Annotated in this window: 116 protein-coding genes and 4 tRNA genes; 55 read left to right on the top strand and 65 right to left on the bottom strand. The window is 44.7% G+C overall.

Translation table 11 applies throughout. From position 1 onward, the window contains the following. Positions 1-325: 325 nt before the first annotated feature. The 6 genes from MSMTP_RS03430 (at position 326) to MSMTP_RS03410 (ending at position 4,123) form a co-directional block, all read left to right on the top strand. Complete coding sequence (locus MSMTP_RS03430) at positions 326-1,150, top strand: sulfite exporter TauE/SafE family protein (RefSeq protein ID WP_048177833.1); 825 nt, start codon at positions 326-328, stop codon at positions 1,148-1,150. Positions 1,151-1,286: 136 nt separating this feature from the next. Then, complete coding sequence (locus MSMTP_RS03425; protein WP_048177832.1) at positions 1,287-2,348, top strand: permease; 1,062 nt, start codon at positions 1,287-1,289, stop codon at positions 2,346-2,348. Positions 2,349-2,467: 119 nt separating this feature from the next. Beyond that, positions 2,468-2,701, top strand: coding sequence for a thioredoxin family protein (locus tag MSMTP_RS03420; protein WP_048177831.1), 234 nt, complete (start codon positions 2,468-2,470; stop codon positions 2,699-2,701). A gap of 90 nt (positions 2,702-2,791) precedes the next feature. Continuing rightward, positions 2,792-3,175: a putative zinc-binding protein gene (locus tag MSMTP_RS03415; RefSeq protein WP_048177830.1), complete on the top strand. Its 384-nt coding sequence runs from the start codon at positions 2,792-2,794 to the stop codon at positions 3,173-3,175. Positions 3,176-3,352: 177 nt separating this feature from the next. After that, positions 3,353-3,547, top strand: a complete 195-nt coding sequence (locus tag MSMTP_RS18915) for a hypothetical protein (protein ID WP_156153662.1) — start codon at positions 3,353-3,355, stop codon at positions 3,545-3,547. 315 nt (positions 3,548-3,862) lie between these two features. Further along, entirely contained in the window at positions 3,863-4,123 is a 261-nt protein-coding gene (locus MSMTP_RS03410; protein ID WP_048177829.1) for a helix-turn-helix transcriptional regulator, read from the top strand. 146 nt (positions 4,124-4,269) lie between these two features. Here MSMTP_RS03410 and MSMTP_RS19615 read toward each other — a convergent pair whose 3' ends face one another. Then, complete coding sequence (locus MSMTP_RS19615; RefSeq protein ID WP_197076205.1) at positions 4,270-4,434, bottom strand: hypothetical protein; 165 nt, start codon at positions 4,432-4,434, stop codon at positions 4,270-4,272. A gap of 192 nt (positions 4,435-4,626) precedes the next feature. On the opposite strand from MSMTP_RS19615, the gene MSMTP_RS03405 reads away from it, so the two are divergent. Further along, entirely contained in the window at positions 4,627-5,598 is a 972-nt protein-coding gene (locus MSMTP_RS03405) for a permease (RefSeq protein WP_048177828.1), read from the top strand. A gap of 52 nt (positions 5,599-5,650) precedes the next feature. After that, the gene (locus tag MSMTP_RS03400) at positions 5,651-5,884 is read left to right on the top strand and encodes a thioredoxin family protein (protein ID WP_048177827.1); all 234 of its coding nucleotides are present in this window, start codon (positions 5,651-5,653) and stop codon (positions 5,882-5,884) included. A 164-nt stretch (positions 5,885-6,048) separates the two neighbouring features. On the opposite strand, the gene MSMTP_RS03395 is transcribed toward MSMTP_RS03400, so the two are convergent. The 6 genes from MSMTP_RS03395 to MSMTP_RS03370 all read right to left on the bottom strand — a co-directional run bounded on the left by MSMTP_RS03395 (position 6,049) and on the right by MSMTP_RS03370 (position 11,670). Beyond that, the gene (locus tag MSMTP_RS03395) at positions 6,049-7,269 is read right to left on the bottom strand and encodes an ABC transporter substrate-binding protein (protein WP_048177826.1); all 1,221 of its coding nucleotides are present in this window, start codon (positions 7,267-7,269) and stop codon (positions 6,049-6,051) included. Beyond that, positions 7,269-8,111: a bifunctional 2-polyprenyl-6-hydroxyphenol methylase/3-demethylubiquinol 3-O-methyltransferase UbiG gene (locus MSMTP_RS03390; RefSeq protein WP_048177825.1), complete on the bottom strand. Its 843-nt coding sequence runs from the start codon at positions 8,109-8,111 to the stop codon at positions 7,269-7,271. The genes MSMTP_RS03395 and MSMTP_RS03390 overlap by 1 nt, the downstream gene beginning before the upstream one ends. A 291-nt stretch (positions 8,112-8,402) precedes the next feature. Beyond that, positions 8,403-9,209, bottom strand: a complete 807-nt coding sequence (locus MSMTP_RS03385; RefSeq protein ID WP_048177824.1) for an ABC transporter ATP-binding protein — start codon at positions 9,207-9,209, stop codon at positions 8,403-8,405. Positions 9,210-9,257: 48 nt separating this feature from the next. Beyond that, the gene (locus MSMTP_RS03380; protein WP_048177823.1) at positions 9,258-10,340 is read right to left on the bottom strand and encodes an iron ABC transporter permease; all 1,083 of its coding nucleotides are present in this window, start codon (positions 10,338-10,340) and stop codon (positions 9,258-9,260) included. A 270-nt stretch (positions 10,341-10,610) separates the two neighbouring features. Continuing rightward, the gene (locus MSMTP_RS03375; protein WP_052718258.1) at positions 10,611-11,099 is read right to left on the bottom strand and encodes a hypothetical protein; all 489 of its coding nucleotides are present in this window, start codon (positions 11,097-11,099) and stop codon (positions 10,611-10,613) included. A gap of 73 nt (positions 11,100-11,172) precedes the next feature. Next, entirely contained in the window at positions 11,173-11,670 is a 498-nt protein-coding gene (locus MSMTP_RS03370) for a hypothetical protein (RefSeq protein WP_197076131.1), read from the bottom strand. 184 nt (positions 11,671-11,854) lie between these two features. Here MSMTP_RS03370 and MSMTP_RS03365 point away from each other — a divergent pair, with 184 nt between their 5' ends. From MSMTP_RS03365 to MSMTP_RS03350, 4 genes are all read left to right on the top strand, one after another. Next, a complete protein-coding gene (locus MSMTP_RS03365) occupies positions 11,855-12,175 on the top strand; it encodes a DUF6951 family protein (RefSeq protein WP_048177822.1) in 321 nt (106 codons plus the stop codon). Positions 12,176-12,455: 280 nt separating this feature from the next. Then, the gene (locus MSMTP_RS03360; RefSeq protein ID WP_048177821.1) at positions 12,456-13,385 is read left to right on the top strand and encodes a universal stress protein; all 930 of its coding nucleotides are present in this window, start codon (positions 12,456-12,458) and stop codon (positions 13,383-13,385) included. Further along, complete coding sequence (gene arsB, locus MSMTP_RS03355; protein ID WP_048177820.1) at positions 13,385-14,437, top strand: ACR3 family arsenite efflux transporter; 1,053 nt, start codon at positions 13,385-13,387, stop codon at positions 14,435-14,437. The genes MSMTP_RS03360 and arsB overlap by 1 nt, the downstream gene beginning before the upstream one ends. Positions 14,438-14,581: 144 nt before the next feature. After that, positions 14,582-14,902, top strand: coding sequence for a DUF6951 family protein (locus tag MSMTP_RS03350; protein ID WP_048177819.1), 321 nt, complete (start codon positions 14,582-14,584; stop codon positions 14,900-14,902). Between the two features lie 106 nt (positions 14,903-15,008). Here the strand turns inward: MSMTP_RS03350 and MSMTP_RS03345 are convergent, their stop codons facing one another. Then, entirely contained in the window at positions 15,009-15,356 is a 348-nt protein-coding gene (locus tag MSMTP_RS03345) for a carboxymuconolactone decarboxylase family protein (protein ID WP_048177818.1), read from the bottom strand. A 210-nt stretch (positions 15,357-15,566) separates the two neighbouring features. Next, a complete protein-coding gene (locus tag MSMTP_RS03340) occupies positions 15,567-16,106 on the bottom strand; it encodes a GNAT family N-acetyltransferase (protein ID WP_048177817.1) in 540 nt (179 codons plus the stop codon). Positions 16,107-16,451: 345 nt separating this feature from the next. On the opposite strand from MSMTP_RS03340, the gene MSMTP_RS03335 reads away from it, so the two are divergent. The 9 genes from MSMTP_RS03335 to MSMTP_RS03300 all read left to right on the top strand — a co-directional run bounded on the left by MSMTP_RS03335 (position 16,452) and on the right by MSMTP_RS03300 (position 28,654). Further along, the gene (locus MSMTP_RS03335; RefSeq protein ID WP_048177816.1) at positions 16,452-17,249 is read left to right on the top strand and encodes a DUF1638 domain-containing protein; all 798 of its coding nucleotides are present in this window, start codon (positions 16,452-16,454) and stop codon (positions 17,247-17,249) included. Positions 17,250-17,382: 133 nt separating this feature from the next. Next, positions 17,383-17,664 (top strand): hypothetical protein, encoded by a 282-nt coding sequence (locus tag MSMTP_RS03330; RefSeq protein WP_048177815.1) that lies wholly within the window; start codon positions 17,383-17,385, stop codon positions 17,662-17,664. Positions 17,665-17,956: 292 nt separating this feature from the next. Next, positions 17,957-19,882, top strand: a complete 1,926-nt coding sequence (locus MSMTP_RS03325; RefSeq protein WP_048177814.1) for a hydantoinase/oxoprolinase family protein — start codon at positions 17,957-17,959, stop codon at positions 19,880-19,882. A gap of 1,492 nt (positions 19,883-21,374) precedes the next feature. Further along, complete coding sequence (locus tag MSMTP_RS03320; RefSeq protein WP_082090480.1) at positions 21,375-23,108, top strand: DEAD/DEAH box helicase; 1,734 nt, start codon at positions 21,375-21,377, stop codon at positions 23,106-23,108. 343 nt (positions 23,109-23,451) lie between these two features. Continuing rightward, on the top strand, positions 23,452-23,619 hold the full coding sequence (locus MSMTP_RS18910) for a hypothetical protein (protein WP_156153661.1): 168 nt from the start codon (positions 23,452-23,454) through the stop codon (positions 23,617-23,619). A gap of 215 nt (positions 23,620-23,834) precedes the next feature. Continuing rightward, the gene (gene thiM, locus MSMTP_RS03315) at positions 23,835-24,620 is read left to right on the top strand and encodes a hydroxyethylthiazole kinase (RefSeq protein ID WP_048177813.1); all 786 of its coding nucleotides are present in this window, start codon (positions 23,835-23,837) and stop codon (positions 24,618-24,620) included. Between the two features lie 53 nt (positions 24,621-24,673). Then, entirely contained in the window at positions 24,674-25,321 is a 648-nt protein-coding gene (gene thiE, locus MSMTP_RS03310) for a thiamine phosphate synthase (RefSeq protein ID WP_082090705.1), read from the top strand. Between the two features lie 446 nt (positions 25,322-25,767). Then, the gene (locus MSMTP_RS03305; protein ID WP_048177811.1) at positions 25,768-27,696 is read left to right on the top strand and encodes a hydantoinase/oxoprolinase family protein; all 1,929 of its coding nucleotides are present in this window, start codon (positions 25,768-25,770) and stop codon (positions 27,694-27,696) included. A 256-nt stretch (positions 27,697-27,952) separates the two neighbouring features. Beyond that, the gene (locus MSMTP_RS03300) at positions 27,953-28,654 is read left to right on the top strand and encodes a metallophosphoesterase (protein ID WP_048177810.1); all 702 of its coding nucleotides are present in this window, start codon (positions 27,953-27,955) and stop codon (positions 28,652-28,654) included. Positions 28,655-28,739: 85 nt separating this feature from the next. Here MSMTP_RS03300 and MSMTP_RS03295 read toward each other — a convergent pair whose 3' ends face one another. Further along, positions 28,740-29,153 (bottom strand): putative zinc-binding protein, encoded by a 414-nt coding sequence (locus MSMTP_RS03295; RefSeq protein WP_082090479.1) that lies wholly within the window; start codon positions 29,151-29,153, stop codon positions 28,740-28,742. A gap of 233 nt (positions 29,154-29,386) precedes the next feature. Beyond that, a complete protein-coding gene (locus MSMTP_RS03290; protein WP_048177809.1) occupies positions 29,387-29,887 on the bottom strand; it encodes a metallophosphoesterase in 501 nt (166 codons plus the stop codon). An 805-nt stretch (positions 29,888-30,692) separates the two neighbouring features. On the opposite strand from MSMTP_RS03290, the gene queC reads away from it, so the two are divergent. Next, the gene (queC, locus tag MSMTP_RS03280) at positions 30,693-31,388 is read left to right on the top strand and encodes a 7-cyano-7-deazaguanine synthase QueC (RefSeq protein WP_048177807.1); all 696 of its coding nucleotides are present in this window, start codon (positions 30,693-30,695) and stop codon (positions 31,386-31,388) included. Positions 31,389-31,531: 143 nt separating this feature from the next. Further along, positions 31,532-32,092, top strand: coding sequence for a DUF366 family protein (locus MSMTP_RS03275; RefSeq protein WP_048177806.1), 561 nt, complete (start codon positions 31,532-31,534; stop codon positions 32,090-32,092). Here MSMTP_RS03275 and MSMTP_RS19610 read toward each other — a convergent pair. Next, positions 32,089-32,331: a hypothetical protein gene (locus tag MSMTP_RS19610; RefSeq protein WP_197076204.1), complete on the bottom strand. Its 243-nt coding sequence runs from the start codon at positions 32,329-32,331 to the stop codon at positions 32,089-32,091. The two genes, MSMTP_RS03275 and MSMTP_RS19610, sit on opposite strands and share 4 nt — an antisense overlap. Here MSMTP_RS19610 and MSMTP_RS03270 point away from each other — a divergent pair. The 4 genes from MSMTP_RS03270 to MSMTP_RS03255 all read left to right on the top strand — a co-directional run bounded on the left by MSMTP_RS03270 (position 32,219) and on the right by MSMTP_RS03255 (position 36,004). Beyond that, a complete protein-coding gene (locus tag MSMTP_RS03270; protein ID WP_048182588.1) occupies positions 32,219-33,001 on the top strand; it encodes a 7-carboxy-7-deazaguanine synthase QueE in 783 nt (260 codons plus the stop codon). The two genes, MSMTP_RS19610 and MSMTP_RS03270, sit on opposite strands and share 113 nt — an antisense overlap. Beyond that, the gene (gene queD, locus MSMTP_RS03265) at positions 33,001-33,354 is read left to right on the top strand and encodes a 6-carboxytetrahydropterin synthase QueD (protein ID WP_048177805.1); all 354 of its coding nucleotides are present in this window, start codon (positions 33,001-33,003) and stop codon (positions 33,352-33,354) included. Before MSMTP_RS03270 ends, queD begins: the two co-directional genes overlap by 1 nt. A gap of 340 nt (positions 33,355-33,694) precedes the next feature. Further along, a complete protein-coding gene (gene nifB / locus MSMTP_RS03260) occupies positions 33,695-34,621 on the top strand; it encodes a nitrogenase cofactor biosynthesis protein NifB (RefSeq protein ID WP_156153898.1) in 927 nt (308 codons plus the stop codon). 465 nt (positions 34,622-35,086) lie between these two features. Further along, positions 35,087-36,004 carry a radical SAM protein gene (locus MSMTP_RS03255; protein WP_048177803.1) on the top strand — a complete coding sequence of 306 codons (918 nt, stop codon included), beginning with the start codon at positions 35,087-35,089 and terminating at the stop codon, positions 36,002-36,004. 97 nt (positions 36,005-36,101) lie between these two features. Here MSMTP_RS03255 and MSMTP_RS03250 read toward each other — a convergent pair whose 3' ends face one another. Further along, complete coding sequence (locus MSMTP_RS03250; protein ID WP_048177802.1) at positions 36,102-36,275, bottom strand: 4Fe-4S binding protein; 174 nt, start codon at positions 36,273-36,275, stop codon at positions 36,102-36,104. Between the two features lie 260 nt (positions 36,276-36,535). On the opposite strand from MSMTP_RS03250, the gene MSMTP_RS03245 reads away from it, so the two are divergent. Further along, the gene (locus MSMTP_RS03245) at positions 36,536-37,516 is read left to right on the top strand and encodes a methanogenesis marker 2 protein (RefSeq protein WP_048177801.1); all 981 of its coding nucleotides are present in this window, start codon (positions 36,536-36,538) and stop codon (positions 37,514-37,516) included. 143 nt (positions 37,517-37,659) lie between these two features. Here the strand turns inward: MSMTP_RS03245 and MSMTP_RS03240 are convergent, their stop codons facing one another. Then, entirely contained in the window at positions 37,660-37,995 is a 336-nt protein-coding gene (locus tag MSMTP_RS03240; RefSeq protein ID WP_048177800.1) for a hypothetical protein, read from the bottom strand. Positions 37,996-38,438: 443 nt separating this feature from the next. Beyond that, on the bottom strand, positions 38,439-38,834 hold the full coding sequence (locus MSMTP_RS03235) for a pyridoxamine 5'-phosphate oxidase family protein (RefSeq protein WP_048177799.1): 396 nt from the start codon (positions 38,832-38,834) through the stop codon (positions 38,439-38,441). Between the two features lie 299 nt (positions 38,835-39,133). On the opposite strand from MSMTP_RS03235, the gene MSMTP_RS18905 reads away from it, so the two are divergent. The 4 genes from MSMTP_RS18905 (at position 39,134) to MSMTP_RS03220 (ending at position 40,470) form a co-directional block, all read left to right on the top strand. Beyond that, entirely contained in the window at positions 39,134-39,292 is a 159-nt protein-coding gene (locus MSMTP_RS18905) for a hypothetical protein (protein ID WP_156153660.1), read from the top strand. 23 nt (positions 39,293-39,315) lie between these two features. After that, complete coding sequence (locus tag MSMTP_RS03230; protein WP_048182585.1) at positions 39,316-39,630, top strand: DUF5611 family protein; 315 nt, start codon at positions 39,316-39,318, stop codon at positions 39,628-39,630. A 69-nt stretch (positions 39,631-39,699) separates the two neighbouring features. After that, positions 39,700-40,212, top strand: coding sequence for a chorismate pyruvate-lyase family protein (locus MSMTP_RS03225; RefSeq protein WP_082090477.1), 513 nt, complete (start codon positions 39,700-39,702; stop codon positions 40,210-40,212). A gap of 186 nt (positions 40,213-40,398) precedes the next feature. After that, a tRNA-Thr gene (locus MSMTP_RS03220) sits at positions 40,399-40,470 on the top strand. 250 nt (positions 40,471-40,720) lie between these two features. Here MSMTP_RS03220 and MSMTP_RS03215 read toward each other — a convergent pair. Both MSMTP_RS03215 and MSMTP_RS03210 read right to left on the bottom strand, forming a co-directional pair. Then, entirely contained in the window at positions 40,721-42,205 is a 1,485-nt protein-coding gene (locus MSMTP_RS03215; RefSeq protein ID WP_048177463.1) for an IS1182 family transposase, read from the bottom strand. A gap of 437 nt (positions 42,206-42,642) precedes the next feature. Next, positions 42,643-43,239 carry a hypothetical protein gene (locus MSMTP_RS03210; protein WP_048177798.1) on the bottom strand — a complete coding sequence of 199 codons (597 nt, stop codon included), beginning with the start codon at positions 43,237-43,239 and terminating at the stop codon, positions 42,643-42,645. Positions 43,240-43,739: 500 nt separating this feature from the next. On the opposite strand from MSMTP_RS03210, the gene MSMTP_RS03205 reads away from it, so the two are divergent. Next, positions 43,740-44,213 carry a hypothetical protein gene (locus tag MSMTP_RS03205; protein ID WP_048177797.1) on the top strand — a complete coding sequence of 158 codons (474 nt, stop codon included), beginning with the start codon at positions 43,740-43,742 and terminating at the stop codon, positions 44,211-44,213. Between the two features lie 164 nt (positions 44,214-44,377). Here the strand turns inward: MSMTP_RS03205 and MSMTP_RS03200 are convergent, their stop codons facing one another. From MSMTP_RS03200 to MSMTP_RS03180, 5 genes are all read right to left on the bottom strand, one after another. After that, positions 44,378-44,743 (bottom strand): hypothetical protein, encoded by a 366-nt coding sequence (locus tag MSMTP_RS03200; RefSeq protein ID WP_048177796.1) that lies wholly within the window; start codon positions 44,741-44,743, stop codon positions 44,378-44,380. 498 nt (positions 44,744-45,241) lie between these two features. Further along, positions 45,242-45,988 (bottom strand): hypothetical protein, encoded by a 747-nt coding sequence (locus tag MSMTP_RS03195; RefSeq protein WP_052718257.1) that lies wholly within the window; start codon positions 45,986-45,988, stop codon positions 45,242-45,244. 650 nt (positions 45,989-46,638) lie between these two features. Beyond that, a complete protein-coding gene (locus tag MSMTP_RS03190) occupies positions 46,639-47,055 on the bottom strand; it encodes a hypothetical protein (protein ID WP_048177795.1) in 417 nt (138 codons plus the stop codon). After that, positions 47,055-47,561, bottom strand: coding sequence for a winged helix-turn-helix domain-containing protein (locus tag MSMTP_RS17820; protein WP_156153659.1), 507 nt, complete (start codon positions 47,559-47,561; stop codon positions 47,055-47,057). The genes MSMTP_RS03190 and MSMTP_RS17820 overlap by 1 nt, the downstream gene beginning before the upstream one ends. Before the next feature lie 267 nt (positions 47,562-47,828). Next, positions 47,829-48,143 carry a hypothetical protein gene (locus tag MSMTP_RS03180; protein WP_197076130.1) on the bottom strand — a complete coding sequence of 105 codons (315 nt, stop codon included), beginning with the start codon at positions 48,141-48,143 and terminating at the stop codon, positions 47,829-47,831. A gap of 317 nt (positions 48,144-48,460) precedes the next feature. Between MSMTP_RS03180 and MSMTP_RS03170 the strand changes: the two genes are divergently transcribed. Next, positions 48,461-48,994: a DUF6932 family protein gene (locus MSMTP_RS03170; protein WP_048177792.1), complete on the top strand. Its 534-nt coding sequence runs from the start codon at positions 48,461-48,463 to the stop codon at positions 48,992-48,994. Next, positions 48,987-49,931: a hypothetical protein gene (locus MSMTP_RS03165; protein ID WP_048177791.1), complete on the top strand. Its 945-nt coding sequence runs from the start codon at positions 48,987-48,989 to the stop codon at positions 49,929-49,931. Before MSMTP_RS03170 ends, MSMTP_RS03165 begins: the two co-directional genes overlap by 8 nt. A gap of 2,086 nt (positions 49,932-52,017) precedes the next feature. On the opposite strand, the gene MSMTP_RS18895 is transcribed toward MSMTP_RS03165, so the two are convergent. From MSMTP_RS18895 to MSMTP_RS03150, 3 genes are all read right to left on the bottom strand, one after another. After that, positions 52,018-52,179: a hypothetical protein gene (locus tag MSMTP_RS18895; RefSeq protein ID WP_156153658.1), complete on the bottom strand. Its 162-nt coding sequence runs from the start codon at positions 52,177-52,179 to the stop codon at positions 52,018-52,020. A gap of 548 nt (positions 52,180-52,727) precedes the next feature. Further along, the gene (locus MSMTP_RS03160; protein WP_048177790.1) at positions 52,728-53,135 is read right to left on the bottom strand and encodes a DUF1699 family protein; all 408 of its coding nucleotides are present in this window, start codon (positions 53,133-53,135) and stop codon (positions 52,728-52,730) included. Positions 53,136-53,940: 805 nt separating this feature from the next. Then, positions 53,941-54,132: a hypothetical protein gene (locus tag MSMTP_RS03150; RefSeq protein ID WP_048177787.1), complete on the bottom strand. Its 192-nt coding sequence runs from the start codon at positions 54,130-54,132 to the stop codon at positions 53,941-53,943. A gap of 1,250 nt (positions 54,133-55,382) precedes the next feature. Here MSMTP_RS03150 and MSMTP_RS03145 point away from each other — a divergent pair. Continuing rightward, entirely contained in the window at positions 55,383-55,589 is a 207-nt protein-coding gene (locus tag MSMTP_RS03145) for a hypothetical protein (RefSeq protein ID WP_048177785.1), read from the top strand. 467 nt (positions 55,590-56,056) lie between these two features. Here the strand turns inward: MSMTP_RS03145 and MSMTP_RS03140 are convergent, their stop codons facing one another. After that, complete coding sequence (locus MSMTP_RS03140; RefSeq protein ID WP_197076129.1) at positions 56,057-56,776, bottom strand: winged helix-turn-helix domain-containing protein; 720 nt, start codon at positions 56,774-56,776, stop codon at positions 56,057-56,059. 522 nt (positions 56,777-57,298) lie between these two features. On the opposite strand from MSMTP_RS03140, the gene MSMTP_RS03135 reads away from it, so the two are divergent. Continuing rightward, positions 57,299-57,490, top strand: coding sequence for a hypothetical protein (locus tag MSMTP_RS03135; protein ID WP_048177782.1), 192 nt, complete (start codon positions 57,299-57,301; stop codon positions 57,488-57,490). A gap of 283 nt (positions 57,491-57,773) precedes the next feature. Here MSMTP_RS03135 and MSMTP_RS03130 read toward each other — a convergent pair whose 3' ends face one another. The 7 genes from MSMTP_RS03130 to MSMTP_RS03105 form a co-directional block, all read right to left on the bottom strand. Further along, positions 57,774-57,980: a hypothetical protein gene (locus MSMTP_RS03130; RefSeq protein ID WP_048177780.1), complete on the bottom strand. Its 207-nt coding sequence runs from the start codon at positions 57,978-57,980 to the stop codon at positions 57,774-57,776. A 455-nt stretch (positions 57,981-58,435) separates the two neighbouring features. Beyond that, positions 58,436-58,783 carry a hypothetical protein gene (locus tag MSMTP_RS03125; RefSeq protein WP_048177778.1) on the bottom strand — a complete coding sequence of 116 codons (348 nt, stop codon included), beginning with the start codon at positions 58,781-58,783 and terminating at the stop codon, positions 58,436-58,438. Between the two features lie 74 nt (positions 58,784-58,857). Continuing rightward, positions 58,858-60,225, bottom strand: a complete 1,368-nt coding sequence (locus tag MSMTP_RS03120) for an MFS transporter (RefSeq protein ID WP_048177777.1) — start codon at positions 60,223-60,225, stop codon at positions 58,858-58,860. Between the two features lie 171 nt (positions 60,226-60,396). Beyond that, positions 60,397-61,431 (bottom strand): uroporphyrinogen decarboxylase family protein, encoded by a 1,035-nt coding sequence (locus tag MSMTP_RS03115; protein WP_048177774.1) that lies wholly within the window; start codon positions 61,429-61,431, stop codon positions 60,397-60,399. A gap of 87 nt (positions 61,432-61,518) precedes the next feature. Then, the gene (locus MSMTP_RS03110) at positions 61,519-62,310 is read right to left on the bottom strand and encodes a B12-binding domain-containing protein (RefSeq protein ID WP_052718253.1); all 792 of its coding nucleotides are present in this window, start codon (positions 62,308-62,310) and stop codon (positions 61,519-61,521) included. Positions 62,311-63,376: 1,066 nt separating this feature from the next. Further along, entirely contained in the window at positions 63,377-63,523 is a 147-nt protein-coding gene (locus MSMTP_RS20315) for a transcriptional regulator FilR1 domain-containing protein (protein ID WP_156153896.1), read from the bottom strand. A 127-nt stretch (positions 63,524-63,650) separates the two neighbouring features. Next, positions 63,651-64,469, bottom strand: a complete 819-nt coding sequence (locus MSMTP_RS03105) for a winged helix-turn-helix domain-containing protein (RefSeq protein WP_048177772.1) — start codon at positions 64,467-64,469, stop codon at positions 63,651-63,653. A 1,288-nt stretch (positions 64,470-65,757) separates the two neighbouring features. Here MSMTP_RS03105 and MSMTP_RS03100 point away from each other — a divergent pair. Then, the gene (locus MSMTP_RS03100) at positions 65,758-66,123 is read left to right on the top strand and encodes a hypothetical protein (protein ID WP_156153656.1); all 366 of its coding nucleotides are present in this window, start codon (positions 65,758-65,760) and stop codon (positions 66,121-66,123) included. 880 nt (positions 66,124-67,003) lie between these two features. On the opposite strand, the gene MSMTP_RS03095 is transcribed toward MSMTP_RS03100, so the two are convergent. The 7 genes from MSMTP_RS03095 to MSMTP_RS03065 form a co-directional block, all read right to left on the bottom strand. Continuing rightward, a complete protein-coding gene (locus tag MSMTP_RS03095; protein WP_048177767.1) occupies positions 67,004-68,371 on the bottom strand; it encodes an MFS transporter in 1,368 nt (455 codons plus the stop codon). Positions 68,372-68,686: 315 nt separating this feature from the next. Beyond that, a complete protein-coding gene (locus tag MSMTP_RS03090; RefSeq protein ID WP_048177765.1) occupies positions 68,687-69,697 on the bottom strand; it encodes an MtaA/CmuA family methyltransferase in 1,011 nt (336 codons plus the stop codon). 16 nt (positions 69,698-69,713) lie between these two features. Continuing rightward, positions 69,714-70,814, bottom strand: a complete 1,101-nt coding sequence (locus MSMTP_RS03085) for a uroporphyrinogen decarboxylase family protein (RefSeq protein ID WP_048177764.1) — start codon at positions 70,812-70,814, stop codon at positions 69,714-69,716. 16 nt (positions 70,815-70,830) lie between these two features. Beyond that, positions 70,831-71,472, bottom strand: a complete 642-nt coding sequence (locus MSMTP_RS03080; protein WP_048177762.1) for a corrinoid protein — start codon at positions 71,470-71,472, stop codon at positions 70,831-70,833. A 1,055-nt stretch (positions 71,473-72,527) separates the two neighbouring features. Further along, positions 72,528-73,628: a uroporphyrinogen decarboxylase family protein gene (locus MSMTP_RS03075; RefSeq protein WP_082090476.1), complete on the bottom strand. Its 1,101-nt coding sequence runs from the start codon at positions 73,626-73,628 to the stop codon at positions 72,528-72,530. Next, positions 73,615-74,280: a corrinoid protein gene (locus MSMTP_RS03070; protein ID WP_048177758.1), complete on the bottom strand. Its 666-nt coding sequence runs from the start codon at positions 74,278-74,280 to the stop codon at positions 73,615-73,617. The genes MSMTP_RS03075 and MSMTP_RS03070 overlap by 14 nt, the downstream gene beginning before the upstream one ends. Then, positions 74,277-74,570 (bottom strand): hypothetical protein, encoded by a 294-nt coding sequence (locus MSMTP_RS03065; protein ID WP_048177757.1) that lies wholly within the window; start codon positions 74,568-74,570, stop codon positions 74,277-74,279. Before MSMTP_RS03065 ends, MSMTP_RS03070 begins: the two co-directional genes overlap by 4 nt. Positions 74,571-75,123: 553 nt before the next feature. Here MSMTP_RS03065 and MSMTP_RS03055 point away from each other — a divergent pair. Next, complete coding sequence (locus MSMTP_RS03055; protein WP_048177755.1) at positions 75,124-76,881, top strand: hypothetical protein; 1,758 nt, start codon at positions 75,124-75,126, stop codon at positions 76,879-76,881. A gap of 61 nt (positions 76,882-76,942) precedes the next feature. Here MSMTP_RS03055 and MSMTP_RS03050 read toward each other — a convergent pair whose 3' ends face one another. The 15 genes from MSMTP_RS03050 to MSMTP_RS20310 form a co-directional block, all read right to left on the bottom strand. After that, positions 76,943-77,401 carry a DUF1699 family protein gene (locus MSMTP_RS03050; protein ID WP_231582902.1) on the bottom strand — a complete coding sequence of 153 codons (459 nt, stop codon included), beginning with the start codon at positions 77,399-77,401 and terminating at the stop codon, positions 76,943-76,945. Between the two features lie 214 nt (positions 77,402-77,615). Next, on the bottom strand, positions 77,616-79,913 hold the full coding sequence (gene hypF / locus MSMTP_RS03045; RefSeq protein WP_048177752.1) for a carbamoyltransferase HypF: 2,298 nt from the start codon (positions 79,911-79,913) through the stop codon (positions 77,616-77,618). Between the two features lie 629 nt (positions 79,914-80,542). Further along, on the bottom strand, positions 80,543-81,169 hold the full coding sequence (locus tag MSMTP_RS03035; RefSeq protein WP_197076128.1) for a V-type ATP synthase subunit D: 627 nt from the start codon (positions 81,167-81,169) through the stop codon (positions 80,543-80,545). 5 nt (positions 81,170-81,174) lie between these two features. Then, positions 81,175-82,557, bottom strand: a complete 1,383-nt coding sequence (locus MSMTP_RS03030; RefSeq protein ID WP_048177747.1) for an ATP synthase subunit B — start codon at positions 82,555-82,557, stop codon at positions 81,175-81,177. Positions 82,558-82,559: 2 nt separating this feature from the next. Continuing rightward, a complete protein-coding gene (locus tag MSMTP_RS03025; RefSeq protein ID WP_048177745.1) occupies positions 82,560-84,296 on the bottom strand; it encodes an ATP synthase subunit A in 1,737 nt (578 codons plus the stop codon). Further along, positions 84,287-84,592 carry a V-type ATP synthase subunit F gene (locus tag MSMTP_RS03020; protein ID WP_048177743.1) on the bottom strand — a complete coding sequence of 102 codons (306 nt, stop codon included), beginning with the start codon at positions 84,590-84,592 and terminating at the stop codon, positions 84,287-84,289. Before MSMTP_RS03020 ends, MSMTP_RS03025 begins: the two co-directional genes overlap by 10 nt. Then, positions 84,592-85,680 (bottom strand): V-type ATP synthase subunit C, encoded by a 1,089-nt coding sequence (locus MSMTP_RS03015; protein WP_048177741.1) that lies wholly within the window; start codon positions 85,678-85,680, stop codon positions 84,592-84,594. Before MSMTP_RS03015 ends, MSMTP_RS03020 begins: the two co-directional genes overlap by 1 nt. A 6-nt stretch (positions 85,681-85,686) precedes the next feature. Next, positions 85,687-86,238, bottom strand: a complete 552-nt coding sequence (locus tag MSMTP_RS03010) for a V-type ATP synthase subunit E (RefSeq protein WP_048177738.1) — start codon at positions 86,236-86,238, stop codon at positions 85,687-85,689. Between the two features lie 245 nt (positions 86,239-86,483). Next, positions 86,484-86,732, bottom strand: a complete 249-nt coding sequence (locus tag MSMTP_RS03005; protein ID WP_048177737.1) for an ATP synthase — start codon at positions 86,730-86,732, stop codon at positions 86,484-86,486. A 4-nt stretch (positions 86,733-86,736) separates the two neighbouring features. Continuing rightward, positions 86,737-88,686 (bottom strand): V-type ATP synthase subunit I, encoded by a 1,950-nt coding sequence (locus MSMTP_RS03000; protein WP_197076127.1) that lies wholly within the window; start codon positions 88,684-88,686, stop codon positions 86,737-86,739. Then, positions 88,679-89,008, bottom strand: coding sequence for an ATP synthase archaeal subunit H (gene ahaH / locus MSMTP_RS02995; protein WP_048177735.1), 330 nt, complete (start codon positions 89,006-89,008; stop codon positions 88,679-88,681). Before ahaH ends, MSMTP_RS03000 begins: the two co-directional genes overlap by 8 nt. A gap of 1,241 nt (positions 89,009-90,249) precedes the next feature. Further along, positions 90,250-91,428, bottom strand: a complete 1,179-nt coding sequence (locus tag MSMTP_RS02990; protein WP_048177734.1) for a radical SAM protein — start codon at positions 91,426-91,428, stop codon at positions 90,250-90,252. 200 nt (positions 91,429-91,628) lie between these two features. Continuing rightward, on the bottom strand, positions 91,629-92,516 hold the full coding sequence (locus tag MSMTP_RS02985) for a polyprenyl synthetase family protein (protein WP_048177733.1): 888 nt from the start codon (positions 92,514-92,516) through the stop codon (positions 91,629-91,631). After that, positions 92,492-92,872 carry a cytochrome c maturation protein CcmE gene (locus MSMTP_RS02980; RefSeq protein WP_048177731.1) on the bottom strand — a complete coding sequence of 127 codons (381 nt, stop codon included), beginning with the start codon at positions 92,870-92,872 and terminating at the stop codon, positions 92,492-92,494. Before MSMTP_RS02980 ends, MSMTP_RS02985 begins: the two co-directional genes overlap by 25 nt. Positions 92,873-92,895: 23 nt before the next feature. Then, positions 92,896-93,000, bottom strand: coding sequence for a CcmD family protein (locus tag MSMTP_RS20310; RefSeq protein ID WP_156153655.1), 105 nt, complete (start codon positions 92,998-93,000; stop codon positions 92,896-92,898). 1,252 nt (positions 93,001-94,252) lie between these two features. On the opposite strand from MSMTP_RS20310, the gene MSMTP_RS02975 reads away from it, so the two are divergent. Then, positions 94,253-94,324, top strand: a tRNA-Gly gene (locus tag MSMTP_RS02975). 76 nt (positions 94,325-94,400) lie between these two features. Then, a tRNA-Leu gene (locus MSMTP_RS02970) sits at positions 94,401-94,483 on the top strand. A 182-nt stretch (positions 94,484-94,665) separates the two neighbouring features. Here the strand turns inward: MSMTP_RS02970 and MSMTP_RS02965 are convergent. The 4 genes from MSMTP_RS02965 to MSMTP_RS02950 all read right to left on the bottom strand — a co-directional run bounded on the left by MSMTP_RS02965 (position 94,666) and on the right by MSMTP_RS02950 (position 98,500). After that, positions 94,666-95,184 carry a phosphatase PAP2 family protein gene (locus MSMTP_RS02965; RefSeq protein ID WP_048177730.1) on the bottom strand — a complete coding sequence of 173 codons (519 nt, stop codon included), beginning with the start codon at positions 95,182-95,184 and terminating at the stop codon, positions 94,666-94,668. Positions 95,185-95,270: 86 nt separating this feature from the next. After that, on the bottom strand, positions 95,271-96,794 hold the full coding sequence (locus tag MSMTP_RS02960) for an MBL fold metallo-hydrolase (protein WP_048177729.1): 1,524 nt from the start codon (positions 96,792-96,794) through the stop codon (positions 95,271-95,273). A 210-nt stretch (positions 96,795-97,004) separates the two neighbouring features. Beyond that, complete coding sequence (locus MSMTP_RS02955) at positions 97,005-97,520, bottom strand: DUF123 domain-containing protein (RefSeq protein ID WP_082090474.1); 516 nt, start codon at positions 97,518-97,520, stop codon at positions 97,005-97,007. A gap of 14 nt (positions 97,521-97,534) precedes the next feature. After that, positions 97,535-98,500, bottom strand: coding sequence for an ADP-ribosylglycohydrolase family protein (locus MSMTP_RS02950; RefSeq protein ID WP_048177728.1), 966 nt, complete (start codon positions 98,498-98,500; stop codon positions 97,535-97,537). 196 nt (positions 98,501-98,696) lie between these two features. Here MSMTP_RS02950 and MSMTP_RS02945 point away from each other — a divergent pair, with 196 nt between their 5' ends. Then, positions 98,697-99,068, top strand: a complete 372-nt coding sequence (locus tag MSMTP_RS02945; protein ID WP_048177727.1) for a hypothetical protein — start codon at positions 98,697-98,699, stop codon at positions 99,066-99,068. A gap of 92 nt (positions 99,069-99,160) precedes the next feature. On the opposite strand, the gene MSMTP_RS02940 is transcribed toward MSMTP_RS02945, so the two are convergent. Further along, positions 99,161-99,235: transfer RNA gene (locus tag MSMTP_RS02940), tRNA-Glu, on the bottom strand. A 196-nt stretch (positions 99,236-99,431) separates the two neighbouring features. Beyond that, positions 99,432-100,673 carry a proteasome-activating nucleotidase gene (locus MSMTP_RS02935; RefSeq protein WP_048177725.1) on the bottom strand — a complete coding sequence of 414 codons (1,242 nt, stop codon included), beginning with the start codon at positions 100,671-100,673 and terminating at the stop codon, positions 99,432-99,434. 1,023 nt (positions 100,674-101,696) lie between these two features. Here MSMTP_RS02935 and MSMTP_RS20305 point away from each other — a divergent pair. The 12 genes from MSMTP_RS20305 (at position 101,697) to ftsY (ending at position 109,129) form a co-directional block, all read left to right on the top strand. Next, positions 101,697-101,981 carry a DUF131 domain-containing protein gene (locus MSMTP_RS20305; protein WP_369799613.1) on the top strand — a complete coding sequence of 95 codons (285 nt, stop codon included), beginning with the start codon at positions 101,697-101,699 and terminating at the stop codon, positions 101,979-101,981. After that, positions 101,978-102,361 (top strand): DUF131 domain-containing protein, encoded by a 384-nt coding sequence (locus MSMTP_RS02925; protein ID WP_048177723.1) that lies wholly within the window; start codon positions 101,978-101,980, stop codon positions 102,359-102,361. Before MSMTP_RS20305 ends, MSMTP_RS02925 begins: the two co-directional genes overlap by 4 nt. 209 nt (positions 102,362-102,570) lie before the next feature. Further along, positions 102,571-103,845 carry an adenylosuccinate synthase gene (locus MSMTP_RS02920; RefSeq protein WP_048177722.1) on the top strand — a complete coding sequence of 425 codons (1,275 nt, stop codon included), beginning with the start codon at positions 102,571-102,573 and terminating at the stop codon, positions 103,843-103,845. 316 nt (positions 103,846-104,161) lie between these two features. Further along, entirely contained in the window at positions 104,162-104,611 is a 450-nt protein-coding gene (locus tag MSMTP_RS02915) for a 30S ribosomal protein S19e (protein ID WP_048177720.1), read from the top strand. Positions 104,612-104,716: 105 nt separating this feature from the next. Then, complete coding sequence (locus MSMTP_RS02910; RefSeq protein ID WP_048182561.1) at positions 104,717-105,085, top strand: DNA-binding protein; 369 nt, start codon at positions 104,717-104,719, stop codon at positions 105,083-105,085. Positions 105,086-105,090: 5 nt separating this feature from the next. After that, entirely contained in the window at positions 105,091-105,711 is a 621-nt protein-coding gene (locus MSMTP_RS02905; RefSeq protein ID WP_048177719.1) for a tRNA (5-methylaminomethyl-2-thiouridylate)-methyltransferase, read from the top strand. 267 nt (positions 105,712-105,978) lie between these two features. Then, positions 105,979-106,134 (top strand): 50S ribosomal protein L39e, encoded by a 156-nt coding sequence (locus MSMTP_RS18315; protein ID WP_082090473.1) that lies wholly within the window; start codon positions 105,979-105,981, stop codon positions 106,132-106,134. An 18-nt stretch (positions 106,135-106,152) separates the two neighbouring features. Further along, on the top strand, positions 106,153-106,422 hold the full coding sequence (locus MSMTP_RS02900; RefSeq protein ID WP_048177717.1) for a 50S ribosomal protein L31e: 270 nt from the start codon (positions 106,153-106,155) through the stop codon (positions 106,420-106,422). A gap of 32 nt (positions 106,423-106,454) precedes the next feature. Beyond that, a complete protein-coding gene (locus MSMTP_RS02895) occupies positions 106,455-107,114 on the top strand; it encodes a translation initiation factor IF-6 (protein WP_048177715.1) in 660 nt (219 codons plus the stop codon). 58 nt (positions 107,115-107,172) lie between these two features. After that, positions 107,173-107,349 carry a 50S ribosomal protein L18Ae gene (rpl18a, locus tag MSMTP_RS02890; RefSeq protein ID WP_255351033.1) on the top strand — a complete coding sequence of 59 codons (177 nt, stop codon included), beginning with the start codon at positions 107,173-107,175 and terminating at the stop codon, positions 107,347-107,349. A gap of 5 nt (positions 107,350-107,354) precedes the next feature. Next, positions 107,355-107,783: a prefoldin subunit alpha gene (pfdA, locus tag MSMTP_RS02885; RefSeq protein ID WP_048177711.1), complete on the top strand. Its 429-nt coding sequence runs from the start codon at positions 107,355-107,357 to the stop codon at positions 107,781-107,783. Between the two features lie 107 nt (positions 107,784-107,890). Then, positions 107,891-109,129 (top strand): signal recognition particle-docking protein FtsY, encoded by a 1,239-nt coding sequence (gene ftsY / locus MSMTP_RS02880; protein ID WP_048177709.1) that lies wholly within the window; start codon positions 107,891-107,893, stop codon positions 109,127-109,129. Between the two features lie 226 nt (positions 109,130-109,355). Here ftsY and MSMTP_RS02875 read toward each other — a convergent pair whose 3' ends face one another. The 3 genes from MSMTP_RS02875 to MSMTP_RS02865 form a co-directional block, all read right to left on the bottom strand. After that, on the bottom strand, positions 109,356-109,535 hold the full coding sequence (locus MSMTP_RS02875) for a PspC domain-containing protein (protein ID WP_048177708.1): 180 nt from the start codon (positions 109,533-109,535) through the stop codon (positions 109,356-109,358). 295 nt (positions 109,536-109,830) lie between these two features. After that, positions 109,831-110,949 carry a hypothetical protein gene (locus MSMTP_RS02870; protein WP_048177706.1) on the bottom strand — a complete coding sequence of 373 codons (1,119 nt, stop codon included), beginning with the start codon at positions 110,947-110,949 and terminating at the stop codon, positions 109,831-109,833. Between the two features lie 178 nt (positions 110,950-111,127). After that, positions 111,128-112,081 carry a DUF523 and DUF1722 domain-containing protein gene (locus tag MSMTP_RS02865; RefSeq protein ID WP_255351007.1) on the bottom strand — a complete coding sequence of 318 codons (954 nt, stop codon included), beginning with the start codon at positions 112,079-112,081 and terminating at the stop codon, positions 111,128-111,130. A gap of 626 nt (positions 112,082-112,707) precedes the next feature. On the opposite strand from MSMTP_RS02865, the gene MSMTP_RS02860 reads away from it, so the two are divergent. Further along, positions 112,708-113,391 carry a peroxiredoxin gene (locus MSMTP_RS02860; protein ID WP_082090472.1) on the top strand — a complete coding sequence of 228 codons (684 nt, stop codon included), beginning with the start codon at positions 112,708-112,710 and terminating at the stop codon, positions 113,389-113,391. A 941-nt stretch (positions 113,392-114,332) separates the two neighbouring features. Here MSMTP_RS02860 and proC read toward each other — a convergent pair. Then, positions 114,333-115,151, bottom strand: coding sequence for a pyrroline-5-carboxylate reductase (proC, locus tag MSMTP_RS02845; RefSeq protein WP_048177698.1), 819 nt, complete (start codon positions 115,149-115,151; stop codon positions 114,333-114,335). Positions 115,152-115,343 lie beyond the last annotated feature (192 nt).

Genomic DNA, 115,343 nt, shown 5'->3' with positions numbered 1-115,343 from the left:
GATTTATTTTAAATTATATTAAAATAGGAAATTTTAAGTATGTCGAGTTATTTCAAATATATTTGAAATAGATTCGAGAGACTTCTTCTTAACTATAGTCCCGAACACGAATATTTACACACTAACCACTGAAAACACGGAAAACACGGAAGGATTATGCCTCTATTTCTTTTATTCAGTGTTTTCCGTGCTTTCAGTGGTTAAAGTTTCACCTGAGATTGGTGAAGGAATTTGGGTCCCTGACTATAGTAAGAGAATCTCTCTTAGCAAAAAACAAAGGGATAAATTTCAAAATTGAGCTTGAAAAAAATAAAGGAGATAGCATATGGAAATGATATTTATTATCGGTCTGCTCATTACAGGAATAGCTGTTGGGCTTGCTTCCGGGCTCTTAGGTGTTGGAGGGTGCTTTATCATGGTCCCTGTCCAGTTCTGGGTCCTGACGCAAATGGGAATTGATCCTACTATTGCAATACGTATTGCTTTCGGTACCAACCTTGCGGTGGTCCTTCCGACAGCAATCAGTGGAGCGTACGGCCACAATAAAAAAGGTGCCGTGCTCTGGAAACAGACTGCCTACCTTGGAGCTTTTGGTTTTTGCGGCGCGATCCTGGGAGCTTACATTGCCAGCAATCTTCCCGGGAATGTACTTAAAACAGCATTTGGGCTTGTAATAGTTCTGGGGGCTGTAAGGATGTTGACAGCCAAACCTATGAAGATAGATGAGGAACCGTCCGAATCCCCGATCTTGTATGCAATTGCCGGAATCTTCCTCGGGCTTGTGTCCGGAATTATAGGCATTGGCGGAGGAGTCGTAATGATCCCTATTATGGTCCTGGGACTGAGATTCCGGATGCACCAGGCTGTAGGCACCTCCACAGCAGTGATGGCTATTACGGCTATTGGTGGAATCCTTTCATACATGTACAACGGCTGGAATGTTCCAGGTCTGCCTGACTATTCACTGGGATATGTCAACCTGCCCCAGTTTGTACTCCTGGCGGGTACCAGTGTACCAATGGCTTTTGTGGGCTCTAAAGTAGCACACATGATATCTAATAAGAATCTCATGAATATCTTTATCGTAGTGATGCTGTACATGGGATTGAAAATGATTGGAGTTTATAGCTGGTTGGGCTTACCGCTATAAACCTATTTTTTAACCAATGATCCTGTTTCCGGGAGTTCTTCTAAAATCCTGAATTGTTTCAAAATAATTTGAAGTGGGAACTTTTATATATAGTTATTTCAAATACATTTGAAATAACAGTTTAGGATTTGAAAAAATGACACTGGATTACCTCATATATTTATTAGGGATCGGCTTACAGTCCGTGCAGGAATACTTGGCTCTTCACGTCCTGATGTGTCTTGTGCCTGCTTTCTTCCTGGCAGGGGCGATTGCATCCCTCTTTTCAAAAGAGTCAGTGCTCAAGTTCTTCGGGGCGGACGCACCCAGCTATATCTCTTACACGGTTGCTGCTGTTTCAGGCTGCTTGCTTGCGGTCTGCAGCTGTACGGTGCTCCCTCTCTTTGCAGGGATTTACAAAAGAGGAGCAGGCATCGGACCCGCCAGCACCTTCCTCTTCTCGGCGCCGGCGATCAACATCCTTGCAATCGTGTACACGGCCAAGATCCTGGGCTACGACCTGGGAGCTGCAAGGGCATTTACCGCCATCTTGATGTCCGTTCTCATAGGACTTATCATGGCGTTTGTCTTCGAGAAGAACGTCGGGGAAAGGAAATCCATCAAGACCTTTGGCGGAGACGAGCACAAACACAGCGCCCAGCTCTTCATACTGCTGCTCGCAATCCTTGTTGCTCCCGAACTTGTTCCATTTTCAACAAAAGTCCTGGGATGGGTCCCGCTGATCATATTGATCTGGATCCCCTTGATCGCGGTTACGGCATACTTTTCCTTTAAATGGTTCAGCCCCGAAGAGCGGGAAAGCTGGATAGGAGAAACCTGGTTCCTGATAAAGCAGATCACCCCCCTGCTTCTGATAGGGGTTTTCTTTGCAGGGATAGGCGTCGAAGTACTGCCAAAGGAATTTGTTGCATCCCTTGTCGGAGGAAACTCTCTCGGTTCAAACTTCCTTGCCTCAATATCGGCAGCCTTGATGTACTTCTCAACCCTTACCGAAGTCCCGATCATCAAGGCCCTGAACCTGCTCGGCATGGGAGAAGGCCCTTCCCTGGCAATGCTTCTTGCAGGCCCGGCGCTCAGCCTCCCGAACATGATCGTAATCAACAGGATCTTGAAGCCGAAGCGTGCGGCACTCTACATCTCCCTGGTGGTGCTGATTGCAACCTTTTCAGGCCTGATCTACGGAACCCTGGTGGCATGAGCAACGCGGAAGATATTTCAAATTTGATTGAAATACTTAATAAAAATAAGGACGTAACATAAAGCCCATAATAATAGCATATCACAAAAAAGCATATCATAAAGATCACAGGTGAAAACATGAAAATCGAAGTACTGGGTACAGGATGTGCAAAGTGTAAGAAAGTAAAGGAACTTGCAGAAAAAGCGGTAAAAGAAACGGGTGTGGATGCAGAAGTCGTCAAGGTAGAGGACTTTGACGAAATCCTTAATTACGGAGTCATGATCACACCGGGCCTTGTGGTTGACGGGGATGTTAAAGTCGCAGGCAAGGTCCCGAGCCTTGAAGACATCAAGAAGTGGATCACCGAATAAACAGCCGAAAAAGGTGGTTGAAGATCGGTAGTAGACCACCAGATAGGCGAAAAAGCAAACTATTAAAGGAATACAGGAGTGTAAAAAACAATGGCAGAAGAAGTAAAATGTGCATGCGGGACAGCAAACGTCGGGATCTTTGCCTGCAGCGGAGGCTCCAACGTCGGCCAGATCGCAAACCAGATTGCAATCGAACTCACGAAGCAGGAAGTCGGAAAAATGATGTGTACCGTAGGAATCGGCGGCAGGATTAACGGGCTCCTGAAATCGGCCGAAGGTTCCGAGAGGCTCATCGCCATTGACGGCTGCCCCTTAAACTGCACGAAAGAGACACTCGAACTTGCAGGGTTCACCCCGGACAGGCACATCGTGATCTCCGAGTTAGGGATCAAAAAGAACAAGGACCTGGAACTCAAGGATGAAGAAGTTAAGGAAGCTCTGCAAAAGACAAAGGAAATACTCCAGTCAGAGTAACCTTATTTTCTTTTTTTTGGATTTTGGGCGTCCCTCATTATCCGGCAGATATTTTCGAACAAAAAAGAGGAACGTCCTATTCTGAATCCTTAATTATACCCCGTACAACCGTAATTGCTCATCCTTGTCGTTCTTGTCCCCGGCCGCCGAAGGCGGACGGCCTTTCCAAAATAAAGAGTGGACAGAATAAAAAGAATAGAAAAAGGCAAGAAAGAAGTTAGAAGAAAAAATTGGAAGAAAAAATTGGAAGAAAAAGTTGGAAGAAAAAGTTGGAAGAAAAAGTTGGAAGAAAAAGTTGGAAGAAAAAGTTGGAAGAAGAATTTCAATATTGGTTTTTACTTTTGTTCAACTCACTTCACGTCAATATTCTGATTTTATTTATTTATCCAGACATTTTTTGGGCATAACTTACTTACTATTTGTATTCATTTTAATGTACTTTCTGGAAAAGCCGGTCGTCTTCGACGACCGGTGAGAGCGCCGGTACCTGATAAGCAATCAAAAAAAAGTTATCGAGAATAGCCGAACAGAGGAATTAAAGCCACCCTGTACGGTTTGATTTAGATCGGTTTCTACAAAGCCCCATTTCCGGAAATTCTGGAACAACATCAACCGATTGATGGGGGGCACCAATCATCATACACCTGAGAAAACTATATATATCCACATATATCAGTAAATGATTATATGATTGATGAGGAAAATGTGCAGCTCTTCAAAGCCCTGAGCGAAGAAACAAGATACAAAATCATAAAAGTCCTGCTCGATGGGGAACGTTGCGCCTGTGAGATTCCGGACCTCATAGGCAAGACCCAGTCCAACACTTCCATGCACCTGGCAAAACTGCAGAACTGGGGGATCATCAAGGTGAGAAAGGACGGGAAAATGAGGCTTTATTCCATAGATAACGAAAAAGTCCGGAAGATTTTGAAGATCCTTGAAGAATAAGTCCTTTTTTCCGGCTGCACTTAAGATATGTCTCAGATATGTTCAGGATGTGCATCTGGGGCTCTTAATTGCCGGAAACTCCCCAATCAAACTCAGCACGAGCCGACATTAGCACGAACCGGCAGGCCCGGAAAAATGAGATGTGATTAAAAGCGGCAGCAATCACAGCCGCCCCCGCATGAGGGGAGAAGGTTCTGATTACCGTTTTCGACCTCCCAGCATTCAAAACAGAGCTTTACCGTTCCAAGTTCCCTGTGTTTCGCCCTGAGCAGCGAGTTTTCTTCCTTTTTGCAGATAGCGCATTTTACCATAGACATGCTCCTGAATTTTCTTGCAGTATTTCAAGCAGGTTTTGTTAAGGGTCTGATCTTTCGTTTTCTTATAAAAGGGTTTTATTCGATGCGTAAAGTATATATCAAATTACAATTATATCAATATATGTTGATATAACAAAATAATGATACATCCCATAAACCGCCCCATGAGAAAAGAAGGAACCCAAAATGACCGACATCTTTTACCCCTTTCAATGGATCGCCGACAAACTGACCTATGATGTAATCGGAATAAATCCGGAAACCCATCTTGCAGCCAGTGTCAACTTCATCATCTACGACGTGCTGAAGATATTTTTCCTGCTTTCGGTTATGATCTTTGCCATATCTTACATCAGGACCTATATCACTCCTGAAAAAACCAGGAAGGTGCTCGGGGGCAAGAAAGGGCTCCGCTACCACCTGGTGGCTTCCCTGATAGGCACGGTCTCACCTTTCTGTTCATGCTCCTCGGTACCTTTGTTCATCGGGTTCGTGGAAGCCGGGGTCCCCCTGGGAGTGACCTTTTCCTTCCTGATTACCTCCCCCCTGGTAAACGAAGCCGCAGTCGCCGTGCTCTGGGCAACCCTCGGTTTCAAGGCAACTGCGATCTACGTGATTTCGGGTGTCGTGCTCGGGGTCTTCGGAGGCTATCTGATTGGCGTCCTTAAACTGGAAAAGTACGTTGAGGAATTTGTTTACAAAATCAAAGTCGGAAACGCAGCCTCCGAGCCGGATAAACTGAGCGTGAAAGAGAGAGCAGGAACCGCATTTGAAGGTGTCAAAGAAATCGTTGGCAAGATCTGGATCTATGTGATAATAGGGGTAAGCATCGGCGGGATCTTCCACGGCTATGCCCCCGAAGGTATCCTCGAAAAATACGCAGGTGAGGGCAACCTGCTTGCAGTCCCGATAGCGGTTATCCTGGGCGTGCCCCTGTACTCAAATGTCATGGGCATGATCCCCATTGTAGAAAGCCTGATTGGAAAAGGGCTGCCAATAGGAACTTCCCTGGCTTTTCTGATGTCGGTTACAGCCGTGTCCTTCCCTGAAATGGTCATCTTGAAAAAGGTGCTGAAAAAAGAGCTGATTGCAATCTTTGTTTCGATTGTTGCAGCCTCGATCATATTCACAGGTTACCTGTTTAACATACTGCTGTGAACCTTGATGAAAATTTTGAACACATTAACAAAAGAAAAAATTGGTGAATAAAATGAAAATCGAAATACTCGGAACCGGATGTACAAAGTGCAAGAAAACGAAAGAAACCGTTGAAAAAGTCCTCAAAGAAACAGGTGTCGAAGCCGAAGTTGTAAAAGTTGAGGATTTTGAAACCATCCTGAACTACGGAGTAATGGTCACTCCTGCGCTTGTTATTGACGGAGACGTAAAGCTTGCAGGCAAGGTACCAAGCCCTGAAGAAATAAGGAAATGGATAACGGAATAAGGAAGGGAAGAATGAAGTATTCTTTTCTCCACTTTCCTTCTCTACTTTCCATTCCTTAATTGCAGGCTTATTTCCCAAACTTTTTTTTCAGGCTAAAATTCTCAAACCTTATTTTTCAGGCTTAATTTTCCGGACATTATTGCTGCCGTAATTCGGCAGCAGGGTCAGACAATCTCCAGATATTCCAGCATCTGGGCGTCCATCAGTTCATCTGTTGTGGTTTCGTTGCTGCCGTAGAGCTCAACAAAATATTCCCGGATCCAGGGTTCGAGTTCCACGTCCGAAAAACGCTCGGGATACACGGCTTTTGCCTCGATCATCAGGTTGATCGGGAATTCGAGCCTTTCGGATTTGCAGGGCGTGGCTGCGAGGGAGTAGACTTCCCCTTCCCGGAGCGCACGCAGGTCCTGTATGGTACTGTACTGGGAATCCTCGTAGAGCTGGCGCGGCGGGTGGTACCCGCTCCAGGTGCACAAAATGATCTTGTCCGGGTCGAGGGAGAGTATCTGCTCAGCGGAAACCATGTTCATACCGGATTCGGTATATGCGCTGCGGGAATTGATGATGTCTTCCATCATAGCCACCTCTGTTGACCCTGAGCCGAAAGCGTAGCCTGCCCCACCTTTGTCTTTAGCCCATGTCGGAGCGCCGAAGTACAACACACGTTTTTGTTCCTCCTCCGGAATATCAGCTGTCCGGCTGCGTACGAACTCAACACGCGAACTTACGGTTCCCACAATCTCTTCTGCTTTGTCCTCTTTTCCAAACACCTCTCCCAGCAGCCTTATTTCTTCGTACATGGTCTCCACACTGGGCTCGTCGTAACAGGAGGGGTACTTCAGTACCACAACAGGGATGCCCATCGCTTCTATTTGAGAGATGAACTTCTCCGTATTCTCGTTCTGTGCCCCCAGGTCCCGGAGAATGAGGAGATCAGGGTTGAGGGATGCGATTGTCTCCACGTTTGGAGAGCCGTAGGGGCCACCGAAACCTCCCACATTCGTGACGCTCTCAAGCCCCGGGTTGAGGATTTTTCCTATCCAGGTGTTCACCGTATAATCGGTTCCATTCCACATGTACTGGCCCATCTGGAGCGGTTTGTCGTATACACTCCCCCCTACGATCAAGTCTTCTACTCCGAAGATATACATCGTGGTATCAATTAACGACCTGCTGATGGTAACAACCCTTTTCGGTTCTGCGGGGATAACAACCTCTTTTCCCCTCATGTCGGTAACCGTGCGGTACTGCACCTGAGCGGAGGAGTCGGAGCCAGATGGACCGGAATCGGAAAGATCTGAGCTGGAGGAAGTTTCCGCAGTGTTGACACATCCCGAAACAAGAAGAACTGCTAGGAGTACACTGATGAGGATAAAAACGGGCATTAAGCGCACTGATCCACCTCCCACCAGAGCTTTACACGCGTTGAATTTCCGGAAAGAACGAATTCACCTCCTTCTTCCTGCAGGACGGAGGAAAGGTATTCCCGGAGTATTTTTTCCTGGGCATCTGTCTCAACACGGTATTCTTGTTTGAAGTCCTCGACAGCCGCATCAAAGTCGGGGAATACACGGGTATGCGGAAGCTGCAGGGTCTCCATGTTCGGGTAGATACCCATGTCATAGAGGACATGGAAAAGCACATCAGCCTTTGGACCGGAGCGGTACTCCTGACCGTGAAGGCTCGGCCAGAGTTCGACCATCCACCGTTCCCAGGGGGAACTTCCCAAAAACCAGTAGAGACAGACACGCTTTGTTGCCAGTTTACACATCTTTTCCAAGGCTGCACGGATGTCCGGCATCCCGAGGGAGTAGGAAGCAAATACGATGTCATAAAGCCCGGAAAGTTCTGTGGGATCAACATCTTCCCACCGTTTTGCAACGACCTCCAGGTTCTCAACCCCTTCTTCAAGGGCAAACTCCTTCATGACCTCAACCATGCCAGTTGCAGGTTCTACGGCAGTCACATGGGCACAGCGGGAGGCAAGGGGTACTGCAAGGGTACCCGGGCCTGCTCCGACATCAAGCACCCTAGATGCAGGTCCTGCTCCCAAATCGGCAAATACCCGGGCAACACGCTGAGGGTTTTCGTTTGAACGTGCAAGGAATTCGCGGGCACGCTCTTTGGTTTCCCATATCGATGCGCACTCCCCTTTCCCTCTTCTGGAAAGGTTCTGCTCATAGAGGTCTTTCCAGACCTCGTTCCAGTCAATCTCGTGAATATCCATTCCTGTTTTCTCCTTCCTGACTCTGTGTAATTTGGCTGCTAACCTTGAATTCGTGAGCAGCGGATTGGATAATTGTCATTTATAGTCCCGAAAGTAAATATTTACACTTAAATTATAACCACGGAAGACATGGAAAGCACGGAAGGATTGTGCTTCTATTTCCTTTATTCCGTGTTTTCCGTGCTTTCTGTGGTTAAACCTTCACTTGAGATCGGTGAAAGAATTTTGGTCCTTGAGTATAATTGGTCTATTGGTCTTGAAAAATGTAATTAATTCTTGGATTTACTATAATCAGACCATTGTCATTTCTTCCGAAGCACCACATTCTCTGGCGGCAATGCAGCGGGGCATAACCATCTGCGTATCAGCCATTGAACGGACAGTACAGGTATTTTCGTAAATTCTGTCCAGCATCTCTTCGGTGATAACCTCTCTCGGCCCGCCATTTGAGATGACAGCCCCATCAGACATGACCACCACACGGTCACAGAACCACGCGACATGATTGGGATCATGGCTGCAGGCAAGGATTGTTTTCCCCTCTTCTGCGATCTCACACATGATCTCCCAGATACGCATCTGGTTCTGGAAATCAAGGGCGGAGGTGGGTTCGTCAAGAAACATCAGCGGGGTATCCTGTGCAAGTGCACGGGCCATGAGCACCATCTGGCGCTGCCCGCCTGAGAGCTGATTATAGGGCCTTTTCGCCAGGTCTGAAATCCCGACCCTTTTGAGGGCTTCGAGTGCGATTTCCTTGTCTTTCCTTTTGACACCAAAAAAGCCTCCCAGATGCGGAGTCCGGCCCATAAGGACCACTTCACGGACCAGATAGGGAAACGGCGGCTTATGCTCCTGAGGGACATAAGCAACCTTTTTCGCAAGGTCCGCAACCCTCATATCCCCGACATCGCACCCGTCCATGCGGACATTCCCCCTGGGAAAGCGGAGAAAACTGAGGCAGCACTTGAAAAGGGTGGTCTTCCCGCACCCGTTAGGCCCGAAGAGGCCGCAGAGTTCCCCCTCCCTAACCCGAAATGAAGTCCCACTGAGCACCGGGTCGCCCCCGTAGCTGAAATGAATATCGTTAACCTTAAGCATACATATCACCCGAAATATCACTCAAAACTCTAAATATTACTCGAAATATCACCCGAATATTGCCCTGCCCCTCCTGTTCCTGAGCAGGTAGCAGAGATAAGGCGCTCCCAGAATTGAAGTTATAATGCCGACCGGGATCTCGGAACCGGTCATCGTACGTGCAAGAGTATCGCATATGGTGACGTAGATCCCGCCCATCATCAGCGATGCGGGGATAACGAACCTGTTGTCAGGCCCAAGGATCATCCGTGAGGCATGAGGCATCATCAGGCCAACCCAGGCGATTATCCCTACGTGTGAGACGGAAAATGCAGTGATCCCGGTGGCGACGACAATTACCACGAATTTATAGAGCTCCGGATTGATCCCGAGGTTGCGTGCTTCCTCATCTCCCATGGAAAGGATGTTGAGTTTCCAGGCAAGCGCCCACAAAATGAGGAATGCGGCAATCACCGCGGGGCTCAGGAGGAAGACGTCCTCCCATGTGGCATAGTAAAACCCGCCCATCAGCCAGAAAACAATCTCTCTGAGTTCGGTATCATTGGAAAAGTACTTCAGGAGAGAGACAAGGGCGGAAAATACAGATCCGATGACAACCCCGGCAAGGATCAGGGTAACAAGGGGAGTTTCACCCCTCACCCGGGCGAGGAGGTAAGCCAGGGTTACGGCAAGCGCTCCGAAGAAAAATGCCGAAAGCTGAATCGAGAAAAATACCGAGGGATAAACAATCGCCAGCGCCGCACCAAATGCCGAGCCTGAGGAAACGCCCAGGATGTAAGGTTCCACAAGAGGGTTTCGAAAGACGCTCTGAAAGACCGCACCTGCAATTGCAAGCGCCCCTCCGACGGAAACTGTCATGAGGATGCGGGGAATGCGGATATCCCAGATAATGGTAGAATGCAAGCTCTGCATTTCAGCTGGATTTCCCAGGCCCAGGTGAACAAGGAGGGTGGCAAACACATCCTCCGGAGTGATCGGGTAAGTCCCGCTCACCACAGCCCATACTGCCGTAGTTGCAAGCAGGAGTGCGAGTGCCGCAATAATGAGGGTTTTATGCAGCTCAGAAAAACCCTCAACTTCTTCCCACCCGATCCTTTTGAAGATGTTATGCAGTGTCGTGTATTCTGTCATTTATACGCTGCTCCGGAAATATGATGTACAGTGGTCACCGGCCACATTCATACATGAAACAAAAATATTCACACAAAATATTTTACTTTTTTTACTTAATTATTCATAATACATATCTATTTCGTTTTTATTAGCAATTAATCACAATAATATGAAATTAAAAGATACCGAATGCAGAGAAAAAAGAGGAAGGAAAAGGAAAAGGAAGAAAAAAACAAGAAAGGAAGAGAAGATAAAAAAACAAACTTCTTTCTTATTACAGGGAAAAAATTATCCCTTCCTGCCGTTAACAAACAACTCAGTGAGATATCCCACGACTACCGATGTCCCCAGCATATAGGTAGCAAGCACAGCGGTATAGGTTATGCCAAAATAGTGAACCATCACAGGCAGAAGCGGAAGTTTGACGGCACGGGAATAGAGAAAAGTACTGATAAAGGACGTTCTCATCCCACTTTTCCTGAGGTCCGAAAGGAGAGGGTACCATACGTATATGGGGCCTGAGCTAAGGATTCCGGTTGCGATTGAAAAGAACCAGCCTTTTATTCCCGCATGCTCTCCCAGGTTCTTTTTTACCTTTTCGGGCTTTACAAAAAGTTCGAAAAGAAAGAGGAAAATAAAAACCAGGATAAGAATAGGTATCACTCGCAAAAGAATCGAGTACGTTCCCTCCAGAGCTTCATAGAATAATTGAGGAAACGTAAAATATACTGCAGTGTAAACTGCAGCCATCAGGCCCAGAAAGTAGTACTGTTTCATATTAAGGCCCCTTTCTCCATAACCTCTTTCAACATAAGATCTCCATAAATATCATAGGGACCCAGGTACCATCTCAAGATAAAGCCCCGATTATTTCCACGGTTATTACCACCAGTATGGCTACAGGGATTGAAACGATAAAGCAGATCAAATTCCTTGCCAGGGCAAATTTTTTCCCTAGCAGGTCGATCTCGGCCGGAAGGTGGATAAGCCCTACGGTAACCCAGCTCAGTAAAAAAGCCGTAACCGCAACAAGAGAAACGCCTTCACTGAGAAGCTCGCCCCCTACGACATAACTGGTGATAGGGTTTCCTGCTGCAATACTGCCGAATATGCCCCCAAGTAGCGGGTCCAGAAAGATGTTGCCGGAAAATATTTCCGAATAAGCGCCCTCCGGGACCGCAGCATTCAGGAGGCTGATTGCCGAGACTACCCCCAGCAGGACAGGAATGCTCTGGTTTATCGCATTCAGCGTCTTCCTGGCACTTTTTTTCAGACGGGACTTGCTTTTAAGACTGAGTATATGGATACCACCCTGGATTTCCCGGAATTTAGCGGTAAACCCTTTCAATAGCTTATACAGCTAATTTCTATTGCCCTTCTTAAAAGCTTAATTGAGAGCAATAATTCCTTTAAAGAAAAGAACCAATGATAAAGTAAAATCAATGATAAAGTAAAATCGATGATAAAGTAAAATCAATGATAAGTAAAACCACTTAAACCAATTTCATTTTGAAAAACAAGAAGGTGACCAGTTGACAGAAGCAACAGTAAATTCCAGAATATGCGGCCATGTCCATAAAATTAAAGGGGAGCTCAAAGGAGATAAAATCATCATAGACATCGAAACCCCCTGCAAAAACGTAAAAAAGATCTCCCACCTGGAAGTCCCGATGATGGAAATTATGAAAATAAAAGACAACTACGTGATGGAAAAAGCCCAGGAAGCAAACTGCGGCGCAAACTGCCTGGTTCCCTGTGCGATAATTAACGTTTGCAAACTGGAAAGCGAATTTATTGCAAAATCCCTGGCAAAAAAAGCAGGAAGCATCGAGATAACGTTCGATGACTTATAAAGTAATTTTTAGAACGCTTTTTTGAAGCGCTTGTTCCTTTAGAAAACCGGTTCCTTTAGAAAACCGGTTCCTTTAGAAAACCGGTTCCTTTAGAAAACCGGTTCCTTTAGAAAACCGGTTCCTTTAGGACAATTATTCTTTTTTTACTTTATTGCATCATGATATTAGCAATAACAACATAAATTAGCGTAAATGCATAATTATGAATTGGGGTCAGAGAAATAGTTACTGTAAAAAAAGGTCTGAAAATGACCAGAACGGAGGGGGATGCAGAGCGCAGATGATAAATTCAGTACTTGTGCCAACGGATTTTACCATAGAAACCGAAGATTTGCTGGGCTGCATAGGGGAGCTGAAAAACGCCGGGTTGAAGAAAGTGATCTTGCTTCATGTGGTCGAGATCCTGAGGGACCAGGGGCTTGCCCCGATGTTCGAGCGAAACGCCCGGGAAAAGATCGAGGAATATGCGGCTTTTGTCCGGGAACTTGAACTTGAAGCCAAAACCCTGGTTGTTGTGGGGGACGTCAGGAAGACTATTACGGAACTTGCCGAAAAAGAGGACGTAGACTGCATAGTGATGGGGGCTACCACGAGAGGAATTATAAAAGGAAGACTTCTTGGCAGGACCGCCGAATACATTGCCCGAAAATCAAAGCGGATGCTCCTCGTTGAAAAGTACGATGCTCTTAAAGAAGGTAAGGAAGTCTATGAAAAAGCCTGCAAGGCAACCTTTTTCCGGGTGCTCGTCCCCCTGGACTTTTCAAAAGAAGCCCTGAGAGCAGTAAAGCAACTTTCCGGGTTCTCCGGAATCACCAGGGAAGCAGTCCTGATACACATAATAGATGATATCGAAGACCTGGACCTGCTAGACGAGCAGATAGAAAGAGCCCTGGAAGAACTGAAAAAGATAGGGGAACATCTCACCGGTATTGATGTCCGGTACCGGGTAGTGGAGGGAGTTCCCTCGGAAGAGATAAAGAGACTTGCCGAAATAGAAGAGGTCACCCTGATCATGCTGACTGCCCGTGGAAAAGGGATAATTAGGGAACTCCTGCTTGGAAGCACTGCAGAAAACGTGCTCAGAAAGACAACAAAACCTGTCCTCCTCATCCCGGCAGAGAAGGAATCCGGAGAGTATGGAGAAGAGGAAGGAAAGAAAGAAAGAGAACGCGGTAACAGGAGTAAAGAAGAAAAAACGGAGGACAGCTAATGCCGGAAGGGCAGGAAGAAAGAGAGCTTGATTTTTTCAGCAAATACCTCTCGGTCTGGGTCGCAATCTGCATCATCCTCGGCACTGCAATAGGCTATGTCTTTCCGGGCTTTGCGGATGCGCTGGGCGGGATCGAAATCGCAAACGTTTCGGTCCCTGTTGCGGTCGTGCTCCTGATAATGATGTACCCGGTCATGCTGAAGATCAATTTTGAGGAACTCCTGAACGTAAAAGCAAACCTCAAGCCCCTCGCCCTCACCCTGGTAGTAAACTGGGCAATCAAACCTTTTACAATGGCTTTTGTTGCCTGGCTTTTCATGCGCGTCCTTTTTGCAGACCTTATTCCTGCCGACCTCCAGGCTCAGTACATCGCAGGCATGATCCTGCTGGGCCTTGCCCCCTGCACGGCTATGGTGCTCGTCTGGACCTATCTTGCCCGGGCAAACATCAACTATGCCTTGATCCAGGTCTCGGTAAACGACCTGATCATCCTGGTCCTTTTTGCCCCGCTCGGCAAATTCCTCCTGGGCGTAACCACGGACTTTCCCGTGCCCCTGATGACCATCTTCGTCTCGGTCCTCTTTTACGTGGCAATCCCCTTGGGCCTGGCGATGCTGACAAGGCAGCTTGTAATAAGGAAAAAAGGCATTACCTGGTTTGAAAACCGCCTGATAAAAAAGATCGAATGGGTTACCCCGGTCGGGCTTTTAATCACCCTCATCCTTATCTTTGTCTTCCAGGGAGATAACATCATCAACTACCCCCTGCACATCCTGCTGATCGCAATTCCCCTCGTCCTGCAGACCTACCTGATCTTCTCCATCGGGTACGCAGGGGCAAAGTTCCTGAAAATCCCTTATATGGAAGCTGCCCCTTCCACTTTTATCGGGGCCAGCAACTTCTTCGAGCTGGCAGTAGCAGTAGCCCTGATCCTTTTCGGGATGGAGTCCGGAGCTGCGCTTGCCACGGTTGTGGGGGTGCTTGTGGAAGTTCCGGTAATGTTGTCGCTGGTGAAGATAATGGACAGGAACAGAGAGAAGTTCAGGTTTTAAATTGGAAAGGAAAGAACGTTGATCAGGCCAGAAAAATGAAGAAAAATAATAAAAAAGAAATAGAACCAGCAAGAAACTAAGAACACTGAAGAAAAGAATCTCAAAAAAAGTTTGCAAAACAAAAAAACATTCCAAGGTGACCATTTGACAGAAATTACCGTTAATTCCACACTCTGCGGTTTTGTCCACAAAATCCGTGGAAAAATGAAAGGCAGCAAAATTATTGTGGACATCGAAACCCCCTGCGAAAAGATCAAAAAATTTTCCCACATGGAAATTCCCATGATGGAAACAATGGACATAAAAGACAATTACGTGACGGATAGGGCAAAAGAGGCACAGTGTTCCTCAAACTGCCTGGTGCCCTGCGCGATACTCAATCTCTGCAAGCTGGAAAGCGGGTTCGTGGCAAAATCCCTCGCAAAAAAAGCAGGAAGCATTGAGATCGTATTCGATGAAGTATGAAACAATTAAAATATATTTACTTTGTTACATCATTTCATAAATGAAACGGAGCTACCGGAAAGCATCAGGTGCTAAAGATTAAGAACCAGGAGCCAAAAAAGGCTCCTCAGTCCTTTGAGCCACGGCAGCAGCATTCTTCGTCTTCTTCCCCCACGCCGAAAATTTTGTCGTAAACGTTTTCTCCTCCGCTTGTGTTTGACCAGTGGACCTGGGAGCCGGCGGCAATAAACATTGCAACTGAGATAGCCTCTGCAATTTCATTCTTTGTGGCGCCTGCATTCATCGCCCTCCGGGAGTGAACGTCCACGCAGTACTGGCAGCGCATAAGGACCGAGGAAGCAACGGCAATCAATTCCTTTGATTTGAGGTCAAGATAACCGTCCTTGAAGATGGATTTTCTCATTTGCCCGAAAGCTTCAGCAGTTTCGGGCAGCCTTTCATCCAGGAATAACACATAAAAACCTCCATTATAAAAGCGGAAATATTATATGAATATTATAGTTTAAATCGTTTTCAATTGGGAAAAAAGGAAAGGTGTGTGAAACTCCGTTAACATTAAAAATATAATTATGCATCAAAAGAGAAGTGAAAATCCACTAAAAAAAGATCATTGGTCCTCTTTTTGAAATATTTTTCTTTGAAAAAAACCCTATATCAGATACTCTCAATCCGACTCCCCGCAAAAAGACCGAAACCAGCCCATGGGGATGTCGGCTTCCAGCCTTCCTATTGTCCCGTTAATCCTTTTTTCCATCCTTCCTTCAACTTTGAAACCGAAGCTTTTGTAAAACCCGATAGCCTTTTCGTTGCTCTCCCTGGCAATCAGCTCGACCCTGAGAATTTCAGGATGCTTTTCTTCGATTTCTTTCATCAGAGCGCCAAAGAGTAGTTTCCCGACCCCTCTCCCCTGGAAACCCGGGCGAACGACAATTGTCAGGTCGCTGAAAACGTGGGCAAATACCTTGATTCCGGGAGTATAGGTGTGGACTTCCGCAATGAGTTCTTCGGGATCCGAGGGATTTTCGGCGACCAGGATGACCCCCGAACAGAGGCTTTTTTCCAGGAAATTCCGGACGTACCCTTCGGTGATTTCGTCGGCTTCCCTTGCAATCCCACCGAATTGCAGTGTGACCTCCCGATACAGAGCCATAATTTTGTGCAGATCAGCAAGGGCAGCACTTCTTACTTTATACTCCGTTTTCATCAAAAATTGCCCCAATTATAGGTAACTCAAACTCACAGTGCAAATTCAAAGTGTAAATTCAAAGTGTAAACGCCGCATAACTATGAAAAAGATGGATATATACATTTGGAAATATAACAAAAAACAGAGAAATAAAGAGGAGGAATTGAAAAGAGAAAATAAAGGAATTGAAGAGAGAGAAGAAGAGAAATAAGAACTGATATATAAATTAGAGTATATATTTGAAATAGCTGATCTGGAAGAATTGGGGAGGCAAAACTGAGCGGCGGATGTCCGGATGACAGACCCGGAAATTCCCGAACCCATCCGTTCGTATCTCAGTTGCCTGCCGGAGGAAGACGTTCCATGCCAGTAATGACCATCATCGGGTGCCGGATTTTTGAGGATGAAGTAGTGCACCTTATCGAAAAAGGGCCCGAACTCGAAGAAGTTATCGTTGTCGAAAATGAAAACAACGTCGGAGTAATCCGGAAACTGGAAGATATAGGGGGTCCTCACAGGGTCCTGCCACTGGAAAAAATCCCTGAGCTGTCCGGAAGAAAAAACAGCAGCGGATTGACACTCATCGTGATTCTGCTGGAATTTGCCCTGGACGGGGTGCCTGAGAAGCTCCGGGAAAAGGTCTACGAGACCATTGCAGAGATGCAGGAATATTCAGACGGGATCCTGCTCCTTTACGGGCTCTGCGGAAACGTGCTCGGAAACGTTGAAAGGGACTGTGCAGTCCCGGAATGCCCGGTCTTCATCCTGAAGGACAGGGAGGGGTCGATGGTAGACGACTGCATAGGCGCAGTGCTCGGAGGCAGGGAAGGTTTTCTTTCAAAACTGGCATCCAACGGGGCAGGCACGTATTTCCTGACTCCTGTGGGGGCGGTTTACTGGAAAGAAATGCTGATAGCTTCCAGGGTCACACCAGAACCCGAAAACGTGGAAATGACAAAAATGATCTTTGACATTTCGGGATACAGAAAAGTTGCACAAATAGACACCGGACTTTACTATGAACAGGAGTTCGAGGCAAAAGTCCGGGAATTTGCGGACCTGTACGGGTTCGAGATAATTAATATAAAGGGCAGCCTGGAACTGGTTGAAGAATGTTATAAGAAAGCCAAGAAAGAGGTCCTCAGGAGAAAAAAAGAGTAAAAACACAAAGGAAGCATAGAAAAGAAGCATGGAAAGCAATGGCTGGTGTTGAGGACATCCGGCACTTAAGAGTCTGTAAAACCTGTTTTTAACTTAAGTCGCAGCAAGAAATCCCCGCAGCGGCAGGCGGGGTTTGAAAATCGGAACCGAATTTAAATTCCTGACTGAGTTGTTATCTCACCCAAAGAACCAGATATTTGAGGGAAAAAACCGGGCTACTACCAACCATTTCAAGATTTTAAACCGGAATCCTGCAACCGGAATTTGCGGCCCTTTTCAGTATCGCCTTTTTCATACAATTTATCCGGATAACATCAGAGTGCGCGAAATTGCAGCATGCCTGTTTATGCAACAAGATACCTGCTGGTGTGAAAAAACAGCTGGTGTGAAAAAAATACTGGGAGAAAACTGCTGATGAGACATACCCCTGCATAAAATACCTGCTAGCATAATTCAGCTCCTGACCGGAGGTAGCTGTTAGCAGGACAGACCTGCAAAAGCCATAAGACCTCGGAGGGAAAAATATATAAATTGAAGTTCTTTCAAAACTAAAATTAGTGAGCGATTGATAGCGATTTTTGAAAGTTAACAGTGACAAAATAAATTAGAAAAGTATATGTAAGGAGGGGAATATTAACTTTCTTTACATATCCTATTCAGCACACAAGACACGAGAACAATAAAAAACAAAAAAGGAGCTATCACTCATGCACTACAGCCTTGGCATCGATGCAGGAGGCACCTATACCGACGCCGTTATCGTGAATAACAATGACGACACCGTTGTCGCCGCAAGTAAAGCGCTTACGACTTATCCGGACCCGCTCGAAGGGATCAAAAATGCAATTGACGGGCTGGATGAAGAGTATGTCAGGAACGTAAAGGTGGTATCTGTTTCCACAACCCTTTCCACCAACACCATCCTTGAAGGAACCGGTTTTCCCGTGGGGCTGGTCCTTGTCGGGAACTATGACATCAACCAGGAACTTCCGACCCCCCATTATGCCCAGGTGAAAGGAGGGCACGGGTACAACGGGAAAGAAGCCGAGCCCCTTGACCTGGAAGCCGTAAAGGAGTTTGCCCTGAATGTAAAAGACAGGGTCTCAGCTTTTGCAGTCTCATCCTACTTCAGCATTCGAAACCCCGAACATGAAGTTGCTGTAAAGAAATCCATCCTCGAACTGACGGGCCTCCCCGTGGTCTGCGCCCACGAACTTTCCCAGGACCTTGGGGCTTTTGAAAGAGCTGTGACCGCCTTCTTCAATGCACAGCTGATCCCGATCTCCGAGAAATTCATGCAGACCGTGGGAAAGGAAATAGAAAACCGCGGCATGGACGCAAAAGTCCTCATGCTCAAGTGTGACGGGTCCGTCGTCGGGATCAAAAAAGCCCTCGAAAAACCCATCGAATCCATCTTTTCAGGCCCTGCAGGCAGCCTTGTAGGAGCCGCTTTCCTTAGCGGGAACGAGACCTGCGCCATGATCGATGTGGGAGGCACAAGTACGGACATCTCCCTGATCAAAAACGGAATCCCCGAGATGAGCGAAGAAGGAGCAGCCGTTGGCGGCTGGAAGACCAGGGTCAGGGCAATTAGGATGGAGACCTCGGCAATGGGTGGAGACAGCCATGTCTGGGTCAAAGAGAGAAAGATCACAATCGGTCCCCGCCGGGTAATCCCACTCTGCAGGGCTGCGGTGCTTTACCCGGGCTTCCTGCAACAGCTTAAGGCAAACCCGATACCCTCTAAAGGGATCCTGGGGGTCAACGTCCAGCCCACCAAGTTCTACATCAGGACAGGGTACAAACCAATCGAGATCAGCAAAGGGGAAAAGCAACTCCTGGACGTGATCAGCGAGACCCCCACATCAATTACCGAGATGTACACCCGCCTGGGCAAGAAGTACCCTGCATCCTATATCCTGGACTCCCTGATCCAGAAACGCCTTATCCAAGCAATAGGCTTTACCCCCACCGACGCCCTGCACGTGCTCGGGGACTATTCCCAGTGGGAAACGGAAGCTTCCGAAATCGGTGCGGAAATGCTCGGGTCCCTTTCGGATATGAGTAAGGAAGAATTTGCCCTGCACATTAAGAGAGAATTTGCCAAAAACATGGCTTCGGAACTGATCTCCTTCTTCCTGGAGGGAATCGAGAAAACCGAGATAAGAAAGATATTCGATATCGATTCCCCCGCCAAATTCAAGGTTGAAATGCCTGTGGTCCTGATAGGAGGTCCTGTTTCCGCCTACCTGGACGAACTGAACAAAATCATTGATGCCGAAATCGTGGTTCCGGAATACTCAGATGTAGGAAACGCCGTCGGAGCCCTTGCCGCAAAAGGAGTCCGCAGGGCTGAGATCCTGATCCGCCCGGTTTCCATGGCAGCTCCTGACATGGAATTCTTTGTATTCTCCGAAAAAGGCAGGGAAAGGTTCGAACTCTACAACGAAGCCCTCGACCACGCCCACAGGCTCGGCGAACAGCTTATCCTGGACTACATGGCCGACTCTGGCATGGACCCTGAAAAGATCCAGATCGACATCAACAAAAAAGACATACTTCCGGCCGGCTGGCAGACCCCCATGGAAACAAAACTGGTCTTCCTCGGCACGGGAGACTACGCAAGCGCATAAATGCCCGGGCGTGTGAATATCCCAGCACTTAATGCACTACACCAGCACGTAATGCACAAGAAAGTAAATGCGTAAACGAGTGAACTGCCCTTGAGCTAAAGGCCCGGGGGTTTTACACTCCATATATAAAAACAGTATTTTTCCGGCAGCAATGCCGGAACTTTTTTTAATATACCCGAATTTCCGCAGAGATCCTTTAGAGAATAATATTTTTATTGCTATCGTTTTTGGATAATTGCTCGAAAATCCTCAATTATTATCTCAACTGAACTTCGGCAAATAGAAGTTGGAAGCTTTCAATGAAGGCACGAATCCTAAAATTTCAAAAATAAACATTTGAATAACCAGGGTAGTTTTCAGAAAAAACGATATCTTGAGAAATTTTGAAAATTGAAAAGCCATCTGGGGGAAGTGAGATATACGATTAAACCACAATACAACTTTTATAAATTCATTTAATTCTTATCTTTTCACAACTCCCCAGGAATTAAAAGACAAAATTCCAATCCAAAAAAACAGATACAATAGCAGGTTTTCCACCAGAATGATATATCGAAAAAAACGATCTTAAGAGTCAGAATCCGGAAGACATACGAAAAAGAATTTATATTGATAAGACTATTTTGATATATGAATAACTATACATTAGTTATACTCAGTTTTGTTTTTACCCTCTTAGCAATGATCTCGAATAATTATATACCGGAATTAGAAGGGGCATTTATTGCGGCCATTGTGTTCCTGCTCATGTATTCGATAAGTGAATTAAAAACAGACTAAAACTCAAAGGCACCTGATATCCCGAAGGTACCCGGGGACCGGGAATTATCCGCATCAGATTCTGTAGAGGGGGACCTGCAACAGGGTTTTAAGATTTTTTGCACAGGACTCTTCTATACGGACAAATCGGGTCTTCGGAAAGAGAATTTTCTGCCCATTGACCCTGGATTTCCTGTTCACGGATATTCGGACAAAAAAGCCGTGACCGGAACCCGGGCAGGGATGGAGAACAGTTATATACAGGTAACTCCTGTAGGAGATAGCTTATATTTGAATACAGGTTACCCCCGTACCTGTCTGCATCCAGGGGAAAAGTCAAAAGTAATAGCCGGAACTTATCCAAAAAACTCATATTTTTGCTGTTTAAGTTTTGTTAATACTGCTACTGAACTTTCCTGGTTTTAATCACTATTCACCGGGCCGTTGATATTAGACATTTATACGGCTGCTTCATCAGGTATTCATGCCTGGAACCTTCAGCTGGATTTCATGCCTGGTTTTGATTGGGGCAAGTGGAAATCGGAAAAGAGCCTGTGAGAACCTGTCCTATGGAACAGGTGGTTCTAACTGTTACGGGAAAGACCTGTCGTAAGTTAGACTGCAGGGTATGCTTCAAAAGATGTCATAACCGGCAAAATTCGGAACCAGCATATTTGAAAGCGGGATCGCTATCAAATTCGGAATAAAAATACTGTCAACTTAGAGTGAGTACATGGAAAAATTAGCAAAATTTAAGGAACTTGGACTTTCGGAAAGCACATTGAAAGCCCTACAAAAGAAAGGTTTTGAAGAACCAACCCCTATTCAGGAAAAAATTATCCCTCTCTTCCTGGGAGGAGAATGTGACATTATCGGACAGGCCCAGACAGGGACCGGTAAAACAGCAGCATTCGGGGCCCCCATTATCGAAAAAATTCCTGAAAAAACAGGAAAGGTCCAGGCAATAATCCTGACCCCTACCCGGGAACTGGCAATTCAGGTCTCGGAAGAACTCAACTCCCTTAAAGGAGGAAAGAACCTGCAGATCATTCCGATCTACGGGGGACAGTCCATGACCCGGCAGCTCAGGATGCTGAAAAGCGGAGTGGACATCGTTGTGGGAACCCCCGGAAGGGTCATTGACCACATCCAGCGAAAAAGCCTGAAACTTGACAACATTTCATACTTCGTGCTTGACGAAGCCGATGAGATGCTGAACATGGGTTTCATCGATGATGTGAAGGAAATCCTGAAGGCTTCAGGGCCTGAAAAAAGGATGCTCTTCTTTTCCGCAACAATGCCTAAACCGATCCTCGGCATTGCGCGGAAGTACATGCAAAACTACGAGCATGTTTCCGTAAGTAACATGGAAACTGTCACGGACCTGACCGAGCAGATCTATTTTGAAGTCAGGGAAGGCGATAAGTTCGAAGCCCTCTGCAGGATTATCGATATCGAAGAGGAGTTCTACGGACTGGTCTTTTGCCGGACAAAAAACGACACCACCCAGATTGCCCAGAAACTAGGGGACAGAGGCTATGCCGCTGATGCCCTTAACGGGGATATGAGCCAGCAGGAAAGAGAAAAGATCCTGAACCATTTCAGGAAACAGAAGCTCAACATCCTGGTGGCAACCGACGTTGCAGCAAGGGGAATCGACATCATGGACCTGACCCATGTAATTAACTACAGTCTTCCCCAGGACCCGGAGTCCTACGTACACAGGATCGGAAGAACTGGCAGGGCAGGAAAACAGGGGACTGCAGTTACCTTTGTAACATCTAAGGAATACCGCAGGCTGACTTACATAAAAAAGAGTGCGAAATCCCAGATCAAAAAAGGTATGCTCCCCGAAATAGAAGACGTTATAAAAGCCAGGAAAGCAAGGGTGAAAAACGACCTCGAAGCCATCATAAAAGAAGGTGGACACGAGGACTTCCTTGAGATGAGCAAAACCCTTCTGGAAGAATATCCCGAAGAAATGGTCCTGGCTTCCCTTTTGAAATACACTTTCAAGGACGCCTTCGACGAGAGCAATTATTCGGAAATCAACGGCAATTCCTATGTCGACAAAACAGGAAAAACCCGGCTTTTCATAGCCATGGGCAAAGCCGACGACATGACTCCGACCAAGCTCTGCGATTTCATAAAGAACGAAGCCGGGGAAGAAGATATGAAAATAGGAGATATCGAGATCTTCCCCCACTTTTCCTTCGTATCCGTCCCATTCGCCCAGGCCGAAATCTTGCTGGGTATGTTTAAAAACAGGAAAAAGGGAAGAAAACCCTTTGTGGACATTGCCCAGGGAAAGAACAGGAAAAATGATAGGCCAAGAGGAAACTGGAAACAGAGAGATGGTGGAAAACAGGGAGAAGGCCGGAAACAAGGAGGAAACTGGAAAAACAGAGATGGTGGAAAACATGCCGGGAAACAAAAATTCAAAAAAGCAAGTAAAATCCCGGCCTGAGCTCTTATTGGCCTGACACCTCATTGGCCAGGCCTCTTATTAGCCAGACCTCCCATAATCCGGGTTTTCGGGGGTCACTTTGACCCCCCAATTAAGCCCTAATTTTAACCCCTACTTGACCTCAAAGTTAAATTCTAATTTTAACCCCTACTTGACCTCAAAGTTAAATTCTAATTTTAACCTCTACTTGACCTCAAATTAAATTCTAATTTTAACCTCTACTTGACCTCAAATTAAATTCTAATTTTAACCTCTACTTGACCTCAAATTAAATTCTAATTTTAACCCCTACTTGACCTCAAATTAAATTTTAATTTTAACCTGAGGCCCCAGAAGGTTAATTATGAACGTACTTCCCTCAGATGTTCCGACTTCCCTTGAAAAGACATCTGTTGAAAGTGACCCAAAAATCAAAGTAAACACACTTAGAGTAAGGGATATTTCTGATGTGCCATCGAAAACATTAGTAGAGAAACAGCAGAAAGTTACATACGTTAGCAGGGTTAAGTGACGCTTAGCTCCCGGAAATAAAGACCCGGGTTTTACGCTCAGATTATAAAAAGTGTTATACGGCAATGTTGAAGATGGTAAATCGGAACCATTTATTCCAATTGCAATGGATGAATGCTTTTTAGAATTTTCTTTCAGGAACAACATGCTGTGGGATCTGGCACCCTGGCCGGATTACAGACTAAGAAGCGCTTAAAACGTTTATCGAGGAATATCATGAAAGACCCGCTAAAAACAATAAGGGAAACAAAACCCCTGATACATCATATCACTAACTGGGTAACCATTTACGACTGCGCAAATATGACAAGAGCGATCGGTGCCCTTCCTGTAATGGCTCATGCACCCGAAGAATGTGCTGACATGACAAAGATCTCATCCGCTCTTGTGCTTAATATCGGGACCCTGACAGTTGAAATTATCGATTCTATGATTCTCTCCGCTACTGCTGCAAATGAGAAGGGGATCCCGGTAGTACTCGATGCCGTAGGGGTCGGGGCTACGAAGTTCAGGGATGACATGGCTGCGAAAATCCTTGATTCCGTTCAGATTGATGTTATCAAAGGCAACTATTCCGAAATCGCAAAACTGTCAGGCGAAAACGCCGCAACAAAAGGAGTTGAAGCAACTTCAATAGACGCAGATCCCGGACTGGTTGCAAAAGGACTTGCAAAATCAAAATCATGCACCGTTGTGATGACAGGAAAAGCAGACATAATAAGTAATGGGGAAAAGACTTTTATTGTAAAGAACGGGCATGAGTTAATGGGGTCAATTGTCGGGACCGGATGCATAGCAGCATCAATAATTGCTTCATTTGCGGCAGTAAATCCTGATTATTGTGACGCGTCCAGGGATGCTCTGTGCTACTTTGGAGTTGCAGGAGAACTTGCAGCCGAAAAATCAAACGGTCCGGGAAGTTTCAAGGTGAATTTGTATGATGAGGCATTCAACCTCTCAGATGAAACCGTAAAAAATAAGATGAATTTTGAAGAATGTTAATCCCGGAATTAAAAGTATCCGGAGAATTTTAATCAATAATAAAGATGAAATTTATGAACCAGAAAAAATTCCTGTTAGACGAGATTGACTTTTATCTTGTGACGGATTCCGAACTCTCAAGGAAAGGCACTTTATCCGATGTAGGGGATGCAGTTGAATCGGGCTGCAAGATTATCCAGTACCGGGAGAAGAACAAAAACACAAAAGAAATGATTAACGAGGCATCTGAAATCAAGAAAATATGCAGAGATAATGCGATATTTCTGGTCAATGACAGAATTGATGTTGCTTTAGCGGCTGGCGCCGATGGGGTGCATATAGGCCAGGACGATATGCCAATTGATATTGCAAGAAAACTTCTTGGTGCCGAGAAGATAATTGGCCTTACCGTCCATAACAGGGACGAGGCAATTGAAGCAGAACAAAAAGGTGCTGATTATGTCGGACTTGGTCCTATATTCGATACTTCAACTAAAAAAGATGCGGGAAAGGGAATTGGGCCTGATAGGATAAGGGAAGTTAAAAATGCAATAAAAATTCCTGTGGTTGCTATCGGCGGAATAAACAAAGAGAACTGCAGAAATGTAATCGAAAGCGGGGCTGACAGCCTGGTTGCAATTTCTGCAATAGTATGCAGTGAGGATGTAAAAAGAGAAACACAAGATTTTATTGAGATCATCCTGAAGCATAAAACCCCATAAATCGAAGAATCGATGAAAAAACATGTTATACCGATAGTTTCAGGGATGAAATCGGACTTTTATTTTCTGAACTCTCTTTTTCACGCTTAGCCCGGATCATCTCTGATCTCATTCGCCCGGCTTATTCAAAGAGAGTATTCACCGTGTTCATTCGGCTTACTCACATGGCTTATTCACATGAATTATTCCCAGAGTTTATTCGGCTTATTCACCAGGCTTATTTACCAAGCTTATTCACCAGGCTCACTTCACCCGGCAATACACCCGGATCAGCCTTGCAGGGCTTCTGATGCCGATTTGATAGTTCACAGTGAGAACCCGGGTCCGTTACTTTTATTTATTTTTCGAGATACCTAAATTACCATAAAACTTTATTATCACAAAACTTTACACAACCAATATGCAGCAAGCATTCAAATAAAAACAGAGTCAAAAAGGAGTTTAATATGCAGTACAGCCTGGGCATTGACGCAGGAGGCACCTACACCGATGCGGTGCTTATAAGGGATTCTGACGGCGAGATTGTCGATTCCAATAAGGCACTCACCACCTATCCCGACCTCCTGACCGGCATAAAAAACGTAATTGATAGCCTGAAACCGGAGTACCTTGAACACGTAAAACTGGTTTCGGTTTCAACAACCCTTTCAACTAACACCATTCTCGAAGGGACCGGTTTTCCGGTAGCCCTGATTCTCATCGGGGACCACCCCCTTGAAAAGGAACTTCCGACAAAGCACGTACTTTTCGCCGGCGGCGGGCACAACCATAACGGAGAAGAAGTGTCTCCCCTGGACCTCAGCGCAATCGAGAAATTTGCCCTGCAGGTAAAAGACAAGGTCTCAGCGTTTGCCATCTCTTCTTACTTCAGCACCCGGAACCCCGAACATGAACTGAGAGCCAGGGACCGGATCCTCGAGCTAACAAGCCTTCCTGCGGTCTGCGGGCACGAACTCTCCCAGGAACTGGGGGCTTACGAAAGAGCTGTAACCGCTTTCCTGAACGCCCAGCTAATCCCCATAACCCGGCAGTTCGTGCAGTCCATTATAACGGACATCAAAGCCCGGGGCATTGACGCAAGGCTCCTGATGCTCAAGTGCGACGGCTCGGTGCTGGGGATAAGGGACGCCCTGCAAAAGCCCATAGAGACCATCTTTTCCGGGCCCGCGGCAAGCCTTGTCGGGGCCTCCTACCTCTCAGGGCTTGAAAACTGCGCCGTGGTGGACGTGGGAGGAACAAGCACGGACATCTCCTCGATTTGCTCCGGCGTCCCGGACCTGAGCGATGAAGGAGCGGTTGTGGGCGGCTGGAAGACCCGGGTCAGGGCAATCCGCATGGAGACCACAGCCACGGGCGGGGACAGTCACGTCTGGGCATGCAACAGAGAACTTTTCATCGGCCCGAGAAGGGTCGTGCCTCTCTGTGTGGCAGCGGTGCAATATCCGGAATTCCTGAATACTCTCAAAAGGACGCCCATCCCCCCCAGAGAAGACCTCTGCGAGAACATCCAGCCTACAAAGTTTTTCGTGCGCTCGGGCTACCCTGCAGGCGAACTCAGTAAAGCCGAAGCCGAAATCCTGGACGCGATAGGAAGCGAACCCGTATCCGTCCCGGAAATCGCCCTCCTGATCAAAAAAGACCCTATGCCCCAGGTCTTCGACTCCCTCATCCAGAAGAGGCTTGTCCAGGCAATCGCCTTTACACCTACAGATGCCATGCACGTGCTCGGAGACTACACGGACTGGAACGAAGAAGCTTCCCGGGTAGGGGCCGAACGCCTTGCCCGCCTCATGCGCATGACCCCACACGAGTTCTGCAGCACAGTAAAACACAGGGTCGCACGGAATATGACCCTTCACCTGCTCTCCTATATCCTTGAAGGAGTCCCGAAAAGTTCCGTGGAAAAAATCCTTGACGGGGGCTTTCCCGCCCAGTTCAAACTTAATGTCCCGGTAGTCCTGCTCGGAGGCCCGGTCCGGGCGTTTAGGGAAGAAATGAAGGGGGTTGTAGACGCCGACATCCTTGTCCCCGAACACGCCGAAGTAGGAAACGCCGTGGGAGCTCTTGTTGGAAAGGGTATCAAAAGAGTGGAAATCCTGATCCGGCCCAAAAGCCTCACGGAACCTGACAGAAACTTCCTGGTCTTCTCCCCCACAGGCCGCCTGAAGTTCGAAAAGTACGTCGAAGCCCTGGATACCGCAACCGAACTCGGGAAAAAACTGGTCACAGACTACATGAAAGATTGCGGCCTGAGTGGAAAACAGGTTGAAATCTCCGTTGAGAAAAAGACAATGTCCCCCGACGGCTGGACCCATCCCCCGATGGAAACAAAGCTGCTGGTTGTGGGAGTGGGTGTGCGGGGAATCAACATATAAAAATACCCCATTGCCCCCACTTACTTTTTTCCAATCTGATTTTCCAATCTGATTTTCCAATCTGATTTTTCCACACCTGAAGTCTCTAATAATCAGGCCCCCGATAACCAAACATCTAATATTTCTCATTATTCAAACCTTTCACATCCATTACCCGCAGGGCTAGGAAAATATATAAGATAACACCGTTAACTAAATAGAAAGCAAAATATATCATTAGAGGAGAAATAAAAAATTAGAGGAGAAATAAAAAACTATGAAACTCCTTTTAATCGCAGACATCCATGCCAACTACGAAGCCCTGCAGACCGTCCTCAAAGTCCCCCACGACCGTGTCATCTGCCTCGGGGACATCGTGGACTACGGGCCTGACCCGGGCAAATGCATTGACCTCCTCCGGAAAGAAGAAATCCCTACAATCCGGGGCAACCACGACAATGCCGTTGCCTTCAAGATGGACTGCCAGTGCGGCTACAAGTACAAGCACCTCTCCATTGCGACCAGGGAATATACCTGGGAAGTCCTTGACGAGAGCCAGATGGAGTACCTGCAAAAGCTCCCTCTCGTCCTCAAGGAAGAGATCGACGGAAAGAAGCTCTTTTTAACCCATGCCAGCCCCCGTTCCATGTTTGAGTACATAAAACCCGATACCCCGGACGAAGAAATCCGGAAAATGATCGAGGAAGCAGCAGAACCGGTAGATGCCGACATCCTCATAATAGGCCACTCCCACACCCCCCTTAACCGAAGACTCGGGGACCTAACCATAATCAATCCGGGCTCCGTGGGCCAGCCAAGAGACGGGGACACCCGGGCGGGCTGTGCGGTCTTTGATACCGAAACAGGGGAATTAGAACTCCTGCGCCTCGAGTACGACATAGAAGCCGTTTGCGCAAAGATCGAAGAAAGGATGCCAAACGCAGACGAACTGACCGCAATCCTCAGGAGAGGAAGCTGAAAAAAAGCGGGAAAAGAAGTGTACAAGCTTTTCACAAGCTTTTTATTCCCCACTCATTTTTAAGACCACAAGGGGGAAAAGGCATTCACACTTCCCGAATCGCCCTGATAATTTTTTCAACATATTCGTTTTTTATGTCCGAAGGCCTGGTTTTTTCAATCCCGAGTTCCGTGACCATAAGGGAACAATCGGCCTGTAAGCCCGCTTCCTCGAGCTTTTTCGTGGCACAGCGGTCCTCACAGCCGTTCAGGGCAAGAACCCTGAAACCTTCGGAGAGCGCATCTTCGGCAGCATCAGCCCCTTTGTGTGCAGCTGCAGCCCTGTACACGTTAGGCCTCCTGAAAGCAAGAGTGCTGGCAGCCTGCATGGTGAGCTTTCCAGTATTTGAAAGGCCCGAACAGGCAAAAATAAGGGTTCCCCCGTTTCCCCTTGAAGGTGCATCATGTCCTTTCTCAGTTCCAGATTGAGCTTCAAGAGCATTTTTTTCCGCGGCTTCCATGATATTAAACCTCTGAAATAAGCTGTTTCAAAATGGATTGAAATAGTATATCCTCAAGAACTTATAACTTACTATTTTTTGCAGAAGCATGGAATTTCCAATTGTGACCTGCAAACCGGTCAGATGCTGTGGGAAAAGCAGGACCGAATCCGGAAAAGAAGCCGAAAAAAGGTGTTGAAAATAGGTGTTGAAAAACGTTTTTTAAAAGAGAACTGGAAGAAAGGCTGAAAAGCTCAGTCCAGGTCCAGTTCCGTGATCTCTACATTCAGGTTAGTGATCTCAACGGTTGCAACAGTGGCTTTTCCGGAAAGAACCCCACAGCATTCCCCGGGGTTAATTACAGGGGTCCCGTCAATCATTTTTACTCCGGGTTCATGGGTGTGCCCCCGTATAACCACATCAAAGACCTCACACTCGGCAATGGCTTTGACCAGGGTCTCATTTGTCCCGTGCAGGAGGGCGATATGAAGCCCATCAATGGTCAGATCTCCGAAATCCCCGCAGGAAACTGCATCAATTTCTTCGAGCCATTTCGTGAGGGTTACCCTGTCTCCGTCGTTGTTCCCGAAGACAAAATAGAGCTTCGGTTCCAGATCTTTAAAAGCCCTCACCGTGAAAGGAGAAACAATATCCCCTGCATGAAGTACTGCTTTTACCTGCTTTTTATTGAAATATTCCACCGCTTTCTGGATTGCTTTCAGGTTGTCATGTGAATCCGACATTATTCCGATCAAGCATTCCCACCTCCTACATAATATTAGACCTACTGGGATTTAAGAGATACCCTGAGTTCATGCCGTTAACAAGCTATTCAGGGCCATAGAGCCTTCCTTTAAGGACAATATCTTGCCCATACCTGAAATGAATCCACCGAAATGAATCACCTAAAATGAATCATCTAAAATGAATCACCTAAAATGAATCACCTAAAATGAATCACCTAAAATGAATCACCTAAAATGAATCACCTAAAATGAATCACCTAAAATGAATCCACCGAAACCAGGCCCAATTACAAAAACCACCGCTACAAAATTACGAAAAAGGAATCATTCTGAACCCATCCATGAATCTTCAAGCCATTAAGAACCCATCCATGAACCTTCAAGCCATTCAGAACCCATACATGAATCTTCAAGTTATTATGAAGCTATCAATGAACTTTCAAGCCATTCTGAAGCTATCCATGAATCTTCAAGCCATTAAGAACCCATACATGAACCTTCAAGCCATTAAGAACCCATAAATGAATCTTCAAGTCATTCAGAACCCATCCATGAACTTTCAAGTCATTCAGAACCCATAGTGACCCTCATTCAGAGGCCATTAATGAGCTACTCGGAGGCCTCTGCAGGAACAGCTATCTTTAAATAATAGATCTCAACACTACAGATATATTATCCAGAGAATATTTGTAGAATATCAGAATAGCATTTGAAGAGTATCAGAAGAACATTTAAAGAATATATACAGGGGACATATAGAATACTGAAATACGGCTCAAGAAGCATATTTTTACAATTGATTCAGTGATCACGGATGAAAGCGATACCCCTCCTCAGCAGCGGCCTGGATTCGGTTGCTGCCCTCTCGATTGCTGCGGAAAGCCTTGAAATTGACATGGCATTGACCTTTGACTACGGGCAGCGTTCCGCAGAGCAGGAAATCGAATACGCGCAAAAGGTCTGCGAACATTTCGGGATAGAGCAGCAGGTAATAAAACTGGACTGGCTTGCCGGGATCACCTCCAGCTCCCTGGTGAACAGGGATGCGGAAGTTCCGGAACTGTCCATTGAAGACATTTCTGGAAGCGCGCCTGCGGGAATTACAGAAGCATCTGCAAAGGCGGTCTGGGTCCCCAACAGGAACGGGGTCATGCTGAACATTGCGGCCAGTTTTGCCGAAAGTCGGGACTGCGAATACCTTATCGTGGGCTTTAACGGGGAAGAAGCCGGGACCTTCCCGGACAATTCCCTTGAATACGTCCGGGCCGTTGATGAATGCCTCTCCTACTCCACCCAGAACGGGGTAAAGGTGCTTGCCCCACTAATAGAGCTTGACAAGCCCGGAATCGTAAGAAAAGCCCTGGAAGCAAAAGCCCCCCTGGAATACAGCTGGAGCTGTTACCACGGTGGAAAAAAGCCCTGCGGCAGCTGTGAGAGCTGCAGGCGCAGGGAGCGGGCCTTCAGGGAAATCGGGGCAAAAGACCCGCTCCTAAAAAGAATGGGGCTTTAAAACCGGAACCCGAAAAACCGGGCCAAGAAAAACTCGCAGGAATTAATGGAGAATTCACAGGGATTTTCAGCATATTCAAGGAAAATTCACAGAATATTCGCGGAAAATTACAGAGAACTTACAGAATATTCACGGAGTATTATATGAAATCCATTATCCTATCCGAAAAGTTCGATTACGACGGGAGCCAGATCTCTTCCCTCTGGGCCTACAACAGCTTCGGGGTGCAGGAAGACTCCATCGTAGTTTTCAGGGGCTCCTGCGATGTCAAAATAGAGCACATGATCGACCTGGAAGACCGGCGGGCAAACGAGTCCATCTGGTCCGAAGACATGGTGAGCTTTATAATAGAACACTTCGACTCGACAGACCTGAAACTTATCTATGCGCGCCAGCGCCTTTTTACCGCAATCGTCAGGGAATACCTGGTTGAGCGCGGGATTGCAACCACAAGGGAAGGAGACGACCTTTTCCTGGAAGGGAAAAAACTGACCGTCTCAATTGCAAGCAGCTCCCCCGTGTCCCAGAAAATCCATTTCGGGATCAATGTTACCCACAACGTGTACGGCAACCTTGAAGAAGCCGGGATCAAAAAAGCCGAAGACATAGCCAGGCTCATGCAGGAGATAGGAGAATGCTACGTCCGGGAGTTTGAAGATATCGAAAAGGACCTCCGGAAATCCCGGCCTCTGGGAGTGGTTTAAGTGTACACATCAGAAATATCCGCTTCAGAAATTTCCCCTCCAGAGATACCCAGTTCAGGAAGATCCATTTCAGGAAGGTCAACCTCAGCAATCCCTGCATCAGGGCCAGGGCCAGCCACTGAGCTGCTGTCGCCCCTATGCAGGGAATCAGCCCCTATCAGGGAGATTTTTTGTTCAGTGCAGGGAGAAGGCCCATACGTGGGAGCCAGGCAGGCTTTTGTCCGCTTTTTCGGCTGCAACCTGAACTGCAAATACTGCGACACGGACTTTTCAAACCCCGGGACCTGCGATTATGAGAAGGGAGAAGGCAGCGGTAGCTTTGAGAAAGCCCAAAACCCCATCAGTGCCTTGCAGCTCAAAGACATGCTGCAGCCTTTCAAGAACCTGCACTCGGTCTCCCTGACAGGAGGGGAACCGCTCCTGCACACAGACTTCATTGAAGAGCTGGATAAGCTGGACTTATCTGCGCCCCTTTACCTGGAATCCAACATGACCCTTCCAGAGCAGGCCAGGAAGGTAAAGGATAGAGTCGCATACGTGGCGGGGGATTTCAAACTCCCTGAAGCCCTCGGCCTGGAAAATCCGGAAGCCAGGGAAACCAGGGAAGCCCATATTGAAAATACGATTGAATGTTTCAGGACTCTGAGAAAAAGCGAGACCAGGGACTGTTTTTGTAAGATAGTGGTAAGCAGGGATAGCGACCCTGCAAGCGTAGTTTCAGCGGTGGACGCAATCGCAGGGTATGTGTCCTGTGTAATCCTCCAGCCGGAAACAAGAATTGAAAGCCCGGAAGTCGGGATAAATACGCAGTCTTCAGTACGGACCCTTATAGAACTGCAAAGTATGCTGCTTGAAAAAATAGATACGCGCATCATACCTCAGACCCACAGAATGTGGGGGTGTTTATAATGACAAAAATGAGATTAGGAATTATTGATTACATTGACAGTGCCCACTACCTTCCGGGGCATGGCAAATGCGGAAGGGTGCACGGACACACCTACAAAATAGAGGTAGTTATAGAAGGGGAAGTCGGAGAAGGCGGGATGGTCATCGATTTCTACGACCTGAAAAAAGGTATAAAGGAAACCCTGCAGGAATATGACCACGTACTCCTCAACGACCTCATCGAGTTCCCGAGTTCCGAACACCTCTGCCAGAACATCCACGCCCGTCTCCACAAAAAGTTCGGTTTTCCCCTCAAGGTAAGGGTCTGGGAAGGAGAGGGGAAGTGGTGCGAGATGGACAACTTTTCGGATTGAGATCCACCTTTCTTTTTTATTTTTCAGGATTTCGATCGGAAAGGAAGGATTTTGTTCTACACGACCCCGAAATTGAAGTGAATTAGAATCTTGGAGTGAATTTAAATCCTGTATATTAATTATATATAAATGGAGTGATTTTATTACCAGGTGCTTTTTGCTCAAAATACATACAGGAAGTAAAAACAATTCCACAATATATATCAAGGGGCTGCATTATAATCTGCTAAGAGATTTTGAAATTTCCCAATAGGGGGTTTTACTTCAGCTTTAAACTCCGAACGGAGGAAACATATTGCCAGAAGACACCAATCCTGATACTGATACTAACAATACAATAATGGATGAAGAACTCCGGAGAAAGATCGCGGAACATCCCTGTTATGACAAGAAGGCACAACACAAGTACGGGCGAATCCACCTGGCCGTAGCCCCCAAATGCAACATCCAGTGTAACTTCTGCGTCCGGGAATTCGACTGTGTGAACGAGAGTCGGCCCGGAGTCACCAGCAAGGTCCTGAGCCCGGAAGAGGCCCTTGAAAAGACCAAGCTGGTGTTAAAAGAGTATCCCTTCATCAAAGTCGTGGCAGTCGCAGGACCAGGTGACCCTCTTGCCAATGACGAGACCTTCGAGGCCTTTGAGCTTATCAGGAAAGAGTTCCCTGACATTACTCTCTGCATGAGCACGAACGGGCTGATGCTCCCGGAAAAAATCCCGGATATGCTGAGAGTGGGCGTCTCCACTTTGACGGTGACGGTTAATGCCATCGATCCTGAAATCCAGGCGCAGATCGTGGACCACATCGTCTACCACGGAAAAGTCTACAAGGGCGTTGAAGCCGCAGAGATCCAGATCAAGAACCAGCTTGATGGCATAAAGGCGGCCGTTGAGGCAGGAATCGTATTAAAGGTCAACACTGTCCTGGTCCCCGGGGTCAACGACAAACATGTTGTCGAGATAGCAAAAAAACTCAACGAACTCGGGGTCTATATCATGAACATCATGCCCCTTATCTGCCAAGGTGCCTTTGCGGATAAGGAACCCCCCACCGCCGAAGAAAGAAAAGCCGCCCAGGCATCCTGCGAACCCTATGTAATGCAGATGCGCCACTGCAGGCAGTGCAGGGCTGACGCCTACGGGCTCCTTGCCCAGGACATGTCCCAGATGAGCGAAGAACGCAGGGAAGTCATAAAGATCCAGACCAAAGAAGAGATGGAAAAAGCAAGAGAGACCCTGGCCAAAAACGGCAAGGAAGAAAAAGACTGAGAAAATAAGATTGAAGATTTTAGACTGAAATCTGAAGTCTAAAATCTTCAATCCGAAGGTCTAAACAGACATTATTCAGATTAAGGAATCCTAATTTTTTACAGGTACATTTTTTTTGCCGGCTCAGCCTTTGACACCATTGAGCCGGAGAAATTCAACTTTTTTACAAAAGAAACTGCATAAGCAAGCGTTCTGAAAACCCGGCACCCGGCAAAAAGAGCCATAAGCATCTTATTTTAGATTTTCTGCCCCGACCCTTATTTCAGCAAAATTACCTGTGAAAGGATTGAGGCTGCTTTAAGTCAGAAACGGGCTTAAACCGGAAAAACCTTGAAGCCACAGAAAACGGATGCTTTATATATTATGCATAATTATGCACAATCGAGAAGAAAATACGCATTCTTTGCTATTCCCGGGTGCATCCGACCCCTCGCGCCGGGACCTTTAACTGCCGGAGGAAAAAACTTGTCCGAAAAAGAAAACGTCACTTTTGACAGAGAGCGTTATAGAATCATAGCCGAGCACCCCTGTTACAGCGAAAAGGCCAGGCACAGGTTTGGGAGAATGCACCTTGCCGTGGCCCCGAAGTGTAATATCCAGTGCAACTTCTGCGTCCGGGACTTTGCCTGCGTAAACGAAAACAGGCCGGGAGTGACCATGGAGGTCTTAACCCCAGCCGAAGCCCTTGAAAAAGTAAAGCAAGCCCTTTCCGATTACCCATTCATCAAAGTGATAGGCGTTGCAGGGCCTGGCGACCCGCTGGCAAACAAAGAGACTTTCGAAGCCCTCCGGCTTGTAAGGGAGGAGTTCCCGGACATTACGTTTTGCATGAGCACAAACGGACTCGTGCTTCCGGAAAAACTTCCGGAGCTTGTAAAGCTTGGAGTTGCGACCCTGACCGTGACCATCAACGCCGTCGACCCCGAAATCCAGGGGCAGATCTGTGACCATGTCAATTACCACGGCAAGACCTACAAAGGAGTCGAAGGGGCAAAAATCCAGATCAAAAACCAGCTTGAAGGTATCGAGGCCGCTGCAAAGGCAGGGCTTGTTGTCAAGGTTAATACCGTACTTGTGCCGGGGATCAACGACCAGCACATGGTGGAAATTGCAAAAACGATCCGGGAAAGGGAAGTGTACATAATGAATATCATGCCCCTGATCCCCCAGGGAGCTTTCGCCCACATAAGAGCCCCGACCCCGGAAGAGCGCCAGGCTGCCCAGGACGCCTGTGAACCCTATGTCAGGCAGATGCGCCACTGCAGGCAGTGCAGGGCTGATGCCTACGGCTACATTGACCAGGACATGACCCAGATGAGCGAGGAGCGCAGAAAGCTCATCAAAATCCAGACCGAGGCAGAGATGAAAAAACAGCCTCGATAAAAAGGTTAATAAAAGAGCGGAGTCAAAAAAACTCCGCTAAAGGGTTTTTAAAACAGTTTATAAATCTGCTTAAAAGGGTTTATTTTACTCAAAAGGTTTATTCGACTGTGATGGCGCCGTTCGGGCAGGCATCTTCGCATGCACCGCAGTCAAGGCACTCATCTTCATCTACAACTGCAAGGTCGTCTTTGAGTTCGATTGCAGCTGCAGGGCATTCGTCTACACATGCTCCGCACCCGGTGCAGGAGTCAGCATCGATTTTTGCTACCATTTTTTTCATTCCTCGCAAGATAGTGGGGTATTTATATATATTTGTAGTAATATAAAGCCGACATAAAGGATAGAATAATTTCATAAAAAGCTGTCGCTTCTACTCTATCAGCACAAGAAAGAAAAACAAATAAAGGATAACCGGAGTATCGTACTGGTTAAAAAATTGCGCAGATTTTCGCAAAGCAAAGCCCTTATCGGGTTTGCACCAAAACTTACCAGATAATTTTACAAATAATAAAAACAACAGGAAGCTTTTGATTGGATCTTGAAGAGCTTGCAGAAGGGATAAGGAATTTTGAAGGGGTCACCCGCAAAAAACAGATTGAAGACATAGTCTCGATCTTCGAGACCGTCCGCCCGGAGTATAAGGACGCTATTGTGGACTTCGGGGACGATGCGGCGGTAATCGACATAGGAGGGGATGACGTAATCCTCTTTGCAGCGGACGGGATCTGGGGAAGGCTGCTTGACGCAAGCCCCTGGTGGGCGGGCTACGGTGCCGTGGTCGTAAACGTTAATGACATCGCAGCCATGGGAGGAAGGCCCCTTGCCATGGTGGACATAGCTTCCTCAAAAAGCGATGCTTCCTGCAAGGAACTGATGGAAGGCCTGGCGGAAGGGATCAGGAAGTTCGGGGTTCCCGTCGTCGGAGGGCATGTGCACCCTGACACAAACTACACCTCCCTTTCCGTTGCAATCATCGGGATTGCGAAAAAGGACTGTATAATCCGCAGCGACACCGCAAAGCCCGGGGACCTTGTTATTGCCGCCTACGACATGGACGGGAAGATTGGCCCGAACTCCCCTTACAGCTGGGATACCACCTCCTACAAGGAACCGAAAATTGTCAGGGAGCGCTACCTGGTGACCCGGAAGATTGGGGAGCTTAAACTCGCAAGTGCAGGAAAAGATATCAGCAATCCTGGCCTCGTAGGCACCCTGGGCATGCTCTGCGAGACGAGCAGGGTCGGAGCCTCCATGGACCTGGAAAAAGTCCCGAGGCCCGAGGACGTGGACTTCACCCAGTGGTTAAAAGTGCACCCCGGAACAGGATACGTCTTCACCGCAGTGCCGGAAAAAGCAGAAGAGTGTGTAAAAGTCTTTGAAGAAGCGGGACTTACCGCCGCAGTAGTCGGAAAAATCGAAGAAGGGTCAAAACTCGATATATACGACAGCACAGGCAAAGTTACGGTTTTTGACTTTTCAAAGGACAGCATTACAGGCATCAGTACCGGATAAGCCGACGCTTCAGCCTGCTTTCAACTGCTTCCTTTTTCCCCTCCTGCGGCCTGACAATGAAACCTTACAAATAACGATAAAGACTGATCAGCATTTATCAGCATTTGCCAGCATTTATCAGGATCGGGGTTAATAAAAGTTTATTAGGCTTTATCGGGATTTTTCGAACCTGCCGAATCACCCGCAAGCCAGGAATTCATTTCCTCATAGAGGAATTTCTCCGCAGCCTGGACCTGTTCCAGAGAACCGCGCAAGACAAGGACTTCCCGCTCCTCACTGTTTGCAATTTTTACCTGCATCTTTCTGATGATAGGTTCAAGGTCGAATTCTTCCACAAGGTCGTAGATGATAGACAGCAAGGTGCCGGGGGGGATAACAAGGTCATAGAAACCCTCCAGTTCAACGTTTTCCCCCTCTTTTGCTTCTCTTTCCGCTTGTTTCTTTGCGATTAAATCGTCCAGGTTCAGTGTTTTGCTCATCTTAGGGTCACCTTCTCATTTGTTTTTCCTGTTACCCAGGTCAAAATAAACAGCAGTCTTTTTTCATAAATTACATTAATTAAATGAGTTAATGCAGTAATTATCAATTTTCTTTTTAGTATGAGTTTTATTGATGCTTTTGATCATATTTATGGTTGATTCCTGTATTCCTGTCAATTCCTCTTTATGACCACTAATCCACATAGTTATAAAGGTTAGCAAGCTTCCTTCCGGAAATAAACGACAGAGACAAAGAAGAAAAAAGCGGGTCTGAAAGGAAAACCGAATTTAAAGGTTGGAAAGGCAAGAAATACGGGAGAAAAGAACCTGAAATAACCTGTTCCGGGATTTGAAAACCCGGAACCTGATAAAAAGCCCTCTTTTGAGAGGGCATACCTGATAAAAAAACTCAGAAAAACAGTCCCTTTGTAAAAACATCTTTTTTACGTGATCTTTTCTCCGGCATTGGGGGGACTTAAGCTGTAAATTTCTTCTACGTGGAGGAGGGCCGCCCCTTTAGGCTTCAGGTTTGCCATTTTGGAGGCAACCCACCCGTTGATTTCATTCATGAGAGGGCCCTCGGTAACCAGTTCAATGCTCCCCTTTATTTGATAAGCTTTGGGGGGCAGGTAAGCCGTTACTGTTGCCTTTGGGTTTTCCTGAAGGTTTGCCAGGGTCTTTTTCCAGAACACGTTGGCCATAACCAGTGTTTCATCGTCCTGGGCTTTGACAAAACCCATCAGGCATACGTTCGGTACCCCGTTTTTATCAGCGGTCCCCAGGGAGGCAACCTGCTGGTTTACAAGCGCTTCTTTTACATCTGCTGGAAGTTTTACCATTATCCTATTCCCCTATTTGATTTGATTTTCGTTCAATTTCCAGGTCAACGGGTGCTATTTAAGCTGCACTCATTAGCTGTGCACCATATCTGTGCATCATACCTGTGTATCATACCTATGCACCCATTACATGTGCATCATTACCTGTGCATTAATTTATACATCCTGATCTTTTATGCAATTTACGCAACATAATATAGAGCAAGGGAATAAATGCCTGACGAAACTTGAAAAGGAAAAGGGCCTCTTAAAAAGCTAAAAAAGTCGGAAAAGGCCAAAAGGAGCCGGAAAAATGAAAAATGGACCTGGTAAAAAAGCCGGTAAGACCCGAAAAAAACCGAAAAAAGCCGAAAGATGCCGAAAAAAGCCTGAAAAAACATTATTTACCAGGTAGATTTTCAGGCCCGGCTGTACCGGTATTAAGGGGTTTCGCTCTAAGCAAACTTTATCTGAGATGAAAATCTCTTATAAGAGGATAGCCATGCAGCAGTACAAGTTAAAACGCGGCTTTAAGCCCGAAATCGAAAGAATTTACTCGGTAATGCAGGAATGCTTCCCGGGAGAAATTGTAAGGGAAGGAGATGTCCTTGAGACAGCTTATGGGGCAATGGCAAAGATCACGGTCTCGATCGAGAATAAGAAACTTGTCGTTGATACTGTTTCCAACCCCTCGATGATGGACGATGAGACTATCCTGCAGACGAACAGGTATTTCCGGGACTTCCTCTACAAGGCTACCGGCTACACGGGAAAAGAACGCCTCAAGCAGGCAAAAAAAGAAGTCAGTGGCAAATAAACCGCCGGACACGAATAAGCTATTTTATAATTTCCGGCACCTGAAAGCCCCTAGCCCGAGGTATCTTCTTTGAACACCGATTTTCTGGAAAAACTAAAGAGCCTGGAGATTCCCACCTGCCTCCGGGTCTGCTGCGGGACAGACGGCTCTGTCACCTTTCTCCTTGAGATAATGACCCGCCAGCCCGTGGAAGTCAGGACCGAGTCCCAGCACATAATCAAGGCTGACAGAGAAATGGCTGCCCTCCTTGGAGTAGAAGAAGGAAGCGAGGTAAATGACAGGAAGGTAAGGCTCTATGCAGGCGGCACGGTCTTTGTCCATGCAAGGTCCCTTTCCCCTCTTGAGCGCATGCCAGGGACCATGCGAGAGCAGCTCATGAGTGCCGACATTCCCATAGGCAGGATCCTGCGCAGCCACGCCCTTGAGACCCGCCGCGACATGGCAGAACTTGAAATCCTGGAAAGCGAACCCACTTTCGACGGCATCCCGGTCCTTTCCCGCACCTATAAAATCGTCCACGACAACCATGTCCTCATGTGGATCAACGAACGCTTCCCCATAGATGAGCGCTGGAAACTCTGAAAACCGGCCAACTCAAAAATAAATATCAAAAAGACAGGCATATTTACCCCGCCAGTCTTTCAAGTTTTTTTACGAACCGAACGAGATTTTAAAACAGTAAAGAGATTTTTGCGCCATAGAAACAATTCCAGTCGAAACCTTTATATCTCTGCTGTGATATTTTGGTGATGCTCTTATAGCAACAGTGCCTTGGTGGCTTAGGGGTATAGCGCGTCCTTGGTAAGGACGAGGTCGCGGGTTCAAATCCCGCCCGAGGCTTAAATCAGTTCAAAGCCTTCATTCATTAGAAGGCTTTGACAAATAAAAAATAACCTTTTTTTTCAAAGTTCTATTATTCCTGTACATTCTTATTTTGACAAAATCAAATTTCTTAGCAAAAGCTTTCTTCCCCTTTATCAGCAACAAAATACAGCCATTCAAGCTGTCTCAAAACCATTTTGAATTCTACAATTGGGTAATATCCATTTCCATTTCAATTTTTATTCAAAAAAAGATCAGTTTTCATTGATCAACGTACCATACTTGCCTTTCTTGCAGTAATTCCCCCTTTATTCCTACATTCATTTCCTCTCCCGGTTATCATATTCAGTATTTCCTTCAGGCTTTTTCCTTCTCTTTTCATGAAATCTGCTATTTTCTTTATGTTGTGTACAGTACACATCATAAGAAACTCAATTTTTGTCTTCCTTTTCCCTCTCAAAAGAAATTCCCTGAATCCTCTATCCTGTTTCATCTGGCCAAACACAGGTTCTACAGTACACATTCTTTTCTGATACTGTTCCGTTCCTTCTTCTGTATTCAGTTTAGCCCTCATATTCTCCATGAGGTACTCCCTTGGATCTCTTGATATTGTCCTGTTTTCACTCTCAGTACATGCATTTTTTAACACACACAAAGAACAATACTTGCAGACATAATACCGTAAATCTGGCTCATCATTCCTTTTTTGGATTCTTGTAAATGGGATTTCAAAAGCAGCAGGGCAATAATAACAGTCCTTTTCCGGATCATATTTAAAGAGAGATTTTCTGAACTTCTTTGTTTTTCCCCTTTTCTCTACTTCATAAAAGTTATCAGGAATATAAGCATCAATTTCTTGATCGAGTAAAAATTTCACATTATCATATGAAAAATAACCTGCATCTGCCAGCACTATTGTCGGCTTGTATCCCAGTGTTTCCTTTACATTTTCTATCATTGGTACAACTTGATGCAAGTCATTTTCTTCATCGACAACGTCTGATGCAACGATTATTTGTTCCTTTTCATCAACAGCAACCTGACAATTATAGGAAGGTTTCTTGCTTCCATCTTTATGCTTCATAATTTTAGCATCGTTGTCTGTGATGTTTACTTTTTTTAACTTTTCTTCGTCAATTTTTTTCATAGCAGCTTTGATTTTCTCTACTCTTTTCTGCTTGTTAACCAGTTCTTCTGGCACCTGGTACGGTGTCGAATCACCATAAATTTCGTCTTCCTGTTTATCGATCTCAATGCTTTCTTTGAGTATCTTATCGATCTCTTTTTTGAGAGCGTCGGAACTTTTACTTTGTCTTGGTGAAGCGTTTGCCTTAACCTTTGTTCCATCGATCGAAATACTGGAACCAATCATATCCATTTCCTTACAAAACGTGACAACCTGTGAAAATATTTCTTTAATAGAGTCAAGATGAGTTGAACGGAATCGACAAATAGTGCGGAAATCAGGTTTTTGCATAGCTGCAAGGTACATAAAAGCAGTATCAGTTTGTGTCATTTGCTCTATCTTGCGTGAACTTCTAATGTTTATAAGGTACCCGTAGAGTAAGATTTTTAAAAGAAATCTTGGGTGATAGGCAGGACAACCTTCCTCAGAGTAAGTGGACTCAATATCACTGATATCAACGAGATCTATGAGGTCGTTTAACACTCTGGCAATATGGTTTTCAGGAACAAACTCTTCCAGGCTTAATGGAAGTAAAAATTGCTGCTTTTGATCGTACTTTTTGAACATGGTGAAACACTGGAATTAATTTTCTCAAATAGTGTACTTAGATGTAATACATATTTTTAAAAAGATAAATATTCCTAATATTTCTTACCCAAATGTACGATCAAGCATAGTTTTGAGACAGCCTGCATTTCCCCTTTTTCCCCTTTCTCCTTTTCGACATCATGTTCCTTTCTCCCTCCCCCCGAACCCGCCCTCTAAGCCTCTGAACCCTTCGACCTAACTCGCCCGAAACTCCGGGACCAGGCCTTTGTACCTCCCGGAAAAGCTCAGCCCCTCCGATCTGGCGGCTGCCTGGCTCCTAGCCCCTGAGAGCATAAATTAAGGGAGCATGAAGAAAAACAACTATAAGCACCCATTCAAAAAAAGCGAATGTAGGGTAAATCTGAAGGCCGTTTTTAAGATGGGAGGCAGCCAAGTCGGGCAGTTCCTGGAGAAGCTCAAGGACTTCGGGCTGGTCGTATAACTTGAGGTAGCTTATTTTCACGATTTTCCTTCTCCATTTTAAATTGTTTATATATTTGGTGCAGCCAATGAAAACCTATGAATATAAACACAATTGTAAAAAAGATAGTAGTGATTTTTCGTGTGCTTAAATTGAGATACCATGATTCGTATGCACAGAGAAAATATAAACTGCCAAAAATAAAATCTGCTGTAATCCAATGAGGTCTATATACAGTTCTCTTATTATTCTTTTCCAAGTAGTTTTCCCAACCGAGGTCTCCAAAAACAGGGTCATAGACACATTTATCGAGGTTACTGTTTAGCCTGTAAATAGAATTTTCGATCTTTCGGATATACTCACTAGCGTTCAAGATTGCAGCAGTTTCCGCTTTATAACGATACGCGTTTGCGACTATCAGAAAAGGCAAGACAAAAAATAATTCATTAACTTCATATTTAAAAACAAATCCTAAAATAATAGTAATCCCACCAACACCAAGGGAAAGAGTCTTGAAATTTTTTCCCATTTTATCTAAGATCTCTTCTCTTAGACTTTTGTATTCTTCAAGTAAAAAATCTTCTTGAAACATATTTCCCCTCGTTTATATATTTACATTGATTTGATAGACTAAGTGGTATATTCAGTTACACATGATGTTTACAAAGAATAAAATATTTTAGAACTTGTAAGTCATCAATTTGGATTTCCTTGATGTTTACATGTTCGGACTTGTACCCATTTGTATTCGGTCAATACGAAAGATTGCAGCAGTAGCTCTCCAGAACATGTTTTCCCAGGATCTGTAAATCTTAACCTCAAATAACCTTCCGGCCCTTCTCCCCTTTCTCCCCCCTTCTCCTTTTTGTTACCCTTGCTCCTCTCTCCCTCTACCTTTTCTTTTCTCGAACCCGTCCTCTAAGCCCCTGAAACTTTCGACTTAACGAGCCACCGCAATAGCTCAAGCAGCCGGAGTTTGAAAAATTCTGGAATTTCGGGAAGTTTGTTATATATTTGGAATAGAAGATATTTTGCCGAAACAAGGTAAAATAAGGAAAACAAAATCAAGATCATAGAATCGGAGGAATTTTTATGAAACACTCGAAATTCGTATTATCCTTTCTTTTAATACTTATGATGATTTTCGGAGGAATCCTTGTCATCTTTACCGCTTATTCCTCTAACGGAGGAAGCTTTATCACCTGTTATTCATCCAACTATACATCAGAAGTATATACTGAATTCGAGGAAAGAAACCTGACCGGGAATGTGTTTCTGGAAGAGGTCAGAGCTTTTGATGACCACCTTGCCTTCTTATTTATCCCTGAAGACCAAAATGAAACCGCCAATTACTACTTTAGCTTCGAAATCAAAGAAAACGGGACCACTCTGGAAAGTGCTGAGAAAATCCATTACGAGGAAGTTTCAACCCGCACCCCAATTATAATGAGGGTCCCGAAAAATCCAGATACCAGCTATGAAATCGAAGCCCTGATCGAAGACGAAGATGGAGTTGAAGTGCACAAAAGCAAAACCCGGATAGGGCCCCAAAATCAAGAACCTTGAATTATAAAATAGGACCCGCTCCAACAATAAAGAAGGGTATGAAGAACCCTTCGACCTAACCCGCCCGAAGCTCTGGACACGACCGGGCCTTACCTGTCCTGATTTCTGCCATGGGATTGATTGAAGGCAGAGCATGAACAGGGTTTAGAGGCACGGCTTTCCATTCAGTCTTTTTCCAGTTCCTCTTCAAGGTTCATGAACTCATCATAACATCTGATACAGATGTATTTATCCTCAGGACATTCTTCTTCAGAGTCCACCTTCGGGCCCCCGGGTTTTGTGGTTCCGAACTTCAATATATAGAAGTGCTCTCCCAATTCGACTGGCTGCCCACATCTCGAACATAAGAAGGGCGGATTCTCAATCGAATCAGCTGCACATTCCATGCATATCAGATCGGACTTATCCCCGTGAACGTCCTTGAATTTTACTGGTTTCATTTCCTGGCTGGTATCGACGACCATTACGTCTTCCAGCAGTTCCCGCCCACATATATTGCAAAACTCTTTCTTTTTGTCGCTCCCCTTCATTATGTTACCCCTATTCCAGAGAATTTTTCATAAAATCCAGTATCAAACCCGAAAGAGGTTTTATTGTTTCCCCGTTTTTACTCCGTTTTATTCCCCCTCTTCGGATCCGGGCTAATTTATATCAAATAGGATATTTAAAAATATGGGTATATTAATCTGTTGTCACTTGATTCAGTATTTTCCAAACCCGGGTTTTCCTTTTCATCCCCGGAAATTTTGCACAAAAATTTTACAGAAAGGTTTGAGTATTGAAAAAAGACGGCTTAAACACCAGGTTCTGTGATTTTGCCAGCAAAACCACTTCTTTGCGGCTCCGGATCGTAGCATGTCCCTGGTAAGGATGAGGTAGCGGGTCCAAATCCCACCCGGGGCTTTTTACTTTTTTTATTTTTCTTTTATATACTCAGGTTCAAAGCCTATTTTTCTCAGGAGTATCCCCTCCATTTTATAGTATCAAAGGGGATACAACCATGATTTTTGCAATAACATCTCTTCGGTTTACGGATGGAGCAGTTCATTACACTTCGGACAATTGGGTTCTTTACCACTCCATTTTATATCCAGAAGGGGGATAAACCCATGATCCTTACAATAGTATTTGTTTGGATTTGAACTTACATCTCCGGAGAGGACCTCTGCCCCACATCCCGTTAAAATATGAATTGTTTCATCAGGTGAATCTAATTCATTTTTACTATCCAATACATTTTTATAAATTTTCATTTCAGAGTCCATTGGAAAGATATCCGAAATTTCGTAAAGTCCATATTTAAGTTCATCTAACGCTTCATCATATTTTCCAAGTTTGCATAGGGATAGAGCCTTAAATTTCAACGCGTACTTATAAGACATCCAGTTATTTTTTTTCCATACATACGCTTTATTTATGGAAGTATCGAATGGCATGCGATCCAGAACATCATCAAAAACATCTATTGCACTACCAGCTTTTCCAATTTTGTAAAGAACCATACCTTTAATTAGCCAGCATTCAGTAAACTTTGGATCTTTATCAATTTCTTTGTTAAGAAAAGATAGCATTTCATCAATAGTATGAGAACTCTCGTTTTCCAGCGGATAATTCTCATTTAACATTAAAGACTCGATTAAGCCAATTACTTTATTAGGATCATTTTTTTCTTCTGTTACCCCTAATTCAGTTCCCGATGATTCAGCAGATTCGTTTTTATGTGCCAAGTTATTCTCTGATTGGCCAGGTTTATAATCGTCATATTTTTCAGTCATAAAATCAGAACCTTATAGATTGATACATTAGAAGTCATTTTTTCATCCAGTTTATGCGATTGATATATTAAAACTCCTAAATGATAAGGGATTGCACAGTTTCCACTTAAAACAAATAATTCACCATTCTTTTTCAGCTTTACTTTTGGATTTAACCTCTCACTTCATACTTTAATCCCCCATGCTCTCCACAGAAATTAAAATGTATCTTAGAACTTCACCTTAAAACCCATGTTGTAATCCTGCCTGAAATTCTCAATTCACAACCTTAACCTTCAGACCATAGAAATCATACTATTCATCCGGATAAAATGCTGGTAGATTGTGGTTTTATATCTCGTTTTAGTATATGATTAATAATATCTTAATATTCGTATATAATTCGGCCCGAACACAAATGCATTGCTAAAAACCTTTTTGTAAACCTATTCACAACTGCAAAGATTAAACGAAGCTCTGGGACCAGGCTTTTGTAGCTTCTGGAGAAGCTCAGTCCCTCCGATCTGCCTGCTGCTTGGCTCCTGAAAGTCCCTGAGAGCCTGGACTGAGTGAGCATTTGTGGATTTACAGAAATGGTATATAGACCTATTTTCTTGGAAATAGATGAAACTGCAAAAAAGATTGATTAAAAGAGAAAGAGAAAGAAAAAGTTAAAGTTTCAACATTCCTTTCTCTCTAAGATAGTTTCCGGGACCAGATGTGCTGAAAGCAGTTGTTAAAATGAGTTCTAAAGGTTCTAATATTGATATTCCATTTTCAAAGCAATCTGCTAACAGTTTTAATCCGTCTTCAATTTTTTCAAAATGAAGCGGTTCAATTTCAACTGTTGTGTCACCACTTTTTAGTTTCTGAAACCGATCGATCAATGCACCATAACTATTGTTTAATACAAACTCTGCTAATAAGAAATCAGGAGAAAATTCAAATCTGTATGTGCGGCCCATAATTCCGTAAGCTGCAGAAAATAAATAGATTTTTCTCTCGATGTTTTCTTCTTTTTTCATTGATGTTTCAATTAGTCTTAATTCTTTAATAATCTCCTTTACAAAGAATCTTTTTTGTGTCATTACGTTGCCCCCGATGGACTATAACTTGATCTGGGTTCGCTACAACGGAAGTCATCTGGAAGATTAAAAGAAGTATCACACCATAATGGCTTGTGAATTTCAGTTGAAAAAGAATCTGACCAGTTAGACATTTCAAAGTTCCTATTTAAAGAAATTTTTGTAGCAGATGTTTCAACGGAAAAACTTTTGCTCTCAATGTATTCATGGATTTCATATAGCACATCATCCCCAAGCATTTTTTCAATTAATAGATTGTTAAGCTGCTGAATGTTTTTAATAATTGGAGATTCATGATTCATGCTATAATATGTTAAATTTCCTGCTCTCTTTGATTTAATCAGACCCCATTCTAAAAATTTTTTGATTGATTTTATGACTGAGGGTCTGGACACGCCGACCTCCTCGGCAAGTTCAGTCACATTGAATTCTATCCCTTCTAGAGGCAATAGAAATTCAATTATTCTCAACTCACAGTTATTTCCCAATAAGCCTTCGAAAGGTTTCATGAGATCCCACATCTCCGATAAATTATCAATATTTATGTGTAAAGGAAATAGAACTCATACACTTGAAGAACAAAACCAAGTACATGTGACTCGTCAAAATTATTGGATTTACACATATACTTCATTTCCACTTTTGGTTTTTAGTTCACTGCGTAAGTCCAAGTAAGAATCAAGTGTACATATGCATACAGGTATATACATTTACATCTAGCATTACTAGTATAAAACAGTTTGCAGATTATTTTTTACACAGGTGTAAAAAATAGTTTACAGCTTTCTAATCTTACCTTTTGTAACCGAAAATCCATGCGAGTCTAAAGCATAGATAGCTTTTGGAATATCCGATATGAAATATTTTATATCCTTTTTCTTAATTTGAGTAATGTATCCATGACTTATAAGTTCCTTAATAACATCTTCGTATTTTGCGGATATTTTTTTTGTAAGAATTTTATCTAGTTTTTTAGAATTATATCCTCTATTGTCCCTAAAACATCTGTTCGAATATAGAATATTTAGAACAAGGAGTGCATCAAAGGAAAGACTACAAGACATAATGACAATAGGTAAAATCATCTTCATATATAAATGTACTCAGTTAGAAGGAGAAGATCCCTGAGAAGCTCAAGCCCTCCGATCTGGCTGCTGCCTTTCTCCCGAAAGCCCCTGAGAGCCTGGACTGAGGGAGCATGAAGAAACACACGCACCAATTCAAGAAAAGAGAATGTAGGGCAAATATGAAGGCCGGATTTTTAGGAAGGGAGGGAGCCAGACTGGACATCATGAAGAGAAGCTCAGTGCACCGGGAAGGGAGGGTATAAACAAATGGAAAAAGTTTATTTTGTATTAAAACGAAGAATATCAAGAAAAGGATTATAATTGGGGGTGAGAGGATATTCATGAGTGCGATTCCAGAATTTGAAGATAATGGAAACTTACCACTAGGATTCATAAAACCAAAATTAACAGAATTTCAGATGTGTTTTGTGAATGGTTTTCCGGAATCGGTTACTCGAGAAAAAATCTTTGATGGGTATATTAGATATTGTTCTTTACTTATACCTCTCAATATAGCTACTCTACAATGGGTAAACGGAAGTTATACAACACATAAGATAGATCCCAATGACATTGATTTTGTAACTCACATCAGTGGTATTGAACTAGATGAATCTTATGAAGAAATAAAGGAAGATTTTAACAAAATTATCGATAAAGAATGGGCAAAATCTGAATGTAAATGTGATGTCTACTTTATTATTATATACCCACCCGAACTCTCTGAATTGTACGAGGATATGATAAAAAACATAGAGTATTGGTCAAAATGGTTTACTCATGACCGGAAAAATAATCCAAAGGGCATAATTGAGTTTGATTTATCAGATAGTTCTTTCGATATAGATAGTGTTGGAGGTATAGGGAGTGATTGAAAAAGTTAGGCGCCCCTCTATAATACAAGAAGAACTTTCTGAACTCAATGAGTTAATTGTAAATAAAGAACAATTGGTTGAGAAATACCCGGATAAATTTTCTTTAAAAATTGGGCTTTACAGCTTAAAGGAGAGAGAAGAATATTTGCTGAAGGAGTTAGAAAAAGCTTATGAAAGACTTAACATAGATACTTTTGATTTTGTTTTTGACGGAGAAATAGTTCAAAAACATCGGATATCATTATCATTTTTTGGAAAGTTTACCTCTGCTTTACAAGAAGTTGTGACCTCAATTTCTCAATCTATGATAGACAAACCTACCGCAAAAGGGGCGATACCAAAAGAGATCTGCGCTTGGTCTCAATTAGATTTAATAGCAACTGCCCCTGGATCTTTTAGGATGATTTTGGCAAGTCATCAACCCCACCTCGAAAATTCTATTCAAAAAAAAGCTTTCTGCTGTTTAAATGAATTAACTGACTGTGAAGATGACAAGGAAGCCATAAAGGCAATTAGTAAAGAGATTGGGATACGATCAATGAAAAAATATCAAAATTTAGTAGAGATCATTTATAAAAATAATGCAACTATAAAAATGTATGACAAGATTGTACCAGAAGGATTTCATACTAAAGAGATTACTAGTCCTTTAGCTAAAAGAATATACGACGCCATAAGTGATGTTGCTGAAATGCCTGATGAAACAGTAACATATTATGGAAAGCTAACTGGGGTAAATGTACGTTCATTTAGCTTTGAATTTGTGATTGAAGATACGAATGAAATAATAACCGGCAGTTTTGGAAGTTCATTGGCGGAGGAAGTAAAAAGGCATCTTGATTCCATTGCCACCATCGAATTTAATGTATCTACAGTTTTTGAAGACATCATCGAAGAAGAGAAAAAAAAATGGACAATTGTAAATTTTGTGAATTAAACTCTAAGGTCATCCTCCCTTTCTCCCACTTCTCCTCATGTCTCCTTTTCGTCCCCCTCACTCCTTTATTCCTCTTCCCTAACCCATCCTCTAAGCCCCTGAATCCTTCGACCTATAAACCGGTTTGTAAACCGATCCGCAGATGCAAGGAACACACGAAGCTCCAGATTCCTCAGGCATACTGGTGAGGAGATTTATAACAAAGCCTGAACAATCCTAAACTTCCCCCTTCTTGGTGTGGAATGCATCCCTGTAGAAGGTTTTACAGATTCATTGCTTCTAAACACAAGTAAAAAACTAATGTCAATCGAGATGAAGGTCGGACAAACAACCCTATTTTCTATATTCTCCTTTATTCGTATGCCGACTTGAGAAGTACGGAGTTACCAGAGAATTTAAGAAATATCTAGTAGAAGTTCATGAGGGAATTATAAATAATGACAAACTATTGGCTGAGAATTAAAAATTATTGGAAGAAACTAAAAAGAGTCAAAAGTAATAAGCACATAAGATAAAGCAATTATCCTAAAAAAGGTGATAAGGGCGGATATTATGTGAATACCAAAAGTTAGAATTTCTGGCAATTGCCAGATTACCAGAAATTCTATACAACTAAAACAGCATGTAGCTGTAGTAGCTATATTGTTCTTTAATTTCCATATTTCCGTATATATTCAAAAGTATAAAAGGTTGTGCAAAATAAATATATTAATTAAGATTTTAAATTGGGTGTTTGAAAAGTGTTAATAATGGCATGTTGTAAAAGTTACAATAGATCTAAATATCCGAGAATCCTTTCCGATTTTGTACATTACATTTTGCATAAATTAATTAGGTCTCAGCACTTTTCGGATAGGCTTTAATATAAAATTCAAACTAAAGAGCGATGATATATATTAAAGTTTTAATTTAATTTTGGAAAAATTAATGTTTAAAAAATAAAGCAGTTAATACATAACAAACTTATTAATATAATTTTAAAACTAAAGGTTAAATAATAATAAACACATAAGATAAACTAAAAAAGATGGAAAGGGTGGACGCTATGTAAATACCAAAAGTCAGAATTTCTGATAATTGCCAGATTACCAGAAATTCTATACAACTAAAACAGCATGTAGCTGTAGTGGCTATATTGTTCTTTAATATCCGTATGCTTGTTAGTCACTTAACAATATAAGAAAGCTTTGCGCTGTTTTTTATGGGTCGAAAATAATTGCTTGGTTAGAAAGTAACCAGGCTAAAGATAGAAGCATCAAGAATGAATTTGATTTTCAACAGCAAATGTTTCTAAATCGCATACATGTTACTTTGATTTAGGAAATGAATGTAATTGCCCACTCGAAACAGCGAAGAGCCCATAAAAATCATTCCAACTGATATAATATCCAAATTATGAAATGATATAGTATATTAGTCAAAGAATGATTAAGTTTCCTATTCCCACATGCTGTTTTTGTACCCGTATAGTTGAAAAATGCATATCTTTGGAAAAGGAATTTTTATAGGAGGTTTATGCATGATCTCAAAACAGCAGAAATTATACGTATTAAATTCTTTGATACTGGTTGTGATGATTAAAGACTCTATCATTGTTGATATTGACTTCAACTTGGTCTTTCCGATTATAGGATAACGACAAGTAAACTAAAATATTAAATTATGCAATTCCTTCACACATGTCCAGAATGCTGTACATAAGAGATGCTGCACATCCTGGGCATACTCATTTTATGAAATATTTTTAAATAGTCGTCAATTCGTAGAGCAAATAGAAGGATTCTGGATTCCAACATTTAGCTCTAAAATTCCCATTAATCACTTAAAAAAATCATAAATCAGTTAGAGGGATTCTTTAATTCTTTATGCTAAAAAAGAAGGCCTTTTTTCTTGCTGGATCCTCATCTCCTTGAGACCCGACCTGAATCGGAGCCTGAAAACCCATTTCATTTTCCTTGTTGCCATTTTCCTCTGTCCACTTCCCGGTCTGCGTTTGTCAGTAACTTACTCTTTTTAGCGTGAAAGTCCGTGATGAACAGATTCATCACGGATTCTCCCCATTATTATTTCCCATCATTGTGATTATTCAGATGATTATTGTTATACGCACATCAACCGAGATTTGAACATCACCTATATCATGAAAATTAAATCCAAAACGCCCCTCTCCCCTTTCTCCATCCTTCTCCTTTTCGTCCCCCCTCACTCCCCTCTCCTTCCCTTTTTCTTTTCCCGAACCCGTCCTCAACCCCCTGAACCCTTCGACCTAACCCGCCCGAAGGTCCTGGGACCAGGCTTTTGTAGCTCCCGAAGAACACCGCGCCGTTGACCGGGGGAGAAACTGTTCTAAAAACCCGAATCGCTAATCCATATATCCCCAAATCGAGATATTTACCATGCAATATAATATTAATCAAATGTTTTTAGTCTACTGATATATTTGAATATTAAAAAAAGTAAATATTATTAAAAATCAATTATATAATAGTAAGTTCATGCGAACCTGAAAAACGGAAAAGTAAACTTAAAATAGCAACCCCAAAATGATATAACCCCTTTAATTGAGAGGAAATCCTGACCTCTCAATTCAACTCTTATCCAACTATTCTTAACTTTTTTTGACTCTGATGCAAGGACATTTAAAACGCCGAATTTCGGAGCAAAAAACAAAATTCGAAAACTCGGCCCTCCGGCTAAAAGCAAAGCTAAAAAAACTGAAATTCACACTACATTCGAAAAAATCAAAAAATATTGAAAACGAGCCAAAAATGAAGAAATTGAAACATTTTCGGCTGCTCAGACGGTGACTTCTTTTTTAATGATGTATGCAACCATTTCGGGGTTAAGCTTTCTTGCCCTTGAAACTTTTTCTTCTATAGCTTCGGCAGATTCGCCTTCCATTTTCAGTTCTTTTATTTCCTCAATGACCGATGGAGGTATGCTGTAATACTCGTTTATGTCTTTCCGGTGTCCCCAGACATCTCCTTCAATGAGCTGGATACGCTGCATTTCAAGGAACATTTCGATGGACGTTGAAACAGTCCGTCGGTATGATTTGGGGAGCTGTATTACCTCAATCTTCGGGCAGGTTTCGACCAGCGAAAGGATATCCTTATTCGAAGGCCTGAAAGCCATGTGCACTATTCGCTCATTTGGATTCAATGAAAAGATTTCATCTCTTGAACTCACAACCCTTATTTTCAAATTAATTCCTCCCGTTCTATCCCCGTTTTTTTATTTAATGTCTATATATTCAGTATTAAATATTTTTCCTCTGGAGGCGGATTTATTTTGTAAGTTAGAGTTTTCCGCCCTGTATTCCACATCCATAGGGGTAACACCGAATATTTAAAAATCAGGACAGGAAGCCGCATTTTACCATGTTACAATGCAATACCGGATGAAGGGCCTGAAACATATAAAAAGAGAAATTCACCAAAATCCGGATTTTATAGAAATATTTTTTGATTTTGCCACGGGTTAGGGCATTTTCGAGACTTCCCAAAGGGACCTGCCCTGACCCCAGAAGGACGCACACAAACCTGTAAGGGATATGCAGCGGGTTTTCACCATTTTTGATGAAACTTTCATTGCACATGTCCGGATTATTCCTTCCAAATTGCCAGCTAAAATTTTAGCAAAATAATTCTTCATGAATTGCAAGATATTTTTCAGAACTTGGACATAATAATTCAGAATCAGGACTTCTTGTTTCAGAACCCGGTTTTCATATAGCAGACAGGTAAGGAAGCAAAGTCCTACTAAAAGGTACTAAAAACAGGTTGCAGCCTTCGAATCAGAGTGGAAGCCTGAAAAAAAAATATCATAAGCAAGAATCAATGCAAAAAATAAAAAATTCCACAACTCAGAAAAAAATCAAGAAAAATAAAGTGGTGCCTTTTCGGAAGAGCGAAAGTAGAAACGTCTCTTCCGATAGAAACACATGAAAATCAGCTTTTTACCAATTGGTTTCAAGCCAAATAGTGTGGTTCAAACAGAATCCCGGGTTTCAAGAAAGTTTTGGCACCACAAGCACGCAGACCCCGTACAGGAGCAGCAAAAGCAAGACCTGAATAAAAACCACATCCAGGTAGTAAGACTTGGACTGGCTTCCGCTAACCTGAGAATCTCCTTCAACCTGAGTTTTCATTCTTTTCTTATCTTTATTGGCTGCAACCTGACTTTTCATTCCTTCTCCCATGCAATTACCCCCTTCATAGGACATCATATTCTCTGACTTCATATTCCCCATATTTTTAGTAATTTTATTTTTTTAGTAATTTTATTTTTTTAGTAATCTATTTTTTTAGTAATCTATTTTTTACATCTTCTTTGGCCTGATGATCCTTTTTAACATGAATTTCCATTCCTTCTTATACTCATCCAGCTTTAGTTTTCAGAATTCTATTTGGTTATTGCCTTTCATTTTGAGGCAAAAAATTCCAGATTTTAAAGCTGGGCAAGTATAGATCATATCGGAACTATTGTTGGCACAATATACATGTAGACAATATACAGGATCACCACGAACATCACATGCATAAAAACCAGATCCACGACCCAGCTTTTTACCCTTAACTTCGCCAAAATACCCCCCCATTGAATTTCCCTATAATTTATCCGGCCCGCTTTCCGACAACAGGCTTCCAGATCCCAAAAACAGTTTTTGGCGTATCTTAAGGACGATGAACACACAAAGAACGTACAGGACCATCAGAAGCACAATTTGCGTAAAAATTACTGCGTAAGAATTGCATCCAGATAGTAAGATTTGGACCCCCTCTTTTCCAAATAGTTCCCCCTGAACTGATCAGTTTGAATTAATGTCAATTTGCAGTTATAATTTTGATTTAAATTTAAATACATTTATTTATTCTGTTTTTAAATAATACGTCAAATTCTTCCCAAATAATTTCCCCCACATTAACCGTTAAGATCTTGTTGAGATTGAAAACTTCCGGACCAATACGGGATCATTAGAACGCAACGTTCCCGAAAACCACAACTCAACACCAGGATGCAGTTCCGGATCATTTAAAATAAATATCCCCACGGTGGTACCGGTTCTTTTCAAATAAATACTCCCATTTATTTAGTTAAAGCACATCTTATATTAATTTAACTATAAAAAAAATTTATTTAAAATGATAGGTATAAATTTATTTTAGTGGTAAAAATTTTGAAGACAAAAACAGCCTCATACGCATTGGACAAGCCCATGGGAGAAAGCTAAAATTAGATGTTGTTTAAAATTTCGACTTCAGGCAAGATATTCCAGGCAGGATAAAAAGGCTTAAAATGGGAACAACAAAAACTCCTCCCGAATGAAAAAAAAATTACACTTAGCCTAAAGTTTTATATACATTTGTCTCAATTTTATTATATGTAGGGAAGTTTCCAAAAAGGAAACGTGTTCTGCTGAAAAACAGACCACAATTAAACGGGGGGAAGATGATGAGCAATACGATTGAAAACCTGTACGGGGCGCCAGTTCTCTGCCTGCTAGCTATCGGGATACTGCTGAGCACTGTTCTGTTCAGTTTCATGTTCAAATATGCCGAGGAAGGAAATTTGTTAATGGTGATTTTAATCCCCCTGGTAGTCTCGCTTATTGCACTGGGGATTGCCGGGGGCCTTAGCTCCACGACCAATGAATGATATTATATGCAAGGGAATAACCTAAAAATCACTCTTTAGAACAATATTAAAGAACATAAATTAAGAGCTGTCCAAAGTTGCCTTATTTGCAGGCAACTTCAGACTTTAATTTTCAAAAACACATTTAATTTATACATACAAATAGCAGCTGCGAATTGCAGATCTGTGAGTCCTGATCCGAGAACGACTAAAAATTATTAACTTCTATTCAGCTAAACACATAGAATATTTTTCATCATACATCGTCTAAGGTTCTTTTTTTCGAGGGAAAAGTTGCCCTGTACCAGGTTAAGGGAGCCGACTGAAGTCATATTTCACACAAGACAATTGTTATCACTGTTAATTAAAAAGGCCAAAAACTCAATTGACCACCAGTGTTTCCGGCTGAAAAACAACTCTGACTGAGTTATTAGAGCCGGAATGTGAAACTTAAAAAAGGGAAAATTAAAAAATTAAAAAATCCGGGATCAGAATTTGTTGGCCTTTGTGATGTTATACCCCGTGATCTCCATTTTCCCGCTGTCCGGGTCGATGTAGACAAGGTTGGAGATGCTTGAATAGTAAGTAAAGAGTTCTCGACCCCATTTAAGTGCACTGGCCTCATAACTTATCAGGGTAGTCCCGTCGAACCTTCCGTTCTTATCAAAAAGCCACAGGCCCATGAACCTGTCCGTGACTACCAGGGTAAGGGGGCCGATGTGCCCGCTACGCATGGAGACGTTCATATTTTCATGGGAAAGGAAGCTGTTAAACTGTTCCGGGTAATCTTCCAGATATTTGTTGAAAATCTGCTCCGTAAACACACAGGTAACTTTTGAATTATTACGGAGAAGCTTGGAAAATATGCTGACTGTATGAGGCTGGAAAGTCGAACTGGCCATCATTACGTACTTGGAATTCAGAACATTTTCCACGAAGGTTGGATGAAACTCAAATAAACAATCCCTGTTTGCTTCCAGCAGTTCACAGTGCACAAGGTTACCGATACGTTTTCTCATATGGTAGGGGATTTCACTAAGGTCCCGGGTTTCCCAGTACTCATGATTCTCCGCATAGATGTTTATAATATTGAGAAATTCTTCTATTTTTTCAACTATCAAAGCCCCCATGTCAGACAGCTTGTATAAATCTTCATTGGGATCGTAAGTAAGCAGGTCCCATTTGAGGAGTTTCTTTATCTGAGGCATCAAAGCACTTGCACTGAAGTCAAGTGCGTCTTTGATTTCATCTATATTCTTGGGGCCTTCTCTTAGCAACAAGACCAGTACATTTTTTCTTTTTTCGGATAGGAATATTGTTTTAATAAGGCAGGAGGGGTCCACTCTCAATCACCAGGGAACATATGAATATTCTTCAAAGGAAATTCGTCTTGAAAGAATAACAGTACTACACCTAAGCACCGTCCCAAATATCAACACGGGAAAATAGGTTTATTATTTTATTTACAATATAATCAGTTTTAATATATGAAGTAATTTTGCTATTAATAATTTATTATTTTAACCTGTATCAAAAAGTTAATTAAAGTATGTTAAAAGCGCTCGATATTTATTTTCCAAAAGTAGCCAGATAATTAGACAATAAAAACAGAAAGATTAAATATAGAGAAAAATCCCCTCCTCAAAAAATAGGAACACTTCTAAATCAAAAACAGAAGCAAGAAACCTCTATACTATTGGCCCTTGAAAAAAAGATAAATCAAAAAGAAAATGATAAATTATAAAAATGGAGATCTTTCCGATCTGGAGGGTTCAGGAAACGGGAAAATAGGAAGAGAACATGAAAAAGAAAACATAAGGCTTCAAGACATGCGATTCGGCTGCAGGTACCAAGAAAAAAAGACTGCAGAGAAAGGCAAAGTTTGTCTTGAAGCCATTGAAGAGAGTTATGGACCACTCTAACCTGGAGGTTAGGAATGGAGAGGTTTCTGCCGTCATCTCGGAAAGTCCCGACCGGAGACTTTCCTTCACCGATCGGGAAATGGCGAACCCTTTTCGGTTAATGGAACAGCCCCGTAACCGGGCTTTCCGATCAGACAAAACATCCCTTGCAGCAGCATAAAATGGCAAATATGCAGCTTCAAAGGGGGTATTGCAGGTCTTTTACTCACTTCTGGGGGATATTTGATAACAGTGCCATCTTGAGGAGAGGGATATGGACAAGCACTGTCATCAGCGTGATTAATCAGCCCGGAAACCAGTTGCGAACGCTGGGCATACTGCATGGAGATGCAGCCCCGACGCCGTAACCCACGGAGGACGCATTTACAGCGGAAACGCTGAAAAAAACCCTTCTGGAAGAGTAGTCCAGGGCAGGCTCGTATCCGAGGATACTTTCAGGGGCCGAAAAAGCCTCCACCGTATTATATATCAGGTTTCCCGAGCATTTCATTCGGTATCATCTCCCTTTCTGAGGAAAGGAAGTGTGAACAGGGTCTTCACCGGTTTTCCCGGGAACATACAACACACATATTGCACATACATTCAGACACGTTTTGGGGGAACTCCACGTTTTTTCGATCTTTTTTTGCACGTTTTGGGAAAGAACTGCTCCCGAAAAAGCAGCGAAGAACCTTTATCGTAAATTTTTTGGGGTTTTTTAAGGGTTTGGGGTTATCAGGGAATTGAGGTTTCAACCATTTCCATACGATTCAGCTATTAATTCACGTTTAACTCCGAATATTTCACAGTTGTGGTGTGAACCGGGAATTATAGGGGTTTTGTTGGGGGATTGGTTTATAGAGGGTTATTAAGGGTTGAAATTTAAATAAAGGTTTTAGTGGAGGTTTTATTGGAGGTTTTATTGGAGATTTTAGTGGAGGTTTTATTGGAGGTTTTATTGGAGATTTATGCAAATTTGGGGAGATATTCAGGGAAAAATTCAACCCTTTGAACCGTTTTTTGAATCTGAACCGTTTTTGAATCTGAACCGTTTTTGAATCTGAACCGTTTTTGAATCTGAACCGTTTTTGAATCTGAACCGTTTTTTGAATATTGAACCGTTTTTGAATCTGAACCGTTTTTTGAATATTGAACCGTTTTTTGAATATTGAACCGTTTTTGAATATTGAACCGTTTTTGAATATTGAACCGTTTTTGAATATTGAACCGTTTTTTGAATATTGAACCGTTTTTGAATATTGAACCGTTTTTGAATATTGAACCGTTTTTTGAATATTGAACCGTTTTTGGCATTAAAAATGCCCCACTCCCCTTCAGGGGGTAACAGATTAACCGTTACTTATTGGTCAGGTATTACCTGTCAGCTTTTACTGCTTCGAGCTTGCCGGAGAGTCACTCTTGTCAGCAACTTCTACAGGTGCCGCAGCCTTTTCTGCGCCTTTCTCTTTTGAAACTAAGAGGGCGACGAAGGCAAAGATCATGCATACAAGCATCATTAACCAGACAGACTTGTACTGACCTACGGTAGCAGTAGCCCCTGCGGAAACTGCCATCATTTTCCCTGTCAGAGTCATGAAGATTGCTCCGCCGAGGAAGGGGAAGATGTTGTATGCACCAACTGCAGTCCCTACGATTGAGGCTGGGAACCATTCCTTTACCTGGGCATAAGACACAATGAAGAACCCACCAAAGAACCCGAAGAGGAAGTGGATCGCGGAGTATGCCGTAGTGCTTGTAATGTTTCCTGCCTGAGACCAGATAACTGCCCAGAGCACGATGTACACAGCAGTGCCTGCGAGCAGGACCTTTTTCCTGGACTTAAGCACCTTGTCAGAGAGGTAACCGGCAATCGGGCAGCCGAAGATCATACCGATGGCGACGAAAGAGAGAACACTTGCGTATGTTGTCTTCTCCCAGCCGAGCACGTCTCTGAAGAAAGGACCTGCCCAGAGACCCTGGTAGACCATGAGACTTCCGTACATGAAGAAGAACCAGATAGCAAGGGGCCAGAACTTTATTCCGGCACCGAAGGTCTGCTTGAGGGCTTCTCCCATGGGGATCTTTGCAACAGCCTTCGGGGGGACATAGGTCTCACCTTTTTCATAGGCTTCGATTTCGGGGATAGAGGGACAACCCATGTCTTCAGGCTTATCTTTAACCATCATCAGGATGACTACGGCCAGCAGGACGGAGAATACACCAAGGATCAGGAAAACCCTCTGCCAGTCCCCGAGCATTACAGCCAGAAAGGCCAGAGGACCTGCTGCACTCAAAGCGCCGATGTTACCTATAGCGAGCAGGATACCGGACATGGAGGCAAACTCGTTCTTCTTGAACCAGATGGAAAGCATCTTCATCACGGGGATGTAGACCATTGCCACACCGACACCGATAAGCAGCCTTCCGATCAATATCATCGTAAAGCTGGTTGCAACACCTGAAAGGATTGCACCGGCGGCAGCCACAAGGGTAAAGACCCCGGCTGTCTTTTTAACACCCCAGCTGTCACTGAGGATCCCACTCGGGAGTTGCATTGCTGTGTATGCATAGAAGTAAGCAGAGCCCAGAAGCCCAACAGATGCGGCCCCTACTCCGAATGTGCTCATAATGTCAGATGCAACCACTGCGGTTGACACCCTATGGAAGTATACGAAAAAGTATGCAAAAGCCAGGATAACAAATACTACCCAGCGATATTTCATCACTTCATTCATTTTTTCTAAATTAATTCCCATAGCTATCGCTCCCAATGAAAATAACTCAGAATATAAGTGGAAAATGTGGGCACCTGAAATTTTGGGTCCCTGTAGAAGGAAACCCTTTATTCAGGCACCGCTCCTTTTTCAGGAAGATACCACGAACTATTTGTTTATAGTAAATTTTTTACACACAACGGTTTCGCCGGATCAGAGGTTTTCGGCGGACCAGTCGGTTGCTGCCTTAACCCAGGTCTTGAGCCTGTCAGAGGTACTGTGAGGTGGAGTTCCGCAGCCAAGCATGCTTGCCTTTGCTCCTCCGTCAAGAGCCTTCCTGGTTTCAGCGATGATCTGTTCTTCGGTGCCTTCAACCATAAGGAGCGGAGTCACGTTCCCGACCACAGGCACATCACCTGCAATCTTTGTAGCTTCCTCCATATTAACTACCTGTTCGACACTGAGACAGTCTGCACCAGTGGCTGCCATACCCTCAATAATCGGGGTTGTGTCACCACAGATGTGGAGTTCCCAGGGGCATCCGAGTTTGTGAGAGTAGTCTCCGATCTCCTTATCTGCCGGGACCCCTACTTCATAGTAGAACTCGGGCATCACAAGGTTCGGGGATGCGGATGCATCGGAATAGTACAGGAGGTCAGCTCCGGCTTCGGCACAGGCCTCGGCATAGATCTTGTTGATCTCGAGGGCAACTGCGACCCATTCCTTCATCTTTTCCATCTGTTTTTCCTTCTGCAGGCACTTGATGCTGAGCACAGAGAGATTTTCAGCACCCATCAGGTCTCCTGCCAGGGTAATAGGGGCAACAAGGAAAGCAGTGACAGCTGCATCGGGGTATCTTTCCTTTGCGAGTTTGATGGAATCGAGAGTGTTCTTGACGAACTTGTCTTCAAGGAAATTATCATAATTAACTTCTTCAGGCTTTTTGAAAAAGCTCCGGACAGAGGGCTGGATGTCAATCTTACCCATCTTAACCTCAAGCCCGAGGGCAATAGATTCGACGAACATGCCGAAAGGTGCGACCACGTTGTCGACTCCGGCATCCGTATGCATAAGCCCTGAGACATTGATCATCATTTCTGCGTTGGAATGATAATCAGGCCAAACTCCACCGCTCTTCTCGATATACTCTTTGACCATTGTAGAACCGGTGATTACCGGAACCCTGTCAACAGGTTTCCTGTTGAGCATTGCAAGAACCCTTTCCAGGGAGGTCATTTCAGCTACCATTTTTTTAGCTCCTTTTTTTTGTTTTTGACTTGATTGTTTTTATATCCACAATTCTCAATCAGATTATGAGAAATTTATAAAGAAAACTTAGCCCCATCTCTCAGCTTCCGAGGGGAAGTCAAAAATGGCACTCTTCAGCCAGCTTGCTGCACTGGCAGCATCTTTAGGAGATACATCAGCACCGATCTCTGCCGCGTACTGAGTTGTAATGGGGGCTCCGCCAACCATCACCATAACCTTGTCCCTTATGCCTTCATCTTCGAGCATCTTGACGACTTTGGGCATCTCGGCCATGGTTGTTGTCATCAGCGTGCTCATTGAAACTGCTGTTGCCTTACTCTCTTTTGCTGCCTCAATGAACTGGGTACTCGGCACGTCATTTCCAAGATCCACACAGTTGAAGCCGTTTGCACTGAGCAGAGTTTTTACAAGGCTCTTTCCGATGTCGTGGACATCGCCTTCAACGGTACCAATGACCACAGTTGCGGGTTTTGTACCGCCTTCTTCCTGCTTCATGAAGGGAGCAATGATATCCATCCCGGAGTACATTGCAGTAGAAGCGATCAGGAGTTGGGGCACAAATGCCTCTCCATTTTCGTACTTTTTACCGATCAGGCTCATGCCTTCAGCGAGTCCCTTGAGCAGGATTTCAAATGGGTCCAGCCCGAACTTGAGAGCTGCTCTTGTCCAGCCCACAGTCATTTCTTCTTCGCCATCCATGACAAGGAGAGCGAGTTTTTCGAGGGTGACGGGTTTCATGTCAACCCCTGAGTCCAGAAGTTTCTGAGCGAGTTCCTCTACTTCATCCTCCTCTTCATCTTCTGCAGCTTCGTCCAGGGCTTCCATCAGTTCCTGGACTTCTTCCGGTAAATCATCCATTTTTGCACCTCTGATTCTTTTACATATGCTACTGCACATATTCATCTGAAAAGGTATGCAGGGGAAGGATCCGGATCTTCTCCATATCTCACAGAAAGCAATCAGTTATACGTTTCAAAAATAGATATACTAACCGTCATCGGAAAAACGAAGCAGAGTGATTCAGCAGCGCCCCTACAAAAATAAACACGAATATTAAAAAATCAATAATATTCTATTTAATTAATAATCGGTGCAAAATTAAAGAACCCCATGTGAAGACATCCGACTCAAAAATTAGATGGTTGCTAATTAAAACAAGAGGCTTGCAAAATAAACAGTGTTAATAGTAACGTCACGCTGTTTACAGAATCAACGCCGTTGATTTTCGAAAGGGGAGCACCAGGAATAGAGAGATCAGAAACCCCAGTTCCCAAAAAGCTTATATGTCGGACGGCTACTTTTCGCGGGGATTAAGACGTAAAGGCTTGTTATTGAGTGAGACAATGCAGTAAAACTGTTTATAATATATAAAATTTATGCACGTGAAACATGTAGACATACATAATGAATATATAAGTTTCTATTTATAACAACCGAATATAAAGAACTGGATTTAGGAAGTACGGATTTTCAGGTATCTAACAGGCTTTACACCTATTCTCTCAAGTTTTTCGAATAAAGATTCGATGAGAAGAGAATAATTTTTGTTCAGACCATTAATGTCTATTACGTCAAGTGCTAGGTGAGAAGTTCAAAAGAGGAAGATTGTTGAAAGAGGAAGATTGTTGAAAGTGAAGCATTCTCAGTTGATGAGCGAATCTCAATAATTAGCGAAATATTTGCTATTGTAGGGAAGGAGGACACTAACATTACGTGAGGACGTAGCATCCTCAAGTTCACATTCCGGACCCTGTCATCAATTTAGCAGGAGAAAAACGTGATGTTGAGTCCCAATATAACCAGAAATTTTGAATGAGGACCCGGTGTGCGAAATCGGCGGTACTTTCATGCCAAATTAACCACATTGCCTGTGTTTTACAGGCAACTTTTTTTTAAATATGAATCCCGGAATAAAAAGGCATGTTCAGAACTTGTTTGCCTTCGTGATATTGCACCCCTTGACCCCCATTTTCCCGGTGTCCGGATCGATGTAAGCAAGGTTCGAGATGTTTGAGTAATGAGTGAAAAGTTCCCTTCCCCATTTAAGGGCTCTGGCCTCATAACTGATCAGGGCAGTCCCATCCGAATATCAACATTGCAAGACATGGAGACAAAAAACAATTGACCAACTTCAATCCCAGATAAAAACTGAATCTGACTGATCCCTGACCGGGTAATTAGAGCCGGGATGTGAAACATTAAAAAAGGGAAAAACGACAAAGATCGGGATCAGAGTCCTTTTGATTTTTTGATGTCATTCCCGTTATCTTCATCTTTCTTGTCTCCGGGTCGATGTAGACACGGTTAGAGATCTGTGAATAGTAAGTGAAAAGTTCCCGCCCCCAGTTGAGGGCGCTCTCCTCATAATTTATTAGGGTAGTCCCGTCGAACCTTCTGTTCTTGTCAAAAAGCCACATGCCCATAAACCTGTCCGTAACAACCATGGCAAGAGGGCCAATATGCCCGCTACTCACATAAATGTCCATATTTTCGTGGGTAAGGAAGTTATTAAACTGGTCCGGAAAGTCCTCCAGGTACTTATCTAAAATTTGCGCCGTAAATACCCAGGAAACTTTTGAATTATTGCGCAAAAGCTTTGAAAATATGTTGACTGTTTGGGGCTGGAAAGTCGAACTGACCATCATTACGTACTTTGAGTCCAGAACATTTTGCACGAAAGTGGGTGGGAACTCAAAAAGGCAATCCCTGTTTGCCTCCAGCAGTTCAGAGTGCACAAGGTTACCCATACTTTTCCTTATATGGGAGGGGATTTCACTGAGGTCCCGGATTTTCCAATACTTTCGGTTCTCTACATAAATATCAGCTATATTGAGGAAATCGGCTATTTTTTCAATTAGTAAAGACCCCATATCAGATAACATATAGATATCCTCATCGGAGTCATAAATAAGCAGGTCCCATTTGAGGAGCTTCTTTATCTGAGGCATCAAAGCACTTGCACTGACATCAAGTTCATCTTTGATTTCATCTATGTTCTTGGGTCCCTCTTTCAGCAACAAGACCAGTACATTTTTTCTTTTTTCGGATAGCAATATTGTATTAATAAGGTTAGATGAGTCCACTCTCAATCACCAGGAAACATAGAAATCTTATTCAAAGGAGATTCTTATTCAGGGAAGTATCGGCGTTGCACATAAAGAAACGTTCCAGTTGACAAATTGTGAGAACGCAGATATTATTTTAGTTATATTATATCTACTTTGATATATGAAATAATTTTCTATTAATTATTTACTGTTGATTCATCACGATTAAAAATTAAAAACTCAAAGTTTCAAGCTGCTAAACGATGGAATTCTTGTGCCAGCCGGGACAATTAAATGGAAAAAATCGATTGCAATAGGAGTTATGGCGAGAGAGGCACTATAAAAATAGGGTTGCTTGAAACTTTTTTTGACCACTTCTTTGAATGGCAAGTTAGATGGATCATATTATCAAAATTGCACTTGTTCACGCCGCTACAAGCAACGGAGCATGTTCATTCCACATCTTCAAATTAAAAAAAATGAAGGTCTTATTTTCAAAAAAACGCACATGAAATTCCCGGATTGCAGGCACAAAAAAATGAAAGTTCACATCGTACTTTCATACAATGGAACAGATATTTTCTTTTACAGGTGATATCGTAGACAAAGCAAGATCATTCAAAACCGATAGATTCCTAACTAATTTTTGTTATAAATTATTACTTATTTCAACAAACAGTGTTTCAGTACTGGTAAATGGAAAGGATTTTCACCTTTAATGAGAGCAAGATTCCAATATGAATAAGGTTAGATGAGAATACGAAACTTATTATCTAAACTTGAAACCTGTAGCGGAAGCTAATGAAAATTTCCACAAAAACAGGCATTTGTTAAAAAAAGATTCAGAAGTTGTTGTCTGGATGAATAAACATTCCTAAAATAAGGAGATTGGTTTACTCAAATTCGGATGAAATATTAGGATTTTGTTGGAATTGAGGAAAAACTAGAAAAAATTAAAAAGACTCCAGCTATTGAGCTACCTGCAACGGTAACTTAGAAGATGGATATACAAAGCCGTAGCTATGTAATATTTCTAATTGAGCAATGCTCACAAGAAGATTAGGAGTGAAAAGGTATCTGCTATCGTATCAAGAAGCCATGTTCCGAGACCTTCCTTCACCGCTAGGGGAAAAGGAGAAACCTTGAGGTAAAAGAAGCAGGCTCGGAACCTGGGCTTCCCGATCAGATACAAACTCCGTGCAACGGCATAAATGGCAAAAACGCAATTGCACAGGATATTGCAGGTCTTTACTTACTTTTGGGAATGTTCGACCCGTGCAACGGCATAAATGGCAAAAATGCAATTGCACAGGATATTGCAGGTCTTTACTCACTTTTGGGAATGTTCGACCCGTGCAACGGCATAAATGGCAAAAATGCAGTTGCAAAGGACATTGGAGGTCTTTTACTTACTTTTGGGGTATATGACAACAATGCCTTTTTGAGAGAGGGTTATGGAAGGCACTGTTATCAGTGTGATAAATCAGCCCGGAAACCTCTTTGTAGGTATCCGAAGGTACTTTCAGAGACCGAAAAGGTTCTCGTCATGACCTATATGGTTTCCAGGGCATTTTATTGGTATAACTCCCTTTCTGGAAAAAGGAAGTGTAAACTGGCTCTTTGATGGTTTTCCAGACATACAAAGCACAAATTGCACAAGTACATCGGACACTCTAAGAGAACTCAACGTTTTTTGAGTTTTCCACATTTCAGGAGGAAGCTCCCGAAAAGCAGCAAAGAACCTTTTATCTTTAATATGGGATCTTAAAGGGTTTTGAAGTTAGCAGGGGATGAAGGGGTAGGATTTCTCCATACGCTTCAGAATTTTGGAGGTTTTGTTGGGGATTGACTCGCATGGAGAGTTGTCCAGTGTTGACATATTATTTTGGAGGATTGTTGGAGTATTTATTTGAGTGGAGATTTTTTTGGTTTCATGTGGAGGTTTATGCGGATTTGAAAGATAGAAGGGAAAAAATTCAACCCATTTTCACAACCGTTTTTTGATTGAACTTGAACCCTTTTTTCCATCCGTTTTTGATTGAAATTGAACCGTTTTTACATCCATTTTTTGAATCAACTTTGACCGAGTTTAGCAACGTTTTTTGATTGAAATTGAACCGTTTTTACATCCGTTTTTGAATCAACTTCGACCGAGTTTAGCAACGTTTTTTGATTGAAATTGAACCGTTTTTACATCCGTTTTTGAATCAATTTTGACCGATTTTAGCAACGTTTTTTAATTGAACTTGAACCGTTTTCCCATCCGTTTTTGAATCAACTTTGACCGATTTTAGCAACGTTTTTTAATTGAACTTGAACCGTTTTCCCATCCGTTTTTGAATCAACTTTGACCGATTTTAGCAACGTTTTTTAATTGAACTTGAACCGTTTTTCCATCCGTTTTTGAATCAAGTATGACCGAGTTTAGCATTTAAAAAGTGCCCCACTCCCTTTTTGGAGTGGGACGGATTAACATTTATTTTTCAGGAATTGCCTGGTAGTTATCACTGCTTCGAGCTTGAAGGGGAGTCACTCTTGTCAGTGACTTCAGCAGGTGCAACGGCCTCTTCGGCACCCCTCTCTTTTGAAATAGAGAGGCAGACGAAGGCAAAGACCATGCATACAAGCATAAGGAACCAGACAGATTTGTACTGACCTACGGTTGCAGTGGCTCCTGCGGAAACTGCCATCATCTTCCCCGTCAGGGTCATGAAGAGTGCTCCGCCGAGGAAGGGGAAGATATTGTATGCACCGGTTGCAGTCCCGACAATTGCTGCGGGGAACCATTCCTTTACCTGGGCATAGGAGACCACGAAGAACCCACCGAAGAATCCGAAGAGGAAGTGGATCGCGGAGTATGCCGTAGTGCTTGTAATGTTTCCTGCCTGAGACCAGATAACTGCCCAGATCACGATGTACACGGCAGTGCCTGCGAGCAGGACTTTTTTCCTGGACTTAAGCACCTTATCCGAGAGGTAACCGGCAATCGGGCACCCGAAGACCATACCAACAGCAACGAAAGAGAGGACACTTGCATAGGTTGTCTTCTCCCAGCCGAGCACGTCCCTGAAGAAAGGACCCGCCCAGAGACCCTGGTAGACCATGAGGCTTCCGTACATGAAGAAGAACCAGAGGGCAATCGGCCAGAACTTCATTCCGGCACCGAAGGTCTGCTTGAGGGCTTCTCCCATGGGGATCTTTGCAACGGCTTTCGGGGGGACATAGGTCTCGCCCTTTTCATAGGCTTCGATTTCGAGGATAGAGGGACAGTCCATGTCTTCAGGCTTGTCTTTGACCAGCATTAGGATGATTGCGGCCAGAAGAACGGAGAATACTCCAAGAAGCAAGAAAACCCTCTGCCAGTCCCCGAGCAATATAGCCAAAAAGGCCAGAGGACCTGCCGCACTCAGGGCACCGATGTTCCCTATAGCGAGCATGAGACCGGACATAGAGGCAAACTCATTCTTCTTGAACCAGATGGAAAGCATCTTCATCACAGGGATGTAGACCATTGCCACACCGACTCCGATAAGCAACCTTCCGACCAATATCAACGTAAAGCTGGTTGCAAGACCTGAGAGGATTGCTCCTGCAGCAGCCACAAGGGTAAATAGCCCGGCAGTCTTTCTAACACCCCAGCTGTCACTAAGGACACCACTGGGAAGTTGCATTGCTGTGTATGCATAGAAGTAAGCGGAACCCAGAAGCCCGATAGATGCGGCTCCTACTCCGAATGTGCTCATAATGTCAGTAGCAACCACAGCGGTTGATACCCTGTGGAAGTATACAAAGAAGTATGTAAGAGCCAGGATAACAAATACTACCCAGCGATACTTCATCACTTTTTCCATTTTTTCCAGATTAATTCCCATAGCTATCGCTCCCAATAAAAGTAATACAGAATATAGGTGGAAATCAGGTAGATACTACAAACTTTTTTTATAAGATCGTCACACTCAATGATTTGAAGCCGGTTCAGAGCTTTTCGGAGGAACAGCTGGCTACGGCATTAACCCAGGTATTGAGCCTGTCAGTTGAGGGGAAGTCCCACAACCAGGAATGCTGCCTTTGCTCCTCCGTCGAATAGGGTTTGTCACACACAATTGGTTTTCCCCGGAGTTTTTGCCCCTTTTATGCCGCTATGCACTTAACGGACTCATACTCCGGGGCTTTTCTTTTTATTGTTTTTACTGATTCGCGCTTTCTCTGGCTGCTTCTACCATTGCTTTTATGTTTTCCAGGCTGGCCCGGGTCGGGATCCCGCAGCCGGGAGCCAGGACGTTTGCCCCTTTCCGGATGCATTCCAGGGACTCTTCTTTCACAGTTTCGGGGGTGCCCAGGAAGAGGGTGTCCGCAGGGTTTATGTTCCCGATGATTGCTGTTTTGCCTCCCAGGACTTCCCTGGCTTCGCCCACGTCCACCAGGTGATCCAGGCTGATCCCGCTTACTCCGGTTTCCGCCATCATCTCCAGGATGGGTTTCGAGTCTCCACAGATGTGGAGGATGCTCGGGACACCCAGGCTTTCCACAAGGTCCTTGCAGTAGGGAAAAGCCATTTCCCTGTAGTGCGCTGTTCCCAGGAGTTCGCTCCCCGCGGAAGGGTCGATGATGACCACGGCATCTGCTCCGTTTTCAACAAGGGCTTTGCCGTAGGTTTTCAGGACTTCCGTGGAATACTTCAGGAGGGACTTTACGAAATCCGGGTTGTCGAAGAAGTCCATGAGGAGGGTTTCGACACCCCTGACCTGTCCGGCGAGGGTGAAGGGGCCGACGATTCCTGCAATTACAGGTACGGTCTCATCCGTTTCCGCAAGGATCCTGACGGCTTCCACAACGGTTGCCATCCTGCCGTCCGCAAGCGGGTCCGGGCATACGGCATCCTCAAAGGCTTCTATTTTCCGGAAAGCCGCCCTCCGGATGGAGGGCTGGGAGTCAAGCCTCCCTTCGCTGACCTGGGAACCCACGGTTTCGGCTTCCACACAGAGGTCGAAAGGCACTCTTGCACTTTCGATCCCGGCAAGCCTGTTTGCCGCAAGGGCCAGAGTTGCCATCTTTTCCGGGTCGCGGTGGGCTTCGGGCCAGGCAGCCCCGGACTCTTCCATCATTTCAACGGTTGCGGTCTGCAGGGGGCAGGCTGCCGAGACCCTGTCGACTTCTTCCAGTTTCAATGATGCAAGAAAGCGTTCTTTATCGTTCATTGCTAGCCCCTAGATTTCAGAGATCTATCGGGTATTTGCCGTAGACCTTCGGAACTTCGAAGAATTTGTCCACATTTTCCAGCGGGCAGTCGATAGGCCAGTCACAGCCGGTCCAGTAGATGAAGCCTCCACCTGCGGCAGCGTCCTTGATCATCTGTTTGCCTTCTTCCTCAACCTTTTCGGGGGTGCCAAGGAGCAGGGTTCCGGCAGGGGTCATGTTGCCTGCGATTGCAATTTTCTGCCCGATGCTTTCCTTTGCTTCCTTGAGGCTGATCATGTAGTCCAGGCTCACATAGCTTGCCCCGATCTCGGCAAGGTCGTCCCACCTGTCCTTGGTGTTTCCGCAGATGTGGTAGTGGTGGGCGTATTTGTCCTTGTACTTCCGGATTGCTGCGGACTGTTTCTGGGCAGCTGCCAGGGCGAAGTTGCGATAGAATTTGGCGGAGATGAGGTCCCCCGAGGCACTGGGGTCAGGGGTGTAGATGTGATCGGCTCCGGCATCAAACTGGGCTTTTATACATTCTATGGACACGTCGTTACAGAAATCTATGAGTTCGCGAGTCTCGTCCGGTTTGTCGATCATCTCAAGCATCAGCCTTTCAACCCCGAGCACGATCCCTGCAAGGGTGAACGCCCCTCTTACGAAACCGGTGATAAAGACGTCGTCGCCCCGCTTCTCGTGCAGTTCCTTGTCGAGCATCCGGATTGCGGTAAGCTGGGTCGGGATCTTACCGTCCTTTTCCATGTCCGGGAACTTCAGGTCCTTCCAGTCTTCGACCTTATTGATAGCAGTCTTGACGGTTGCGGGAACTCCCCAGTACGGTTCTACTTCCTTGCAACCCATGGGCTCGGCAAGGATATGGGAACTCATCCTGGAGTGGACGAAGTCGTGGTCAAAACGGTCCAGAGCCCTAATCTGCGACTCCACGAAGATGTCGGGGTTGTGGATCCACTTGGGGAAACTTACATCCTTTATTTTCTGCCCGATAAGATCGAGGTTCTTCCCTGCCATGTTAACGGACCAGTTCATGGAGTCAAACATCGGAACCCTGTCGGGTTCCTTGAAGTCGACTGCAGCTCTGATCCTTTCTGCGTGGCTCATATCGTCTGCTGACATTTTTCTTCTCCTCCCATTACTCGGAAAGCAGTCTCTGAGCCACCCTTATGGCTTCGGATGCGTTGTCAGCATACCCGTCTGCGCCGATGCTGTCGCAGAACTCCTGGGAAACAGGGGCTCCTCCGACCATAATCTTGACAGCGGGGAATTCTTCCTTGAAAAGCTTGACGTCTTCCTTCATTTCCATCATGCTTGTGGTCATGAGGGCGGAAAGGGCTACAAGGTCGACGTGTTCCTCTTTGATTTTATCCTGGAAATCTTCGGGAATGACGTCTTTTCCTAGATCGAAAACAGTCAAACCCGCGGTTTCAAGTAAGAGTTTTACGAGGTTTTTACCGATGTCATGGATGTCTCCAAGGACAACTCCGATGGCTACCCTCCCCGATTCCTTAATTTCATCGGCTTTAATGTACGGCTTGAGGATATCCACTGCCCCTTGCATCGCCCTTGCGGCGAGCAGGATTTCAGGGACAAACATTTCCCTCTTTTCGTATTTATCACTGACAATGCTCATCCCGTGGGCACAGCCATTGATGACTGCGTCATAGGCGTCGACGTTGTTCTCCAGAGCCTTGTTTGCAAGCTCCACGCATTTACTTGCATCGCCTTCAACTACAGCTTCTGCAAGGCCGTTCAAGATTTCATCTCTTGCTGTCATTTATATCCCTCAATTTTGTGTGCTGGAGGGAAGATCCCGGAAAAGCTAAAACAAAGCTTCAGACATATGTTTTCCGGGGAAAGGACCTGTAACAATATAATTGATAATATTCAGTCCTCACTCTGCTCCGGAATGGTGTCGTCAAAGCAAGTTTTAGCTTCCCGAAATTCCAACCAGATTTTTGGATTTATTCACTCCAATCCTAGAGATTTTCAGATACCTGTTTCCAGAGTAAAACGGTTCGGCCTCCTATTACCTAAGGCAATCAGGCCCAAATTTCACCGGCTATCGCCGGAATCAGGTATTTTCCTTGGCATTCCGTATAGTCTACACTATCCGGGGTGACATTTCATGAATACTACACTCATTCATCTGAAGGTATGCAGGAGAAGAATTCAGACCTTCTCCAAATTTCACAGAAAGCAATCAAGTATACGTGCAAAAAATAGATATACTAACCGTTGTCGGAAAAATGCATCCGCGTGATTTCTGTAATTTACCAGTAAAAAAATAAATATGGATATAAAAAATTACCAATATACAATATAATTAATAATCAACAAAAAAATCAAGGGCAGAGATAGAAAAAAATGCTGCCTGGAAAATAACAGCGTTAAGATAAAACAATGCACCCCTTTACAAAACCAGAGCTATTGATTCCAGATCAAACCCCTTTACAGAATCAACGGCATTGATATTTCAACGGGACATTGATAGCAGGGCATACTGCAAATACACACGATTTTTACATAAAAAAAGATGGTTATCCAATAATAACATAATATATAATTATCCGAAAGATAGCCTATGGGGTCACGATGTCATTGAATTAGTAATATAAAAAAGAGGGCCTACATTATAAACATCCCGGGATCATTAAAAAGCAGGAATGGATTAGCTAAATCTTGCCAGAAATTTTAAATATACTCAAGTAAAGGAGTGTTTTGTACTGGAAAAAGGGGAGGTTCTCCCCCCATAATGAGGGCTAAGTTTCAACCGGATAAAGTTTCAATGAGCCAGGAGAACGTTCCTCGTTCATTGCAAGCCCCTGACTTTCAGATCTCTATAGGGTATTTGCCGTAAACCTTCGGAACTTCGAAGAATTTGTCCACGTTCTCAGTCGGGCAGTCGATAGGCAAATCGCAGCCGGCCCAGTAGATATACCCTCCGCCGACGGCAGCGTCCCTGATCATCTGCTTGCCTTCTTCCTCAACCATTTCGGGGGTGCCCAGGAGCAGGGTTCCGGCAGGGGTCATGTTGCCTGCGATTGCAACTTTCTTCCCGATAGTCTCTTTTGCTTCCTTGAGGCTGATCATGTAATCCAGGCTCACGTAGCTTGCCCCGATCTCGGCAAGGTCGTCCCACCTGTCCCTGGTGTTTCCGCAGATGTGGTAGTGGTGGGCATACTTGTCCTTATACTTCCGGATCGCTGCGGACTGTTTCTGGGCAGCAGGCAGGGCGAAGTCGTGATAGAATTTGGCGGAGATGAGGGCGGCCGACGCACTGGGGTCCGGCGTGTAGATATGATCGGCACCGGCGTCGATCTGGGCTTTTATGCATTCTATCGAAACATCATTACAGAAATCTATAAGTTCGCGGGTCTCGTCCGGTTTGTCGATCATGGAAAACATAAACCTTTCAACCCCGAGCACGATCTCCGCAAGGGTAAACGCCCCTCTTACGAAACCAGTGATAAAGACGTCATCGCCCCGCTTTTCATGCAGCTCCTTGTCGAGCATCCGGATAGCGGTAAGCTGGGTAGGGATCTTACCGTCCTTATCCATGTTCGGGAATTTCAGGGTCTTCCAGTCTTCGACACGGTTTATGGCGGTATTGATGGTTGCAGGGACATCCCAGTAAGGCTCTTCTTCCCTGCAGCCCATGGGTTCGGCAAGGATATGGGAACTCATCCTGGAGTGGACGAAGTCGTGGTCAAAACGGTCAAGGGCCTTTATCTGTGACTCCACGAAAATGTCGGGGTTGTGGATCCACTTGGGGAAACTTACGTTCTTTACTTTCTGCCCTATAAGACCGAGGTTCTTCCCTGCCATGTTAACGGACCAGGTCATGGAATCAAACATGGGCACACGGTCGGGTTCCTTGAAGTCGATTGCAGCTTTGATCCTTTCTGCGTGGCTCATATCATCTGATGACATTTTTTCCCCCTTCCCCGGATATCAATCTCTGAGCTACCCTTATAGCCTCGGACGCATTATCTGCATACCCGTCTGCACCGATACTGTCGCAGAATTTCGGAGTGACAGGAGCACCTCCGACCATTATTTTGACATTGGGAAATTCTCCTTTGAGGAGCTTTACGTCTTCTTTCATTTCCATCATACTCGTGATCATTAGGGCTGAAAGGACTACAAGGTCGACTTTTTCTTCCCTGACTTTATCCTGCAGAGCTTCGGGAAGGACATCTCTTCCAAGATCGAAAACTATCAAGCCCGCAGTTTCAAGCAAAAGCTTTACAATGTTTTTACCGATGTCATGGATATCCCCCAAGACAACCGCGATAGCGACCTTTCCAGTGACCTTGATTTCTTCGGCTTTAACGTGGGGCCTGAGGACATCCACTGCCCCTTGCATCGCCCTTGCGGCGAGCAGAATTTCCGGGACAAACATTTCGCTTTTTTCGTATTTGTCGCTGACAATTCTCATCCCATGGGCACAGCCTTTGATGACTGCTTCATAAGCATCGATGTTGTTCTCGAGAGCCTTGTTTGCAAACTCCACACATTTGCCTTCATCGCCTTCAACTACTGCATCTGCCAGACCGTTCAGGATCACATCTTTTGCGGTCATTTTTCTTCCTCACTTTTGTGCGCTGGAGGGAAAATCCTGAGAAAGGCTAAAACAAAGCTACGAACCATAAGTTTTCCGGGGAGAGGACCTTCAACATAATTGTAAGTAGTCATTCTGCTTCGGAATGACGTTGTCAAAGCAAGTTTTAGCTTCCTGAAATTCCAACCAGACTTTTGGATTTTTACCAGTATATTCCCAGAGATGTAAGATACCTGCTTCGGGGAAAAACAGCTCTCTCCTGCTATTTCAGGCAACCATGCCCGAATTTTACCGATTACCGTTAGAACCAAGTATTCTCCCTAACTTTCTGCATAGTCCACCCTTTCAGGGGTGACATTTTATTCATGTCCTCTCTCAACACTCAGAGGACAACTTGAATTTGTTGAATCCCAAAGAAAGATTGCTTGAACGAACTCCTATTCATATAGAGCGGTATGCAATATCCCACTAAAGAATATGACTTTATTATATATAAAAAGGATTATATGTATTGGACTTTATGAATGTTCGCAGATACGTCAAGGGTCTTTTCTGATGCGCCTGTATTTTCAGGGTCCGGGAAAATGAAACCAATTTCCTTTGCACACTCGCCCGGGAAGGGTATCCTTGCAGATACAAAGCTTATGGACCTGTTTTCCTGTAGCTTCGATTTCTTCCGGGTTCACGTTCCAACAATTCAAAAGTTTTAACATCCTTTACTTATTGAACTAACAGGAAAGCTTGCGAGCTAAGCCCACCCCTCCTAAGGGAACACTTTTATAAATTCCACTCAAACCGCATAACTTTTATTAAATGTTATTGTTAATTATAACCTAAAAGCTATGACTGTCGAGAGGCACATTCATGGAAGACCCCGTTGTCGCAAAAATAAAAAAGAAGTTTTTTAGAGAAGGAAACCCCGCACAAATTTCACTGATGAGCGGGAAACGCTCCTTTGAAGCCAGGGCCGAAATGGACGGAATCCATGTTGATAACCTGAGGAATCAGCCATTCCTCCCCTGGAAAGTCTTTTCCGAAGCCGTTGAGGTCCTGAAGGCTAACGATGGCCAGGCAAAGAAAGGGAATGCTATGAACGCAAAACTGGGGGACCCGAACCTTGACCTGAATACCGTGGAAGGGCATATCGCACACAGGGTCTACGGTTGCAAGATAGGGGACAGTGTTACTAAAAGGATAACCCCGATTGCATGCATCCTTGCCTGGGCAGAGCTCTGTGAAAATACAAGGGGACAGCTTACACTGTGCTCGGAAGAAGAAGAAGAAGAGGAACTACAGTCTTTTGAAACAATGAGCGAAATCCCCGAACCCTTTTCCGGAGAAGAGGCAAAGGAAAAAGAAAACCTGCAGATCAATTCCTTAAGCTTACGGCTTACAAGCAAGGACATGGAGCTAGAAGCACTTAACAAAGAGCTTGCAGGCAAAGAAGAAGAAATCAAGAGACTTGACGAAAACCTCGCAGGCAGAGAAGCGAAAATAAGCAGCCTCGAAGAAGAACTCAGCTCCAGGAAAGAAGAGACAGAGCTTCTCGGAAAGCAGCTATCACAGGGCACGGAGAAAATCAAAACCCTTGAAGAGGAGCTCATAGACAGGAAAACAAAGCTAGAAGACCTTGAAAAGATAACCTCTGAAAGAGATGAAACAATAACAGCATTCGAGGAAAAGTTTGCTGAAAAGGATGAAACAATAAAAACCTTCGAGGCGAAACTTGCTGAAAAGAATGAAACAATAACAGCATTCGAAGGAAAGCTCACTGAGAAGGATGAAACAATAACAGCATTCGAAGGAAAGCTCACTGAGAAGGATGAAACAATAACAGTATTCGAAGGAAAGCTTGCTGAAAAAGATGAAACAATAAAAGCGTTAGAAGAAAAAATAGCTGAAAAGGACGAAACAGTAAAAGCTTTCGAAAGCAGAATTGCCGAAAGAGCCAGGGATATAAGTAGCTTTGAGAGTGAACTTGCAGGAAAAGATGAAACGATACAGGGTTTCGAAAGCAGGATTGCTGAAAAGAACGAGGAAATAAAAGGACTTGAAACCCGGATTGTAGAAAAGGAAGAAGCAATAAAGGTTTTCGAAACAAGAATGCAGGAAAATGATTCCGGGACACAGGCTCTCCGGGAAGAACTTGCAGGAAAAGATGAGGAAATCAAAACCCTGGGCGAAAAGTTCTCGGCAGAAGAAAACGGCATTGAAAAGCTCGAGGGACTGGTCGCGACAAAGGAAAAAGACCTCCAGACCCTGGCCGAACAGGTCATGGCAAAAGACCGAGAAGTCAAGAAGCTTGAAGAAAAACTAACCGGAAAGGACCGGAAACTCAACGCTGTCGAACTTCAGTTTGCTGCCAGGGAAGAAAAGGTCAGGATGCTTGAGAAAAAGCTTGAGGGCAGGCACGAAGGAGAACAGACCCTGACCGAACAGCTCGGAGAAAAGGAAGAGCTTATAAAGCAGTTGCAGGCAACCCTTGCAAGCAAGGAAGAAGAAGTTTCCCGGCTTAATGACGAAAACAGGAAATACCGGAGGCAGCAGAAGATGGCTGCTGACGGGTTGAGACAGATCGAGGAACAGAAGACTGCAAAAAAGAAGTGGTGGAAGGTCTGGTAAGGTTTCCGGAAACCCCCTCCGGGAATCATCCTTTATCGAAATTATATTCGGAATTTAGTTCTCAAGCTTTGTTCGGGCGGACCTTTTTCGCACCTGGACACGGCATGGAAACGTGCAGGAAATGCAGGATAAGGTCAGGGCTGATTTTCCTCAGATTTGTAATCTCAGTGATGATCTCATCCTCAGACATTCCCTGAATTTTCAGTTCGTTTATTTTCTCAACAACATAGGCAGGGATTACAAAATAGTTGTTCAGGTCATGCCAGTGCCCGCTTACATCCCCTTTTACAAAATAAATCCCCGAAGAGCGCAGATACATTTTAATAAACTTGGAAAGACCCTCATAAGAGGACGCGGGAAGCTGGAGCAGTTCTATTCCCGGGCAGGCCTTAAGCAAACTAAAGAAATCCTTATCAGAGGGGCGAAAAGCAAGGTGAACTGCCTTTTCCTCAGGGCTCAGGCCCGGGATCTCATCCCTGCCTGTGACTACACGGATACGGACACTTCTAAACCCCATCATCTGCTCCCCTTTATATCTAAGCACGGATCGTTTATTTAATTTTGTAGTTTTGTTTTTCTGATCAGATTTCAGTACGATCCAGATCCCTTCGGAAAAACTTTGGAAAAAAAGGCATAAGAAGCTTTTTGGCTTATTTTAAGCTTCAGAACCTGATTTAAAGTATCTGAAGGGGGTTAAGAACAGGGAAAATCCATTTAAAACAGAACTAAAAGGGTTAATCGGCAGGTTTCCCCCTGAAACCGGCTGCTACAGCCTGCCCGAAAGAAATGCAGCCGTCTCCGGAAGGGACCCGCCTGTGGGAAAGAAAGTCAAGCCCTGCCCCTTTTACTGTTTCGGCGATGCGCCCTGTTATATGTTCATTGTAAGCTACCCCGCCGCTCAGGCCTACCATATCAAGACCTCTTTTCCTGGCAAGGGAGACCGCAAGTTCCGAGACACTCCGGGCAAGACTTTCCTCAACCCCAAAAGCGAGGTCTTCGGGGGAATAGGTACCGGAAAGTTCGTAAGCTCCCAGGAGAAGTTCCGTTGTATCAAGCACCGGGACTCCGGGATCCCCGTATTTCTTAAAAGAGATGGGAAGCTCCACCCTGCAGGCACTCCGCCTCGCAGCGGCCTCAAGTTTCATTGCAGGTTCACCTTCGTATGTGCGCTCGCTGCAGATCCCCAGGAGGGCTGCCGCTGCATCAAGCACCCTGCCCGTACTGCTGCTCTGAACGACGTTTACCCCTCTTTCGAGCTGCTGCAGAATGGCAGTAAGTTCCACCTCCCCGTGCGGAAAAGAAAGGGGGAGTTTTTTAAGTTCGTTTTCCGAGAGGGCTTCCGAAAGGATGCCAAGGGTCATGCGGGAGGGATTTCTGGCAGCAAGATCGCCCCCGGGCATTGGTTGGGGGAGCAGATGGCCCAGACGCTCATACCCGGAATAGGAAGACTCGAAAAGCTCCCCACCCCAGACAGTCCCGTCGGCTCCGTACCCTACCCCGTCAAGAGCGATCCCGAGGACCTTTGACCCGGGGGGCAGGAAATTGTCAGCCATCAAAGCCAGGATATGAGCGTGATGGTGCTGCACCCGGAGCATATTTTCCCCGCCTTCCTGCTTTGCAAAGCGGGTGGTGGAAAAAGAGGGGTGGAGGTCACAGGCCCAGGTTTCGGGTTCAATTCCCGTTAGCCGGACCAGGTGCCGGACCACCTCGGAATGATATTTGAAAGTCTCAACGTGGCTGGTATTCCCTATGTACTGGGAAAGGTAAGCACGGTTTCCTTTTGCAGCCGTAACAGTAGTGTTAAGTTCGGCTCCGACCCCGATGGAAGCTCCTATTTCAAAGGGAAGTTCGATTGGTTCCGGCACAAAGCCCCGGGACCTGCGGATAAAAGCTCTCTTTCCGTTCACGACCCTTATTACCGTATCGTCGTTCCTGTTCGCAATAACCCTGTTATGGAGAAGGTGGAAGTCCGCAATCCCTTCGAGCCTTTCAAGCACTTCCCCATTCTCAACAAGCATGGGCCTTCCGGGCAGGTTTGCCGAAGTCATTACATAGACCGCATCAGGAGCCCTATCAAAGAGCAGGTGCTGGGTCCCGGTATAGGGGAGCATGACCCCAATGTTGTGCAGGTAGGAGGATACCGATTCTGCCAGGGAGAAATTTTCCGATTTGGGAAGTACGGTAATGGGACGACGAAAAGAGCTGAGAATTTCCCGGGAGGCCGCATCAAGGTCGGCAAACGATTCCACGACATCCGTATCCTTTGCCATTACCGCAAAGGGCTGTTCAGGGCGCCCCAGGCGTTTTCGAAGTTCCCGGACTGGCTCTTCGGCCCGGGCACTACAGGCAATGTGAAAACCTCCGAAACCTTTAACCGAAAGGACGGAACCCTGCCGGAACAGTTCCGAAGCTCTTTCTATGGCTTCGTAGTTTTTTGCAAGCACGTTTCCCTCAGGGTCCGAAAGCCAGAGTACCGGCCCGCATTCGGGACAGCAGACCGGCTGCGCATGGTACCTGCGGTTCATGGGGTCCTTATACTCAAGTTCACACCCTCCGCAGAGAGGAAAATCCGCCATTGTGGTTTGTTCACGGTCGTAAGGAAGGTTCCGGACCGTTGTATACCGGGGCCCGCAGTTCGTACAGACCGTGAAAGGATAATGATAATATCTGGACCCGGGATCAAAAATCTCAGCCCGGCAGTCCTCGCAAATAGTTGTGTCCGGAGGAATTATGGAATTCCTGGAGGCTCCGGCTTCACTTTGGAAAATTGAAAATTCGGGATACGCGGAAAAAGGCACGTCATTTACTCCGACATCCAGGATATGTGCAAGAGGAGGCTTCTTCCGGGGAAGATCAGCCATAAAAGCTTCAAGGCTTTCCCTTCTTCCTTCCACAAGGACCTCCACATGGTTTCCGAGATTTTTAATATACCCGGAGAGCCCGTGGGCTTTTGCAAGCCGGTACACGAAGGGACGAAAACCCACACCCTGCACCGTTCCGGTCACATGGAGAAGTCTGGCTTCGTTTTGCATAGAGGAATTAGGATTGAGTTTTGTCGTTAAAATAGCTTTCTGATTTACACCAGGAAGTGAGGAAATAAAAGAAAATTCGAAACTCGGACATCTCGAAAATCCTCATTAAAAAATACAAAACGAAAAAAAAACAATAAAAAAACAGCGACAAAACAAACAAAGCAATAAAAAACAGCGACAAAACAATGACAAAACAATAACAAAACAATAACAAAACAATAACAAAACAATAACAAAACAATAACAAAACAATAACAAAACAATAAACAAAACAATAAAAAACAGCGACAAAACAATAACAAAACAATAACAAAACAATAACAAAACAATAACAAAACAATAAACAAAACAATAAAAAACAGCGACAAAACAATAACAAAACAATGAAAAAACAAAAACAAATTAGTGCCAGGACTCGGAGATGAGTAAATCATCTCAGAGATTCCAGTCACATAAATTCTGGTATAATCGTTTTTAAGATGATGATGAACCCAAAAACCAGCATAATAAGGGAGATCCGCCATGCCATTTGTAGCAGACGGACCTGGTTTTGGGGTTCACCCAATTTAATGACTGCTTTTTCAACCAGATTCGGTTGATCCCTATGAGCTGCCATGTTTAGATCAAACTTACTTCATTTTCGCCTTGACCCTCTTCAACCTGAAGGTGCTCTCCCTTTCTACTTCTTCAAGGGCGAAGCGAATGAACTTCATAGTATCAATGAGTTCGGGAATGACCTTGAATTCGAGAGCGTTTACACGCCTCTTGGTCTTCTCAATCTCATTAAGAAGCCGCTTCATAGTTGTTTCGAGTTCCGCAGCGGTGATAATTTTTTCGACCAGATCCTCAAAGGCATCGGCGGTTTCGTCGATGTAGGCATTGGTCCCGATTATCCCGTACCCTCTCTCATAGAGGGGTTTTCGGACCCCTGTAGAGCTGATTTTGGGTACAAAGACACCCATGATGTTGTGCCCCGAAAGTTCAATTTCAGGATTTTCCTTCGTTGAAAAGGCAGTTGACTTGACAGCAACAACTCCGTTCACGGCGCAGGCGAGGTTGATTTTATCCACAGAGAGTTCATAGGCAGCATCCAGCTCGGTTCTAACGTTCCTGGCTTCATTCAGGATCTTGAAAAACTCAAGGATAAGACCATCTCTCTTCATTTTAAGAAGCTTGTGCCCACTTTCCGAGAGCTTAATCCGCTTTTTGAGATTGATCAGTTCTGAACGAGTTGGTTTTACGTCCTGCAATACCATGGCAATCACTCTGCCTTTTTGTGTGCCGGGTGGTACTTAGTGATGTATTTGTTGTCAATCCTGTTCAACTGGTTTTCTGGCAGGTGTGCGAGGATCTTCCAGCCAATATCCAGGGTGTCCGCAATGGTCCTGTTTTCGTTTCTGCCCTGAGTGACAAAGTTCTCTTCAAAGAGGTCAGCAAACTCAAGGAACTTCAAGTCCCTTTCGGACAGTGCTTCCTTACCGACGATAGCCACCAGACCTCTCAGGTCACGCCCTTCAGCGTATCCTGCATACATCTGGTCAGAAACTGCCTTGTGGTCTTCCCTGGTCTTATCGCCTCCGATACCGGAGTTCATCAGCCTGGAAAGGGAAGGCAGCACGTTGATTGGCGGGTAGATACCCTTCCTGTGCAGTTCCCTGGCAACCACGATCTGGCCTTCGGTAATGTACCCGGACAGGTCAGGAATCGGGTGGGTGACATCGTCACCGGGCATTGAAAGGATTGGAATCTGGGTAACGGAACCCTTGGCACCCTTGACAATACCTGCTCTTTCATACAGGGTTGCAAGGTCAGTGTACATGTAACCGGGGTACCCACGACGACCAGGCACTTCATTACGGGCGGCTCCCATCTGACGGAGAGCTTCAGCGTAGTTGGTGATGTCGGTCAGGATAACGAGAACGTGCATGTCGTGCTCGTATGCCAGGTACTCGGCTGCAGTCAAGGCCATACGCGGGGTAACCAGACGTTCCACAGCAGGGTCATCTGCAAGGTTCATGAACACGACAGCTCTTTCCAGAGCCCCGGTCTTTTCGAAGTCCTCCATAAAGTACTGGGCTTCTTCGTTGGTGATACCCATTGCTCCGAAGACCACAGCGAACTCTCCTTCAGAGCCAGGCACAGCAGCCTGCCTTGCGATCTGCAGGGCAATTTCGTTGTGCGGAAGACCTGATGCAGAGAAGATAGGCAGTTTCTGCCCACGAACCAGGGTGTTGGTCCCATCAATTGTGGAAATCCCGGTCTGGATGAAATCCTTAGGAGGCAGCCTTGCATACGGGTTCATTGCGGCCCCGTTGATGTCAATCAGCTTGTCAGGCACGATTCTGGGCCCACCGTCCAGAGGGTCACCGGCACCGGACAGGATCCTGCCGAGGAGGTCAATGGATGCAGGAAGTTTCAGGGTTTCCCCTGTGAAGACAATACCACAATCCTTGTTCAGACCGCCCGTACCTTCGTAGACCTGCACAACCACAATGTCTGCGGAAGTATCCAAAACTTCCCCTCTACGGGAGGTCCCGTCAGGCATATTGATGCTAACGATTTCCTTATAACCCACCGGCTCTGTTTTCTCGACAAAGATAAGGGGGCCTGCGATTTCCGTGATTGTCTTGTACTCTTTTGCCATACTCACCTACCTCCCAGGGCTGCAAACTCCTTATCCATCTTGGCAAGGACAGCGTTCAGAGAAGCGTCGAAGTCCTCTTCGTACTTGACCTTGGCAAGCTCGTTCATGGCTTCCGACTTGAGGATTTCCGACATCGGAATACCGGCGGTCAGAGACTCATTTGCAGCATCCCCGAACTTCATGATAGCCTGCATGGTCTTGTACTGTTCGCTAAACGGACTGTAGGTGTCTATCGGGTGAAATGCATTCTGCTGCAGGAAAACTTCCCTGAAAAGACGGGTGATTTCAAGCAGGAGCTGCTGGTCTTCTGGCAGAGCGTCTGAACCGACTAGCTGCACGATTTCCTGCAGTTCGGACTCTACCTGGAGCATGCCCATCATTTTCTCCCTCATAGCCACCCAGTCAGGAGCCACATTATCGGCAAACCAGTCAGTTAGACCTTCCTTGTACAGACTGTAACTGTTTAGCCAGTTAATAGCAGGGAAGTGCCGCCTCTGAGACAGCTTGGAATCCAGAGCCCAGAACACTTTCACGATACGCAGGGTGTTCTGCGTAACAGGTTCAGTGAAGTCACCACCAGGTGGAGATACTGCTCCGATAACCGTAATGGAACCTGTCTCACCACAGAGGGACTCGGCAACCCCGGAACGCTCGTAGAATTCTGCCAGCCTTGCTGCCAGGTATGCCGGGTAACCTTCTTCACCAGGCATTTCTTCGAGACGGGAGGAGATTTCTCTCATTGCCTCTGCCCACCTTGAGGTAGAGTCAGCCATAAGGGACACATCGTATCCCATGTCACGGAAGTATTCCGCAATGGTGATTCCGGTGTACACGGAAGCTTCCCTTGCAGCCACAGGCATGTTGGAGGTATTTGCGATAAGCACAGTACGCTCCATGAGCGGCCTTCCGGTCTGGGGGTCTTCGAGATCAGGGAAGTCACTCAGGACATCAGCCATCTCGTTTCCACGTTCACCGCATCCGATGTAGACCACGATTTCCGTGTCACTCCACTTTGCAAGCTGCTGCTGGGTAACCGTCTTTCCGGAACCAAAAGGTCCTGGGATTGCAGCGGTACCACCCTTTGCAACAGGGAAGAGCCCGTCGAGGATCCTCTGCCCCGTAACCAGCGGCTTTGTAGGAGTGAGTTTCTTGTTCACGGGTCTGGGAACTCTGACAGGCCACCTCTGCATCAACTGCAGCTCGGTCCCATCAGTGAGGGTACAGACTGTGTCCACAACTGTAAAGTTTCCACTCTTAATGTCGGCAACTGTTCCTGAGACGTTCGGGGGCACCATGATCTTGTGCTCGAGGTTCACGGTTTCCTGAACGACTCCGAACACTTCTCCACCCTTTACGACGTCACCCTTCTTGACAACAGGCTTAAATTCCCAGATTTTGTTGTGGTCAAGCCCGTCTGCGCTGACACCTCTCTGGATGAAGCTGCCCATTTTCTCAAGCAAAACGTGCAAAGGTCTCTGGACACCATCATAAATACTGGAGAGGAGACCGGGGCCAAGTTCCACGGCAAGAGACATACCTGTGGTTTCACAGGGTTCACCGGGCATGACGCCAGCTGTCTCTTCGTATACCTGGATGACGGTCTTTTCACCCCTAATCTGGATGACTTCGCCCATCAACCCCTCGTTCCCGACTTTAACCAGGTCATACATTTTTGCCTGTAAGCCGATGGCGGTAACGACAGGCCCAGCCACACGATAAATTTCACTTTTTACTTCCACAGATCAACACCTACCGCTTGTTTTATTTTATCTCTTAAACTCGTTGAGCCTTCGCCAGAACCTCCAAGGGCTACAACTGTTGGCTGTACTGACTCGTTCAAGTTTTTCATTAAAATTTCCGGCAGATTACCAATGTCATCATTGTGCATTACAATAATCCCGATGTTATTATCATCAAGCACCTCTTTTACCGCAGATTCAGTCTCAGCAGCATCAGCAACCTCATATATTTTTTTGATACCGGACAGCCTGAATCCTGTGACAAACTCGCTCTTTCCGATCACTGCTAGTTCCATCAGATTACCACCAACTGGTCTTTGATTAATTCATCTTCGAGGCCAGCCTCTTTACCCCTGAAGATAATCCGAAGGTTGTTGACCTCATTGTTCTTATAGATAACATAATCCATAATAGGCACAATTGAGATCGGAGATACGTGCGAATAAGTAGTTGCAGATTCAAGAGAGAATTTCAGTAGTCTGCATTCCAGGCCAGTCAGGGAATCCATGTCAGGAACCATTACACCTGAAATAGCATCCCAATACCGCGTTTTTCGAAGAGCTTCAACGAACTCCTCGTAGGGGAGAGATGCAAGTTTTTCGGTGTTTAATTCAAGCCCGCCCTCAATCATCAAAGGCATGATCTCATCAAGCTGCTCAACTCCCGCTTTTTTAAGCCTGAATAGGGTACCCATGTTCTTGGCATCAACTTCCAGCTTAATGAACCTTGCAAAGAGTTTGCGGTCCTTGGATCTTGGTTTCCCGATTACACCGAACAGACCTGAATAATACATCTTGTCAAGTTCGTTTTCAATGTATGCCAGGTTTGTCCCGTCGTATTCTTCCTGCAGCAGGGGGTAATAATCGGTCTCATTAAGGGCTTCAATAATTTCCTCATATGATTCCATTGCTGCAAGTTCCGACAGGGTGGTATAGGTGAGTTCCCCGGCAGATATCAGAGTTTCCAGGATCTCCTCTTCAGATGCATTGTACTGTTTCCCGCGGAGGAGGGTTTTTATGTTCCAGATATCATATCTCCGGAGATATTCTGAAATAAGGTAATTGGGTTCTCCTGCGGTTATTAAAAGCAATTTTGCATAGGTGAGCGCAAGATTCCTGTTAAGTGCATGTTCTGCCAGATCTGCACCACTGTATTTCATTGCCAGTTCATCAATATCGTTTTTGTACTCAGATTCCTGGATAAAGCGGGTAATTTCATCAATGCCCATGTTCATAAGCCGCGGATATGTTTCTTTTGGAAGCAGCTTACTTTTCATCGCGCGTACACGGGTAACGGCATAAGCATAGTTAGAAGTGCCTTTTTTCTTCTTATCGGATTTTCTGGGTTTTTTACCCCAGATTTTGTCCAAATACGGCAGCCTCATTGCACATCACCCGTATAAGATATCTGATATCTGTTTCAATGAACGCTCATACGCGTTTTTCAGGATTAAATCGTACGTGAAATCAAACCTTATTGTTCCGTCTTCATTTTCAAGAACAACACCGCCGATACAATCGATATTACCAGCGTAGGTTAATGAGGATAACTTCTTGACAAGTTCTTCAGAATCCTTTGAAGAATAAACCTTGGCACCGCTGGCTTCGTACTTGTCGATAATAATTTTTAACAATTTTTCGTTTTTAGAAGCTGGCATCGACTTTATTGATTCAACGGCTTGATTATAAACAGCATCCAGAAGTTCTTTGCGCTTGTTTAGCGAGATTCTTTTTACTTCAAGATTTGCACTGGATATAACCTGCTGGTGCAGCTTCTGGAGATCCTCTTCAACTTTAGCCAGGCTGTCTCCGAGCATCTTTTTATGGGTGTTCTTGGCCTCATTTAAGATCTCGGAGACCTTCGCCTCGGCTTCAGCATTGATGCGGGACGCTTCACTCTGCGCACCATTCTGGATATCCTTTACAACGATCTCTAGTCCCATGCTTACACCTCCAAATAAATATAGAGCAAAAATAGCTCTAATCGTTAGAAGCAAACACTCCAATAAGTCTGGAGTGAAAAAATACCCAAAAAACTTAGAGCAAAAGTACTCTAAGTTTCTTAGAGCAAAAGTACTCTAAGAAACTTAGAGCGAAGATACTCTAAGAAACTTAGAGCGAAAATGCCCTAAGAAACTTAGAGCGAAAAAAATGCTCTAAGAAATTTAAGAGCGGGGATGCTCTTAAATTAGGCAGAATTGATAAGCAATGAAGCGACGAGACCGAAGATAACGATGGTTTCTGGAATGACAGTAAGGATCAGACCCTTACCGAATAACCCTTCGTTTTCTGCCATTGCACCAATTGCTGCGGTACCGATCTCTTTTTCTGCCCATGCAGATGCAAGACCAGTTACTGTGATTGCGAGTGCTGCACCGAGTGCCTTCATTCCTGCTGCGTCCAGAATAGGACCTGATACTAATTCTGCTCCTACCATGTTTTTATTCCTCCGTGTATTTTCTTATGTATCCGAATGGGTTGTATACTATGCCCCCGCCAGAGTAGAATTTTCCGAAGAATTCTACATACTGCAACCTGAGTGCGTGCAATCCGGGAGCAATAATACTCAGGACAGTGTTCAGACCATGCCCGAGTATAAACACGATTATTGCGGCTATTGCTAAGAAACCAATCTGAGAGTGATCAGACCAGATCATTTCAAATGCAATATCATTGACTGTTGATGCGATGTATATTGAAGACAGCCCTACTGCTATGATACGGGAATAGGACAGCGCGTTACCCATCAGCGATGGCAACTCAACAACGCCCTGAATTCCTTCTCCTTTGAGAAGCATCAAAACAGCGATTACAAAGACAGCAGCTCCAACGTATGTCAGGATAGAATTGCCGCCGAGTATTCCTACAGCTGCTATAAGTACACCGATCTCTATTATGATCCAACTGCCTTTTTCAAGGAGCCCGTGCATAAATCCATGGTGCCTGGCAATGTTTGAAAATCCAAGCAAAAAACCGAGATTTAAGTGAAGCAGTCCTACGGTGACAGTTGCACCAATCATAGTCATTATCATGTGAGTCCTGTGAACAGGGAACGTCACATGCTCGCCACTGAGCCCTGTGAATAGGGTAACGGTTTCCCATCCAGGAATTAAGCCCGGAACCACACCGTGCGCAGTATGCAAGCTTGCCAATGAGAATCCTAAGAACTCACCGTATATTATTCCAAATATAAATGTCGATATCTGACAATAGATCAGAATATTCATAAGAGGCTGCACTGCTTCAGACTTTACAGCTTTTTTGATTGCCAGTGCAAGTATTCCCAGAATGAGCGCGTACCCAATATCCCCGAGAATCAAACCGTACATCAGTGGGAAAGTTATTAAGAGTACTGACGATGGGTCAAGTTCGGTGTATTTGGGTCTGGAATACAGATCCATGATCTCCTGCATCGGTGCAACTACCGCCGAGTTGTTGTACTCGACCGGGACACGCTCCTCCTCCTCTTCTTCGATTTCGAGTTTGGAGATGTATGCCTTACCGGCAGTGGCACTGTTTACAGCACTGACCACGGTGTCGTAGTCCTCGCTGGGAGTCCAGCCATCTATAATAAATGCATTTGCAGATGTCGCGATTTTCAAAGGCAGTTCTGCCTTCTCACTCTCGATACTAAGGACCTCATCGCTGGCAAGAATGAAATCAGCATACTTAGACTTCATGGAGTCGATTCCAGCCTTAGTGGACTCGATCTTCTTGCCGACCTCAGCTTCCTTCTGTTCGATTAACCTTAATGTCTCGCTTGGGACACCACCTCTTTCCGGAACTCTGAGTTCTCTGAATCCAAGACTCTGGATTAACTCGTAGACTCTGTCGGCATCAGTCTTGGCCACAAACAGTACTATTGATTTTGATTGAGGGTCAACGTACAGTTCAAAAGCCTTTGTGATGCTTGAAATCTGACTCTCTTCCAAGCTACCCTTGATTGTGCCTGCGAAAACCTTAATGCTCTCGTAGCCACGGAAATAGTCAAAGTCCAGATTGATAGACAGGAAAGGTAAAAGTTCCTTTTTCTGGGAATCCAGGTCTTTCAACTCGTTCTCGAGTTGAATGATTAATTCTGTTTTTTCAGAGATTCCCCTGTCCAATTCATCTAGCTTCGAATCAAGTTCACGCAGAACAGTGTCAGATTTCTGGACTACCGGTTCATTACTTGCAATCCCCAAATAATTGGCGATGGAACGGATCTTTACAAGCTTTTTAGAGACATCTTCAGCGTTTTCGAATGGCTTGTCGATCTTGAAACCAGATTCGTCTTCAACAAAATCTTCGATGTGAAATAGATTAGTATCATACAGTGCTTCGATGGTTTGTTTAAGGATGCTTTTATGTCCGACAATAACGGCCCTAGTCATCACTTTAGGTCTACTCATTAAGGACCGCCCTCTCAAACTCCTGTACTAGGTAATTGACGGAATTGTCGATGTTAGCTTGAGCTTTTTGGGACATGGCTAATGCGTTTTGCTCACCATCATTGACTATATGATTTTTCTCTTCCAGGATCTTTTCATCACCAGCTTTAAAAGAATCTTGTGCAGCTTTATGTGAATCAATTTCGGCTTGCCTCAGGATCTCCCTGGCTTCAGCCCTAGCATCGGAGATGCGCTTGTTTTTGGAATCAATAGCCTGGTCGACCACTGATTTCGCATTCTCTTCTGCTTTTTTTATTTCAGATAAGAGTTCATTTTTAGCCATGTGAGTCTCCGTCTCTCAAAATTTAGTATATAAATTAATAATTAAAAATTCCTACTCCGATGGATGTAGTTAACAAATCCTTCGTGAAAGAACTATATAACAGCTTCGGTTTTATCGAAGAAGATACAGGGATTTATAATGAATAATAATTACACATACACTATTGAAGAATATTCTCAGAATTAAGAGAATATAAATAGTAAAATATAAAGATGAAATACACAAAGATTAAATAATACAGTAAAAATTAATTGCACTTGAACTAAATAAAATAATTAACAATAAACCCAATTCCTGCCCCGGCCCTTATCAGAAATGCAAGGAAAAAGAGTAAACAAAAAAGCAAATAGCAAAAAGTGCCAGGTGACAAAACAGTAATAACGAAGATACCACATTTTTATTTCACCTCCGGCACCTTGTTCTCTGAACCTTGTTTTACTGAGTCATTGTTTTCCAAACCTTGTTTGCCGAGTCCCTCTTCTCTGAAATATTATTCCTTGCAACTTGCCTTCTACACCTGTTCTCTGAGACCTTGACCCTTGCAACTTGTCCCTCAGAGTTCGCCCTCCGAGATCTTTTTCTCTGAATTTTTGTCTATGAGGTCTTGTTCTATGATCTTGTTCTATGATCTTGTTCTATGAGATCTTGTTCTATGATCTTGTTCTATGAGATCTTGTTCTATGATCTTGTTCTATGATCTTGTTCTATGAGATCTTGTTCTATGAGATCTTGTTCTACGATCTTGTTCTATGAGATCTTGTTCTACGAGGTCTTGTTCTATGAGATCTTGTTCTATGAGGCCTTATTCACACTACCTTTTTCGTAACCAAAACTTTTCATGAATTCCGCATCCATTTAAAATCACAAATCAGAGCATGCAATCGTTTTTGTTACCCACCGAGGAATACAAAAAAGCCCGAATTCCCATCGACCCCTAAAAAAGCAAAAAACCTGTTGGAATAAATCTACTGAAAAACTGCTGAGCTTTCAAACCTAAAATCTCCCACCTGATCAAAGAAAGAAACAATTTTACTTAATTTTGCTCTGCAACCCTTAAGTAGAATTATTTTTTTAAAAGAATCCATTTTAAACCTAAAAATTAGAAAAAAGAAGGAAATAGGACAAAAAAATAATAAATTATGGAAAATAAATTAAAAAACGAAAAATTGGCCTCAAAAAAGAGAAAAATAGAAGGAAAAACCCATAAAATAGGTATTCCAACCAACAATTTTCGGGAAAAATTATTTAACTCTGAAAGGAATCCTTGCCCCTTTGGGGATAGTGTGGATATACTCATTCCGAAACTCGGGATTTCGCATCATGCAGTATGAGGCATCCTTTTTGTAAGCGATGTGTTTCCCCATGCGTTTCCAGATTGCCTCCAGAGGTTCCTCACAGATGTTCCCAAAGGAAAGAGGTGTGTAAGCACAGGGCATTACCTCTCCGTCCGAAGCTACATGCATCCAGCGCTTGCCCGCAAAGCACCCGAAGAGGTCAGGCCCCATGAAATAAGGGAAAGCCGTTACTCTGGGCCCCTCAGGCTTGCTATTCATTGCTTTCTGGAATTTTTCGAGCCTTTTTACATCCTTTTCACCTATTACCTCATCCTCGTGATCAAGCCAGCGGCCAACAGCGATGATCTCATAGATAGAGACCTCATGCATGCCCAGGTCAACTGCGAGCGAGTAGAAATCATCCAGGTCGTCAATATTGTGAGGGGAAACTACAACAAACATGTCCGTAAAGATTCCCGCAGCCTTTGCATTTTTGATTCCGGAAATTGCGTCCTCGTATGCTCCTTCACGTCCGCGGAAACGGTCATGTTCAGCTTTGAAAGGACTGTCCAAGCTGATCCGGGCAGCATAGAGCCCTGCGGCTTTGAGCGCTTCTGCCCGCTCTTCGGAAAGCTTGTAGCCGGAAGTAAAGCAGGTTGCAATTGCCCGGGACTTGTCCACACGAGCAACCATGTCAACGAGATCATTTCGAAGCATGGTCTCCCCGCCATCAAAGGAAACGAGATAGGCTCCGAGATCCAGGCTCTGATCCACAGCCCCGCAGATCTCGTCCACTGTGAGCTCTTTTTCAGGCTTGATATCTGCAGCCCCACAGTGGAGACAGCGGTTCGGACAGCGGGCAGTGATCCCTATTGAGAACTGGTCAGGGACCCTTTTCTTCCTGATAGCCGCAATTTCCGCACTGATTACCCGGCTGAAGACCGGACCCGGAATAGGGGGGACCCATGTAGAGAAAATAATTTCATCCTCATTCGCAGAGATGGGTTTTTCTTCTTCAAAGATCCCGTTAATGCGCTTGATGAAGGGCTTAGCAAGCTGGGAGAGAGGCCCCTCCGTATCAAGCACCATTTTTCCGTTTTCTGTACTGGCATTTACTTTGAGCACCGGACTGTCATATACTCGCATGGATTCACCTGATAGAATTATTAGAAAAATTAGTGAGTAGTTGGAAACTTTTTGAGATATAGAGTGGAAAACTGAATGAAATCAGTTCTGGTTTTGTATTATTTTCGGGGTTGTGATGATTTTGCGTTACACTTGTTTCTGCATTATTGGTTCCTGCATTGCACTGGCTTCTGCGTTTTTCAGGAAAAGCCGAAGAATTTTCAGGATTTTTCAAGCAGGTCAAGTGTCACATAATCAGTAGTCAGGAAGAGCTTATCCCTTGCAGGGCATTCCCTGAAGGTATTAAGGACTTCTTTTGCTGCCCGGACATATTTTTCTACTTCTTCGATAGACCGCTCTACGGCTTTTTCCCGGCCCATCTTCGAAGCGTAGATCTGGGGTAGGGTTTCGGACGTAACTTTTGACTCCTTTTCTTCAAGCACCTCAAGGAACTCCAGCAGGTCATCTACAATCTGGTACGCAGTTCCCAGATACTTCCCGAAGAGGGAAAACTTCTCGGCCCCGACATCATCTGCCCCGCCGGCATAAGCCCCTATCAAGGCACTGACTGCAAAAAGAGATGCCGTTTTTCGGAATATGCACTCGAAATAAGCCTCTTCCCCGAACTCCTCTTCGTCCAGTCTAAGGTCAAGGACTTCCCCTTCCGCCATGTCCATTCCGGCTTTCCCAAAAACCCGGACCACTTTTTCCCCGTAAGGAGAAATAAGCTCGATTGACTTGGCAATAAGGTAGTCCCCGCAGAGGAGAGCCCGGGAAGGCCCGAACTGTTCAGGAGCCGAAGGCAAGTTCCTCCGGATAAGGCCCTGGTCCAGCAGGTCATCGTGAACAAGAGAAGCAGAATGCATCATTTCAACGGCGAGGGCTGCATCGAGGCTCTTTATATAAGATCCGGAACAGACATCACTCGCCAGCAGGAGAAGAATAGGGCGGACCCTTTTCCCTCCGGAATGACAGACATGCTCCACCATTTTTTTCAGACGGGAGTCCTCCATATCCGTAATGAAGGCTTCAATCCCGGCCTCGACATATCTGTACTCTTCCCATTCTTCAATATCCATTGGAATTACTCCGTATACTTGGATGGGCACCCTGTAACAATCTTATTGGCCTCAATGGTTTCCTCGGAAACCATGGTTCCGCTGATGCTAACCTTCTCCCCTTCCGCGAGGTTTGAGGGCAGGTCACCCGTGTATTTGACACGGACCCTCAGGTTTTCAACATCCTCATCCCTGAGCTCGAACAGGGTTATCCCGGGGACCATTTCAATGCTCCCGTATTCCACGATACCCATTGCATTTACTTCTTGCCCTAAGTGGGCCTGGGGGTCAGAAAGGATTTCGGATACCGAGAGGTACCCTGAAGAATCAACGCCATAAAGCCCGACTACGGCCACGGCAAGAATAAAAGCAATTGCGAATAATGTTTTCTTTTTTTTCTGATTCATCTAAAACCACGTATGACGGATCATTACATTAACTTTTTGTTGAGCCTTGCACGCGCCTTGAGCAGCACAAAAATATATGCAAAAATAAGGAGCCAGCTGATTGTGAATGCTAGAATAAAAGGACCCATTCCTATCACATCTTTTGCAAGTTACCGTATTTTATTCAGAACTCCTGCCCCGGATGCAGGGCAACACAAACAATGAAAGGCTTATTTTGAAAACTTTGTGTGCCTAGCCCTATATAAGGATATATATTATTTACCCAAGAAATAAAGTTCCCCCGGAAAAACAAATAAAACGAGCCGCAAATGTAAATGATACCCCCCAATCAAAACAGTATAAATAAAGAAAGGAACAAATTGATTTTGTATACAAATATTATTTGAATAGTATTAGTATATTCAACGCAATATAAGTTTACCAAAGATATATCCAGCAATATATAAAACAATAAATATTTAAAATTGTAAAGGAATAAAATGAAGGAAATTTCTCGAAGAATCCCCAATTAACTAGATAAAAAATAGCCTATAGTGAAGAATATATTCTGCAGGATTTACTCTATAATATGTATGTCAAAATATCCATTTTCAGGCAAACAAGGTTGACAATATAATAAGAACTATATATAAAATTGAAGAATATAATAGTTACAAAGTTTCACCCGGTTGGCATGATTACCCCGGAACAGTTTCCTTTTACACCATTTATGATTAAGGGTTCCTGCCCCCCAATTTCGACTGAAAATTATAACTGGTAGTTTTACCTGACAATTCAGTCCAACAATTGTATCTGGCAACCCACATGAGAACCCCACCTGAAAATTAGATTGGGCAACCTCAACTGACAACTCTAACTGATAATTTGACATTTTGCGCCTTCTAATATCTCGTTGCTGTCACGGCAACCCCAACTGACAACTCTAACAGATAATTTGACCCTGCGATTCGATCAGTAAAAACCAGCTGACAACCCGATCCTGACAATTCGACCCAACATTTCTTCCAGAAAATTCAGGCCATACAAGAAGGAGACCTCCAACATGAAGTACAGGACAGCTTCATCATATACCGTGTCGACAAATACTGCATGGTTTCTTCGTTCCCGAAACAGGACACCAAGTATTTAACAGAGAGGAAAAGACGGAGAAAAAACGAAATAGATCGAAGGTGGAGACCCACCATGGGTTTTGCCCGCAGGAAGAAAATCCACACAACTTTAAGGAGAATCGGAAGTGAGACGAAAAAACTTCACAAACAGGGGTGGGAAATCCCTGTATCTTTTAAAGATCTCCGGTAAAAAAGAAAAAGATCAGAAATAATAATAAATGTCAAGCGAAAACATTATATCTGACAAATACCTCTAGAGGTGTTGCAGTTTGCGTTGATGGTCTAGTGGCTATGACTTGGGCCTTCCAAGCCCAAAACCCGGGTTCGAATCCCGGTCGGCGCATTTTTCCGTTTTTTAGAATCCTGCTATGTTTCTATTTTTCGTATATTAACTACGGACGGAATAGAATCAACAAAATGCGAGGGTTGCCCAGAGGTCAAAGGCGATGGGCTTAGGACCCATTTTCGTAGGAATTCGTGCGTTCGAATCGCACCCCTCGCATCCCCATTAAATCCCCCATCCGTTTTGCGCTCCAGCACCACCCGTTTTTCACCACTCCTTCGTTCATCTTGCACCCACATCCAGCCGCTCCGCGCATATCCTCACCCATTTTGTGCTCCAACTATGAAGAGTTTTTGAATGGCATATAGCCTTCCGAGTTTCCACGCCTCACCAGCAGACTCTCATTCGGACCCGGGAATCTTTCCGAAAATTCCTGCATTTACCAGCTTTTTTTCCACATAGAGCCAGAGCAGCCCCAGTAAGCAGCCAATCAGGGCCCCCACAAGCACGTCCGAAGGGTAGTGGACCCCGATAAAGATCCTGCTCAGGCTGACAAGTACGGCAAAAATCCAAACAGGCAGCTTCAACTTTCCAGCTCTGGGGTGTAAAAAGACCGCAGAGGCGAAAGCCATCAAAGTATGCCCACTGGGCATGGAATAACCGGTTGTGCAGGTCACAAAGCGGATATCCTCAGGCCTCGGGACCGCAAAAATGGGTTTAAGTGCCAGGGCCAGGTTCCAGGAGACTAAAAGTAAAGAAAGGTAGAAAAGGGCTTCATTTCTCCCCCGGAAATAAAAAAGAGCTGCAAGGATCAAAAAGAGGAAGTAATCGAACCTGAGGCTTATAAAAAGCATGAAATGGTCCAGGAAAGAAAAGGAATTAAGGACCTGCAGGATGTAGTAATCAAATTCCGAAAACATAAGACCGGAAAACCTCCATTAAAACATTAGATTCTCAAAAGAAATATTTAATTTTATTTATGTCAGGAACAGAGGACAACTAACCCTCATTTCCCTGCCCCGTATCGCTCGGAACTCCCGTATGCTAGCAGCCGTCCATTCTCGAGCACTGAAACCGAACCGTGCCCGCAGCAGACAATGCACTTTTTACCTTCCGGAGCAAGTTCCGCATCAAGTTCCGAGATGAGGGAGAAAAGGGCATTTCTTTCATCTCTGGCAAGGTTACTATCCACGTTTACCGAGGTCATAAGGTAGTCGGCCAGGACGTTGTATTCGGTCCGCTCCGGGCTCAGGCTCCTGAAGTTTATCAGGGTATCTTGGGGGAAGAGCAACCCTTCTTCCGGACAGAGGTAGAGAACTTCCCCGTGCATGTGCCCGCCAAGTCCCTGAAGGGCTTCAAACTCAAGTCCCCCTATCCGGAAGCGAGCAATTACCGGGAATGAACCCCTTTTTTCAATATATGCTTCCCGGGAAGGGAGATCGGGGAAAATTTCGATGTTAGTGGGGAGATTAAACCTAGAAAAGAGGTTGATCATCTTTGTATAAACCTCTTCGAGGATACACTCCTGGTGAGTGGAACCGTAAGCCCTGCTTGTTTCCCTTGCGACTTTCAGAGTATCCCGGTTCAGAAAAGAGGGAGCTGAGAAGTAGCCAGCAGCCCCGCAGTGATCGGCGTCCGCGTGAGTGATGTAGATCCTTTTTATCCGGTTCAGGTCCCCGAACCCATAGTGCTGGAGCATGTTCACGAGATCAGGGAAATATATCCCATACCCGGAATCAATCATCACTCGCTCTTCCGGAGTGTCAAAGAGATAAATATTGCCTCCGCAAGGGGGCTGGAAGCTAAAGAGTTCGATACCGCTCCTAATCCGGAACCTCTGTACATCAGCATAAAAACCGGATCCGGAAGTCCGGTTCAGAGTCTCCCCCACTTTAAGTATATTTTCGAAAACTTCCCGGGGGTCCTTATCCAGGTTTGAAAGTTCCTGGGCAATATGGTTAATGTCGTGCAGGAACCTCATAAGGAACTCGTCCTCAGCGTCCCCCAAAAAAACCCGCAGTTTCTGGGCAAAACGGAGATAAAAAACCGTGTCGTCGAGCTTTTCCCCTGTGGTGTCGTATTCCAGGATCTCGAGCCTGTACCCGGACTTGAGCCGGTTCAGGAGAGAATCTACCAGTTCCGTGTTCTCGACGTTCAGGCTCACAACCAGCCTTTCGGGGTGCTTCCCGCGGTCGTCGAAGTCCAGGAAGGTGATATTGGACCCTGCCGAGGTGATGTAGTTGAGAAGCTCGAATAAAGCCCCGGGCCGGTTAGGAAGATAAACATGGAACTTGAGGAACGCAACAGGATGCAAGGAAGTCTGAAGGTAGCCTATCTTTTCCAGTTCCTCACGGATTTTCCCATAGGCCCCGGGAGAAGCCGTAACTTCAAAAAAAACAGTCTGTTGATCGATCCTCCTATCGTACTGGATCCTGTTAATATTTCCCCTGTGCCTCGTGATTATCTCGGCAGCCCTGTGCAAAGCTCCAGGCTTATCCGGCATGCAGGCAATAAACGAGAACTGTTCCATAAGAGATCTCCTGATCGAATAACAATTTATGTTCTTCCCTTTAATGTTCTATAGAAATCTGGAAACCTTAAGCTTTCCTGTTAAATATTGTTGAAGAGAGATAAATCGGAAAAAATATAGGAAAAAAATAGGAAATATAAAATCTAAAAAACCGGATCTGTTCAGGCCGGGACCAGGAAAAAACCGAATGTCCTATCCCGAAGGAAACGTTCAAAATTCAAGCACGAAAGGTCGAAGCCCCAGCCCTTCAAACGCCCCCGAGAGATCCGATAAAGGATATTTTTCCCTGGAAAAAAGATGCGACCTGCATTTACAGTCCGTGCACCCGAAGCCGGGGATGCAAGGCCCGCCGATGGCTCCCGCCAGCATGCACTCAAGGCGCTCCGGCGTAGCGGCACAGACCGCCGAAACCAGGCGGAATGCAGAACAAAAGTGTAGATAGTCCACGTGCCACTTTGGATTTTTGTCTTTGTCCCTGGAAAGCCTTATATGTCTTTGCATTCGCTTAAGCCCGCCCGGACCAAGTGCTGACCCCACATAGATGTGATAGCCTCTTTTGAAAGAAAACTCCCCTTTTTTCCCCACCTGCAGGGCGTACTCATGGTTCTCAAATATGAGGCAGTAAACACCTTTTTGGGAAAAGTCAAAATTAGAGCCATCAAAATGAGTATCCGAAGAATTCGGTTCCCTCGAAGCTTCAGGATTTATCGAAGAATCGGCTTTCATATTAAAACCATACCTTAAGATCCGCGAACTTCAGAGATGTGGTCCGATACCTCGAAATATTTTTCAAGCAAAGGTCCAACCATTGCTTCAAGCTCCGCTTTTCCTTCCAGAGCTTCAACCCAGGCAGGAGGTACAGAGCCGATCCCCAGTCTTGCCCCCAGGACCCCGCCGGCCACGCAGCCTACGGAATCGGAATCTCCTGTAATGTTTACGGCTATTTGGAGCGCTTTTTTATAATCATCCGGATAGCGCAGCATGCAGAAATATGCAAGAGCAAAGGTTTCTTCCGCATACCAACCCTGGCCGATTTCCCGAAGGGCTTCTTCATCACTCATATCCCCGAAAGCCAGTTCATATGCGACTTTCAAGGCATTCGTAAATTCTTCTGAGATTCCACCCGTAACTTTGAGAAGAGGGCAGAACATATCTAAGGGCTCCATGCCGTCAAGGGCAAGCTTTACCGCATAGGCTCCTGCGATAGACGCGGCATCTGAAGTGGGATGGGAATGAGTTATTTTTCCGGAAAGGGAAGCAACCTCCAGCAGCTTATCAGGATCGTTGCGGTAGATAAAACCGACTATACCCACCCGCATGAGGCTTCCGCATGTTTTGGACTCGATGCCCGAATCTTGCCAGTGAACCCCCTCTTTGAGGCGAAGCGCTGCCCCTTTTGAGGTTGCCCCTGCTCCAAGATCAGGTTCATCCAGCCATTTGACAAATTCCCCTGCAAGAAGGCCCATCAATTCCGAAGGCTCACGTTCAGCCCCCAGGACCAGAGCCCTTGCAAGGACCAGCATAAGCTGCGTATCGTCAGTCCATGGAGAATCGGGAAGAAGTTCAAGAAGCCCTTTTTCTCCGTACTTAGCCTTTATCCGCTCAAGGGTGAGATGTTCTACAGGACGCCCCAGGGCATCCCCACAGGCACTTCCGAAAAGGTAGCCTCGGAGTTTTTTTTCGAGATCGGAAAGTTCGGATTCCATAGAGATCAATTTTTATTTATTTCCAGATTAGTACCTCATTAAATAATACTTTCACCCCGCAAACATAAACAAGATATATCTTCGAATCAAAAAAAAGGGAAAAGAGTCCTGAATTGCTATGGAATGACGGACACAGAATAACAGGTACAGAATAGCAGATGCAGAACAACCGACACAGGAAATGGGGGGAAATCTAATGTCAGACGGAGGATTTGACCCGGACGAGATGATAGCAAGGACCAGAGAAGAAGAAAATCTATTTGGAATAGCTGTAGACACGATAACAAAACAATATGTTAGTTACGCGGCAGTTCCGAAATCAAACAAGGTGGAAGAAGTGGGGGATGATTTTAGCAAAAAACCAGGGCAGCCACAAAATTGGACCCTGGCTGGAGAAAACAGAGAAAACGTAGCTTATAAATGGGTTGCAAGAGGGAGTACTTACCCGGTAAAAGAGCTTCTCAAAAAAGCCGGGATGCGCTGGGACCCGAAGCATAGGGAGTGGCACAGCCATAAGAAGCCGGGTATCGAAATAGAAGGCATCTATATGATGAAAACAAAAGCATAAGCTTCAGGGAAAGCTATGAAAAAGCTAAAAGAGCTATAGGAAAAAGTAATAAACGCGCTAAAAAGCTGTGAAAAAAGTTATAAAAAGAAAAGTGCTCCGATGGGGATTTGAACCCCAGTCGCAGGAGTGAGAGTCCTGAATGATTGGCCGAGCTACACTATCGGAGCACGCTGATTATTAAACACTGCCACTGAGACAGCATACTTTCAACTGATTTATATAATATAAAGCTTTCGTTTGAGGTTTAAAAATAATATTGGAACTGCCGGAGAGCGGATTTCGCTCATGCCAGCAGTCGGCCGAAAATAGTTATTTTCGAATAGGAGATATCGGAACTCTGTGCCGAATCAACCCATCAAATCCTCACACGAACATGGCCTGAGGGATTGAGGTTTCCTGAACGTTTACGACCTTGTCGTAAGCTTTCATGAAGTCAGCCATGGTAATCTGTTTGCCGCGCCTGCGCAGCACGAAGATTCCGGCTTCCTTGGTAATTACACTGAGTTCTGCCCCACTCATTCCGGTTGTGACTTTTGCGAGCTTCTCGAAGTTCACGTCATCAGCAAGGTTCATCTTACGGGTGTGGATCTTCAGGATCTCAACCCTGCCTTTTTCGTCCGGAATCGGTATTTCAATAGACCGGTCGAATCGGCCGGGACGGAGGAGAGCCGGGTCGAGCAGGTCGATCCTGTTGGTTGCGGCAACCACCTTTACATTGCCCTTGGGGTCAAAACCATCCATTTCCGCAAGCAGCTGGAGCATGGTCCTGTTTACCTCTGCCGAACCGCTGGTCCCGTCGTAGGTCCTCATGCTGCCCACTGCATCGATTTCGTCAATGAAGAGAATACTTGGGGACTTGTCCCGGGCAAGCTGGAAGATGTCCTTGACAAGCCGGGAGCCTTCCCCAACAAACTTCTGGACCAGGTCCGAACCGGACATCCGAATGAAAGTGGCCTTAGCCTGGGAGGCAATAGCCTTTGCAACAAGGGTCTTTCCCGTACCAGGGGCACCGTGGAGGAGAACTCCCGAAGGCGGCTCAATTCCCAGGTCCTCGAAAAGCTCAGGCTCGGTAAGCGGGAGTTCTACACTTTCCCGGACTTCCTGAAGCACATCGTCAAGCCCTCCGATCATGCTGTAGTCCACACCCGGAGAGTTGATAAGCTCCATTACCTGAGCCCTTACATCGGCTGCCCTGCTGACAATGGAGATGATCGAGTAAGCTCCGTTTACGGCAACCCTCATTCCGGGATCGATCTTCCCACGGTATTCCTCCGGGATCTGGGTCAGGACTTCCTGGTTGTTCCCATGCTGCCTGATCAGGACAATATCCCCGTTCACTTCCAGAATGGTAGCAATAAAGAGAGGAGGCTCGGTAAGCTGTTCCAGGTGGGCTTTTAACTTGTTTATTTCCTGGAGGTGCCGCCCCGTAGACACGCTTGCCTCAAGGAGCCGGGCTTTCATGTTCTCGTTCTGAACCTTCAGAATTTCGATTTCGGTCAGGAGAGATTTAACATCATCAGCTTCAATCTCCCCACACTCAAGCTGGGTTTCTACCCTGGTTTTGACCTCTTCCAGGGAAGACTGTAAGTCACTGTCTTCTGACATTGAAAACACCTGTTTTATCTGAATATGACCTTAATTAGTTGTACGATCCCGAGTCATCATGTGATCTTGATATGAGTAAAATCCTGATGTGGAGTGGGACCCTGATCCTTCATATGAACTTGATATGAACTTGATATGAAGTATAGTTCTGATTCGATTTTATAAGCCAGGTTCGTACACATAAACCTGATTTGTAGTGGTATCCGGACCTACGGAATAAAGGAATCGAATCATGTACTGCAGGAGTACAAAAGGCAATGCTAACGAAAATCCGGGAAAGATGATTATTATCATACCCGTATATTTTTCATACCTCGATACGTATTAATGGCCAGAAACCTGTTTTCATATTAACTCTCGGACTTAGTGGGACGATTGTAGGTTAAAAGGCGCCGGATTAAACATGTTCTTATCCTGACCCCGAATATATTAACATACCGCCAATAAATATACCATATTAATTATAAAAACCATATATATAAATTCCTACGGCGACTGCAGCCCACTTCTGCACGTTACTTAAATAATGGTCTGGTATCTAATTAGTATATATCGATTTTTTGTATTCTCTTTTAGAGCACAATGTACCATGAGGTACAACGTGTATATCATATTTTGGAATAGATGATTAAAGAGTTTCGGGAAAAGAACCTGCCGGAAAACCGGAATGAATGAATGAAATGACCAAACAGCGAGACATCCAGCGACAGTACATTACAGTACTGTATAGTATAGCGATTATAGTGAGTACAGTATAAGGTAGTAGAAACATTACAGTACTGGAAGCACTATGCAGCATCTTATTTATGTCCTTGCATCTCAGATATACCGGACAAAACCCATATATAAAAATTTCCCCCTGGAAAAGGATCAGAACTTTTGTCGGAAAAAGCAAAAATCCGCACAGTAATAAAATAAATAGATAGTCATCTTGTTTTCTAGTTAGTTTAAATAGACTTGGTTTATAAATTTATAACCACTATAAAAAAAAGAAAAATGAAGAGAACAGGTACAAAAAATTGAATGGATACATTTAATAATAAAAGCATAATATCTCTTCACATGCGATCCTCGGAAGATTTTCTAAAAGTAGGCGCAACGGTTACATTTGTTGGTTTTATCATAGTGATGTTAGGTGTTATCCTGACAATGCTACAACATCCAGGAAGCAGCCATCTGGGAGGATTGATCATGCTTGGACCCATCCCGATCGCCTTTGGCACCTCTCCAGAAATAACAACAAATATGTTAGGACTTGGCCTAGTGATAATGATTCTATACCTCTTCTTGTGGAAAACACAAAGATGAGCGGAAATATACTTGTTCTCTTCGGAATTATTATTATCTTCATCGGATTTCTGATTATTATAGCTGGCATGACTTTCGGGGCAAGCTCGGGTATAGAACAGGAAAGATATTACTCATATGAAAAAGAAAGTAATTCAGAAAAAGAAGATTATTTAAAAAACGCGGCTGATTTTGAAAAAAGGACAGATTCCGGAAGAAACCCTTCGGGAAGCGACTTTGAAAGAAAAAAATCTTCAAAAATTAAGGGTGCAGGAGTTATAATGCTTGGCCCGATCCCCATAATATTCGGAAGTGACGGGGAAAGTGCAAAGACCGCAATAATCCTCGCAATCCTCATGATGCTTCTGACATTAATTATGTTTAGAGGTTCCTTTTTCTAAAGAAGAGAATTCCATAATAAGGCACCTATATACAAAAAAGGATTAACTTCTCAAAAATACACATTTATATATCAATATATAAATAAATCGGGATTTCTAAGAGCCCTTATACATATAAGTAATACATTGACCAGAACATCCCGGCATCTTCCGGGTCCTTCCGACCCCGATCAAAACCTTATTATTGATTAAGCCCGAATCAGGGCGTTATGTTTACGATCATCACAGGTGCACAGTTCGGTGACGAAGGAAAGGGAAAGATTGTAGACCTTCTCGCGAAAGATTATGATATTGTTGCCCGTTTTCAGGGTGGAAACAACGCAGGTCACACCGTCAAAGTAGGGGACGAGGTGTACAAGCTGCACCTGATTCCTTCCGGCATCCTGCTGGACGCAAGGGTCCTGATAGGCCCTGGAGTTGTCCTGAACCCGGAGGTTCTTGCCGAAGAAATTGCAATGCTTGAAAAGCATAAGGTAAGAGTGGATGCCTCAAAGCTCGGAATCGACGCTAAGACAAGTATCATTATGCCCTACCACATAGAGATGGACGGGTTACGGGAAGCCGCCAGGACCGAAAAGATCGGGACTACAAAGAGGGGAATCGGCTATGCCTACATTGACAAGGTTGCAAGGGACGAAGTCCGCCTTGCCGAGCTTGCAGACAGGGAACGTTTCCTGGCAAGGCTTGAAGAACTTGCCCCCCAGAAGGAGAAGGAAATATCCGCACTTGGTGGGAATCCGGAAATTGTCAGGGATCAGGACCTGATCAAAAAATACCTGGAACTGGGCAAGAAGTTTGCATCGTGTATCACGGATGTTTCCCGGGAAATCAACGAAGCCCTCAATGCAGGGAAAAACGTTATGGCCGAAGCTGCCCAGGGCACCCACCTCGACGTCATCCACGGGACACAGAAATTTGTAACCTCATCTTCTACTATTTCAGGGTCTGCCTGTGCCAACCTTGGGGTAGGGCCCACAAGAGTGGACAACGTAACAGCAATTGTAAAAGCCTACATCACAAGGGTAGGGGAAGGGCCGCTGCCCACAGAGCTCACCGACGAAATGGGGGAGAAGATCCAGAAAGCCGGTGGTGAATTCGGGACTACCACCGGACGCGGGCGGAGATGCGGCTGGTTTGACCTACCCCTCCTGAAAAAAGCCATCGCTCTGAACGGGTATACTGAAATTGCCCTCACAAAACTGGACGTGTTGACAGGCATGGAACAGGTCAGGATCTGTACGGGATACAGCTTTAAAGGGGAAACCGTGGACTATCCCCCTGAACTTACGGAAGACCTCCAGGCCTGCGAACCTGTATATGAGGATCTCACGGGCTGGGATGCCGACCTGACTGGAGTGAAAGCTTTCGAAGACCTTCCGGAAAACGCCAGAAATTATGTGAGTCGGCTGGAAGAACTTATGAAAGTACCAATCCGCTACATCTCTGTAGGTCCGGGAAGGGCACAAACCTTTAAAAAACAGTAATGCCATCTAGTAAGCTTACCCAGGACACTTACTTAAAAGGGTATATATTAACCAATAAGTTTATCAATCTCGTCTCAGTTTAGACTAGAATTATATTAACCGGGGTTATAGGGCCAGCAGGCCCCCAACCTTTCAAGTTCATTGAGTTAATACGTATCGAGTCCAAATACGTAAACCAGCTGTCTAAACTCTCGGAAGGGACAGGAATATCGTAATTTCGAGAGAAAATGAGTTACACCTACCAGATTCAGGGAAGAAAATCGGCCAGAATCCCTGAGACCTCAAAAAGCAAAGTAATTCGTAAAAGGAGTAGAGTATGACAACTGTATACGATGTCCCTGTGGCAGAACTGATCGAAAAGGTTGCAGGAATACTTAAGGAAAATGAGAAGATTGTTCCCCCGGAATGGGCAGAAAACGTGAAAACCGGCGTCCACAAGGAAATGCCCCCAGCCAACAATGACTGGTGGTATGTCAGGTGCGCCGCAATCCTGAGAAAGATTTACGCAGACGGACCTGTCGGGATCGAGAGGCTTCGCTCCGTATACGGTGGAAGGAAGGACAGAGGTTCACAGCCTTACAAAAGAGCAAAGGGCAGCGGTTCAATTGCCCGGAAAGCAGTCCAGCAGCTCGAAGCAGCAGGCTTCCTGCAGAAGGTAAGGGACGGACGTGCAGTGTCCCCCCAGGGACGCTCGATGCTTGATAACGCCTCCCACGAACTCAAGCAGGAACTTATTGAAACGATTCCGGGACTCGCAAAGTACTGAAAAAGTAAAGTTCCTACGAAAGGGGCCAGTAAAAATTCCGGCAGCCCTTTCCCGGACCTTAACTTTGCATACCAATCCGGATGTTGAAAAAAACCGGTTTTTTTGGTGATTTCCTTGTCAGGAATGGATGATGAACTAGAAGAAATCCGAAAGAGACGGCTTGCAGAAATTCAGAAGCAGCAGGCCCAGCAGCAACCTACGGACGTGCAGGCAGCTTACCAGCAGGAACAGGCCAAAGCCGAAATGGAAGCCCAGAAACAGGCTATCCTGAGGCAGATCCTGACCCCTGAAGCAAGGGAACGTCTTACAACCCTGAAGATGTCAAGACCGGCCCTCGGAGAGCAGCTTGAAATTCAGCTAATCTCCCTCGCCCAGAGCGGGAGGCTCCAGTCCAAAATCGACGACGAACAGCTGAAGACGCTCCTGATAAAAATGCAGCCAAAAAAGCGCAATACTTCCATAACCCGGGTTTAAGCAGAATGAAAGCCTCAGTTCTCTTTAGCGGAGGCAAAGACAGTTCGCTCTCAGCCCTCCTGTTGGAACCATTTTTTGAGATTGAGCTTGTAACCTGCAACTTCGGACTGCTACCTACAGGAGAGATTGCGGAGAAAACTGCCAAAAAGCTGCAGTTCCCGCATAGAGTAATCCCCCTTGAAAGAGAGATTCTGGAAAAGGCATACGGGATGATAATTCACGACGGTTTCCCTAAAAACGCAATTAACTACATCCATGAAAAAGCCGTCGAAACCCTTGCCTCGGACGCGGAAGTGGAATTCGTTGTGGATGGCATCAGGCGGGACGACAGGGTCCCGGTGCTTTCACCCCCCAGAATAAGGAGCATAGAAGACAGGTTCGGGGTCCAGTATATCTGCCCCCTTAAGGGGTACAGCAGAAAAGCCGTGGATATCCTTGTCGAGCGCTACCTGGTAATTGAGGAAGGGCCAAGCGAAACCACCCAGAAAGCAGATTACGAAACCGAGCTTCGGGAACTGATCCGACAACTTCAGGGAGAAGAGAAAATCAGCGAATTGTTTCCGGTCCACATCCAGTCCCATGTGCTTTCCCGAAAAACTGGAAAAAAAGCAGCAGGAAGCGTTTGAATTCAGGAAGTTAGCTGAAAGAGAAAAATCTGGATTAAAGATTTATACAATAATCAAGTATATTCAACCCCTTGATATTGCAAGGGAAAACCAGAAACTCTTACCGGATTTGCCGCATCTGACCCGAATCCTTCAGGTAAGGTTAGAATCCCAATAAAATTCAGGTTTATATCTCAACATATTATACCGGAAAATAATCATCAAATACTGGAAAATAATCATCAAATTAACAGAATTATAATTTACAGGTTAACAGGTGTGATCCACTTGAGTCATAACATGAAAGGACAGAAGAAGCGTCTTGCAAAGGCGCACAGGCAGAACACACGAGTCCCAGTGTGGGTTATTGTGAAAACAAACCGGAAGGTAGTGACTCATCCCAAGCGCAGGCACTGGAGAAGAAGAAGCCTGGATGTAAAATGAGCGACATAGGTGGGTAAAATGGCAGACGACGTGGTAAAAGAACAGATTTATACAGTACCTCTCAGAGACGTGAAGAAAGCCCCATCCTGGAAAAGAGCAAACAGGGCAGTAAGCGAAGTTCGGAGCTTTCTTGTAAAACACCTGAAGGTGGAGTCGACCCAGGTCAAACTGGACAAATCAATTAACGAACGCCTCTGGGAAAGAGGCTGCAAAAAGCCCCCACTCTCTATCCGGATCCGTGCTGTTAAATTCGCGGACGGCGAAGTGCAAGCAGAACTTGCACAGTAAACATATAGAGGAACCTTGAAGCGTTAAAAGACATGATTCGAACAGTGGATATTTACGAAACCCCATTAATTGGGGTCTTTGCAACCTGCACCGAAGACGTTGCTCTCGTTCCCCCCTGCACAAAGCCCGAAACCTGTGCCCTGCTGGAAAAGTTGCTGGGTGTAAGGGTCGTTGAGACTCTTGTGAGCGGAAGCGTTGTTGTGGGAGCCATTTCCAGAGGAAACTCAAATGGCTTCCTGTTTCCGAGAGGCTCGGGGACTGAGGAACTGCAGAAACTCACGGGAGTTCCTGCCGGAACTGTCCCGGACAAGTTGAATGCAGTGGGAAACATCGTGCTTGCAAATGATACTGCAGCCCTTGTACACCCGGAATTGTCCGATAATGCCCTGAAGGTCATTGGCAAGACTCTAAAAGTGGAAGTGTACAGAGGAACGATTGCAGGAATAAAAAATGTGGGAATGGCAGGAGTCGTAACCAATAAAGGACTCCTTGTACATCCGAAAGTTACTCCACCGGAAAGCGAATTTCTGGAAGAGATATTCGGACTCACTGTTGAGATCGGGACAACGAACTTTGGTACCCAGATGCTGGGCTCAGGGCTACTTGCAAACTCGAAAGGGTATGTTGTAGGTTCCGAGACCACAGGACCTGAAATGGGAAGAATTGAAGATTCCCTCGGGTTCATTGAATAAGCATCATATCATCCATCTGTTCCGGAACAATGTTACAGTTAGAGCATGGTGATCTATGATGAAGAATTTTGTAGTCAAAGGCCAATTCAAAGCAGGATATTCCTGGGAAAAATTCACAAAGAAGATCGAAAGCCAGAACGAAAAAAATGCAGAGGATAAGGTATATTCGATCTTCGGAAGCAAGCACGGAGTCAAAAGACGCCAGGTCCAGATCGAAAGCGTTGCTGAGGAGTGAAAAGCATGCCAGAAGTCAGTGAAGATATCAGGAATCTAGCAGCCAGGCACCAGGAATTCCAGAGACAGGCCGAAGCCCTCAGGCAAGAAATGAATATGGTGCAGGCTTCCATTGCAAGCTGCGACCAGGCTATCACGACCATCAACGAGCTGAAGAAGGCAGGAGAAGAAGGCAAAGAAACCGAAACGATGGTTCCGGTAGGGTTTGGCTCATTCGTTCACGCTGAAATCAAAAACGTGGACAAGGTTGTTGTAAACCTGGGTGCCGGATTCAGTGCTGAAAAAAGTGCAGAAGGAGCTATAGAAATCCTTAACAGTCGCAAGGAGCAGCTTACAAAGATTCTCGAGCAAATGAACGCTTCACTGACTAAATTCATGCAGGGCATGCAGGCTCTTGAAGTGGAAGCTGAAAAATATAAACCCCAGGAAGCCTGAGAACAAGGCCCTGAACGGGAATGCAGCAAACTTAAAGCTTTAAAAATCAGATTCAAAAAATTTGAATCTTCATCTATTTTTTACTGATTTCTTTCGGGATTGATCCTGTGTTTAACAAACTTAAAGATAAACTTGGCAGTTTCAAAAAATCACTCAGTAAAACGATTGACGAAAAAGCGGTAGCTTTCGAACCGGCAGAAGGAAACGCGGCTGAAGTAGAAGAAATTCCTGAAACCCCTGAAGCGGTAGTTGAAACTTCCGCCGATGAAATTGCCAAACACGCTCCTGAAGAGCAGTTTGCCTATACCGAGCCGGAAACTGTAACTGAAACCCCCTCAAGGCCCGCAGTTCCGCTTGCCGGAAGAAAAGAAGAACAAGCTGAAAAAGAAGCCGGACCTGCAGTAGAAGAAAAGGAAGAAAAGAAATCATTTTTCAAAAAGGTTCCGAAAGTAGGGTTCGCAAAGAAGGCAAAAGCCCTGGTCTTTAACAGGGAAGTCTACCTGGATTCCAAGGATCTGGAAGAGCCCCTCTGGGAACTTGAGATGGCACTTCTGGAAAGCGACCTTGCCCTTACAGTTTCCGAAGCCATTGTGGAGTCCGTGAAAAACCAGCTAGCAGGCACCACAAAACACATAGGAAGCAACACAGGGGAGATTGTTGAAGAAGCCCTGAAAAAAGCCATCCATGAAGTGGTATCTGCAAATACCTTTGATTTCGATGAGTTCGTGAAGGACAGGACGAAGCCTGTCCACATCGTCTTCGTAGGCATAAACGGAACAGGAAAGACAACTTCCATTGCAAAACTCACAAGGTACCTCCAGAATTCGGACTACTCCGTGGTCCTTGCCGCAGGGGATACTTTCAGGGCAGGTGCAATCGACCAGCTCGAGATCCATGCAAACAGGCTCGGAGTAAAAATGATCAAGCACCAGGCCGGAGCTGACCCCGCTGCAGTCGTATATGACGCGGTCCAGTATGCAAAGTCCCATGGGACCGATTTCATACTTTCGGACACTGCAGGGCGCATGCACACAAACGTAAACCTCATGGTGCAGATGGAAAAAATCTGCAGGGTAAGTTCCCCCGACCTTGTGATCTTTGTGGATGAAGCAGTTGCAGGAAACGACGCAGTCGAGAGGGCAGCTCAGTTTAACGAGGCCGTGCCAATTGACGGGTCCATACTGACCAAGATCGATGCTGACTCCAAAGGAGGAGCCGCCATATCAATTGCCTATATCACAGGCAAACCAATACTCTTCTTCGGAGTTGGACAGGGCTACAACGACCTGAAAAAGTTTGACTCGGACTGGTTTGTGGACCAGCTCTTCAATCAGGACGGCACCTGAAATAAAAATACCCTAATTCCGCCATTTCCCGGATATCCCGGGAATGCCTTTTCTTACGTAGACCTTGTATTGCCTTACGTAGACTTTGTATTGCCTTACGTAGACTTTGTTTTGCCTTACGTAGACTTTGTTTTGCCTTACGTAGATTTTGTATTGCCTTATGTAGACTTTGTTTTGCCTTACGTAGACATTGTTTTGCAAGTAACTTTATCCAAAAGAACCCATTTCAGGGTTCTTCAGGGATTATAATCCAGGCTATAAGATAAGCCAATATTCCAGCACCCCAGAAAGTAAAAAGCAGCCACACCAGTCTTACGAGGGTCGGGTCAACATCAAAATATTCCCCTATGCCACCGCAGACTCCAAAAATCATCCTGTTGTTTCTTGATCGGTACAGTTTTTTCATTGTTCCACCAATTTTAAGAAGTTACTGAAAACCCGGTCGGAGAGTGCCGGGATGTTGAGGCCACCTTTTAATATTTATAAGGCCTCTTTGAAGATTTTAAAAGCTCCTTAAAGGATTTGAGCTTAAGATTGGACGTAAAGGTATTTTAGTAGGGTAGGATATTAAAGCTACTCTTAAGAGTAATGAGAATTAAGGATTCATCATTTAAATTTTTCCCCCTTTTAAAAAAGCTGGGCAATTCCCAGCTTGTGCATATAGAACGTCTGGAATCAGAACCCTGAAAAACCCGGAATTTTTAAAGAGAGACCCAATCACTCATGATTTCCTCCGTCAGGGCATCCTCCCCAAAAGCCCTCACGTATACCCTGAATGTTGCCTTTCCGGGAACATGAAGCCCCTTTGCACTGTAGTAATAGGTTTCTTCAGGCTCAACCCTGAGAGGGGTACTTTTTATAGTGTCCCATGTCCCGAGTTCATCCGGAGCCTGAAGGGCAACGTAGATTGTAGTGTTCTCAGCTCTTTCGGACCCCACATTCCTCATTGTGACATTGACATCCACAACCCCTTCCATATCAGAATATTCACACTGTGCCCTGAAATCAAGGAGTATCAGGGGGCGTTTATACACCGGAATAACACGTACAGGCTTGTCCCGGTATTCTTCAGGCATCTCCCCAATCCTCCAGTCACTGCCGGTGGTCTCGAGGTAATAGTATTGCTCCCCCCCATACACAAAACTCCTGCCTTCAGTCCCGGAATCGCAGTGAATTCCCAGAGCCATGTGCTCGGGAAGTTCCAGAAGCGCAACATCATAGCCCATCTCCTGCAGGATTGCAACGGAAAGGATAGACGTGTCTTCGCAGTCCCCCTCACTGTCATAAAGGGTTTCGTATGGGAAACGAGGATACTGGTCATACCCCGCACTTACAAGATCCGAACTGTAGTTCAGGGACTGGACAAAAGAGATGCAAAGCCCCGGGACCTTTGATTCATCTAGCCCGTAATCCCCGGAAAGGGAAAGAAGGGTCTTTGCTATGCTTTTGATAAGGGGATCATCATAAGGGTCCGAGGCAAAAAGGTCATAATCTCTTTTTCTCGTTCTTTCCCTGTATACACCATAGAGTTCGTCATCAAGCAAAAGCGTAAGATGCCAGCGGTAACCTTCATAGTTCCAGGAATAGGTCCTTGAAGATTTTCCGGATTCCATAGCTTTTTCAGTTATCTTTACCCCTGAAGGAGCTGACTGAACCCCGTAGTCCCCGGAAGGCCCCTCAACCCTCGAACGGAGTTCCACATCAGGAAGTCCCTTATCAGGAAGTTCCATGTCAGGAGAATAATCTGAAACTTGCCAGAAGAAGAGATATCCGAATAAAACCATAAACATGAGAAAAAAAAGCCTGGTTTCTGCTCTCATAAAATGTCCCCCCCCAGCCCTTCAGCTTCTCAAACCCCAATTAGCCCCTTAGATGTTACCGGAAAAGGATTCCAGTACAGCCTGGTAGAGTCTCATTTTCGGGATTATCGCAAATTCAAATAATTTGTGCTTCTCAGTTCCACAGGTCATATCTCAAATCAATATAAAGTTGCAACTCTCACTTCCAGAGGTCCTCTCTGATATGAGAATTCACCGGGTCCACTTCCATCAGACCTTCGGGATAAGGATTGAAAAATGTTTGTCTCATCAGGTACTCATCCTCAAAGCGGATAATCCAGGACCTTATTGTGTTTATTGCAGGGCAAAGCGAGACTTTACCTTCCCTGTATTTCTGGATCCATTCAAAAAAGAAGGCTTTTTCCGGATCCGATAGATCTTCCGAAAAATGCCCCATAGCATGCATGAGTACGTTGATGTTCGAAGTGTATCTGGGAGCCCTTGAAAAAGCCTTGTAGAGATGCACCTGGTACTCAGGAATCAGTTCCCCAAAGGCCATGTGGTCTTTATTTGCAACAATACTCCCCAATCCCTTGAGTTCTGTCTGGTTGTAAGCCATGAGAAGAAATTTGTTCTCCGTATGGAAGGTCACCAGGTCTTTTATCCTACCTTCGTTTCGAACTTTACGAAAACTGGCAAAAGCAAAAAGTTTCGTCAAAAAATGGTCTTTAATCCGGGTGTTTCGAAGCCTCCCTTCATCTTCAATCGGAAGAGAAGGATATCTCCCCAGAACTTCCCGAGCAAAAAACCCGGCAGTTTTCTCAACAGCCCCTGATTTTCCAGTGGAAGGATAAACTCTCACATCCTTTGTCCCGCACGAGGGAGATCGGCTTTTCAGGATGAAACCATCCAATGCATCCAACGAATCCAGGAAAGATGCGGAAAAGGCATTCATAGCTTCCGTGACATCCTTGCCAGTCGCAGGCTGCACAAGCCTCTGTTCACCCTCTTCCAGAACAATCCTCACAGGATTCCTGGGAACCCCTAACCCGGATTCCATCTCTGCACATACAGGCAGGAAGTCAACATAATCCTTGAGTTTTGCCACAATATGACTGGTTATCATGTCCCCGTTGTAACGGCAATGGTCAAACTCCAGACATTTGCTGACCACAACTTTCGGTCTAACAAACTCCCTTATAAAAAATCCCCCATAAAAAGGATGGAATTGATCACATAAATTGCTTTCCGAAAAAAGGAGTGTCTGTTACTATTTTAAGATAAGAATCAAAGAATCATTTGAAAAAGAATAGAAATAATTTCACACCCCAATGAGAAATTTTCCAGGAGTTACGCAAGTGATATATAAGAATGAAAATAATTTGTGAGAGGGATGATGTAGGGAAGTATTCGGGCAACGGTCTAAATATCTGGAGTAGAGAAACATCCGGAAAACTAAGGAATACGAACCAAACGCAAAAGCAAAAAAGGTCTAAATATCTGGAGTAGAGAAACATCCGGAAAACTAAGGAATACGAACCAAACGCAAAAGCAAAAAAGGTCTAAATATCTGGAGTAGAGAAACATCCGGAAAACTAAGGAATACGAACCAAACGCAAAAGCAAAAAAGGTCTAAATATCTGGAGTAGAGAAACATCCGGAAAACTGTCAAGATATACCGGTATGGAGAAACATCTGGACAATAGTCCAGATATGCTGATGTAGGAGTCCCGTTACTTAATCCCTGACCTGAAAAGAGTTATAAAAACCTCTGGAAATCTATAACAGTGGAGGGTAGAAATGGACGAAAACGCAAGTGAACAGATACGTATGCCGCTGATAGGAGATGATGCTCCTGCCTTTACCGCAGTAACAACCAAAGGTACGATCAACTTTCCCGAAGATTACAAAGGAAAATGGGTAATCCTGTTCAGCCACCCCGCAGACTTCACACCCGTATGCACCACCGAGTTCATGACCTTTGCCAGCATGCAGGAAGAATTCAGGGAAATAAACACGGAACTTATAGGGCTGTCCATAGACAGCGTATTTTCTCACGTCGCCTGGCTGCAGAGGATCGAGGAAAAAATTGAGTACAGGGGTATGAAAAACCTGAAGATCGATTTCCCCGTGATTGCAGACCTGACGATGGACGTTGCAAAGAAGTACGGGATGGTACAGCCAAATGCCTCGACAACCCAGGCGGTCAGAGCAGTATTTTTGATGGACCCCGAGGCAAAAATCAGGGCAATCATCTATTATCCGCTGGCAAACGGGAGAAACATGCAGGAAATCAAGAGACTCCTGAACGCCCTTCAGAAGAGTGACGCCGAAAAGATTGCAACTCCGGCAAACTGGCAGCCAGGGGACGACGTTATCATCCCACCTCCCACCTCAATTGACGGTGCAAGAGAAAGGCTTGAAAAAGAAGAGGAAGGAAGGTGCTGCCTTGATTGGTTCATGTGCCTGAAGAAGGACAAATAACCGCCAAAAAACAGATTCTGTAAACTGAGATTAAGGGATAAGTCAAATATAATATCAAGTATTTTTGTTTACGATTCCTTAACCACGGAATACACGGAAGCCGGCCTGAAGGCCGGTGAGTACTCCGGAACTTTAAATAATCGATTCAAAACCCATTGTGAACAAAACGCCAGATCAACCTTAATTGTCGTCTTCCAACCGACCTTTTTCCGTGCTTTTCCGTGTCTTTCCGTGGTTTGAATGCACACACCAAACGTCTCCACCAACAAAAACACAACCTATATGAGTATAGAGCAATTCCCGATACGAAAATCTGAAGTTATATTTCATCATTCCTAAAAGAACGGGGTGAAGGAAACACTTTTCATTTTGCATCCCTACCCCCCGTCTTTAAGAATTCTTTCTGACAACTTTTTTGAGAATTTTTTCAGACAACCTATCCTACCAACCTTTTTGTGCTCACAAATCATTTTTTGCGGAGGATTATATTTAGAGGTACTTTTTTGAAAAGGTATTAAATTTAGTAGTAAAGGGTTGTATGTTTCAGTTTCAGACATCCTTCAGACCTCATTCGTTTTTAACTTGGATTTAAACTTCTGGAATTGTAACTTAATAACGGATAGAACCCTCAACTATACTGATTTATGCTTGGTCATATCCAAAATAAAAATAGATTTATGATAAAATATAAACAAAAACAAAACAGAAGGAACAAAAAAGAAAAACACACATGATATCCTTCGAATAACATGCCCAAAGAATGAAAGTACATGTGGACTTTCATGCCAAAAGGAGAAGAAAGGTGCTCAAACATATTTTAGTTTATAATTCAGTTATAGTTAAAGAAATAGATTCAAAGCAAGCGACAGAGAAAAACAAACCAAAATAAGTCGAGGGACCTCTTACCTCCGTAAGAGACCCCGAAAAAGGGAAAAGAAAAATTATTTTTTCCCAAGTTCTTTAGAGCGCTCACTTGCCCTGATAACGGCATTCATGAAGGCAGCCCTTACCCCGGCTTCTTCGAGGGCGTGAACGCCCTGAATTGTGGTCCCTCCCGGAGATGTGACCATATCCTTGAGTTCTCCGGGGTGCATGCCCGTTTCAAGAGCCATTTTTGCAGCCCCCAGCACGGTCTGGGCAGCGAGAGAGAGAGCACTTTGCCGGTCCAGCCCTTCAAAAACAGCTCCGTCGGCCATGGCCTCGATTATCGGGAAGATGAAGGCAGGCCCACTTCCGGAAAGCCCGGTTACCGCATCCATAAGAGATTCCGGAACCCGTACAGCAGTCCCCACGGCAGAGAAGATCTCAAGGGCTGTTTCAATATCTTCACCAGTAGCGTTTTTACCAGGAGCAATCCCGGAAGCAGCTTCCGAAACCGTGGCTGCAATGTTTGGCATCACGCGCACAACCCTTGTGCCTTCTGGCAAGGCATCCTCATAAGTGGAGAGGGGAACTCCTGCAGCAATCGAGATCACAAGCTTTTCAGGAGTGAGAATTGCACTCAGCTTTGCAAGCACAGAGCCCAGGATCTGAGGCTTCACGGCAAGGAGAAGAATATCCGAATCCTCTACAATTACGCTGTTGTCAGTCGACACCCGGATTCCCAGCTGTTCTTCCAGGGCTTTCAGGCCAGGCTCATACACGTCGCTTGCCCCTACACTTGAAGGGTCCACGATCCCGGCTTTTATGATACCCTGCATGAGGGCAGAACCCATCTTCCCTGCCCCGATAAATCCTATATTTTTGTTCTGAACTGTCATACTTGATGCCTCCATGTAAAAATAAAATGATTCTGATAGTTATTCAGATACGATTCAGACATGATTTCGATAGTGATTCAAATAGTGATTCAAATAGTGATTCAGATATGATTTTGATAGTAATTTAGGATATTTGGATCCGAATATTGAGATTCAAATAGTGATTCAGATATGATTTTGATAGTAATTTAG

The organism is Methanosarcina sp. MTP4 (genome assembly GCF_000970045.1).
Taxonomy (GTDB): Archaea; Halobacteriota; Methanosarcinia; order Methanosarcinales; family Methanosarcinaceae; genus MTP4.
The sequence above is the reverse complement of the archived record's forward strand: the minus strand, read 5'-3'. Positions and strand labels throughout refer to the sequence as shown.

Coding starts and splice junctions, on each gene's coding strand:
- MSMTP_RS03035 (WP_197076128.1), bottom strand. CDS start 81,169: ATGGTATTGCAGGACGTAAAACCAACTCGTTCAGAACTGATCAATCTC.
- MSMTP_RS03300 (WP_048177810.1), top strand. CDS start 27,953: ATGAAACTCCTTTTAATCGCAGACATCCATGCCAACTACGAAGCCCTG.
- MSMTP_RS03190 (WP_048177795.1), bottom strand. CDS start 47,055: ATGACACAAAAAAGATTCTTTGTAAAGGAGATTATTAAAGAATTAAGA.
- proC (WP_048177698.1), bottom strand. CDS start 115,151: ATGACAGTTCAGAACAAAAATATAGGATTTATCGGGGCAGGGAAGATG.
- MSMTP_RS03015 (WP_048177741.1), bottom strand. CDS start 85,680: ATGAGGCTGCCGTATTTGGACAAAATCTGGGGTAAAAAACCCAGAAAA.
- MSMTP_RS03295 (WP_082090479.1), bottom strand. CDS start 29,153: ATGGAAGCCGCGGAAAAAAATGCTCTTGAAGCTCAATCTGGAACTGAG.
- MSMTP_RS02875 (WP_048177708.1), bottom strand. CDS start 109,535: ATGAAAAAACTGTACCGATCAAGAAACAACAGGATGATTTTTGGAGTC.
- MSMTP_RS02920 (WP_048177722.1), top strand. CDS start 102,571: ATGTTTACGATCATCACAGGTGCACAGTTCGGTGACGAAGGAAAGGGA.
- MSMTP_RS03430 (WP_048177833.1), top strand. CDS start 326: ATGGAAATGATATTTATTATCGGTCTGCTCATTACAGGAATAGCTGTT.
- queC (WP_048177807.1), top strand. CDS start 30,693: ATGAAAGCGATACCCCTCCTCAGCAGCGGCCTGGATTCGGTTGCTGCC.
- MSMTP_RS03320 (WP_082090480.1), top strand. CDS start 21,375: ATGGAAAAATTAGCAAAATTTAAGGAACTTGGACTTTCGGAAAGCACA.
- MSMTP_RS03005 (WP_048177737.1), bottom strand. CDS start 86,732: ATGGTAGGAGCAGAATTAGTATCAGGTCCTATTCTGGACGCAGCAGGA.
- MSMTP_RS03030 (WP_048177747.1), bottom strand. CDS start 82,557: ATGGCAAAAGAGTACAAGACAATCACGGAAATCGCAGGCCCCCTTATC.
- arsB (WP_048177820.1), top strand. CDS start 13,385: ATGCCGGAAGGGCAGGAAGAAAGAGAGCTTGATTTTTTCAGCAAATAC.
- thiE (WP_082090705.1), top strand. CDS start 24,674: ATGAACCAGAAAAAATTCCTGTTAGACGAGATTGACTTTTATCTTGTG.
- MSMTP_RS03425 (WP_048177832.1), top strand. CDS start 1,287: ATGACACTGGATTACCTCATATATTTATTAGGGATCGGCTTACAGTCC.
- MSMTP_RS03020 (WP_048177743.1), bottom strand. CDS start 84,592: ATGGAACTAGCAGTGATCGGAAAGAGCGAGTTTGTCACAGGATTCAGG.
- MSMTP_RS18910 (WP_156153661.1), top strand. CDS start 23,452: ATGAACGTACTTCCCTCAGATGTTCCGACTTCCCTTGAAAAGACATCT.
- MSMTP_RS03335 (WP_048177816.1), top strand. CDS start 16,452: ATGCCAGTAATGACCATCATCGGGTGCCGGATTTTTGAGGATGAAGTA.
- MSMTP_RS03240 (WP_048177800.1), bottom strand. CDS start 37,995: ATGAGCAAAACACTGAACCTGGACGATTTAATCGCAAAGAAACAAGCG.
- MSMTP_RS18905 (WP_156153660.1), top strand. CDS start 39,134: ATGGACCTGGTAAAAAAGCCGGTAAGACCCGAAAAAAACCGAAAAAAG.
- MSMTP_RS19615 (WP_197076205.1), bottom strand. CDS start 4,434: ATGGTAAAATGCGCTATCTGCAAAAAGGAAGAAAACTCGCTGCTCAGG.
- MSMTP_RS03235 (WP_048177799.1), bottom strand. CDS start 38,834: ATGGTAAAACTTCCAGCAGATGTAAAAGAAGCGCTTGTAAACCAGCAG.
- MSMTP_RS03415 (WP_048177830.1), top strand. CDS start 2,792: ATGGCAGAAGAAGTAAAATGTGCATGCGGGACAGCAAACGTCGGGATC.
- MSMTP_RS03325 (WP_048177814.1), top strand. CDS start 17,957: ATGCACTACAGCCTTGGCATCGATGCAGGAGGCACCTATACCGACGCC.
- MSMTP_RS02980 (WP_048177731.1), bottom strand. CDS start 92,872: ATGAATCAGAAAAAAAAGAAAACATTATTCGCAATTGCTTTTATTCTT.
- MSMTP_RS03210 (WP_048177798.1), bottom strand. CDS start 43,239: ATGTTTCAAGAAGATTTTTTACTTGAAGAATACAAAAGTCTAAGAGAA.
- MSMTP_RS03305 (WP_048177811.1), top strand. CDS start 25,768: ATGCAGTACAGCCTGGGCATTGACGCAGGAGGCACCTACACCGATGCG.
- MSMTP_RS17820 (WP_156153659.1), bottom strand. CDS start 47,561: ATGAAACCTTTCGAAGGCTTATTGGGAAATAACTGTGAGTTGAGAATA.
- MSMTP_RS03400 (WP_048177827.1), top strand. CDS start 5,651: ATGAAAATCGAAATACTCGGAACCGGATGTACAAAGTGCAAGAAAACG.
- thiM (WP_048177813.1), top strand. CDS start 23,835: ATGAAAGACCCGCTAAAAACAATAAGGGAAACAAAACCCCTGATACAT.
- MSMTP_RS03405 (WP_048177828.1), top strand. CDS start 4,627: ATGACCGACATCTTTTACCCCTTTCAATGGATCGCCGACAAACTGACC.
- MSMTP_RS03130 (WP_048177780.1), bottom strand. CDS start 57,980: ATGAAATGCTCGGGAAACCTGATATATAATACGGTGGAGGCTTTTTCG.
- MSMTP_RS02965 (WP_048177730.1), bottom strand. CDS start 95,184: ATGTTTTCGGAATTTGATTACTACATCCTGCAGGTCCTTAATTCCTTT.
- MSMTP_RS03010 (WP_048177738.1), bottom strand. CDS start 86,238: ATGGGACTAGAGATCGTTGTAAAGGATATCCAGAATGGTGCGCAGAGT.
- MSMTP_RS03250 (WP_048177802.1), bottom strand. CDS start 36,275: ATGGTAGCAAAAATCGATGCTGACTCCTGCACCGGGTGCGGAGCATGT.
- MSMTP_RS03150 (WP_048177787.1), bottom strand. CDS start 54,132: ATGGGAGAAGGAATGAAAAGTCAGGTTGCAGCCAATAAAGATAAGAAA.
- MSMTP_RS02990 (WP_048177734.1), bottom strand. CDS start 91,428: ATGCGAGTATATGACAGTCCGGTGCTCAAAGTAAATGCCAGTACAGAA.
- MSMTP_RS03390 (WP_048177825.1), bottom strand. CDS start 8,111: ATGGATATTCACGAGATTGACTGGAACGAGGTCTGGAAAGACCTCTAT.
- ahaH (WP_048177735.1), bottom strand. CDS start 89,008: ATGGCTAAAAATGAACTCTTATCTGAAATAAAAAAAGCAGAAGAGAAT.
- MSMTP_RS02870 (WP_048177706.1), bottom strand. CDS start 110,949: ATGAGAGCAGAAACCAGGCTTTTTTTTCTCATGTTTATGGTTTTATTC.
- MSMTP_RS03110 (WP_052718253.1), bottom strand. CDS start 62,310: ATGGATGATTTACCGGAAGAAGTCCAGGAACTGATGGAAGCCCTGGAC.
- MSMTP_RS03205 (WP_048177797.1), top strand. CDS start 43,740: ATGAAACACTCGAAATTCGTATTATCCTTTCTTTTAATACTTATGATG.
- MSMTP_RS03050 (WP_231582902.1), bottom strand. CDS start 77,401: ATGATGGGGTTTAGAAGTGTCCGTATCCGTGTAGTCACAGGCAGGGAT.
- MSMTP_RS03410 (WP_048177829.1), top strand. CDS start 3,863: ATGATTGATGAGGAAAATGTGCAGCTCTTCAAAGCCCTGAGCGAAGAA.
- rpl18a (WP_255351033.1), top strand. CDS start 107,173: ATGAAGAATTTTGTAGTCAAAGGCCAATTCAAAGCAGGATATTCCTGG.
- MSMTP_RS03380 (WP_048177823.1), bottom strand. CDS start 10,340: ATGACAGAATACACGACACTGCATAACATCTTCAAAAGGATCGGGTGG.
- MSMTP_RS03125 (WP_048177778.1), bottom strand. CDS start 58,783: ATGCCAAAAACGGTTCAATATTCAAAAAACGGTTCAATATTCAAAAAC.
- MSMTP_RS03170 (WP_048177792.1), top strand. CDS start 48,461: ATGAGTGCGATTCCAGAATTTGAAGATAATGGAAACTTACCACTAGGA.
- MSMTP_RS03140 (WP_197076129.1), bottom strand. CDS start 56,776: ATGCCTCAGATAAAGAAACTCCTCAAATGGGACCTGCTTACTTACGAT.
- MSMTP_RS02945 (WP_048177727.1), top strand. CDS start 98,697: ATGTCAGACGGAGGATTTGACCCGGACGAGATGATAGCAAGGACCAGA.
- MSMTP_RS03145 (WP_048177785.1), top strand. CDS start 55,383: ATGATGAGCAATACGATTGAAAACCTGTACGGGGCGCCAGTTCTCTGC.
- pfdA (WP_048177711.1), top strand. CDS start 107,355: ATGCCAGAAGTCAGTGAAGATATCAGGAATCTAGCAGCCAGGCACCAG.
- MSMTP_RS02895 (WP_048177715.1), top strand. CDS start 106,455: ATGATTCGAACAGTGGATATTTACGAAACCCCATTAATTGGGGTCTTT.
- MSMTP_RS03200 (WP_048177796.1), bottom strand. CDS start 44,743: ATGAAGGGGAGCGACAAAAAGAAAGAGTTTTGCAATATATGTGGGCGG.
- MSMTP_RS02860 (WP_082090472.1), top strand. CDS start 112,708: ATGGACGAAAACGCAAGTGAACAGATACGTATGCCGCTGATAGGAGAT.
- MSMTP_RS03395 (WP_048177826.1), bottom strand. CDS start 7,269: ATGCCCGTTTTTATCCTCATCAGTGTACTCCTAGCAGTTCTTCTTGTT.
- MSMTP_RS03275 (WP_048177806.1), top strand. CDS start 31,532: ATGAAATCCATTATCCTATCCGAAAAGTTCGATTACGACGGGAGCCAG.
- MSMTP_RS03230 (WP_048182585.1), top strand. CDS start 39,316: ATGCAGCAGTACAAGTTAAAACGCGGCTTTAAGCCCGAAATCGAAAGA.
- MSMTP_RS02925 (WP_048177723.1), top strand. CDS start 101,978: ATGAGCGGAAATATACTTGTTCTCTTCGGAATTATTATTATCTTCATC.
- MSMTP_RS03095 (WP_048177767.1), bottom strand. CDS start 68,371: ATGGGAATTAATCTGGAAAAAATGGAAAAAGTGATGAAGTATCGCTGG.
- MSMTP_RS03385 (WP_048177824.1), bottom strand. CDS start 9,209: ATGCTTAAGGTTAACGATATTCATTTCAGCTACGGGGGCGACCCGGTG.
- queD (WP_048177805.1), top strand. CDS start 33,001: ATGACAAAAATGAGATTAGGAATTATTGATTACATTGACAGTGCCCAC.
- MSMTP_RS02900 (WP_048177717.1), top strand. CDS start 106,153: ATGGCAGACGACGTGGTAAAAGAACAGATTTATACAGTACCTCTCAGA.
- MSMTP_RS03000 (WP_197076127.1), bottom strand. CDS start 88,686: ATGAGTAGACCTAAAGTGATGACTAGGGCCGTTATTGTCGGACATAAA.
- hypF (WP_048177752.1), bottom strand. CDS start 79,913: ATGCAAAACGAAGCCAGACTTCTCCATGTGACCGGAACGGTGCAGGGT.
- MSMTP_RS03075 (WP_082090476.1), bottom strand. CDS start 73,628: ATGTCATCAGATGATATGAGCCACGCAGAAAGGATCAAAGCTGCAATC.
- MSMTP_RS02955 (WP_082090474.1), bottom strand. CDS start 97,520: ATGAAAGCCGATTCTTCGATAAATCCTGAAGCTTCGAGGGAACCGAAT.
- MSMTP_RS03360 (WP_048177821.1), top strand. CDS start 12,456: ATGATAAATTCAGTACTTGTGCCAACGGATTTTACCATAGAAACCGAA.
- MSMTP_RS03090 (WP_048177765.1), bottom strand. CDS start 69,697: ATGAACGATAAAGAACGCTTTCTTGCATCATTGAAACTGGAAGAAGTC.
- MSMTP_RS03120 (WP_048177777.1), bottom strand. CDS start 60,225: ATGGGAATTAATTTAGAAAAAATGAATGAAGTGATGAAATATCGCTGG.
- MSMTP_RS03115 (WP_048177774.1), bottom strand. CDS start 61,431: ATGGTAGCTGAAATGACCTCCCTGGAAAGGGTTCTTGCAATGCTCAAC.
- MSMTP_RS20305 (WP_369799613.1), top strand. CDS start 101,697: ATGGATACATTTAATAATAAAAGCATAATATCTCTTCACATGCGATCC.
- MSMTP_RS02950 (WP_048177728.1), bottom strand. CDS start 98,500: ATGGAATCCGAACTTTCCGATCTCGAAAAAAAACTCCGAGGCTACCTT.
- MSMTP_RS03420 (WP_048177831.1), top strand. CDS start 2,468: ATGAAAATCGAAGTACTGGGTACAGGATGTGCAAAGTGTAAGAAAGTA.
- MSMTP_RS03085 (WP_048177764.1), bottom strand. CDS start 70,814: ATGTCAGCAGACGATATGAGCCACGCAGAAAGGATCAGAGCTGCAGTC.
- MSMTP_RS02905 (WP_048177719.1), top strand. CDS start 105,091: ATGAAAGCCTCAGTTCTCTTTAGCGGAGGCAAAGACAGTTCGCTCTCA.
- MSMTP_RS20310 (WP_156153655.1), bottom strand. CDS start 93,000: ATGGGTCCTTTTATTCTAGCATTCACAATCAGCTGGCTCCTTATTTTT.
- MSMTP_RS03080 (WP_048177762.1), bottom strand. CDS start 71,472: ATGACAGCAAGAGATGAAATCTTGAACGGCCTTGCAGAAGCTGTAGTT.
- MSMTP_RS03135 (WP_048177782.1), top strand. CDS start 57,299: ATGATAAATTATAAAAATGGAGATCTTTCCGATCTGGAGGGTTCAGGA.
- MSMTP_RS02915 (WP_048177720.1), top strand. CDS start 104,162: ATGACAACTGTATACGATGTCCCTGTGGCAGAACTGATCGAAAAGGTT.
- MSMTP_RS03215 (WP_048177463.1), bottom strand. CDS start 42,205: ATGTTCAAAAAGTACGATCAAAAGCAGCAATTTTTACTTCCATTAAGC.
- MSMTP_RS03375 (WP_052718258.1), bottom strand. CDS start 11,099: ATGAAACAGTACTACTTTCTGGGCCTGATGGCTGCAGTTTACACTGCA.
- nifB (WP_156153898.1), top strand. CDS start 33,695: ATGGATGAAGAACTCCGGAGAAAGATCGCGGAACATCCCTGTTATGAC.
- MSMTP_RS02960 (WP_048177729.1), bottom strand. CDS start 96,794: ATGGAACAGTTCTCGTTTATTGCCTGCATGCCGGATAAGCCTGGAGCT.
- MSMTP_RS03195 (WP_052718257.1), bottom strand. CDS start 45,988: ATGACTGAAAAATATGACGATTATAAACCTGGCCAATCAGAGAATAAC.
- MSMTP_RS02935 (WP_048177725.1), bottom strand. CDS start 100,673: ATGTCAGAAGACAGTGACTTACAGTCTTCCCTGGAAGAGGTCAAAACC.
- MSMTP_RS03055 (WP_048177755.1), top strand. CDS start 75,124: ATGGAAGACCCCGTTGTCGCAAAAATAAAAAAGAAGTTTTTTAGAGAA.
- MSMTP_RS03070 (WP_048177758.1), bottom strand. CDS start 74,280: ATGACCGCAAAAGATGTGATCCTGAACGGTCTGGCAGATGCAGTAGTT.
- MSMTP_RS03340 (WP_048177817.1), bottom strand. CDS start 16,106: ATGAAAACGGAGTATAAAGTAAGAAGTGCTGCCCTTGCTGATCTGCAC.
- MSMTP_RS03180 (WP_197076130.1), bottom strand. CDS start 48,143: ATGAAGATGATTTTACCTATTGTCATTATGTCTTGTAGTCTTTCCTTT.